At 63.6% G+C, this 113,074-nt stretch carries 110 protein-coding genes, 1 tRNA gene and 3 riboswitches (2 of these 114 cut by a window edge); of the genes, 51 read left to right on the top strand and 60 right to left on the bottom strand.

Translation table 11 applies throughout. The features are described 5' to 3' along the window. Together pcrA and N5P29_RS05275 are read right to left on the bottom strand one after the other, a co-directional pair. Positions 1-2,484: the 5' portion of a DNA helicase PcrA gene (pcrA, locus tag N5P29_RS05280; RefSeq protein WP_262277600.1), read on the bottom strand. 36 nt of this gene lie to the left of the window's left edge; only the first 2,484 of its 2,520 coding nucleotides appear in the window; it begins with the start codon at positions 2,482-2,484; the stop codon falls past the left edge of the window. A 59-nt stretch (positions 2,485-2,543) separates the two neighbouring features. After that, complete coding sequence (locus tag N5P29_RS05275) at positions 2,544-3,197, bottom strand: response regulator transcription factor (protein WP_262277599.1); 654 nt, start codon at positions 3,195-3,197, stop codon at positions 2,544-2,546. An 88-nt stretch (positions 3,198-3,285) separates the two neighbouring features. On the opposite strand from N5P29_RS05275, the gene N5P29_RS05270 reads away from it, so the two are divergent. From N5P29_RS05270 to N5P29_RS05260, 3 genes are read left to right on the top strand one after another with little or no spacing between them, the layout of a single operon-like run. Then, entirely contained in the window at positions 3,286-4,515 is a 1,230-nt protein-coding gene (locus N5P29_RS05270) for a sensor histidine kinase (protein ID WP_262277598.1), read from the top strand. Next, positions 4,512-5,660, top strand: a complete 1,149-nt coding sequence (locus tag N5P29_RS05265; RefSeq protein ID WP_262277597.1) for a hypothetical protein — start codon at positions 4,512-4,514, stop codon at positions 5,658-5,660. Before N5P29_RS05270 ends, N5P29_RS05265 begins: the two co-directional genes overlap by 4 nt. Further along, positions 5,654-6,295, top strand: coding sequence for a response regulator transcription factor (locus N5P29_RS05260; RefSeq protein ID WP_262277596.1), 642 nt, complete (start codon positions 5,654-5,656; stop codon positions 6,293-6,295). The genes N5P29_RS05265 and N5P29_RS05260 overlap by 7 nt, the downstream gene beginning before the upstream one ends. Here N5P29_RS05260 and N5P29_RS05255 read toward each other — a convergent pair. The 7 genes from N5P29_RS05255 to N5P29_RS05225 all read right to left on the bottom strand — a co-directional run bounded on the left by N5P29_RS05255 (position 6,269) and on the right by N5P29_RS05225 (position 13,393). Further along, on the bottom strand, positions 6,269-7,963 hold the full coding sequence (locus N5P29_RS05255) for a glycan biosynthesis hexose transferase WsfD (protein WP_262277595.1): 1,695 nt from the start codon (positions 7,961-7,963) through the stop codon (positions 6,269-6,271). The two genes, N5P29_RS05260 and N5P29_RS05255, sit on opposite strands and share 27 nt — an antisense overlap. Further along, positions 7,956-8,837, bottom strand: coding sequence for a septum formation family protein (locus tag N5P29_RS05250; protein WP_262277594.1), 882 nt, complete (start codon positions 8,835-8,837; stop codon positions 7,956-7,958). Before N5P29_RS05250 ends, N5P29_RS05255 begins: the two co-directional genes overlap by 8 nt. Then, the gene (xrtS, locus tag N5P29_RS05245; protein WP_262277593.1) at positions 8,824-9,417 is read right to left on the bottom strand and encodes an exosortase S; all 594 of its coding nucleotides are present in this window, start codon (positions 9,415-9,417) and stop codon (positions 8,824-8,826) included. The genes N5P29_RS05250 and xrtS overlap by 14 nt, the downstream gene beginning before the upstream one ends. Positions 9,418-9,422: 5 nt before the next feature. Beyond that, entirely contained in the window at positions 9,423-10,784 is a 1,362-nt protein-coding gene (locus N5P29_RS05240) for an XrtP-associated glycosyltransferase (protein ID WP_262277592.1), read from the bottom strand. An 88-nt stretch (positions 10,785-10,872) separates the two neighbouring features. Then, the gene (locus tag N5P29_RS05235; RefSeq protein WP_144662665.1) at positions 10,873-11,055 is read right to left on the bottom strand and encodes a peptidase; all 183 of its coding nucleotides are present in this window, start codon (positions 11,053-11,055) and stop codon (positions 10,873-10,875) included. A gap of 40 nt (positions 11,056-11,095) precedes the next feature. Further along, positions 11,096-12,385: a PVV-CTERM domain-containing choice-of-anchor G protein gene (locus N5P29_RS05230; RefSeq protein ID WP_262277591.1), complete on the bottom strand. Its 1,290-nt coding sequence runs from the start codon at positions 12,383-12,385 to the stop codon at positions 11,096-11,098. A 162-nt stretch (positions 12,386-12,547) separates the two neighbouring features. Continuing rightward, complete coding sequence (locus N5P29_RS05225) at positions 12,548-13,393, bottom strand: inositol monophosphatase family protein (RefSeq protein WP_262277590.1); 846 nt, start codon at positions 13,391-13,393, stop codon at positions 12,548-12,550. Between the two features lie 33 nt (positions 13,394-13,426). On the opposite strand from N5P29_RS05225, the gene N5P29_RS05220 reads away from it, so the two are divergent. From N5P29_RS05220 to N5P29_RS05205, 4 genes are all read left to right on the top strand, one after another. Further along, positions 13,427-14,047, top strand: coding sequence for a hypothetical protein (locus tag N5P29_RS05220; RefSeq protein WP_262277589.1), 621 nt, complete (start codon positions 13,427-13,429; stop codon positions 14,045-14,047). 130 nt (positions 14,048-14,177) lie between these two features. Then, on the top strand, positions 14,178-14,987 hold the full coding sequence (locus tag N5P29_RS05215; protein ID WP_262277588.1) for a hypothetical protein: 810 nt from the start codon (positions 14,178-14,180) through the stop codon (positions 14,985-14,987). Next, positions 14,984-16,435: a PGAP1-like alpha/beta domain-containing protein gene (locus tag N5P29_RS05210; protein ID WP_262277587.1), complete on the top strand. Its 1,452-nt coding sequence runs from the start codon at positions 14,984-14,986 to the stop codon at positions 16,433-16,435. Before N5P29_RS05215 ends, N5P29_RS05210 begins: the two co-directional genes overlap by 4 nt. Further along, positions 16,432-16,857 (top strand): hypothetical protein, encoded by a 426-nt coding sequence (locus N5P29_RS05205; protein WP_410007896.1) that lies wholly within the window; start codon positions 16,432-16,434, stop codon positions 16,855-16,857. The genes N5P29_RS05210 and N5P29_RS05205 overlap by 4 nt, the downstream gene beginning before the upstream one ends. On the opposite strand, the gene N5P29_RS05200 is transcribed toward N5P29_RS05205, so the two are convergent. After that, entirely contained in the window at positions 16,844-17,629 is a 786-nt protein-coding gene (locus tag N5P29_RS05200) for a DUF998 domain-containing protein (protein WP_262277585.1), read from the bottom strand. The genes N5P29_RS05205 and N5P29_RS05200 overlap by 14 nt on opposite strands. Positions 17,630-17,737: 108 nt before the next feature. Here N5P29_RS05200 and N5P29_RS05195 point away from each other — a divergent pair. The 3 genes from N5P29_RS05195 to N5P29_RS05185 all read left to right on the top strand — a co-directional run bounded on the left by N5P29_RS05195 (position 17,738) and on the right by N5P29_RS05185 (position 18,650). After that, positions 17,738-17,810: transfer RNA gene (locus tag N5P29_RS05195), tRNA-Arg, on the top strand. A 1-nt stretch (position 17,811) separates the two neighbouring features. Further along, positions 17,812-18,255 carry a DUF6314 family protein gene (locus N5P29_RS05190; protein ID WP_262277584.1) on the top strand — a complete coding sequence of 148 codons (444 nt, stop codon included), beginning with the start codon at positions 17,812-17,814 and terminating at the stop codon, positions 18,253-18,255. After that, complete coding sequence (locus N5P29_RS05185; protein ID WP_262277583.1) at positions 18,252-18,650, top strand: NUDIX hydrolase; 399 nt, start codon at positions 18,252-18,254, stop codon at positions 18,648-18,650. The genes N5P29_RS05190 and N5P29_RS05185 overlap by 4 nt, the downstream gene beginning before the upstream one ends. A 58-nt stretch (positions 18,651-18,708) precedes the next feature. Here N5P29_RS05185 and N5P29_RS05180 read toward each other — a convergent pair whose 3' ends face one another. Both N5P29_RS05180 and N5P29_RS05175 read right to left on the bottom strand, forming a co-directional pair. Then, positions 18,709-20,622 carry an ABC transporter ATP-binding protein gene (locus N5P29_RS05180; protein WP_262277582.1) on the bottom strand — a complete coding sequence of 638 codons (1,914 nt, stop codon included), beginning with the start codon at positions 20,620-20,622 and terminating at the stop codon, positions 18,709-18,711. Between the two features lie 3 nt (positions 20,623-20,625). Beyond that, entirely contained in the window at positions 20,626-22,287 is a 1,662-nt protein-coding gene (locus N5P29_RS05175) for an ABC-F family ATP-binding cassette domain-containing protein (protein WP_262277581.1), read from the bottom strand. A 208-nt stretch (positions 22,288-22,495) separates the two neighbouring features. On the opposite strand from N5P29_RS05175, the gene N5P29_RS05170 reads away from it, so the two are divergent. The 7 genes from N5P29_RS05170 to N5P29_RS05140 all read left to right on the top strand — a co-directional run bounded on the left by N5P29_RS05170 (position 22,496) and on the right by N5P29_RS05140 (position 28,366). After that, on the top strand, positions 22,496-23,218 hold the full coding sequence (locus N5P29_RS05170; RefSeq protein WP_262277580.1) for a hypothetical protein: 723 nt from the start codon (positions 22,496-22,498) through the stop codon (positions 23,216-23,218). A 107-nt stretch (positions 23,219-23,325) separates the two neighbouring features. Next, positions 23,326-23,922 (top strand): hypothetical protein, encoded by a 597-nt coding sequence (locus tag N5P29_RS05165; RefSeq protein WP_262277579.1) that lies wholly within the window; start codon positions 23,326-23,328, stop codon positions 23,920-23,922. Between the two features lie 238 nt (positions 23,923-24,160). Beyond that, the gene (locus tag N5P29_RS05160) at positions 24,161-24,976 is read left to right on the top strand and encodes an amino acid ABC transporter substrate-binding protein (protein WP_144662678.1); all 816 of its coding nucleotides are present in this window, start codon (positions 24,161-24,163) and stop codon (positions 24,974-24,976) included. After that, positions 24,977-25,636 carry an amino acid ABC transporter permease gene (locus N5P29_RS05155; protein ID WP_144662679.1) on the top strand — a complete coding sequence of 220 codons (660 nt, stop codon included), beginning with the start codon at positions 24,977-24,979 and terminating at the stop codon, positions 25,634-25,636. It abuts the gene before it with no gap. Beyond that, complete coding sequence (locus N5P29_RS05150; protein WP_315973376.1) at positions 25,623-26,411, top strand: amino acid ABC transporter ATP-binding protein; 789 nt, start codon at positions 25,623-25,625, stop codon at positions 26,409-26,411. The genes N5P29_RS05155 and N5P29_RS05150 overlap by 14 nt, the downstream gene beginning before the upstream one ends. Positions 26,412-26,441: 30 nt before the next feature. Next, positions 26,442-27,338, top strand: coding sequence for a hypothetical protein (locus N5P29_RS05145; RefSeq protein ID WP_262277578.1), 897 nt, complete (start codon positions 26,442-26,444; stop codon positions 27,336-27,338). A gap of 2 nt (positions 27,339-27,340) precedes the next feature. Beyond that, complete coding sequence (locus N5P29_RS05140) at positions 27,341-28,366, top strand: hypothetical protein (protein WP_262277577.1); 1,026 nt, start codon at positions 27,341-27,343, stop codon at positions 28,364-28,366. A gap of 12 nt (positions 28,367-28,378) precedes the next feature. Here the strand turns inward: N5P29_RS05140 and N5P29_RS05135 are convergent, their stop codons facing one another. The 10 genes from N5P29_RS05135 to N5P29_RS05090 all read right to left on the bottom strand — a co-directional run bounded on the left by N5P29_RS05135 (position 28,379) and on the right by N5P29_RS05090 (position 41,692). Then, complete coding sequence (locus N5P29_RS05135; protein WP_262277576.1) at positions 28,379-31,408, bottom strand: alpha-mannosidase; 3,030 nt, start codon at positions 31,406-31,408, stop codon at positions 28,379-28,381. Between the two features lie 170 nt (positions 31,409-31,578). Further along, positions 31,579-32,442 carry a formate dehydrogenase accessory sulfurtransferase FdhD gene (fdhD, locus tag N5P29_RS05130; protein WP_262277575.1) on the bottom strand — a complete coding sequence of 288 codons (864 nt, stop codon included), beginning with the start codon at positions 32,440-32,442 and terminating at the stop codon, positions 31,579-31,581. A gap of 1 nt (position 32,443) precedes the next feature. Then, entirely contained in the window at positions 32,444-34,750 is a 2,307-nt protein-coding gene (locus tag N5P29_RS05125; RefSeq protein WP_262277574.1) for an FdhF/YdeP family oxidoreductase, read from the bottom strand. 65 nt (positions 34,751-34,815) lie between these two features. After that, a complete protein-coding gene (locus tag N5P29_RS05120) occupies positions 34,816-36,159 on the bottom strand; it encodes a molybdopterin molybdotransferase MoeA (protein ID WP_262277573.1) in 1,344 nt (447 codons plus the stop codon). Further along, positions 36,156-37,049 carry an NTP transferase domain-containing protein gene (locus N5P29_RS05115; RefSeq protein WP_262277572.1) on the bottom strand — a complete coding sequence of 298 codons (894 nt, stop codon included), beginning with the start codon at positions 37,047-37,049 and terminating at the stop codon, positions 36,156-36,158. The genes N5P29_RS05120 and N5P29_RS05115 overlap by 4 nt, the downstream gene beginning before the upstream one ends. Positions 37,050-37,091: 42 nt before the next feature. After that, positions 37,092-37,592 carry an HNH endonuclease gene (locus N5P29_RS05110; RefSeq protein ID WP_144662688.1) on the bottom strand — a complete coding sequence of 167 codons (501 nt, stop codon included), beginning with the start codon at positions 37,590-37,592 and terminating at the stop codon, positions 37,092-37,094. A 217-nt stretch (positions 37,593-37,809) separates the two neighbouring features. Next, positions 37,810-38,583: an NlpC/P60 family protein gene (locus tag N5P29_RS05105; protein ID WP_262277571.1), complete on the bottom strand. Its 774-nt coding sequence runs from the start codon at positions 38,581-38,583 to the stop codon at positions 37,810-37,812. Positions 38,584-38,677: 94 nt separating this feature from the next. Further along, positions 38,678-39,409 (bottom strand): C40 family peptidase, encoded by a 732-nt coding sequence (locus N5P29_RS05100; protein ID WP_262277570.1) that lies wholly within the window; start codon positions 39,407-39,409, stop codon positions 38,678-38,680. Positions 39,410-39,413: 4 nt separating this feature from the next. Continuing rightward, positions 39,414-39,582, bottom strand: a riboswitch (cyclic di-AMP (ydaO/yuaA leader). A gap of 138 nt (positions 39,583-39,720) precedes the next feature. Further along, entirely contained in the window at positions 39,721-40,557 is an 837-nt protein-coding gene (locus N5P29_RS05095; protein ID WP_262277569.1) for a M23 family metallopeptidase, read from the bottom strand. A gap of 4 nt (positions 40,558-40,561) precedes the next feature. Beyond that, a riboswitch (cyclic di-AMP (ydaO/yuaA leader) is annotated at positions 40,562-40,802 on the bottom strand. Between the two features lie 194 nt (positions 40,803-40,996). Next, positions 40,997-41,692, bottom strand: a complete 696-nt coding sequence (locus N5P29_RS05090) for an iron-dependent transcriptional repressor DtxR (RefSeq protein ID WP_262277568.1) — start codon at positions 41,690-41,692, stop codon at positions 40,997-40,999. A gap of 313 nt (positions 41,693-42,005) precedes the next feature. Here N5P29_RS05090 and serC point away from each other — a divergent pair, with 313 nt between their 5' ends. Then, on the top strand, positions 42,006-43,136 hold the full coding sequence (gene serC, locus N5P29_RS05085) for a phosphoserine transaminase (RefSeq protein ID WP_262277567.1): 1,131 nt from the start codon (positions 42,006-42,008) through the stop codon (positions 43,134-43,136). A 92-nt stretch (positions 43,137-43,228) separates the two neighbouring features. Here the strand turns inward: serC and N5P29_RS05080 are convergent, their stop codons facing one another. Together N5P29_RS05080 and N5P29_RS05075 are read right to left on the bottom strand one after the other, a co-directional pair. Next, the gene (locus N5P29_RS05080; protein ID WP_262277566.1) at positions 43,229-43,834 is read right to left on the bottom strand and encodes a DUF3027 domain-containing protein; all 606 of its coding nucleotides are present in this window, start codon (positions 43,832-43,834) and stop codon (positions 43,229-43,231) included. Positions 43,835-43,841: 7 nt separating this feature from the next. Continuing rightward, positions 43,842-44,225, bottom strand: a complete 384-nt coding sequence (locus tag N5P29_RS05075; protein ID WP_090820714.1) for a cold-shock protein — start codon at positions 44,223-44,225, stop codon at positions 43,842-43,844. A 224-nt stretch (positions 44,226-44,449) separates the two neighbouring features. Between N5P29_RS05075 and N5P29_RS05070 the strand changes: the two genes are divergently transcribed. The 5 genes from N5P29_RS05070 to N5P29_RS05050 all read left to right on the top strand — a co-directional run bounded on the left by N5P29_RS05070 (position 44,450) and on the right by N5P29_RS05050 (position 51,637). Next, positions 44,450-44,665, top strand: a complete 216-nt coding sequence (locus N5P29_RS05070; protein ID WP_262277565.1) for a hypothetical protein — start codon at positions 44,450-44,452, stop codon at positions 44,663-44,665. A gap of 55 nt (positions 44,666-44,720) precedes the next feature. Beyond that, entirely contained in the window at positions 44,721-47,186 is a 2,466-nt protein-coding gene (locus N5P29_RS05065) for a helicase-associated domain-containing protein (RefSeq protein WP_262277564.1), read from the top strand. Positions 47,187-47,241: 55 nt separating this feature from the next. After that, complete coding sequence (locus N5P29_RS05060) at positions 47,242-48,900, top strand: DNA repair helicase XPB (RefSeq protein ID WP_262277563.1); 1,659 nt, start codon at positions 47,242-47,244, stop codon at positions 48,898-48,900. A gap of 202 nt (positions 48,901-49,102) precedes the next feature. Beyond that, positions 49,103-49,570: a hypothetical protein gene (locus N5P29_RS05055; protein WP_144662698.1), complete on the top strand. Its 468-nt coding sequence runs from the start codon at positions 49,103-49,105 to the stop codon at positions 49,568-49,570. Positions 49,571-49,582: 12 nt separating this feature from the next. Then, on the top strand, positions 49,583-51,637 hold the full coding sequence (locus N5P29_RS05050; protein ID WP_262277562.1) for a multicopper oxidase family protein: 2,055 nt from the start codon (positions 49,583-49,585) through the stop codon (positions 51,635-51,637). Between the two features lie 8 nt (positions 51,638-51,645). Here N5P29_RS05050 and N5P29_RS05045 read toward each other — a convergent pair whose 3' ends face one another. Then, positions 51,646-51,867, bottom strand: a complete 222-nt coding sequence (locus N5P29_RS05045; RefSeq protein WP_262277561.1) for a hypothetical protein — start codon at positions 51,865-51,867, stop codon at positions 51,646-51,648. Positions 51,868-51,950: 83 nt separating this feature from the next. Then, positions 51,951-52,874, bottom strand: coding sequence for a LysR family transcriptional regulator ArgP (locus tag N5P29_RS05040; protein WP_262277560.1), 924 nt, complete (start codon positions 52,872-52,874; stop codon positions 51,951-51,953). A 68-nt stretch (positions 52,875-52,942) separates the two neighbouring features. Between N5P29_RS05040 and N5P29_RS05035 the strand changes: the two genes are divergently transcribed. The 4 genes from N5P29_RS05035 (at position 52,943) to N5P29_RS05020 (ending at position 56,297) form a co-directional block, all read left to right on the top strand. Then, the gene (locus N5P29_RS05035) at positions 52,943-53,575 is read left to right on the top strand and encodes a LysE/ArgO family amino acid transporter (protein WP_262277559.1); all 633 of its coding nucleotides are present in this window, start codon (positions 52,943-52,945) and stop codon (positions 53,573-53,575) included. A gap of 84 nt (positions 53,576-53,659) precedes the next feature. After that, positions 53,660-54,370, top strand: a complete 711-nt coding sequence (locus N5P29_RS05030; protein ID WP_026267426.1) for a response regulator transcription factor — start codon at positions 53,660-53,662, stop codon at positions 54,368-54,370. 2 nt (positions 54,371-54,372) lie between these two features. Continuing rightward, positions 54,373-55,836, top strand: coding sequence for a sensor histidine kinase (locus N5P29_RS05025; RefSeq protein ID WP_262277558.1), 1,464 nt, complete (start codon positions 54,373-54,375; stop codon positions 55,834-55,836). A 170-nt stretch (positions 55,837-56,006) separates the two neighbouring features. Beyond that, entirely contained in the window at positions 56,007-56,297 is a 291-nt protein-coding gene (locus tag N5P29_RS05020) for a WXG100 family type VII secretion target (protein WP_262277557.1), read from the top strand. A 95-nt stretch (positions 56,298-56,392) separates the two neighbouring features. On the opposite strand, the gene N5P29_RS05015 is transcribed toward N5P29_RS05020, so the two are convergent. From N5P29_RS05015 to N5P29_RS04995, 5 genes are all read right to left on the bottom strand, one after another. Further along, positions 56,393-57,430 (bottom strand): ribonuclease HI family protein, encoded by a 1,038-nt coding sequence (locus N5P29_RS05015; protein WP_262277556.1) that lies wholly within the window; start codon positions 57,428-57,430, stop codon positions 56,393-56,395. Between the two features lie 217 nt (positions 57,431-57,647). Further along, entirely contained in the window at positions 57,648-59,273 is a 1,626-nt protein-coding gene (gene groL, locus N5P29_RS05010; protein WP_262277555.1) for a chaperonin GroEL, read from the bottom strand. 322 nt (positions 59,274-59,595) lie between these two features. Beyond that, a complete protein-coding gene (locus tag N5P29_RS05005) occupies positions 59,596-59,799 on the bottom strand; it encodes a cold-shock protein (protein ID WP_262277554.1) in 204 nt (67 codons plus the stop codon). A 168-nt stretch (positions 59,800-59,967) separates the two neighbouring features. Continuing rightward, on the bottom strand, positions 59,968-60,594 hold the full coding sequence (locus tag N5P29_RS05000) for a LytR C-terminal domain-containing protein (protein WP_262277553.1): 627 nt from the start codon (positions 60,592-60,594) through the stop codon (positions 59,968-59,970). A gap of 49 nt (positions 60,595-60,643) precedes the next feature. Beyond that, positions 60,644-60,979 carry a DUF3263 domain-containing protein gene (locus N5P29_RS04995; protein WP_144662710.1) on the bottom strand — a complete coding sequence of 112 codons (336 nt, stop codon included), beginning with the start codon at positions 60,977-60,979 and terminating at the stop codon, positions 60,644-60,646. Positions 60,980-61,087: 108 nt separating this feature from the next. Here N5P29_RS04995 and N5P29_RS04990 point away from each other — a divergent pair, with 108 nt between their 5' ends. Then, the gene (locus N5P29_RS04990) at positions 61,088-61,855 is read left to right on the top strand and encodes a uracil-DNA glycosylase (RefSeq protein ID WP_262277552.1); all 768 of its coding nucleotides are present in this window, start codon (positions 61,088-61,090) and stop codon (positions 61,853-61,855) included. Positions 61,856-61,963: 108 nt separating this feature from the next. Then, positions 61,964-62,803: a siderophore-interacting protein gene (locus tag N5P29_RS04985; protein WP_262277551.1), complete on the top strand. Its 840-nt coding sequence runs from the start codon at positions 61,964-61,966 to the stop codon at positions 62,801-62,803. A gap of 82 nt (positions 62,804-62,885) precedes the next feature. Here N5P29_RS04985 and N5P29_RS04980 read toward each other — a convergent pair whose 3' ends face one another. From N5P29_RS04980 to N5P29_RS04935, 10 genes are all read right to left on the bottom strand, one after another. Continuing rightward, a complete protein-coding gene (locus tag N5P29_RS04980) occupies positions 62,886-64,373 on the bottom strand; it encodes a threonine/serine exporter family protein (protein ID WP_262277550.1) in 1,488 nt (495 codons plus the stop codon). Between the two features lie 27 nt (positions 64,374-64,400). Beyond that, on the bottom strand, positions 64,401-65,717 hold the full coding sequence (locus N5P29_RS04975; protein WP_262277549.1) for a peptidoglycan bridge formation glycyltransferase FemA/FemB family protein: 1,317 nt from the start codon (positions 65,715-65,717) through the stop codon (positions 64,401-64,403). 111 nt (positions 65,718-65,828) lie between these two features. Next, complete coding sequence (locus N5P29_RS04970; protein ID WP_262277548.1) at positions 65,829-66,917, bottom strand: lipid II:glycine glycyltransferase FemX; 1,089 nt, start codon at positions 66,915-66,917, stop codon at positions 65,829-65,831. Between the two features lie 138 nt (positions 66,918-67,055). Next, positions 67,056-67,607: an NUDIX hydrolase gene (locus N5P29_RS04965; protein ID WP_262277547.1), complete on the bottom strand. Its 552-nt coding sequence runs from the start codon at positions 67,605-67,607 to the stop codon at positions 67,056-67,058. Positions 67,608-67,664: 57 nt separating this feature from the next. Further along, positions 67,665-68,486, bottom strand: coding sequence for a DNA/RNA non-specific endonuclease (locus N5P29_RS04960; RefSeq protein ID WP_262277546.1), 822 nt, complete (start codon positions 68,484-68,486; stop codon positions 67,665-67,667). A gap of 38 nt (positions 68,487-68,524) precedes the next feature. Beyond that, positions 68,525-69,937, bottom strand: coding sequence for an L-serine ammonia-lyase (locus N5P29_RS04955; protein WP_262277545.1), 1,413 nt, complete (start codon positions 69,935-69,937; stop codon positions 68,525-68,527). 198 nt (positions 69,938-70,135) lie between these two features. Continuing rightward, complete coding sequence (gcvH, locus tag N5P29_RS04950) at positions 70,136-70,522, bottom strand: glycine cleavage system protein GcvH (RefSeq protein WP_144662734.1); 387 nt, start codon at positions 70,520-70,522, stop codon at positions 70,136-70,138. Between the two features lie 100 nt (positions 70,523-70,622). Beyond that, positions 70,623-71,756: a glycine cleavage system aminomethyltransferase GcvT gene (gcvT, locus tag N5P29_RS04945; RefSeq protein WP_262277544.1), complete on the bottom strand. Its 1,134-nt coding sequence runs from the start codon at positions 71,754-71,756 to the stop codon at positions 70,623-70,625. A 9-nt stretch (positions 71,757-71,765) separates the two neighbouring features. After that, on the bottom strand, positions 71,766-74,612 hold the full coding sequence (gene gcvP / locus N5P29_RS04940) for an aminomethyl-transferring glycine dehydrogenase (protein ID WP_262277543.1): 2,847 nt from the start codon (positions 74,610-74,612) through the stop codon (positions 71,766-71,768). Between the two features lie 178 nt (positions 74,613-74,790). Continuing rightward, a riboswitch (glycine riboswitch) is annotated at positions 74,791-74,888 on the bottom strand. A gap of 93 nt (positions 74,889-74,981) precedes the next feature. Then, the gene (locus N5P29_RS04935) at positions 74,982-75,521 is read right to left on the bottom strand and encodes a TetR/AcrR family transcriptional regulator (protein WP_262277542.1); all 540 of its coding nucleotides are present in this window, start codon (positions 75,519-75,521) and stop codon (positions 74,982-74,984) included. Positions 75,522-75,594: 73 nt separating this feature from the next. On the opposite strand from N5P29_RS04935, the gene N5P29_RS04930 reads away from it, so the two are divergent. Next, positions 75,595-77,145 (top strand): MFS transporter, encoded by a 1,551-nt coding sequence (locus tag N5P29_RS04930; protein ID WP_262277541.1) that lies wholly within the window; start codon positions 75,595-75,597, stop codon positions 77,143-77,145. A gap of 4 nt (positions 77,146-77,149) precedes the next feature. Here the strand turns inward: N5P29_RS04930 and N5P29_RS04925 are convergent, their stop codons facing one another. Beyond that, complete coding sequence (locus N5P29_RS04925; protein ID WP_262277540.1) at positions 77,150-77,809, bottom strand: cyclodeaminase/cyclohydrolase family protein; 660 nt, start codon at positions 77,807-77,809, stop codon at positions 77,150-77,152. 106 nt (positions 77,810-77,915) lie between these two features. Here N5P29_RS04925 and N5P29_RS04920 point away from each other — a divergent pair, with 106 nt between their 5' ends. Then, positions 77,916-79,160: an amidohydrolase gene (locus N5P29_RS04920; RefSeq protein ID WP_262277539.1), complete on the top strand. Its 1,245-nt coding sequence runs from the start codon at positions 77,916-77,918 to the stop codon at positions 79,158-79,160. An 82-nt stretch (positions 79,161-79,242) separates the two neighbouring features. Here the strand turns inward: N5P29_RS04920 and N5P29_RS04915 are convergent, their stop codons facing one another. Next, positions 79,243-79,455, bottom strand: a complete 213-nt coding sequence (locus N5P29_RS04915; protein WP_262277538.1) for a hypothetical protein — start codon at positions 79,453-79,455, stop codon at positions 79,243-79,245. A gap of 41 nt (positions 79,456-79,496) precedes the next feature. After that, entirely contained in the window at positions 79,497-80,498 is a 1,002-nt protein-coding gene (locus N5P29_RS04910) for an NAD(P)/FAD-dependent oxidoreductase (RefSeq protein WP_262277537.1), read from the bottom strand. A gap of 102 nt (positions 80,499-80,600) precedes the next feature. Here N5P29_RS04910 and N5P29_RS04905 point away from each other — a divergent pair, with 102 nt between their 5' ends. Beyond that, positions 80,601-81,194 (top strand): helix-turn-helix domain-containing protein, encoded by a 594-nt coding sequence (locus N5P29_RS04905; protein ID WP_262277536.1) that lies wholly within the window; start codon positions 80,601-80,603, stop codon positions 81,192-81,194. On the opposite strand, the gene N5P29_RS04900 is transcribed toward N5P29_RS04905, so the two are convergent. Continuing rightward, positions 81,191-81,493, bottom strand: a complete 303-nt coding sequence (locus N5P29_RS04900) for a helix-turn-helix domain-containing protein (RefSeq protein ID WP_262277535.1) — start codon at positions 81,491-81,493, stop codon at positions 81,191-81,193. The genes N5P29_RS04905 and N5P29_RS04900 overlap by 4 nt on opposite strands. A gap of 68 nt (positions 81,494-81,561) precedes the next feature. Here N5P29_RS04900 and map point away from each other — a divergent pair, with 68 nt between their 5' ends. From map to N5P29_RS04880, 4 genes are all read left to right on the top strand, one after another. Continuing rightward, positions 81,562-82,341, top strand: coding sequence for a type I methionyl aminopeptidase (gene map / locus N5P29_RS04895; RefSeq protein ID WP_262277534.1), 780 nt, complete (start codon positions 81,562-81,564; stop codon positions 82,339-82,341). A gap of 179 nt (positions 82,342-82,520) precedes the next feature. Next, positions 82,521-83,552: a nitrilase-related carbon-nitrogen hydrolase gene (locus tag N5P29_RS04890; RefSeq protein ID WP_262277533.1), complete on the top strand. Its 1,032-nt coding sequence runs from the start codon at positions 82,521-82,523 to the stop codon at positions 83,550-83,552. Beyond that, positions 83,549-84,574: an agmatine deiminase family protein gene (locus N5P29_RS04885; protein WP_262277532.1), complete on the top strand. Its 1,026-nt coding sequence runs from the start codon at positions 83,549-83,551 to the stop codon at positions 84,572-84,574. The genes N5P29_RS04890 and N5P29_RS04885 overlap by 4 nt, the downstream gene beginning before the upstream one ends. A 12-nt stretch (positions 84,575-84,586) precedes the next feature. Then, on the top strand, positions 84,587-86,137 hold the full coding sequence (locus N5P29_RS04880; protein ID WP_262277531.1) for an APC family permease: 1,551 nt from the start codon (positions 84,587-84,589) through the stop codon (positions 86,135-86,137). Positions 86,138-86,245: 108 nt separating this feature from the next. Here N5P29_RS04880 and N5P29_RS04875 read toward each other — a convergent pair whose 3' ends face one another. The 11 genes from N5P29_RS04875 to N5P29_RS04825 all read right to left on the bottom strand — a co-directional run bounded on the left by N5P29_RS04875 (position 86,246) and on the right by N5P29_RS04825 (position 96,279). Further along, on the bottom strand, positions 86,246-86,791 hold the full coding sequence (locus N5P29_RS04875; RefSeq protein WP_262277530.1) for an AMIN-like domain-containing (lipo)protein: 546 nt from the start codon (positions 86,789-86,791) through the stop codon (positions 86,246-86,248). A gap of 216 nt (positions 86,792-87,007) precedes the next feature. Continuing rightward, positions 87,008-87,310, bottom strand: coding sequence for a DUF4193 domain-containing protein (locus tag N5P29_RS04870; RefSeq protein WP_262277529.1), 303 nt, complete (start codon positions 87,308-87,310; stop codon positions 87,008-87,010). Between the two features lie 126 nt (positions 87,311-87,436). Then, positions 87,437-87,643: a hypothetical protein gene (locus tag N5P29_RS04865; RefSeq protein WP_262277528.1), complete on the bottom strand. Its 207-nt coding sequence runs from the start codon at positions 87,641-87,643 to the stop codon at positions 87,437-87,439. A gap of 70 nt (positions 87,644-87,713) precedes the next feature. Further along, the gene (gene lhgO, locus N5P29_RS04860) at positions 87,714-88,913 is read right to left on the bottom strand and encodes an L-2-hydroxyglutarate dehydrogenase (protein ID WP_262277527.1); all 1,200 of its coding nucleotides are present in this window, start codon (positions 88,911-88,913) and stop codon (positions 87,714-87,716) included. 149 nt (positions 88,914-89,062) lie between these two features. After that, a complete protein-coding gene (locus N5P29_RS04855) occupies positions 89,063-89,554 on the bottom strand; it encodes a DUF805 domain-containing protein (RefSeq protein WP_262277526.1) in 492 nt (163 codons plus the stop codon). Between the two features lie 214 nt (positions 89,555-89,768). After that, positions 89,769-91,319: an o-succinylbenzoate--CoA ligase gene (menE, locus tag N5P29_RS04850; protein ID WP_262277525.1), complete on the bottom strand. Its 1,551-nt coding sequence runs from the start codon at positions 91,317-91,319 to the stop codon at positions 89,769-89,771. A 10-nt stretch (positions 91,320-91,329) separates the two neighbouring features. After that, entirely contained in the window at positions 91,330-92,655 is a 1,326-nt protein-coding gene (locus N5P29_RS04845; RefSeq protein WP_262277524.1) for an MFS transporter, read from the bottom strand. An 87-nt stretch (positions 92,656-92,742) separates the two neighbouring features. After that, positions 92,743-93,198: a MaoC family dehydratase gene (locus N5P29_RS04840; protein ID WP_262277523.1), complete on the bottom strand. Its 456-nt coding sequence runs from the start codon at positions 93,196-93,198 to the stop codon at positions 92,743-92,745. Positions 93,199-93,234: 36 nt separating this feature from the next. Beyond that, on the bottom strand, positions 93,235-94,446 hold the full coding sequence (locus N5P29_RS04835; RefSeq protein WP_262277522.1) for an acyl-CoA dehydrogenase family protein: 1,212 nt from the start codon (positions 94,444-94,446) through the stop codon (positions 93,235-93,237). A gap of 1 nt (position 94,447) precedes the next feature. After that, positions 94,448-95,338 carry an amidohydrolase family protein gene (locus N5P29_RS04830; RefSeq protein WP_262277521.1) on the bottom strand — a complete coding sequence of 297 codons (891 nt, stop codon included), beginning with the start codon at positions 95,336-95,338 and terminating at the stop codon, positions 94,448-94,450. A 2-nt stretch (positions 95,339-95,340) separates the two neighbouring features. After that, positions 95,341-96,279, bottom strand: coding sequence for an SDR family NAD(P)-dependent oxidoreductase (locus tag N5P29_RS04825; RefSeq protein WP_262277520.1), 939 nt, complete (start codon positions 96,277-96,279; stop codon positions 95,341-95,343). Positions 96,280-96,418: 139 nt separating this feature from the next. Between N5P29_RS04825 and N5P29_RS04820 the strand changes: the two genes are divergently transcribed. The 4 genes from N5P29_RS04820 (at position 96,419) to N5P29_RS04805 (ending at position 98,513) form a co-directional block, all read left to right on the top strand. Then, the gene (locus N5P29_RS04820) at positions 96,419-96,877 is read left to right on the top strand and encodes a MarR family winged helix-turn-helix transcriptional regulator (protein WP_144662785.1); all 459 of its coding nucleotides are present in this window, start codon (positions 96,419-96,421) and stop codon (positions 96,875-96,877) included. 89 nt (positions 96,878-96,966) lie between these two features. Then, positions 96,967-97,185 (top strand): hypothetical protein, encoded by a 219-nt coding sequence (locus tag N5P29_RS04815; protein ID WP_262277519.1) that lies wholly within the window; start codon positions 96,967-96,969, stop codon positions 97,183-97,185. A 42-nt stretch (positions 97,186-97,227) separates the two neighbouring features. Further along, positions 97,228-97,959 carry a DUF72 domain-containing protein gene (locus N5P29_RS04810; RefSeq protein ID WP_262277518.1) on the top strand — a complete coding sequence of 244 codons (732 nt, stop codon included), beginning with the start codon at positions 97,228-97,230 and terminating at the stop codon, positions 97,957-97,959. A 92-nt stretch (positions 97,960-98,051) separates the two neighbouring features. Further along, entirely contained in the window at positions 98,052-98,513 is a 462-nt protein-coding gene (locus tag N5P29_RS04805) for a peptidoglycan-binding domain-containing protein (protein ID WP_262277517.1), read from the top strand. 148 nt (positions 98,514-98,661) lie between these two features. On the opposite strand, the gene N5P29_RS04800 is transcribed toward N5P29_RS04805, so the two are convergent. Further along, positions 98,662-99,123, bottom strand: a complete 462-nt coding sequence (locus N5P29_RS04800) for a GatB/YqeY domain-containing protein (RefSeq protein ID WP_262277516.1) — start codon at positions 99,121-99,123, stop codon at positions 98,662-98,664. Between the two features lie 141 nt (positions 99,124-99,264). Between N5P29_RS04800 and N5P29_RS04795 the strand changes: the two genes are divergently transcribed. Next, the gene (locus N5P29_RS04795) at positions 99,265-99,549 is read left to right on the top strand and encodes a DUF3040 domain-containing protein (protein ID WP_262277515.1); all 285 of its coding nucleotides are present in this window, start codon (positions 99,265-99,267) and stop codon (positions 99,547-99,549) included. Here the strand turns inward: N5P29_RS04795 and N5P29_RS04790 are convergent. After that, positions 99,535-100,830, bottom strand: coding sequence for an NAD(P)/FAD-dependent oxidoreductase (locus N5P29_RS04790; RefSeq protein WP_262277514.1), 1,296 nt, complete (start codon positions 100,828-100,830; stop codon positions 99,535-99,537). The two genes, N5P29_RS04795 and N5P29_RS04790, sit on opposite strands and share 15 nt — an antisense overlap. Before the next feature lie 127 nt (positions 100,831-100,957). On the opposite strand from N5P29_RS04790, the gene N5P29_RS04785 reads away from it, so the two are divergent. Genes N5P29_RS04785 through N5P29_RS04775 form a run of 3 tightly spaced genes read left to right on the top strand, consistent with a single transcriptional unit; the run spans position 100,958 to position 103,160 of the window. Further along, positions 100,958-101,743 carry a histidine phosphatase family protein gene (locus N5P29_RS04785; RefSeq protein WP_262277513.1) on the top strand — a complete coding sequence of 262 codons (786 nt, stop codon included), beginning with the start codon at positions 100,958-100,960 and terminating at the stop codon, positions 101,741-101,743. Then, on the top strand, positions 101,721-102,632 hold the full coding sequence (locus N5P29_RS04780) for an NAD(P)H-hydrate dehydratase (protein WP_262277512.1): 912 nt from the start codon (positions 101,721-101,723) through the stop codon (positions 102,630-102,632). Before N5P29_RS04785 ends, N5P29_RS04780 begins: the two co-directional genes overlap by 23 nt. Positions 102,633-102,653: 21 nt before the next feature. Next, entirely contained in the window at positions 102,654-103,160 is a 507-nt protein-coding gene (locus tag N5P29_RS04775) for a hypothetical protein (protein ID WP_262277511.1), read from the top strand. On the opposite strand, the gene N5P29_RS04770 is transcribed toward N5P29_RS04775, so the two are convergent. Then, positions 103,157-104,836, bottom strand: coding sequence for a RecQ family ATP-dependent DNA helicase (locus tag N5P29_RS04770; protein ID WP_262277510.1), 1,680 nt, complete (start codon positions 104,834-104,836; stop codon positions 103,157-103,159). The genes N5P29_RS04775 and N5P29_RS04770 overlap by 4 nt on opposite strands. A 271-nt stretch (positions 104,837-105,107) precedes the next feature. Between N5P29_RS04770 and N5P29_RS04765 the strand changes: the two genes are divergently transcribed. Both N5P29_RS04765 and N5P29_RS04760 read left to right on the top strand, forming a co-directional pair. After that, on the top strand, positions 105,108-105,716 hold the full coding sequence (locus tag N5P29_RS04765; RefSeq protein WP_262277509.1) for a TasA family protein: 609 nt from the start codon (positions 105,108-105,110) through the stop codon (positions 105,714-105,716). A 207-nt stretch (positions 105,717-105,923) separates the two neighbouring features. Next, on the top strand, positions 105,924-106,391 hold the full coding sequence (locus N5P29_RS04760) for a hypothetical protein (RefSeq protein WP_262277508.1): 468 nt from the start codon (positions 105,924-105,926) through the stop codon (positions 106,389-106,391). Positions 106,392-106,411: 20 nt separating this feature from the next. On the opposite strand, the gene N5P29_RS04755 is transcribed toward N5P29_RS04760, so the two are convergent. Next, complete coding sequence (locus N5P29_RS04755) at positions 106,412-107,971, bottom strand: glycoside hydrolase family 32 protein (RefSeq protein ID WP_262277507.1); 1,560 nt, start codon at positions 107,969-107,971, stop codon at positions 106,412-106,414. A gap of 327 nt (positions 107,972-108,298) precedes the next feature. Between N5P29_RS04755 and N5P29_RS04750 the strand changes: the two genes are divergently transcribed. The 5 genes in view from N5P29_RS04750 to N5P29_RS04730 are tightly spaced (at most 49 nt apart) and all read left to right on the top strand, a layout consistent with a single transcriptional unit that may run on beyond the window. Then, positions 108,299-109,735 (top strand): family 43 glycosylhydrolase, encoded by a 1,437-nt coding sequence (locus N5P29_RS04750; protein WP_262277506.1) that lies wholly within the window; start codon positions 108,299-108,301, stop codon positions 109,733-109,735. Positions 109,736-109,779: 44 nt separating this feature from the next. Further along, complete coding sequence (locus N5P29_RS04745) at positions 109,780-111,117, top strand: ABC transporter substrate-binding protein (protein WP_262277505.1); 1,338 nt, start codon at positions 109,780-109,782, stop codon at positions 111,115-111,117. Between the two features lie 49 nt (positions 111,118-111,166). Next, entirely contained in the window at positions 111,167-112,048 is an 882-nt protein-coding gene (locus N5P29_RS04740) for a carbohydrate ABC transporter permease (RefSeq protein ID WP_144662821.1), read from the top strand. Continuing rightward, positions 112,045-112,953 (top strand): carbohydrate ABC transporter permease, encoded by a 909-nt coding sequence (locus N5P29_RS04735; protein ID WP_262277504.1) that lies wholly within the window; start codon positions 112,045-112,047, stop codon positions 112,951-112,953. The genes N5P29_RS04740 and N5P29_RS04735 overlap by 4 nt, the downstream gene beginning before the upstream one ends. Before the next feature lie 38 nt (positions 112,954-112,991). Further along, on the top strand, positions 112,992-113,074 hold the 5' portion of the coding sequence (locus tag N5P29_RS04730; protein WP_262277503.1) for a LacI family DNA-binding transcriptional regulator. 991 nt of this gene lie beyond the right edge of the window; only the first 83 of its 1,074 coding nucleotides appear in the window; the start codon lies at positions 112,992-112,994; its stop codon lies off the right edge, out of view.

The raw sequence follows: 113,074 nt of genomic DNA, 5'->3' as shown, positions 1-113,074 counted from the left end.
CAGCAGGCGCTTCTCGCCGACGTCGAACTTCACCTTGGCGACCGTCTTGTCTCCCGCGCCTTCGACGCCGAGCACCACGCCGTTGCCGAAACTCGTATGGTTGACTTTGTCCCCCACGGCGACGGAAATGACTTCCTTTTGCGGCTGGACCCTGTTGCGTGCGACGGCGGCAGGCACGTCCGCGTCGAACCCTGCGGTAGGGCTTGCGGCCTGACCACGGGAGGTTCCGGCGCCCCAGAAGGAACCGCCGTAGCGGTTGGAACCGATCGGAGCGCTGCCCCATCCGCCCGCTTGCCGGCTCATTCCTTCGCGCTTCCACTCCACCAGCTCCGACGGAATCTCTTCCAGGAACTGGCTGGCAGGGTTGTACTGGCTCTGGCCCCACATGCTCCGCACCTCCGAGCGCGTGACGTAGAGCCGTTTCCGCGCACGGGTCAGTCCCACATAGGCCAGGCGACGCTCTTCGGCGAGTTCCTTGGGATCAGTGGCCGAACGCTGGTGGGGGAAGATGCCGTGCTCCATGCCGGTGAGGAACACCACCGGGAACTCCAAGCCCTTGGCCGTGTGCAGCGTCATGAGGGTGACAACTCCCATGCGCTTGGCCTCTGCCACAGCCGCATCAATGTCGGCACCCGGCGCGTCCGGAATCTGGTCCGCATCTGCCACCAGGGAAACCTGTTCCAGGAATTCGCCCAGCGAACCGTCGGGGTTGTCGCGTTCGTACTCACGGACCACTGCCACCAGTTCGGCGAGGTTCTCCACACGGGACTCGTCCTGCGGATCCGTGCTCGCGCGCAGCCCCGCAAGGTATCCCGTCTGCTCCAGGACGGCTTCGAGCGCCGCAGCGGCACCGGAGCCTGCGGCAACTTCGGCGAGGTCATCCAACAGCTTCACAAAGCCCAGGACGGCGTTGACCGAGCGGGTGGCCATGCCCGGTGCCTGGTCCGCGCGACGGGCAGCGGCCATGAAGGACGTGCGCTCGCGCTCGGCAAGGGCGGCAACGGCGCCCTCGGCACGGTCACCGATTCCGCGTTTGGGTTCGTTCAGCACGCGGCGCAGGTTGACGTCGTCGTCCGGGTTCACCAGGACGCGCAGGTACGCCAGGGCATCCTTGATTTCCTTGCGTTCGTAGAAGCGGGTGCCACCCACCACTTTGTACGGCAGGCCGACACGGACCAGGACGTCTTCAATGGACCGCGACTGCGCGTTGGTCCGGTAGAAGATGGCGACGTCGCCGGGACGAAGCCCTTCCTCGTCCTGCAGCCGGTCGATTTCCTTGGCGATGAACTGGGCTTCGTCGTGCTCATTCTCCCCGACGTAGCCAATGATCTTTTCGCCATCGCCTTCGGCCGTCCACAACCGCTTTTCCTGGCGGTTGGGATTGCGGGAGATCACCGAGTTCGCCGCGCTGAGGATGTTCTGGGTGGAGCGGTAGTTCTGCTCCAGCTTGATGGTCCGCGCGTTCGGGTAGTCGGCCTCGAACTCCACGATGTTCCGGATGTCCGCGCCGCGGAAGGCGTAAATGGACTGATCGGAGTCGCCCACCACCGTGAGTTCGCTGGGCTGGACGTCGGTGTCGGTCCCGAGCCCTACGATTTCCCGGACCAGCGCGTACTGTGCGTGGTTGGTGTCCTGGTACTCGTCCACCAGGACATGGCGGAAGCGCCGGCGGTAGGACTCCGCGAGCGCAGGGAAGGCCCGGAACATGTAGACGGTTTCAGCGATGAGGTCATCGAAGTCCATGGCGTTGGCTTGGCGCAGCCGCTGTGCGTAGCCCTTGAAGACCTCGGCCACGGCCTGCTCAAAGGGATCGTTGTAGTTCGCCGAGGAAGAGTAGGAATCGGCGTCGATGAGCTCGTTTTTGAGCGCCGAGATTTTGTGCTGGATGGCCTTCGGGGCGAACTTCTTGGGGTCGAGGTCCAGGTTCTTCGCCACGAGCGTGATCAGTCGCAGGGAGTCCGCGGAATCGTAGATGGAGAAGTTGGAGTTCAACCCCGCGTTGGCAGCCTCGCGCCGCAGGATGCGGACACAGGAGGAGTGGAAGGTTGAGATCCACATGCCCTTGGCCCGTGCCCCTACCAAGGCTTCGATGCGCTCCCGCATCTCGGCTGCCGCTTTGTTGGTGAAGGTAATGGCCAGGATTTCGCCGTGATGGGCACGCTTGGTGGCTATCAGGTAGGCGATCCGGTTACTGAGTACGCGGGTTTTGCCTGAGCCCGCGCCGGCGACGATGAGCAGCGGGCTTCCGGCGTGCTTGACTGCCTCTTCCTGCTGCGGGTTCAGCCCCTGAAGCAAGGCATCCGCGGAAGGAAGCCCTGATGCGCCCGAATTGCCCCATCCCCCGGAGGCTGGAGAGTCGCCCTCCTGCAAGCGGGCGCCCGTTGCACCACCACCTGAGCGCGAAAGCTCCGGCGCAGCCTTGACTGCGGCTTTGGTTCCAGCTTTGAAGGGTCCGTCTGCGTAGGGGTCAAACAACATATCCATGGTGCCTACCAGTCTAGGCGGTGCCTCCGACACTATAGAGCCTTGCGTCCACAGCCCGGCTACTGCTGATCATCCTCCAGCAACCACCCGCCCGCGGTGAGACGTTCCCGCAGCCCCAGCCTCGTCAGCGGCTCCGGACCGTCCTGGAACTTCCGCCGTACCGAGGCGATATGCTTCTTCACGCCGTCCACTGAAATGCCCAGCAATTGCGCGGTCTCGGCCATCGTCCCGGCCGCTCCTCCGAGATACACCGACACCACTTGATGTTCCCTCGCAGACAATTGCGGCTCCCCCATCCCCGCGTCCAAGGCCTCAGAGACTTCAGGGGTTACGTAATGCGTACCCTGCGCCGCGCACCTGAGCGCAGTCTCCACCACGCTCGCCGGGGCGGTTTTGGGGATGTAGGCCAGCGCACCGGCCGCCATCGCCTGCCGCATGACAGCCGGGTCCACGACGGAACTGCACACCACCACCTGTGGACCCGACGAAAGGATCGCCTGGATTTTGGCCCGCAGCGGCACTTGGTCGCCGAGCAGGACATCGAGGATAACGACGTCGGACAAGGCACCCAGGCGGGCGGCGGCGTCGGCCCACGAGGTGTAGCGGCCAACCACGCGAATACCAGTGGTGTTGTCCTGAAGCCACTGGGAAAGCCCCTCCAGCAGGACCGCATGGTCTTCCACGATGTCCACCTCGATGGTGGGTTGGGACACCGGGTATCGCATTTTTATCGGTCCTCCGCGCATATGATGCTGCCTAAGTGGTCATCTTATTCCGATGACAGGTTTTGGGGAGACATTCATGGGGGCATGGATAACGCGGCTGGCAGCGCAGCGGAAAGCGGTGGAGCGCTCGGACCTGTTGGCCCGGTCCGGGACAGTAATGAGCTTTGTCTTCGTTGCGGCCTCGTGGCTATACCTGTTCCCCATCATGGATGGTCCCTTGTGGCACCGGGCCCTTGCCTGGGCAATCGTGACCACGCTGGTGCTGTGCTTCGTGGTGATGCTGCTCAGCGACGTCTGGCCGCTCCGGCTGATGATTGTGGCCGGGCTGATCATCTTGTCGGAGCTCCTTGCAGGTGTTGCCTACCGCCAGGATTCGGATTCGCTGTTGTTGGCGCACAGTCTGCTCATCGGTGCCAGCTCCACCGTTGCCTTGTCCTTGCGCGGCACCTGGAAGTCCGGAGTCTTTACGGGTCTGCTGGGCCTAATGGTTTTCGGGCATACCTTGGCGACATCCATGATGCACCACCTTGGGCCCACGACATTCCTGATCCTTCTTGGATTCTGGCTCATCATGCTTGCCATCCGACAGTCGGCCCCCAGGGCCCTTGATGTCTATCTGCGCGACCAGGCTGTCAAGGCTGAGTCCCTGGCCGCCCAGGCAGTTGCCCGGGACCGGATCAACGCAGCATCCCAGGACGCCCGGCAAATCCACGACACCGTGCTCAGGGGACTTACCCTCCTGGCCAGGGGTGGCGCCGGTGTGGCGCCGGAGGACTTCCGGGGCATGATCGCACCGGCAGCTTACGACGACGGCGGGGCACCCGCGCGAAACGTCGGCGCCCTTGGGACCGCATCCGTGGGGGACGCCGGGCAGGTGACGATCCGCCCGGCCGGCCGCCTCGCCGTCGTCGAGCCTTCCACAGGCACCGAGGTGACTTCCTTGCTGAAGGCGCGTGCCCGCGAACACAGCCGGGACGGTTTCTGCGTGGACGTCTTCGGCGAGGGCGGGTCATTGCCTCCGGATGTTGGGCTGGCTGTGGCCGACGCAGCCGGGGAATGCATGGTCAACGCAGCGCGGCACGCCGGGAGCGACCACGTGGATGTGCTCGTCTCCCGAACCGGTCCCCTGGTGTCGGTATTGGTCAGCGATGCAGGCTGCGGCTTCGATGCCGGGTCCCTCCCGCCGGAGAGTTTTGGTGTGCGCCACTCGGTGATTGAGCGGATGACGGAGGTAGGAGGACGGGTCAGGCTGTTGTCGACGCCGGGACGTGGAACCACGGTGGTCCTCGAAGTAGAGGCAGCATGAGCAGGATCCTTCCGGAGAGTACTGCCACTGCAACCGGACCACTGTTCCTGTCCCGGGGCGTGCTGGTAGCGGCCAGTGCGACGCTGTGGATCTTATCGGCCCTGACCCAAGCAGGGTCCTTGGACGGGACCAGCCTGGATGACTCCAGGCTTGCCTCGGTGGCCTTCGACCTCGCGGGCTGTGTTGTAGCCATCCTGGCATCGGCCCCCACAACCGCCCGGCGGCATCTTCCCCTGTTGCGCCTGCTCTGGCTTGCCAGCTCCATTGGTTCGGGCATCATGACGGCCCATGTGGTGACGATGTCCTCGGGCTACCTCGCGCTCGCGTTCAACGTCATGCTGGGGACGGCTCTGGTCTTCTTGGTCTGCCTGCGATGGGACCTGATGGGATTCATGCTTCTTTCCGCCGCCAACTCCCTCTTGAGCAGTGCCTATTACGCCATTACCCCCCGTTTCGGTTCCGGGGAGGGCTTGTTGATTTTCTTCATCACCCTCATCCCCGGGCTGTTGGGAGTCCTGATCGTGGTGGGCATCCGCAGCCGCATGGAGGAGCAGATGGCCCGGCATGTCTCCCAGTCTCTGGCCACACTGACCCGACAGGCCGATGCCCTCGATTCAGCCCGCACGGAGGAACTGTCCACCACGCACCGTCACATCGAGGAGCTCTTTGCCAGGGCGGCCCGGAGCGAAGGCCGCACTCCGGGTCCGGACCTCGCCGCGGAGGCCCAACTGCTGGCCTCCCGGTTGCGTGCACAGCTGATGGTGGCCCAGAGCAACAACTGGTTCAATGAGTCCCTGGTGCTGGCAGGTCTTGATTCCAGGGTCTCTGTGGCTGCGCAGCCGGACCTCCTGCAACGCATTCCGCAGGCGCATCGCCACGCGTTTCTCTCGGTGACCATGCTGCTCGCCACCCCCCTCCCCCGCCCCGGACATGACGGCGTTGCGGCACCAGGCAGCTTACACGTTTACGTGGAGCCGGATATCGGGGAACTGGTGCTGATCACGTGGAGAGTGACCAACCTCGATCCCGCACGCTGCACCCCTGCCCTGTGGAGTGAGGTCGAATCGCTGGGGGTCCCACGTGTACACACGGACCCTGGAGGAGCAAGCGTGATGGTCCATATCAAGGCACCCAAGCTATGGTGACGCGGCTGGTGGTGGTGGACCGGCACCAACTGATGATCGACACACTGGACGCCTGGCTGCGCCGCAATGCGCCTGACCTGGTGGTCGGGGCAGGCTTCACCACCGTTCCAACCCATCTCCAAGAAGACGCCTGGACCAGCCTGTCCGCGACCGTGGCGGTCCTGGGAACCCTTGACCACCGCGCAAACCTTGTCCCCGCAGTCGGTCACCTGGTCCGGACGGGCTTACGTGTGGTGGTCCTGGCTACGGCACTGGACCCGTGGGATGCCGAGGCCGTCCGCTCTGCCGGAGCCCTGGGCTACGTTCCCAAAGCGGCGGGGCCTGAGCACATGGAGTCGGCCCTCCGTGCGGCCGCCGCCGGACAGCAGTACGTGCATCCTGATGCCGTGGGCCACATAGCGGACAGCACGCCGGAACGCGTCAAGCTGTCACCGCGCGAGCAACGCCTCGCCGAGCTGTATCTCGGCAGCGATCCCCTGCCCGTGCGCGGGGTGGCCGACGCCATGGGCATCAGCGAACAGACCGTCAAGGCCCATCTGCACAGGATCCGGCAGCGCTATGCCACCGCGGGCGTCAAAGTGGGCAACGTCATCAGCCTGCGCAAGCAGCTAACGACTGACGGCTGGATCAGCTGAGCCCTGCTGCGCCCGGGCCCGGCGGCCCCTGCGCTTTCGCGCGGACTCCTTCTTTGGGTCCGAGGCAAGCAGGCTGATCAACGCAACCAACAGCGGGCCGCACAATGCTGCCATGAATCCCGCGACGATCATGTGTTTGTAGATCTCGGACTGGCCACCGTTGAGCATGACAGCCCAGAACTGGAACCAGCATCCCAGCACCATGACCACGGCCAACCGGCCCACGGCGCTCCGCTTCCGGAAGGCAACGGCCAGGCCCAGCAGCAGGGTCACCAGCTGCATCCCGACAAAGGCCACTGGCGCGGCCTTCAGGGCGCTGAACAGGCCCAGGACTACGGGGAAACGCCGTTCTTTCTCGTACGGTCCATGCCCGGAGCCTTCAAGGTAGGAGCCAACATAGCCCAGTTCCGGTGTCAGCATGGCCGTGATGCCCCGTTCACCCATGGTGATGAGCCGTTCGGGGTGCGTGGCGTAAAAACCGGCGATGGTGCCCAGGCTGATCTTCTCCTGGAACTGGTGGTACAGCGGGTTGTGCACGGCTGAGCGCGTTGAGTCCACGGTGGTGTCCATGGCATTGATGAAACTGCTGTCCAACCCCAGCCATTCCAGGTCCGCCTCGGGGGTGGGGCTGTACGGAAGAAGCTCCACGAACACAGCGTTATACAGGTTTACCTCGGAGAACCTCTTGGGCTGGGCGTTGATGAAGCCTGCCGAGAACGCAGCGATCACCAGGATCGCCGTCGCCGGCAGAAACCATGTCCGCCAGCGCGGACGCCGGGCGGCCGCAGCAGAAGGTTCGACGGCGGTCGCGTCACCTTCAGCCGCGCCGGGACGCCACGGCTGCCAGAGCAGCGCCAAGGCCACGACGGGCAGCCACGAGACCAGCTGCGTCTTGGTTGAAAAGGTGAACACGGTGGCGAGGACAACGAAAAGTACAGCCAGCCACTGGGGTCCGCGTCCGTTCCAGTAGTGGAGCAACGCCACGGACACGGCCAGGATGCCCAGGAAGGCCGCGGCCTCGCTGTAAGGCGAGATGAAGAAGTCAGCAAAGATTCCGTCCGCCATCACGACCGTCACCAGCCCTGCGATCAGGACGCGGAACCAGGCCCGACCCGGCAGTACGTTGACCAGCGCCGCGATCAACAGCCCGAACACTGCGCAGCAGACAATGCCCACCGCACGGGTATCGAGCCCCTGCCCCCAGCCCAGCAACGGGGTTAACAGCTTCCCCAGCCACAGGAACAGCAGCTGGGAAGAATAGTAGGGCTCTCCAGTGCCGCTGGCTCCACAGCCTTCGCCGTAGTACGTGTGGGGAACCCAGCTTGGGTGGATGTACTTTGTGAATTCGGCGTAGTCCCATGGGCGTTGGTTCATCACTCCCAAGGAGCACACCAAGCTGTGCCCGTCGCCTTGGTCACCCATGCCGACAGGTTCGGGAACCAGCAACCGCACCATCATGAGGGCAGCCGACACCAGCCCGGCGATCAGGGCCACCCCTGGAACGGGTCCCAGATGCAATGCCCCGGGTCCGAACGCCCTCGCGAGGAAGCGGGCCACACTCCCTATCGGCCGTGCTTTGTTCCGCTCCCGGCCGCGCACCGGGGCGGGAGCGAACACTTCAGTGGGTTCGCTGGTGCGTTCACGAAGTCCGGTCGCGTCCTCAACCATTGCTTGTCACTCCCCCGGTCCCAGGGGCGTGCACAGGTGCCAGGCTACCGGTCGTCAGTGCCAGGGGCTGGCCAGGTTCTTGAAGGCCCGCAGGGGCCACCGCGCACCGGATGGTTCGTGCAGTGCCCACGGTGCGGATGACAGGGTTGACGCTTATGCCTGCGGGCAGCTTCTCACTCTTCAGGAACTCCAGGGCGTAGGGAAGGCAGCGGGCTTCCCGCGCCTCGGGTGTTGCCAGCGACGCGTCCTGCGCCACCCAGGCGCTGATGTCCTCAGCGGTGTGGGGTTCCGAGCACGGAACATCCGCCCCATCCTCGGAAAGGACGCCATCCTTGAGTTCCTGCCGGTAGCAGAGCCGTACAACGGCGGAGTTCGGCCCAGCCAGCGCACCTGTGAGGTCAAGGCCCGTTTCCTGGGGCGTTCCGTGCTGGTCCGTCAGTGCGACGTCGCAGCGAACCGACCGGGCGCCCGCTGCCCATGCGTCGCGGCTTGGGAAGTAGCTGGTGACCGTCAGTCGGGTGGTTGCATCCCGGGTGGATGCTGAGAGATAGCTTCGCAGCTCCTCAGTGGTGCACACTCTCCTGCCAGCGGCCTTGAGCTGCTGCTGGTTGGGGCGCGCTGCCTGGCTGGCCAAGGGCTCAGGGAACGTTGTGACCAGGAACGTCTGTGTGGTGTGCCGTTCGCTGCAGGGCACCGGCGGCCGGGATTCGCTGCCCGCGTCGTATTCCTCCGGCGAGAACACCGCATGGCACAGCCCGGCTTCCGGAGTGGCCGTGTCCACACCTGGCTGCGGCTGCTCACATGCTGACAGTGTTGAGATCAAAACCGCAGCGGCCACCATGACCCCTGCGCGGAACGGGCTACGACGACGCACGCCGGCCCTTGCCCTGCGCAGCCGGCCGGCTCTTGCGGACGACGGCGGCCCGGACCAGGACGATGATGGCGGCCACGAACCCGAAAATCACCACGAAGGAACCCAGGAAGTGGTGCATGAGGTCAAAACCCTGCTGACCCCAGCTTTGCTGCGCGGCTGCGATCATGAAATAGCGGGTTGCGTTGCTGATGCACACGATGACCAGGGCGATGATGGCGGCTGGCATGAGCCGGGTTACCGGGATGCGTCCCATCAGGAAGAAGATCCCGGCCAAGCCCGCGACCGGGGCCAGCAGGACCGCGCTGGAGCACAGTCCTGTCACTTGCAGTGCGAACGGCTGGCCACCGCCCACGTTGTGGAAAATGATGTCATCCACGCTGTAGGACGCGCCGCCGAGTACGCCGTCGAAAATTACGGACATAAGCCAGGCTTCGGCGGACCGGATGTGTTCCTGCTGCAGCATCGCTGCTGCTGCAGCGGCAAGGAAGACCAGCCCGATGAGGCCACCACCGCGTGTCTTCCGCACGGGGATTGCCCGGGGTCCTGAGGGGATGCTGATGTTGCCGGCTTCGGCGCTCATGGCCACTACGCTTCCTTCGCTAGGAGTTTGACGTCGGCTTCCTGGTTGCGGCGGGTCTTGGCCCACCCCTGCCGGCCGGTGATGAGGCGGTAGGTCGCCCTCAGCACCGTGACGTAGTTCTGGTACATGTAGAGCCAGTAGCCGAAGCCCCAGAGCACGCCGAGCATGAAGTTCTTCTCCGGCGTGACCTGCTTCCGGTACACCAGTCCCCACAACGCGAAGGGCAGCACGCCCGTGGCAAAGATCAAGGGAATGATGAACCATGCCGCGCTGATCCAGGCGCCGAAGCTGCCCATGGTCAGCGAACCCTGCGCCACCATGGTGATGAAGAGCGTAGGCCAGAGGACCAGGCCAAGAATCTGGATGAAGGGCTGGACCAGGAAGTAGCTGGATTCGATGGCGCCGACGTTGCTGAAGTAGGGCGATTCGAAGATCCGCTTCAGGTACACGCTGCACTGCATGCCGCCGTGGCACCACCGGGTGCGCTGGGTCAGGAGGCGACGCAGGTCAGGGAGCGCTTCCTGGGCCACGTGGGTGTCGTGCATGTAGACGGTCTTGTAGCCGCCAAGCATGATGTGGATGGCGAGTTCGTAGTCTTCCAGGAGCGCCCCATGCCACGGTTGTCCGGACGTTTTGGCAATGACGTCCAGGGCGGAAAGACGCGTGAACTGGCCGTTTCCTCCCAGGCCGACCGTCAGCGTGTGGCGCCTGAGCGACTGCATGGCAGCGATGGTGGTACGGAATTCCATGTCCTGCATCAGGACCAGATACCGTCCAAAGGACTTCTTGAGGCGCTGCAGCCCGGTGCCACCCTCGAGGGCAGGGTCCTGCAGGTTGGACATCCAGACGGCGGTTTGCGCGGCCCCGACTTCAGGGTCGCCGAATGCAAGCGGACCAGCTGCCTGGCGGAAGGCGTTGTCAGCCAGGTGACCATCGGCGTCGACCACCAGGACGATCACCGAAGAACGGTCGACGTCGGCCGGGAGCCAACCGTCCAGGGTGCGGTAGGCGGCGTTGAGTGCATCGCCTTTGCCGGTGCGTGCCAGCGGACGACGCCGGCGCACCAGATGGATCATGGGGTCCCGAAGTGAAGCGGCATCGACGATATCCGCGGTTGCGTCGTCGCTGTCGTCATCGACAACCCAGACGTGGGCTTCGGGAAATCGCTTCCGCAGCAATCCCAGTGTCTCGCCGATCACCACCTCTTCGTCCCGGCACGGAATGAACACGTGCCACGAGAAAGAGCCGGGATCTCCTTCGGGATCGGGTTTGCGCCGGAGGAAGGGCACCAGAATCACCAGGATGTACGACAGAAAAACCACCAGGAGCACAAAAGCCAGCGCCTGTGCGGATTCGAGTACCGACATTTACTTCCGATGCTTGGGCGAGGGCGGGAAGGCCCGGGAAAAATGGGGGTGGCGGGACGGCCCGTAAAGAGCCGTCCCGCCGATGGTATTACGCGTTGGGATCGGTTCCCCGCTTTGCCGCTTTGAGCCTGCTGTTGCGCAGGACCACAAAGCCGGTGATCAGCAGGGCAACCCCCACCAGGATGACCCAACCGAGGGTTGGGGCACCGGTGACAGCCAGCGTGGTACCGCCTGCGGCCGTGCCGCCGGCAGTCCAGTTATTGCCGTACATTGACAGTTCTCCTTTCGCCGTTGCGTGGTCGCCGGAGCGATCAGGCAGCGGCTACCGCGGTGCGGCGGCGTGAGCGGACGAACAGCCAGCCGAGCAGTGCCAGGAGGGCCACGCCACCGGTGATCGCCATGGTGTCGGTGTTGACCAGCGGGATCGCCGCTGCGTCAAGGTTGGGTCCAACGGTTGCGTTGGCCAGGTTGACGGTGGCGATGGAGCCGCCGGCGACTGCGACCTGCAGGGCGCGCTGGGTGAAGGCGCCCGACGGTGCGGTTTCCTGGACGTTGACCTTGGCCGAAACCAGGGCCGTCAGCGCCGTGCTCAAAGGAGCCACGATGCTGGTGGCGAGGGCGCCGGTGACGCCGTTCAAGGTTGTGGTCAAAGCGGCGAGGGCGGGTCCGGCGACGATCTGGGCGATCGGGCCGAGGCCGTTCACGGCAGTGGTAGCGGTTGCCAGGGTGCTGCTCACAACGGAGGTCAGCTTGTTGGCAACAGCCTGGGGCAGGAACGAGATCAAGTCGGTTCCGGCCGGCAGGGAGTTCAGGTCCGCGACGCCGGCAACAGCCAGGAGGTCGGCCTCCGTGATGGAGATGGTTCCACCGGCCACCGGGTTGGCCACCGTGACGCCCAAGGGGGTCAGGACGGCGTTGGCCGTGTTGATGGCAGTGCTGATGGTACCGGCGACGCCGCCGATGACCGTGCCGCCAACTTCAGCGGAAACGCCGGCCACGGAGTAGGCACCCTGGGCTGCTGCGCCCTGGTCCTTCTTGGCTGCTGCCGCGAGGGTAGCCACCTGGAGGTTCACGTTGACGAGGTCGGTGCCGCCCAGGATGCCGGCCGTGCCGACATTGATGCGGGCGGCGGGGATGGAAGGATCGCCGTTCGTCGGAAGGCCGCCGGGCAGGGTCACCAGGCCGGGAGCGCCGCTCACAGTGCCGGAGAATGCTTCCGAGGAACCATCGTTGACTGCCTTGCCGTACTGGCTGACAGCGCCGACCTGGATGATGCCGTTGTTCTGGAGGAGCGGGATGTTGCCCGCGCCCACGTTCACGACACCGAACACGGCGCTGAGGTCCAGCGGAGTGTCGTTTTCAATGACTGCCGGGCCGGACGGCGGGGTGCCGATCTGCTGGGCAGTTGCTGCTCCGTTGGATGCCAGGCTGGCAAAGTTCGGGAGCGTGAGGACGGACCCGTCGATGATCTGTCCGCTGCCCACCGAGATGACGTCAGTAGGTGCTGCGTTTGCTGCCGGTGCGGCCACCAGGCCGATGGCCAGGGCCGATACCGCTGTGACACCCACGGCAGTGGGCCACAGCTTGCTCTTGCTGTTCAAGTATTCCCCCTTGCGAACGCTGCAGGACAGGGCTGTTCTGCAGCTGAGACTGTGGGGGCAGACGCCCCCCGCTGCAAAATAACAAGCAGATCGGGGGCACAGTCTCGGGGGTACCCGAAGGGGTTAACGCCTCCTTCAGGTACTAAGCAAACTGTTCAGCCACTAAGCGAACTGGGGAACCGAGGTGAGAGCGGCACCCAACTCACGGACCGCCGTCGGGCTTCCCGCTACGAACCAGTTCATGCCGTTGACCTTGACGACGGCGGTGTCCCCGCCTGCTGCACGCACGATCGCCTTGCCGGGGAGCCAGTCCCACTCGGGGCAACTGTGCTGGAACCAGCAACCCAGCTCGCCGTCGGCCACCCGGCCGAGGTCGCACGAACCCGAGCCGAACATCCGAAGGGACGCCGCGGTGATGGCGGCTGCGTGCCAGGGCATGGCCGTACGGGGGTCCGCGAGCCACGTGGGGTGGATATAGGTGGCGGCAGAGATTTCGGCGACGGACACATCGCCGGAGCCGGAGATCGGCTCGCCGTTGAGTGTGGCCGGCTGATCTTCGCCACCCAGCCAGAGCTTGTCCAGTTCTGGCTGGTAGATGGCGCCCAGCAGGACCGCCGGATCGACGACGGGGTTGCCGCCGTGGTCTGCGTCGTCCCGCTTCAAGGCGATGGCGGAGCACCAGTAGGTGGAGCCGTGCAGGAAGTTGTACGTCCCATCTACGGGGTCGATCACCCAGGTCCGTCCGCTGGTCCCGGCCACCGAAGCTCCCTCTTCGCCGAGGATCCCGTCCTCGGGCCTGCAGCGGCGCAACTGGTCCAGGACATAGGCCTCCGCTGCGTGGTCGGCGGCGGTGACGACGTCGGAAATGGACGTCTTGCGTTCGCCTTGCAGTCCGCCCATCCGCATGAGCAGCGCCAGTTGCCCTGCTTCCCGGACCAGGGCGCTGGCCAGCTGGTAGTCATCAAGTGAAGGATCGAGTTCAGTTGCGGTGTGCCTGCCGATGGTCATGCGTCCAGCTTATGTGGCGGGATAATGAATGACATGGCCAAGACACCAGCGCAGCGCATCAAGAAGCACGGAGCAAAGGCAGTGGTACCCGATCACTCCCTGCCTCCCGTGATCAACCCCACCACGCAGCGCACTCCGCAGAAGGCACAGAGCAACTCCAGGTTGATCGTGATCGCCGGTGTCGTGGCCAGCTTGTTCCTGTTCTGGTACCTGCACCTGCTGACGCTGAACCAGATGACGCAGCTCTCGAACGGCCTGGCCATGCCCGACTCCCTGATCGGCGGCTTCTCCCAGGACTACATCGCCCAGCTGCGCTCCGCCATGGACGATTCCGCCCGCGGCCAGCTCAACTACGTCCACAAAACGGCAGGCACGCTGTTCCCGCTGATTTTCGGCTTCAGCTGGCTCCTGTTCATCGGCACCAACGTGGCCCGCAAGTCCTGGCGGTGGGCCATGTGGGCCGCTCCCCTGCTTTTCGCGGTGGCCCACTTGTGGTCCAACCTTGCCATCGATTCGGTGCTGTCCGCAGAAGCACCCGACGCCGGTTCAGTTGCCGTGGCGTCGGCAGTCACGGTTGCATCGTGGGTCCTTTTCCTGCTGAGCCTGGTGTGCGGTGTGGTCGCCGTCTTCCTGGGAAAGAAGCGCCCCGCCTGAGCACGGCTGTTTGAGCGGTCTCCCGCGCCCGGCTTGGCCGGGCACTTCTCCCCATTCCGCCGCCAGCCCCACGCCGATACCGTGAGCCTTGGCGCCAGGTTCGGCGCGCGGAGTGTATTGGGGGAAATTCGTGGGAGAAATCCGGGCCGATTCCAGGCTCAACATTGTTGAGATCAGCGGTCTGGCATGGGCGGCAACTGTCCGCAAGGCCGCCGAACTGATGGACAGCGGCCAGGACGAAGACCTTGCCGCCTATCAGGCCTCCTTGCAGGCGCAGGGTGACGTCACGCCGGAAATTGCAGAGGAACTCCTCGGCGCCGCCATTCTCGACGCCCGTGGGGTGATGTCACAGCAATGGGTGCTGGCAGTCTTCCTTGCGGCGTCGGCACCGCTGAGAGCGTCCACCGTCGTTCAGCATGAGGGCACGCTTCAGTCTGAGGGCACGCTGGAGTCGATCCATACTGACATCGGCATCGCGGGCGGGCGGGGCGTTGGCCTCTCGTATCGCCGCCGCATCAGCACCGAAGCGGGAGGTGGTGCTGTCACGGAAGTCCGCAACGCCGTCGAGGTTTCCTTTTTCCGGGAGGAGGACGCTTGGGCGTCCCTCAGCCGTCATTTTCCGGACCTGCCCCGGCTCGTTGACTCCCCCGGCAATCTTCCGCAGGCAACGGCCGCCGACGTCGGCTGCACTATCCACCTCGAGGTGACGGCGGTTCCCCCGGGGAGGCACGGTTCCCAGCCATACCAACGCCGCCACAGCTGGGGCCTCGCCGAACACCTGTACTCCTTGGAGGCAAGCCCCGGGGACACTGCCACGGTCTCCTTGATGCCCGTCCCTGCCACCGACATTGCAAGCGAGTTCGCCTGGTCCGTGCTGGGCGGCCGTGAATACCTCGCCAGCGCCCGCGTCGAAGTGAGCAACGGGAGCGTGCACGCATGAGCCTGTATGGAATGGACGTGGAGGCCGGCCGGCGCCTCAGCAAGGAGTTTGCCCGGAGCAGCCAACGGTTGCTGGACCTCAGCGGCAGCCTCACTCCGCTCATCGCCGACGTGGAGTGGTACGGCGACGACGGGCAACGGTTCACCCACGACTGGAAGGCCTACCGCAGCCAACTTGTCGCCGCCGGGCATGCGCTCGAAGCCGCCTCACAAGCCGTGCAACGGAACGTTGACAAGCAGCTGGAAGCCAGCGCCACATCGGCCGGCTCCGCTGGTACGTCCACTTTGGACCGGCTGCTGGACGCGGCCGCTGACGATGCCGGCGAGCTGTGGAGCACCTTCGGCAGGGTCAACCGTGTGCTTGCCGGCACCGCCTCAAGCATGTGGTACCTCGCGCAGGACCTGGCGCCCCTCCCCATCGGAAACCTGATGGATGCCGAGGAGAACCGCTTCACTCGTTTCGGCGACCTGGTAAACATGGGCTGGGGTTGGCTGACGTCAGGTGAACCACCATCGATCACCCAGCTGGTGTCCAACGGCGTGCTACTCGTCGCGGCGACGCTGAACACCGCCGCGACGGTGACGGGTTTCGGTTTCCAGAACCCGCATTTGTTGGATGATGGTCGGCCGGTGGCGGGGAATCCCCTTCCGCTGACGGTGGGAACGCCCGGAAAAACAGATGCCAACGGCAGGGCCGTCACGCCTGTTCCCTCAAGCATCAGTGCCATCCTTGCCGCTACTGACGCCGCATACTCTGACGCTGGAAAGGACGGCACGGAGGACACCGGCATCAGGATCACCACGGTCGAAAAGCCAGGCAGTCCGCCTGCCTACATCGTGAGCATTCCGGGCACGACGCGGTGGATGCCCGATGGTGCGGCCAACCCTACGGACCTCACCGGAAACCTTGAACTCGCCGGTGGGAACCTGTCCACGGCCGCTCAGGCCGTGAGCCTGGCAATGGAGAAAGCCGGGATTCCTCCTGGTGCGCCAGTCATGCTGTCAGGGCATTCCCAGGGTGGGATGATCGCCACGGCGTTGGCCTCGGACAGTGGATTCACGGACAGGTTCAACGTGACCAATGTGGTCACGTATGGCTCTCCGGTGGACTCGGCTCCCATCCCGTCATCAATCGATGTACTGGCTCTGCAACACTCCGGCGACCCCGTTCCCAAAGTTGACCTGGCCGATGTCACCATGGCGCCCGGAGGGGTCTCCATGAGCCGGGACAACAACGCCGTGGTGGTTACATTGCCCAATCCGGACATCGATCCCGGTTTCGGCGGGTTGAGCTACCACGATTCCTACCGCTACGTGGACTCAGTCACCCGGTTGGAAGGCGGCGGTCCCATCAACCAGTACAGTCAAAAGGACTCCACCCAGCAGTTCCTGACCAACGACGCAAGCCAGGTGTCCTCTACCGTGTCCAACATTTCCCGAAAGCAGTGATCTTGAGCAAACTTCCCAGAGCACTGGCAACAGTCCTGATCATCGGGCTGTTAATCCTCGGCGTCACCGCCTGCGGCGTTGGTGGTCCATCCAAGGCGGAACGGCTCGGCAAGGACATGGAGGACGCGGCAGGCTCCGTACCCGGAATCCAGGATGCCCAGGTGCACGTGAACATGAACACATCCGGAAACTTCATCACCGCGAAGCTGACAGGGACGGGCTCTGACCAGGCCGCACTTGCCGGGGCCTTGGACGGAGCGTTGCCGGCAATGCTCGAGAAGACCAAGGAGCTGGACTCCGGTTCCTTCTCGGTCAGTATCTTTTCGCCGGACGATACCGTATCCGTCGGGGCAGCGGAGCTGGGCTACACCGGCGGCACCTCGCTGGTGGACATCCGCGACTACTTCCTCAACCGGCCCTGAGCGCCGTCCGTTCAGTCCGTACGCGTTGGGCGATCACCAGGCCCGCTGCCGCCAGGCCTATGGTCACGGGATAGCCCATGAGCCGTTCCAGGGTCCCGGGCTGGGGTACGTCCATTCCCGTGATCCCACCCACCACCAGCGCAAGAAGGCAGACTGTTGCGCAGGCAGCGAGGAACCAGCTGACCGGCGTCTGCCGGAACCACAGAATGGCCAGCAGCAGCAGCGCAAAGCCTCCGCCGATGAAGAACATGAGTGCCCCGGCGAAGTGCCACGGGGAGCCAGCGTCCTCGGGTACGAGGCCAACAATCACCGTTCCCAACCCCGCGACGCCGGTGAGTATCCGGATAGCTACAGCCAGAATCCAGGGCACCGTCAGCACGCGGGCGACAGCCAGGCTGTCCCCGGCCGCGCGGAAACGCCTGGCATGGACGCCCGGCCTGGCCGCCACGCACAAAAGCCCCGCCGTCAGGAAGAGGGCGCCAAGGACCAAGGCCAGGCCCTGGACCACGAAGGAGGCATTCATCAGCCAGTGCAAGGGCGAACACACGGCCCGGTCCTCATACACGCCGCAGGAAACAGCGCCCAGGTCGCTGATGAAACCGGTGGCCCTGCTGTAGGGCTGCGGGCCGGCCCAGGATTCGATCACGGCAGCCTCCGCCACGAAATACTGGACCACGCTCAGCTGGGCCCATCCGCCGATGTTCGCCCTGGTACTGCGCAGGTCCGGAAGGAACGCTCCGGCCTGTACGGGTGCAATCTGGTGGCCATTCATGACCGTCAGCCTAGCCGTGTTCGGGCGGCGCCCCGGCAGCTTGTATGCTTGTAGTCGTGTCCGGGCCCTCGAGCTCCAGCAGTGGGATTCCAAGCCGTGGACACACAGGCCCTCGTAGCTCAGTGGATAGAGCACGGCTCTCCTAAAGCCGGTGTCGTTGGTTCGATTCCAATCGAGGGCACTTGAACCATCAGCAGCCCACCCCGGACCTGCGGGCCTACCTGGCCGGCAGCTGGGTGGTGGAGCGGACACTCCTGGACCGTGCCACGGGCACCAAAGGTTCCTTCACCGGCGTCGTGCGCTATCAAGAGAACCCCGACGGCGGGCTGGACTACCGCGAAGACGGAACCATGCACTGGCCCACCCACTCGGGACCCGCCTTCCGCGAATACCGCCTGAGGCCGGGCAGCAGCCGGGAGTCCATGGACGTGTTCTTTCCTGACGACCGGCCCTTCCATGTCATGAGTTTCACGGAGCAGGGCCACCAGGACGAACACTGGTGCGATCCGGACGATTACCGCGTCAACTACCTGTGGGAGGGGCCGGACGCGTTCAGCTTCACCTGGGACGTCCGCGGGCCGGCGAAGGACCTGCTGCTGGAATCGCACCTGAGGAGGAATGCATGAACGTGATCGTGGTCAGCGCCGTCTGCGTCTACAACCAGGCAGGCCAGCTCCTCACCGTCCGAAAACGCGGCACGGAGAAATTTATGCACCCCGGCGGAAAGCCCGAGACCGGAGAAACGGCTGCCGAGGCAGCGTCCAGGGAGCTCCTCGAAGAAGTCGGCATCGAGGTGGCCCCGGAGGATCTGGAACCCTTGGGCCTCTGGCATGCCGTCGCCGCCAACGAGGACGAAACCACCATCGAGGCCACCGTTTTCACGGCCCCGGGGACGTGGGAAGCGCACCCCTCTGCGGAAATCGCCGAAATCCGCTGGCTCGACCTTGGTGCTCCCCTGCCCGACGACCTTGCCCCGCTCCTGACGGACCACGTCCTCCCGGCCCTCGCAGCACCCAACTAGGGGACAGCAAACGCTCCACTAAGGTGCCAGTGGAGCGTTTGCTGTCCCCCAGTTGGGTCTACAGCTCCGGGACCGCTTCCTGGGCCACCGCCGTAGCCTCGGCGAACTGCGTGCGGTAGAGCTCCGCGTAGCGGCCGTCCGCCGCCAGCAACCCGCTGTGGGTGCCGCGCTCCACGATCCGGCCGTCCTCCACCACCAGGATCGCGTCCGCGGCACGGATGGTGGACAAGCGGTGCGCAATCACGACGGCGGTACGCCCCTCGAGCGCCTCGCCCAAAGCGGCCTGAACGGCAGCTTCGTTGGTGGAGTCAAGCGCTGCCGTAGCCTCGTCCAGGATCACGACGCGGGGCTGCTTGATCAGCAACCGCGCGATAGTGAGCCGTTGGCGCTCGCCACCGGAGAGCCGGTAGCCGCGCTCCCCCACCACGGTCTCCAAACCATCGGGCAATGACCGGATCATGGGCTCCAGCCGCGCACGCCGGAGCACGTTCCACATGTCCTCCTCGGTGGCATCCGGCCGGGCGAGGCGCAGGTTCGAGGCGATGGTTTCGTGGAAGAGGTGGCCATCCTGGGTCACCATGCCCAAAGTGTCACGAAGGGAATCGAAGGTGATGTCCCGGACGTCGGTACCCGTCTTCGGTCCGTGGCCGCCGAAGCGCACGGCTCCGGAATCGACGTCGTACAGGCGGGACAGCAGTTGGGCGATGGTTGACTTCCCGGCGCCGGAGGAACCCACCAACGCCACAGTCTGGCCCGGTTCAACCCGGAAGCTGATCCCATGCAGCACTTCCTCCCCACCGCGGGTGTCCAGCGTGGACACTTCCTCCAAGGACGCCAGGGACACCTTGTCAGCCGACGGGTAGGAGAAGCGGACATCGTCAAACTCCACCGCAACCGGGCCGGGGGCAACCTCGACGGCGTCCGGCTTCTCCGTGATGAGAGGCTTGAGGTCCAGGATCTCGAAGACGCGCTCAAAGCTGACCAGTGCGCTCATGATCTCCACCCGGGCGTTGGACAGTGCCGTCAACGGTGCGTAGAGGCGGGTCAACAGGAGCGCCAGGACCACCACATCGCCCGGAGCGAGCTGGCCGCTGAGGGCCAGCCAACCGCCGAGGCCGTACACAAGTGCCAGAGCCAAAGCGGAAACCAAGGTCAGGGCCGTGACGAACGTGAACTGGAGCATGGCGGTCCGGATGCCGATGTCACGCACGCGTCCGGCCCGGTCAGCGAACTCTCGCGATTCCTCGTCCGGGCGGCCAAAAAGCTTCACCAAGGTGGCACCGGGGGCGGAGAAGCGCTCCGTCATCTGGGTGCCCATGGCGGCATTGTGGGCCGCGGCCTCGCGTCGGAGATCGGCCAGTTTCGAACCCATGCGGCGTGCCGGGATCAGGAAGATGGGCAGCAACACCATGGCGAGCACAGTGACCAGCCACGAGGTATTGAGCATCACGGCAAGGGTCAACGCCAAAGCCACCACATTGCTGACCACCCCGGACAGGGTTCCGGCAAAGGCGGACTGGGCACCGATGACATCGTTGTTCAAACGGCTCACCAAGGCACCGGTCCGTGTCCGGGTGAAGAACGCAATGGGCATGCGCTGCACGTGGTCGAACACGCGGGTGCGCAGGTCCACGATGACACCCTCGCCGATCGTTGAGGAGAGCCAGCGCGTCAGCAGCCCCACTCCGGCCTCGCCCACCGCGACGATCGCAATGAGAACGGCCAGCCAGATGACCGTTCCCACACCTGCGTTGGCGATGATCGCGTCCACCACCTGCCCGGCGAGCACCGGGGTGGCCACGGCGAGGAAAGCGCCCGCAATGGAGGCGATGACGAAGGCGATGAGTTTGCCCTTATGCGGGGCTGCAAAAGCCAGGACCCTCTTCAGGGTTTCCTTGGAGAACGGCTTGGAACCGCTCTTGGCAGTGGTGATGTTGTACAGCGAGCTCCAGGCCACGCGGTCCATGCTCATGCGTTACTTCTCCTGGCTTGGGTTGTGGTGAAGCTCCCGGACTTGTCCGTTGTCCAGATGCCACCGTGAATCGAGTCGGACGTTTTCCAGCAGGCGGCGATCGTGGGTGACCAGCAGGAGCGCACCTTCGTAGCTTTCCAGTGCCTCTTCGAGCTGTTCGATTGCCGGCAGGTCCAAGTGGTTGGTGGGCTCGTCCAGGACCAGCAGGTTCACCCCACGCGCCTGCAGCAAGGCGAGCGCAGCACGGGTCCGCTCCCCCGGGGACAGCGAGTCCACGGTGCGCGCGGTGTGGTCTGCCTTGAGGCCGAACTTGGCAAGGAGGGTGCGGACGTCCGCGCTGTTCCAGTCCACCAGCACAGCTTCCACGGCATCACCCAGCGGCTGGCCGCCGTCGAGCAGTCCTCGCGCCTGGTCGATTTCGCCGATGGCGACGGACGCACCCATGGAGGCTTCGCCGTCGTCGGGCTTCTGCGTTCCCAGCAGCAGTCGCAGCAGCGTAGACTTGCCCGCGCCATTCGGTCCCGTGATGCCGATCCGTTCCCCGCCATTGAGTTGGAGGTTGACCGGTCCCAGAGTGAAGTCGCCTTGGCGGGCGACGACGTCGCGCAAGGTGGCGACGACGGCACTTGAGCGGGGTGCCTGGCCGATGCTGAACTGGAGCTGCCACTCCTTGCGGGGCTCTTCCACCTCGGTGAGCCGGGCGATGCGGGACTCCATTTGCCGGACCTTCTGCGCCTGCTTCTCGGAGGATCCGGTACTGGCGGCGCGACGGATCTTGTCGTTGTCCGGGTTCTTCTTCATGGCGTTCCGGACGCCCTGGGAGCTCCACTCACGCTGGGTGCGGGCGCGGGAGACGAGGTCGGCCTTGGTGTTGGCGTATTCCTCGTAGCGCTCACGGGCGTGCCGCTTGGCGACGGCACGCTCTTCGAGGAAGGATTCGTAGCCGCCGTCGTAGACTGCCACCGAGTTTTGGGCCAGGTCCAGCTCCACGACTGTCGTGACACAGCGGGCCAGAAATTCGCGGTCGTGGGACACCAGGACCACCCCACCACGCAAACCCTGGACGAAAGCTTCAAGGCGTGCCAGTCCATCGAGGTCGAGATCGTTGGTGGGCTCGTCCAGGAGCACCACATCGAATCGGCTCAACAGCAACGCGGCCAGCGCCACCCGGGCCGCCTGCCCGCCGGAGAGGCCGGTCATCAAGGCGTCGGCGCCGAGCTCGAGCCCGAGGTCGGCCAGGACAGCGGGGATGCGGTCTTCCAGGTCCGCTGCACCGGAGGCCATCCAGCGGTCGAAGGCAACCGAGTAGGCGTCATCCGCGCCGGAAGCTCCCGAACCGAGCGCTTCGGCCGTGGTTTCCATCTCCAATGTGGCTTGGGCGCAGCCGGTGCGGCGCGCGATGTAGCCCGCGATCGTCTCTGCCTGCGTGCGCTCGTGTTCCTGCGGCAGCCAGCCCACAAAAGCATCCGCGGGCGCCAGGCTGATGCTGCCCGCCTGTGGCTGGTCAACGCCGGCCAGGAGGCGAAGCAGGGTTGATTTGCCGGCACCGTTGGCGCCCACCACGCCCACCACGTCCCCTGGTGCCACTGTGAGGGACAGTTTGGAAAAGAGTGTGCGGTGGCCATGACCACCGGCAAGTTCCTTGGCCACCAAGGTTGCAGTCATTTGTCTATCCTCCAGCAAAGGGAACGCGGATGGTTCGGCCGCGATTCCCGCGGGCATGGAAAAACCCGCCGGTCCGGACTTGGGGGGTGTACGGACCAGCGGGTTCAATCACCAAGCATAATTCAATGTGGCGACGGCGTAAAATCGATCTGTACTCCCACTTACAGCATTCCGCTGGTTTGCCGCGTCACATCACAGAGAGTTCCCCATGCCCCTACAGTCCAAGGCGTTCCAGCGCTGGCTTCATGGCGTTGCGCCCGATGCCAGCACGGCGGACGTTTGCAGGATCGCCGGCATCAAGAGGACAACCTTGGCCCAGCAACTGGTCCGCGGCAAGGTGGCCGAATCCACGCTGGTGAGCATCAGCCGGGGCTTCAACATCAACCCCGTCCAGGCACTCTCCACCTTTGACCTGTACTCCGATCTCCGCGGGGATCCCGTGCCGCCCACCCCCTGCGAGCTGGTGAGCCAGGTTGCCACCATCGACCTTTTGCGTGCGGTGGTCGAACGCAGCGAGCCCGGTTCCGGGCCGGCCGCGCCCCTTTCGGAGCCACCGCACCCAACGTCGATCCGCAACTGGGTGGACGCGATCGACGACGGCGAGCTGCGGCACCGGGTCAGCGGCACCACGGGCATCGCTCCCCAGAACTTCTCCGCCCACCTGACAGCCAACCGGCTTCCACCGGAACTCGCGATCGCCACCTCGCGTGCTGCCGGCGTCGGCCCGGCGGGAGGCTTGGTGGCAGGGGGACTGATCACCGAAGCCGAGGCCGGATGGGTTCCCAATGCCCGCCGCGACGCTTTGGACCGGATGAGCCAAAGTGCACTGGTGACCCTTGCCGGTGAACGGCTTATGGCGTTGGGCAAGACTCTTCGCCGACAGGAACAAGACCACGAACGTACTGAAAGAATTTGGGAGAACCTCGGATGACGGCTGTCCTGCCCTGGGTCACGCTGGTTGTTTGCCTTGCGATCACTGTCGCACGGATACCCAGCGCGCTGCGCGGGGAAAACCGCGTGGTGTTTTACATTTTTTCGTTGATCTCTCTCAGTATCTTCATCAGCATCGAAGATCCCTACCTCGTGATTGATGGTTGGTTGGGCGGGATGAACATCGGCAACCTGATCCTGCGCTTCCTGCTGTATGCCACGTTCTTCTTCATGGGCATCAAGATCGCCACGGCCTTCGGGTCGGAGTCCGCCTTACGGGCCATCCGTGGTCCCATTGGCATCACGGTCGCGGCGATCGTGGGCGCGTTGACCATCTACTTTTTCCTCATCACGGACACCCGGGGCTCGTCGGCCGGGATGAGCGGGCTGGTGTGGGGACCATCCTTGGAGGCCTACGCCTTCATGGGCCGCTTCTATCCAGGGTTCGTGGCCGCGTGTCTGCTGCCTGCCATCTGGCGCACGGTGGTGAGCCAGGCCCCGGTGCTCCTGCGCCTCGCTTCGGGCTTGCTGCTGCTGGGTTTGTCGCTGCTTTTGCTGTCCCAGCTCTTTCCTCTGATCCCTTTTTCGGAGGCTTGGTTGCGCGTGCTTATCAACTACTCCGCAGCCATGTTCACCTGCATTGGATTGGCTGGGATCAGGTTCTCGAAGGCCTTCGCGCGTCGCAAACGACGTCTCTCGGCGTAAGACTTTCACAAAACCATTAGATCGTGGCACAATCATGAATGTGTGAATGCGGTTGCAGCCTGACACCGGAATCAGAGAACGGGTTTCCGGTGGATGTGGCGCCCAAGTGAGCACAATTGGGGGGATGAGTGGTGGCGGGCTGTTGGGGACCGCCCCCACTCAGCCTTTTTAACGCCACATTCGCCCGGCATCGGTGTACACCGCAATACCGTTCCCCTGCGGTGGCTAAGATGGCTCCATGAACAGCCTCCGCACCCGTCGTTCCGTCCTTGCCGCCACCCTGGCTTCCGCTGCCCTTGCCCTTTCGGCCTGTGGCGGAGGATCAGCACCGGCGCAGTCCGGCGGGGACACGTCCCTGTCCGACGTGAAGTCCAAGGGCGAATTGGTCATCGCCACCGAGGGTACCTACCGCCCGTTCAGCTTCCATGCCGAGGGCGCTGGCGACCTCACCGGATTCGACGTCGAAATCGCCAAGGCTGTGGCCGAAAAGCTCGGCGTCAAAGCGTCCTTCCAGGAGACCCAGTTCGACGGCATCTTCGCGGGCCTCGATTCCAAGCGCTTCGACACCATCGCCAACCAGATCTCCATCAACGATGAGCGCAAGGCCAAATACGAATTCTCCAGCCCCTACACCATCTCCACCGGCGTAGTGGTCACCAAGTCGGACAACTCCAGCATCAACAGCTTCGCCGACCTCAAGGGCAAAACCACCGCGCAGTCCCTGACCAGCAACTTCTACAAGATGGCCGTTGAAGCCGGAGCCAATGTCCAGGCCGTTGAAGGTTGGGCGCAGTCCGTCACTCTGGTCCAGCAGGGACGCGTCGACGCAACGGTGAATGACAAACTCACCTACCTGGACTATGCCAAGACCACTCCCGATTCCGGCCTGAAGGTTGCGGCGGAGGCGCCGGACAAGACAGAAAGCGCGTTGGTCTTCCGCAAGGGCTCCACTGAGCTCACCAAGGCCGTGGACAAGGCTTTGGAAGACCTCCGTGCGGACGGAACGCTGGCAAAGATCTCGGACAAGTACTTCGGCGCGGACGTCACCAAATAGATGAACTGGGACCTCGTCTGGAGTTCCTTCGGGCCGCTCATCACCGGGGCCGTGACCGGGACCATTCCGCTAACACTGATGTCCTTCGCCTTTGGGCTGGTGCTTGCCTTGTTCGTGGCCTTGCTGCGGTTGAGTCCCAACGTCGTGCTCTCGGGAATCGGCCGTTTCTATGTGTCGGTCATCCGCGGCACTCCCCTGCTGGTGCAGCTGTTCGTGATCTTCTACGGCCTGCCCAGCGTTGGAGTGAAGCTTGATCCCTGGCCCAGTGCGGTCATCGCGTTCTCCTTGAACGTGGGCGGTTACGCGGCCGAGATCATCCGGGCCGCCATCCTGTCCGTGCCCAAGGGTCAATGGGAAGCCGGACACACCATCGGCATGTCCAACCGGCAGACCCTGGTGCGGATCATCCTCCCGCAGGCTGCCCGGGTCTCCGTTCCGCCGCTGTCCAACACCTTCATCTCCCTGGTGAAGGACACGTCCCTTGCATCACTGATCCTGGTCACCGAACTGTTCCGGAATGCCCAGCAGATCGCCGCTTTCAGCCAGGAGTTCATGGCCCTGTACCTGCAGGCAGCCCTGGTCTACTGGGTCATCTGCCTGGTTCTTTCCACAGCGCAGTCCGCGGTGGAACGAAGATTGGACCGCTATGTCGCCCACTGATCACTCCAGCATGGTCCTGGAGGCACGGAACCTCGCCAAGTCCTTCGGCAGCAACACCGTTTTGCGGGACATCGACATCGATATCCGACGCGGACAAGTAGTGGCCCTCATCGGGCCCTCCGGCTCCGGGAAGACCACAGTCCTGCGCTCCCTGAACGGCCTGGAAATTCCCGACGCCGGTACTGTCACCTTCGGGGACAGCGATGGCACCGGCGCGCTCGCCATCGATTTCGGTGCCAAGGTGGGCAAGAAGGCGGTTGCTGCCCTGCGCGACCGCAGTGCCATGGTTTTCCAGCACTACAACCTGTTCCCTCATATGACAGTGCTGAAGAACATCATCGAAGGCCCCGTCCAGGTACAGAAGCGTCCCAAGGCCGAGGCCGTCGCCGAGGCCGAGCGTCTGCTGGAGCGTGTGGGTCTGGCTGACAAACGCGACGCATATCCCTTCGAGCTCTCCGGCGGCCAACAGCAGCGGGTGGGCATCGTCCGGGCGCTGGCCCTGAAACCCCAGCTCTTGTTGTTCGACGAGCCCACCTCAGCCCTGGATCCTGAGCTTGTGGGCGATGTGCTGGGCGTCATAAAAGAGCTGGCGGAAGAAGGCTGGACCATGGTGATCGTGACCCACGAGCTGGCATTCGCCCAGCACGTGGCGGACGAGGTCATCTTCATGGACGGTGGAGTTGTCGTTGAACGCGGCCCCGCTGCCGAGGTGCTCCGGGCACCCCGGCAGGAACGGACCAAACTTTTTGTGAAACGGCTCCAGCACGACGTCTAAGCTGGTGGGGAGAAATTGGGGGGTCTGACATTGGACGAGACAAGCGTCAAACCGGAGAGCGGCAGTTCGCGGCGCACCACGCTCATCGTGGTGATCGTGGCCATCGCACTGGTAGCGGGAGGCTTCGGCACGTGGTTCGCGCTGTTCCGCCCCACCGGGGTCCAGCGGGCGGATGTTGAGCGCCTGGACAAACAACGCGGAATCGTGGACAACTCCATGAACCTCTACGATCCGCTGCTCCAGGAGTTCACGGCCCGCTATACCAACGTGGTGGCACAGGCGGACGAGGACCAGGAAAAAGACTACGTGCTGAGCCGGGAAAGCGAACTGATCAAGCGCGAATCGGAAGCCAATACCGGCAGGCTGAACGCCATGGCCGCCTCTCCGGTGGTCCAAGAGGAAAATGTGGCTGCCGCTTTCCAAAAGTTCAAGGAAAACTACGCCGCTGTCATCGCCTACAGCGACCAGCAGCTCATTAATACCGCCAACATCACCCGATCGGTGGGAGGTCCCTGCGCACCGCTCCACAAGGACCTCAACGTGGCCGGCGAGAACTATTCGGCGGACTACGTCAAGACCGCCGATGCATGCTTGGAAGGGTTGGCCAGCGCCAAAGACAAGGCCGATGAAGAGACAGTAGCGCTCCTCACCGGCATCGAAGCTGTGGTCAAGGGGCAACGGGACAAGCAGCAGGAAGTCCTGAATCAGACAGAGCCGCTGGCCCGTTTGGCCAAGAGCACCACGGCAGGAGTTGCCCTTCTCGATATCAACGATGCCTTGAATAAAGTGCGAACGACGTATGAGGAGGCCGTCAAAGCCAAATCGACCAAACTGGTTGAGGACGCCAACTCATCCAATGCCGATCTTGAAGGTGCCTTGAAATCCCGCTTGCAAAGTTTTGATGCAACCGGTCGAGAGGGGAATTAACCATGACGATTGAGCACCCCGCGACCAATCCCGCCCCTGCCCGCCCCCGCCGTCGGGCTATTTTGGCGATCAGCATCATTGTTGCCGTACTGGTGATCGCTGCCGCCGCCTTGGTGGCTGTCAATCAGTTCTCCAGCCAGCAGAAGAAGGAAAGTCTGGCATCACTGAAGGAAGACCGCCTGAACGCCTTGGGTGATGCCCGGAACAAAATCCAGCCGGCGGTCAACGCATATTTGGCGGCGTACAAGAAAGCCCGCAACACTCCTGTCTCGCGGGACCAGGCCGTGCAGGACAGCCAGAAGGAAAAAGAGGAATTCCAGCAGGCCACCACGTCTGCCCGCTCCGCCCTTCAGGAAGTGAAGTCGGGGAACGACTCCGGTGACAACCCCGTGGGAGTGGCGGTGCTGCAGCTGGTGGACTCACACGAGCGCTACTTCGATTACATGGAGGGCTTGGTGGAGTCCTACCCGCAGTTTGATGGCCTTTTCCGCGAAGATGACGCCGCTGGATGCAACGGCTTGTTCGTGGGCTCCAAAGCGGCCACACTGCGGGAACGCCAGACCCTCCTGGCCCAGGCAGCGGCTCCCTGCCGCAAGGCAGCCAGTGAACTCAAGCAATCAAAGAACAACGCATACGTGGAGTTCGCCCGCACCTTCGACAAGCACGTGGCCGACCTCGAGGCACGCGCCGAGGTCACGGCGGCAGGCGAAGAGAAGTACGCGGAGTTCGTCCGCGCCAAGGATGATCTGGTCAAAAAGGCAGACGATGCCGAGGCCCGGAACGCACCAAGCGAAGAGGTGCTGAAAATCGCCGACGAAGCCAAAGCGGTCAACGCCCGGATCCGTGCCAACCGGTCCGAATTCGATTTCGCGGCAAAACGCTACCTGTCAGGCGTCAAAGAGATGCCCTCCCTCATCGAGAATGTTTTCTCCAAGGAAGTCGCCGCCGACATCAAGCACTTCGACTCCGTCATTCCCGCCCGCGTACAGATCCTGAAGGACAGCGTCGACGTTCAGCTGGTGGAGTAGCCTCCCCGAGGACTACCGCGAGAAGCGCAGCGTGACCAACTGAAACGGGCGAAGCACCAGGCGCACCGTGGAGTCGTCCCCCACAGTGACCCCGGAGGTCTCCGTAGCCCGCTCCAAGAGGTCCGTGGCACTGACACCCGTGGCGGCAAAGCCGGGCTTCACCTGGGCAGCTGAGCGCTCACCCAGGGATTCGTAGAGCCTCACCACAACATCACCGGAGCCGTCTTCGGCCAGTTTCACGGCTTCCACCACGATCGCCGGGTTGGATACCGAAACCAACGGATCAACGGCGTGCCCGCCGGTGACAAAACGCGGCTTGAGGTTGGTCCGGTACCCCTCCTCCACGGCGTCGGCTATCGCCGCTCCAGGCCGGATGGAAAGCTCCAGCGTGTGTTCGCCCCGGTCCGCTTCCGGATCCGGGAAACGGGCGGAGCGCAGCAGCGAGGTGCGGACCGTCGTCGTCGTTCCACCGTCCTGGCGGACCGCCCTGGTGACGTCGTGTCCATAGCTGGAGGCATTGCTGATGGCTACGCCGTAACCCGGTTCAGCCACGTGGATCCAACGGTGGGCACAGATCTCGAACTTCGCCGCTTCCCAGGACGTATTGGTGTGGGTGGGCCGGAACACGTGGCCAAACTGCGTCTCCGAGGCGGAGCGGTCCGCGCGGACATCCAGCGGGAAAGCGATTTTCAGCATCTTCTCGCGTTCCTGCCAGTCCACCGTGGTGGCGATCCCCAGCGAGGTTGCGCCGGCGTCGAGCCTCAGTCGCTGCGTAATGGTGGACGCGCCCACCGTGCGCTTGACCAGCACGACGGCGCCCGCCGGGGTCCGCTCGAGATCGACGGCTTCAGCGTCGGTCAGCGGGGTGACGTTACGGCGGTAGAACTCTTCGATGTCCCAGGCATCCCACTCGTTGGGAGTGTCCCTGAACAGCTCCAGCAGATTGGCAGCCTGCCCGGGCGCGATGGCCTCCCGGCCACTGGCATGGTCCATCACCGAGGTCAGCAGGCCGTTCGCATCCACGACAACCCGGATCAGTCCGTTATCCAGCACGAAACCGCCTTTGGACTGCTCCACGTGGACGCCCGCACCGGGTTGGGTGGTCTCGGCGACGCCCAGGGCAGGCACCCCGCTTCGCTGGTGCGGAGCGGCGTTCAGGAGGAATTCGGATTGGCCTTCTCCCACCAGCGCTTGGGCCGCCTGCGCAATGATCTGCTCAAGGTCGCGGGAGATCGCCTCGTAATTCCGCTCGGCATCCTGGTGGACCCAGGCGATGGAGCTGCCCGGAAGGATGTCGTGGAACTGCTGCAGGAGCACCAGCCGCCACAGCCGCTTCAGTTCATCCTGGGGATACGTGTAATCGCTGCCGAGACGGACCGCCGCCGTGGAGCACCACAACTCTGCCTCACGCAGCAGATGCTCGCTGCGCCGGTTGCCCTGCTTGGTCTTGGCCTGGCTCGTGTACGTGCCGCGGTGCATCTCCAAGTACATCTCCCCCACCCAGACAGGCAGGTTGGTGTACTCGGCCTCAGCCTTGGTGAAGAAGTCCCTGGCGGTACCCATCCGTACCTTGGGCGAGCCCTCCAGGTCTGCGGTTCGGTGCGCGGCAGCCACCATTTCGCGCGTAGGGCCGCCACCGCCGTCGCCGTATCCAAACGGCACCAGGGACATCGTGCCCCGGCCGTGATCGCGGTAGTTTCGCTCTGCGTGCGCCAGCTCGCGGCCGTGAAGCTCAGCGTTGTACGTATCCACCGGCGGGAAGTGGGTGAACAACCGGGTGCCGTCGATGCCCTCCCACGAGAACGTGTGGTGCGGCATGCGGTTGACCTTGTTCCACGAAATCTTCTGGGTCAGGAACCACCGTGAACCGGCCTCCTTGACGATCTGCGGGATGGCCCCGGAGTAGCCGAAGGAGTCCGGCAGCCAGGCCTCCTGGCATTCGATGTCGAACTCCTTGAGGAAGAAGCTCTTGCCTTCGACGAACTGGCGCGCCATGGCTTCGCCGCCGGGCATGTTGGTGTCTGATTCAACCCACATGCCACCCACGGGGATGAACTGGCCGGCCTTGACCTTCTCCCGGATGCGAACGAAAAGCTCAGGGAAGAATTCCTTCATCCACGCCATCTGCTGCGCGGAAGAACAAGAGAAGACGAACTCCGGGTCCTCATCCATGAGCGCCACGACGTTGGAGAAGGTCCTGGCGCACTTGCGGATGGTTTCACGGACCGGCCAGAGCCAGGCGGAATCGATGTGGGCATGGCCAGTTGCCAGAAGTTCGTGGGCCGAGGCGTAGGCGGGGCGGCCCAGGACCTCCTTCAGCGCTTCCCGGCCGGCGGCGGCGGTTCCCGCGACATCGTCCGGGTCCATGATGTCCAGCATGCGTTCGAGTGCACGCAGGATCTCGTGGCGGCGGGGCAGTTCCATGGGCAGTTCATGCATTAGGCCGCTGAGGGTCCAGATGTCCTGGTTGAGCTCCCAGACGGTCTCGTTCAGTTCGGCAATGGCGATACGGCCAAGGCGGTAGCGCGGCTCGTCACCCGAGGTAGCCTTGTCCCCCAGCGGCGTTGGGGCAAAGGACCAGCCCTGCGCGACATCCGGGTTGGCCGCGGCTTCCACATAGAAATCGACCGAGAGCCCCCCACCCAGAAGCTTGAGGGGAACGTGGTAGTTGCGCGGAGAAATAGCCTTGATGATGCTGCCATCGGCGCGCCAGGCGGTTCCCTCGCACTGGAACCCGGGCACGTCGCTGTTGAAACCGAGGTCCACGATGATCTCCACGGCCGTGGAATCGGACATCCCCCAGTCCTGCGGCACCTCACCCTGCAGGCGCAACCACTTGGTGCTCCATGCCTTGCCCCATGGCGCGCCCGGCTCCTGCGGGGTGAACAGCTGGCGCATCGCGTCTGCGGCAGGGACGGGCTCGCCCGGAGCATCCCAACTGCTCAGTTGCAGCGGTATCGCCCTGCCGTAAATGGCCGGAAGAATGCGGTCCCGAACGAATCGATCGAGACGCTGTTCAGTGATCCGGCGGTCGTCGTGCAATTAATTCCCCTTTTGGCGTTGACTGGGTGGCAAGGCTTGATGACCGGGCGCCGGCGTGCCTGGCGAGGACGGCGTCGTGGTTGTCGCCGCGTTTCCAATCGATGGATAAAATCTACGGCCTTCACGGCCAATAGCCAAGTGACCTGAGGATATCGCTTACACGGGCAACACTATGCCCCCTGCTCCACGATTCTTTCGCGGCCGGCGTACACATTGAGGCTCGCGCCCCGGCTGAAGCCAACCAGCGTGATGCCGGATTCCGCAGCCAGTTCCGCCGCCAGGCTGGAGGGCGCGCTGACGGCAGCCAGCACCGGGATACCGGCCATGGCAGCTTTCTGCACCAGCTCAAAAGATGCCCGCCCTGAAACCTGGAGTACCGCACCGCGCAGTGGCAGCTTGCCGGAGCGCAAGGCCCAGCCCACCACCTTGTCCACCGCGTTATGCCGGCCGACGTCTTCCCTGAGGCAGAGCAGTTCGGTGCTGCCGTCATCGTGGATTCTGAAAAGTCCGGCAGCATGGACACCGCCGGTCTTGTCGAAGACTGCCTGCGCCTCGCGGAGGCGGTCAGGCAGCGCGGCGAGGGCAGCCACGGGAAGGGTGAGGTCGTCTTCGCTGGGGCTGTGGTGTGAAGACTTGCGGACGGCCTCGATGGAATCCGTGCCACAGATGCCGCACGAACTGGACGTGTAGACATTCCTGCCCGTGTCAGGGCGGACGACATCGGGGCGGAGCTGGGCATCCACGACGTTGAAAGTCTGTACCCCGTTCTCGTCCTCCCCCGAGCAAAAACGCTCTGAAATCAGCTGGGAAGGCTCCCAGATGATGCCCTCCGAGACAAGGAAACCCGCCACCAGGTCAAAGTCGTCCCCCGGGGTCCTCATGGTCACCGAGAACGACATGTCGCCAAGCCGGATTTCCAAGGGCTCCTCCACCGCGAGTACGTCTTCCTTGAAGCGGACCGGGTGCTCCAATGCCTGGGGCGAGCCATCCAGGACAAACTTGTGCACCTTCCGGCGCTGTGTCACGCGTCCCATGTCAGGAACCGACCTCCTCATGCCTCACGAAACGTACAGTCATTGCCTTATAGCCGGGGGTGTTGGATTCCCGGGCCACCAGCTCACGGTGCACCAACGCATTGGCTTCGGGGAAGTACGCCGCGGCGCATCCCTTTGCCGTTGGATACCCGATCAGCCGGAACTTGTTGGCCCGCCGCTCCGACCCGGAGAACGTGGAAACAACGTCCACCAGTTCGCGGTCCTGGAATCCGAGCTCCGTCAGGTCCTCCGGGTGGACCAGGATCACGCGGCGCCCGTCCGAGACACCCCGGTACCGGTCATCCAAGCCGTAGAACGTGGTGTTGTACTGGTCATGGCTGCGCATCGTCTGCAGGATCAGGTGGCCGTCGGGAGCTTCCAGGTATTCGAGCGGCCGCACGGAGAAGCGGCCCTTGCCGATGTCCGTTGCGAATGTCCGCGTATCCCGGGGCGGGTTGGGCAGCACAAAGCCGTTCTTGGTACGGATCCGGGTGTTGAAGTCCTCAAATCCGGGGATAACGCGGGAGATGTGATCCCGGATCACATCGTAATCCTCGGCCATGGCGCGCCAGTCCACGCCGTGGTCGTCCCCCAGCGTCGCCTGCGCCATGCGGGCAACGATCACCGGTTCGCTGAGCAGGTGTTCGGAGACCGGCTCCAGCCTGCCCTGTGTTTTGTGGATGACGGACATGGAGTCCTCCACCGAAAGGAACTGCTTGCCCTTGGGGTGCTTGTCATCCATGTCCGTGCGGCCGAGCGTGGGCAGGATCAGCGAAGTTTTGCCATGGACAACGTGGGCGCGGTTGGGCTTGGTGGAGATGTGAACGGTCAGTCCCGCCTTTTTCAGGCCCTCCTCCAACGCGGCGGTGTCCGAGCCTGCGGCTGCGAAATTTCCACCCATGGACACGAACACATCCACCTCACCCTTTTCCAGGGCGTGCTGGGTTTCCACTGAGTCGTAGCCGTGGTCCCGCGGCATCGTGAAGCCGAATTCCTTATCCAATGCGGCAAGGAAGGATTCCTTCGGCTTCTCCCAGATGCCCATGGTGCGGTCGCCCTGGACGTTCGAGTGGCCACGGACCGGACAGGCGCCGGCGCCGCGCTTGCCGAAGTTGCCCTGCAGCAACAGCAGGTTGATGATCTCGCGCAGTGTGTCCACCGAGTGCGGCTGCTGGGTCAGTCCAAGCGCCCAACAGATGATGGTGGCCTTCGAGGCCGCCATCATCGAGGCCACCTTCGTGATCCCGGCCCGCGACAGACCCGTTGCCCGTTCCGTTTGTTCCCAGTCCAGCACAGAACGCGCCTGCCGGTAGGCGTCAAAGCCTTCGGTCTGGCTTTCGATGAATGAATGGTCGACGACGGTACCCGGGTTGAGTTTCTCTTCCGCCAGGAGCAGGTGGCCAAGTGCCTGGAACAGCGCCAAGTCACCCCCTACCTTGATCTGCAGGAACTCGTCGGCGATGGTGGTCCCGCCACCGATCACGCCATTGAGGGACTGGGGGTCCTTGAAGTTCAGCAGTCCGGCTTCAGGGAGCGGATTGACGGCCACTACCTTGCCGCCGTTGTTTTTGCAGTCGCGAAGGGCGGACAACATGCGCGGGTGGTTGGTTCCCGGGTTCTGGCCCACCACCAGCACCAGCTGGGAGTGGTGGATGTCCTCAAGGGAAACGGTGCCCTTGCCGATTCCGATCGTGGGGTTCAGCGCACTTCCCGAGGACTCATGGCACATGTTGGAACAGTCCGGCAGGTTGTTGGTGCCCAGGCTGCGCGCGAACAGCTGGTACATGAAGGCGGTCTCGTTGGCTGTCCGGCCCGAGGTGTAGAACACGCACTTATCCGGGGTGGTGGCGTTGATGTGGTCCCCGACCAGCGCGAAAGCTTCCGTCCAGCTGATGGGTGAATAGTGCGTGTCCCCGGGCCTGATCACTACCGGCTCCGAAATGCGGCCCTGGCTGCCCAGCCAGTACTCCGTTTTGCCTTCAAGTTCGGCGATGGAGTGGTCGGCCCAAAATTGTGAGCCAACAGTGCGCGTAGTGCTTTCTTCGGCGATGGCCTTGGCACCGTTCTCGCAGAACTCCGCAGGGCTCCGCCGTCCGGTGATGGACTCCGGCCACGCGCAGCCCGGGCAGTCGAAACCATCACGCTGGTTGACCCTCAGCATGGAACGGACAGTGCGGGTTACTCCGGCTTGGGCGTAGCCGCGTTCGAGGGCCACTGTGACGGCTTTGACTCCTGCCGCGGCTCGTTTGGGCGGGTGGATCTGCAGGTCATCTTCATTGATGTCCTGTTCGGGAGCATGCCTGTTCATGAGTCCATCATTGCACCTTGCAGCCGCTGGTTTTCGCCACAAGTAACACTGCAGCCGCCTCGCGCTCAGGCGTCCAGTCCGCTCCAGTCCACAGGTCCCGACGACGGCTTCCGCTGCGGGCGCGCGGCCGTTTTCCGGGGCTTGTCCTCGGGGGATTTGGGCACGGGCAACGCCCTCCCCCAGGGCAAGGGGAAAGCCTGGACAGGTTCACCCAGCTGGACTCCATGCGGGGGAACCACCATCACGCCGTCCGCACCGGCGAGCCCACGCATCATGCCCGGCCCCGCGTGTTGGGCCGGCGATGCCAGGCCGTACACCAGCTTGAACGGCATTAGCCGCGTCCGTCCGGGCTCCGCGTCGATGGTGGTGCCACAGGGAACCTCTCCCACCTCGCCCAGCTGCCGGTGCCCCAGCGCCGCAAGCAAAGGTGCCCCGATGGTGAACAAGGCCATCATGGCCGCCAACGGGTTGCCCGGCAGCCCCACCACGAAGCGGCCGTCCGGCAGCTCGGCCAAAACGGCGGGATGCCCCGGCCGCATAGCGATGCCGTCAATCAGCAGCCGGCCTCCGAGTTCGGCCACAGCCCGCCGGAAATGGTCCGTACCGGAGCGGCCGGTCCCGCCGGTGGTAATAACGACGTCGGCAGGCGGCTCCGCTTCTGCGTCCGGATCACCCGGTGCCGGCTCCGTGTCCTGGAGCGCAGCCAGCCACTCCTCGTAGCTGTCGCCCACCCTGAGCTGCTCCCCTGCGATACCGCCGAGGAGTTCCACCACGGAACCAAGCTGTGGCCCGAAGGTGTCGCGTACCTGGCCAGGCTGCGGCACTCCGCGTTCCACTACCTCCGAGCCCGTCAACAGGAACCGGACCAAGGGTTTGCCTACAACGTCTAGGTGGTCCAGGCCCGCCAGGGCCGCGAGGGCAATGTGCGCGGGATTTACGACTGTTCCGGCCTTGAGCAGGACGTCCCCAGCTGCGGCTTCTTCCGCGGCTTTGCGGATGTGTTGGCCGTTGCGCGGTTCCCCCGGCTTGGCGGCGCCGCCGAGCGCGAGAAGCGGCAGGCCGTCGTCGTCCGTGGTGATGACGCCGCTCTCGCTGCGCAGCACCGCCTTGGCGCCTGGAGGTATCAGGCCACCGGTGACGATCGGGCTTGCCTGGTGGGGTGCCAGCCTCTGGCCGGGGTCACTGAGTATCCACGGACCGCTTCCGTTCACCGCCCAGCCGTCCATGGCGGAGGATGCGTAGTGCGGCATGTCCTGGACCGCCAGGGCATCCGACGCAAGGGTCCGGCCAAGGGCGGCCTTCAGCGGGACCGGACCGGCCGGTATGGGCGTGGCGACGTCGAACGCACGCTGCCGGGCTTCCTGCCAGGTGTGCGCCGCGTGGTGGCCCTCGCCGGGGGCCTCCGTCATTCGGCGTCAGTCCCGGATTCCGAGTACTCCTTGGCAATCTTCCGGGCCAGGTCCAAGGCGGCATTCATGGAGGCATCATCGCTGGCCTGGCCGATGCCGCGGGCCATGCCGGCAGCATATCCGGCAATGAAGGTAGTGAGCGGGGCAGCCGGGCGGACCACGGAGTGCGCGGCCACTCCTGCCACAGCGAGCACCTCGTTGATGTCCACTTCCACACCCTCCAGCTCAAAGGCCTGCAGCAATGTGCGGCACCAATCCTCGAGCGTCTCTTCCTGGCTCTTCACGTCCGCCTCCAACTCGTAGTCAATACCCAGGGCCGCGGCGTCTTCCCACGTATCCACGTCATCCGTAGACCCTGCCGGGACGTCAACGTCCAGCAGGTTCAGCCTAGCAAGCAGCCTGAACACCGGAGAGTCCGTTAATCCCGAACCTGCCGACGCCACAGCCACTTCCCGTTCCAAGGCAGCTGTGCTGTAGACCCCCAACAAAGGCTGCTTGCGGCCGTCAACGGATACCGCCATAGCCCCCTCCACCGTGGGATTCGCCTGGAGCGCCTCCAACAGCCGGCCCAGTCCCTCGGAGGCTCTGGGCATATCGCAGGCCAGAACCAGGGTCCATTCAGAGGGCGGCCTCGTTTTCAGGACTGCCAGTCCTGCCGCAATCGCAGCTGCAGGCCCGGCAAAAACAGGCTCCTCACGAGCGATCAGCACCGATTCGGGCAGTGAGTCATTCTGAACGCCGGGTCCCACCACAACCACCGCTGCCGCACCCCGGGCAGTCTTGAGGGCATGCGAAAGGAGGGTGTCGCCGTCGTACTTCAACGATGGCTTGGGCACGCCACCGAGGCGGGTGGCCCTGCCACCCGCCAGAATCACGGCGTTGAACTCCATCCGCCCAGAGTACCCGGACGGCCGGAGCTGAGCAGAAATCGATCAGGCAGCGGATTCCGGCAACAGGAACGGGTCCCAGTCCGGCGCAGGTTTCTCGAGTTCTTTGATCTGCCACATGGTTCCCTGGGGCACACCGGGTTTGAAACGGAGTTTCCATCCCATTTCGGCCAGTGTGTGGTCGCTCTTGGCGTTATTGCATTTCAAGCACGCCGCAACCAGGTTTTCCCAGGAATCCGCGCCGCCCCTGGATTTGGGGTGGACGTGGTCTATGGTGTGGGCTGTTTTCCCGCAATAGGCGCAACGATGGCCATCGCGGCGAAGAACTCCGCGACGGCTCACGGCAGTGATCCTGTTGTACTTGGGACGGATGTAGCGGTTCAGGAGGATTACGGAGGGGCGTCCGAGAATCTCCTGTGGCCCGACGACAGGCTCGTCGCCTTCGGCCACTACGCTAGCTTTCCCAGTGAGCACAAGGACCAGCGCCCGGCGGAAGGTAATAACCGCCAGCGGTTCATATCCAGCATTCAGAACGAGTGTGCGCATGCACGTACCTCTTCACGGCCGCACCCGTCAGGGGCACGAGGGCCGGCTGCCCTCTGCATGTACGGGCTGTGGATCGACAACACAAGAGTAAGCACTTATATGCCGTATCAACGAATTTATTTGTCGATTCGCTCACAGTGTCCGCAAAAATTCATGCGCGGTTAAAGCAGAACACCCCGCCGGCAACTGCCTGCGGGGTGTTCCTGGGAGTCAATGACTAGCCGTTGACGCGGATGAAAACCGGTCCGGAGCCGACGTTGACGCTGAACAGTGCCGTGGTGGATCCGTTCCATCCACCATGGACTGCCATGCCGTTGCCGACGTAAACAGCGATGTGTGCCTGTCCGGCAAGACCGCCGTTGGCGTAGTAGGCGAGGTCGCCGGGCTGTGCTTCGGCTGCGCTGACGGTGCGGCCGAGGGAGAGGTAGCCGGCGGGCCAGTCGTGGAAGTGGATGCCGACAGCAGCAAGGGAGTTGGTGACCAGCATGGTGCAGTCCTGCGTGACGCCGAGCTGAGCGTAGGCGGCGGCAGCAATGGCTGCGCCGAGTCCGCTGGAGGCTGCCGGAGCTGCAGGCGCCGGGGTTGCGGCGTTGACGGCCAGTGTGGCGTTGGCGGCCGGAGCCGTGGTGGCCTTGGGCGTCTTTGCTTCAACCTTGGCTGGAGCCTCTTCCACTACGGGAGCGGGAGCTTCCACGGTGGTGACAACAGGACGCTCGTAGGAGATGGCGACCGTGGAGTCCGCCGCGATCGTGGCCTGGGCAACCGACTGGACGTCGAGGGCGGAGGTCGCCGTCGACTCGCGGTCCACGTTCGATTCAGCAGCGTTGGCAGCGATACCGCTGGTCAGGACCAAACCTGAAGCTGCGGCGATGACTGCTGCCTGGCGGCCGACGCCACCGGCGTTGACACTGACGGCCTTGGCGATCACGGCAAGCGAGCTGGTCTTGGGGGCCTCAGCGCGGTGCCGTGCAACTTTGTTTGCACTGGTCATTGTTTTTCTCTTTCGTATCCGCAGGCAGTTGGGGTACCTGCGGGTAGTGGGCCGGCTGGCAGGGGTACGTCAGCCAGCCCCGAATCGGTGTGTTTTAGCGGAGGGTGAAGAAAGAAGACGTGCCCGTGGAAGCCACGGAATGCAGCAGGGTGCCCTGTCCGGGGTTCAAAGCGCTGATCATCATGCCGTTGCCGACGTAGATACCCACATGGGCTCCGCCGTTCTGCATGACAAGGTCACCGGGCTGCGGCGTGCTGGTGGCCTTCATCGCCGTCCAGGCGTTCACGCGGGGGATGCTGATGCCGGCCTGCGCGTAGACCCACTGGGTGAAGCCGGAGCAGTCCCAACCGGCGGGGGTGGTGCCGCCCCACACGTACGGGGAGCCGATTCCGGTGTAGGCGATGGCGGCGAGCCCGGATGCTGCCGCGCTTGCAGCGGAATCCTTGGTTTCGGAGGACTTGGCGGTGACTGCCGTGGCGTCATCTGCGGTGCGCTCGGTTACCTGGGCTGCCCGCTGGACGACCTTGGGGGCTTCCTTGGTGGCCACGACCGGGCTCTCGAAGGAAACGGTGGCTGTGGGCTCTGCGGTGACAACTGCGGTGGCAGCCAGCTGCTGGGTGCTGGAAACTTCCGAGGTGGTGACATCGGTGCCGGCGGCGTTGGCCGGCAGTCCGACGGTGAGGACGAGGCCTGAGGCTGCTGCCAGCACGGCGGCCTGGCGGCCTACGGTACCGGCGTTTGACGAAACAGCCTTCGAAAGAGTGTTCAACGGGTTCGAACGAACCGTTTCAGCGCGGTGGCGCGCAGGGGTAGTGCGTGATGACACGTAGGTAGCCTCTCCCAATGCCTGCGAGGTGAGCTGTCGGATTCGGATGGGAGTCATCCGGCCGCGCTGCTTCCTGGGAAGCTTTGCGACTTAACCCCAAGGCCTTCATGCGAAGACCAAAAGTGGTTCCCCCGCCCCTGCCAGACGAATTTTGCGAACGGACCTCGAGTGGTGGCAGAGCTAGGCAATCCACTCAAGTGCATCGGCCCCCTAAAAAGCCGATGCGCTCTGAAGGTTATAACAATTGAAAGCGAATGTCACATTCAGGTCACGAGACGTGTCATCAATGCGAGAGAGGACCATCAACTGGCTTAGAGCCAGCCCATGGGGTCGACGACTTCGCCGTTGACCTGGACCTCGAAGTGGAGGTGGCAGCCGGTGGAGGCGCCTGTGGTGCCACTGAGGGCAACGGTGTCGCCGCGGTTGACCGTCTGGCCCACTTGGACGTTGAACGAAGACAGGTGGTTGTACGTGGTCTCAAGGCCGTTTCCGTGGTCCACGACCACGCGGTTGCCTCCGCCGTACTCATGCCATCCGGCGAAGGTCACTTTGCCGGCCGCAGCCGCGTGCACGGCAGTGCCGCACTGGGCGACGAAGTCCTGGCCGCGGTGGAAGTCGCCGGTTCCGCCGGTCAGGGGGCTGACGCGGTAACCGAAAGGCGACGCCGTGACCAAGGAGTCAAGGGGGCTGCCCAGGGTTCCCAGGGAGGAGGACCGCTGGATGCTGCCGGCGGACTGTGCGCTGAGCAGTTGCTTCAGCTTTCCATCGGGGTCGGCGGCGGTGGCAACAGCTGCACGGCTGAAGTCGATTTTGGCCGATGCTGCCGCGGAAACCTCGGGCTGGCTTCCTACGGGGCCGCCAACGGCGAGGGCGGATTCGGTCTGGCCCGATTCCGAGGTGGCCATGACGGGGCTGGTAGCCGGCAGCCCGACAGTCAGGACCAGGCCGGTGGCGGCAAGCGCAACTCCGGCCTTCTGCCCGACGCCACTTGCTGCGGCGAAGTCGGCAACCTGGCGCATCGGGCTCTTACGGCGGCGCACCTGACGTTCGGTGTCGCGGGGCCGGATCTCCGTTACGACGCGGGCTGGCCGCAGCTCAGTAGCGGGGCCGGACGCACGACGGCGGCCCCTGACGTTCTGCGATGTCAAACTCTGTTCCTCTCTCAAAAGCCTGCGAAGTTAGCTGTCGGATTCGGGTCAGAGAGTTCAAAGACCCGGTCCGCACGAAGCACTCACGGCACACAGGTATCCCAAAAGGGACTTGCGTTAGTGGGCACTTCTGCTGCGGACTTCACCCCAAGGCTGCTTCTTTAGACAGCCGCTTGTGGTTCCCCCGCCTCTGCCAGTGGTGGTGGTTCACCCAATCCGCTGGCAGAGCTCGGCTCCGGATCAGGTAGCGCTTTGGTATCAGCGCTAGTAGATAACTATAGGGGATTAAGGCCCTCGGTAATAAATTCGTTATCAACAGAAAACGCGACCGCAGCGGCGGCCCCTTATCACTCTTTCCGAAAAAGTGCAGGTCACACGCGCGCGGGCAACGCAGAAGTGAGGTTTGACACGTGAATTTCCGACCCCGGAGGGCGGTCGGTCAGTTGAGGGAGACGAAGACGTGCGCTGCAACTTCCGGCGGAAGCTCCAGTGCGCCCTCGATGCCGGGCACGCGTACCGAGATGTACTCGCCCACGCGTTCGAGGGATACCGGCGCTCCCGGCCGGATCCCGCCCTCGTCCAACTGGGTCAGCAGTTCCGGCTCAACCTGGATAGGCTCGGCCAGCCGGGTGATGACCACGCGCGAATCCGAAGCGTAACTGTCCATGGCCTGGAGGAGGTTGACGTCGATCCTTGGGAATTGCTGGCCGGTCAGGCCGCCCAGGGCTTCGAGCCCGGGAATGGGATTGCCGTACGGAGACTCGGTGGGGTGCTCAAGGAGTTCGTAGAGGCGGCGTTCGACGCGTTCGCTCATCACGTGCTCCCAGCGGCACGCTTCATCGTGCACGTAGGCCCAGTCGAGACCGATGACATCTGCCAGGAGACGCTCGGCCAAGCGGTGTTTGCGCATGACTTCGGTGGCGCGCTTGCGTCCGGCCTCGGTCAGTTCCAGGTGGCGGTCGTTCGAGACGATGACCAGGCCGTCGCGCTCCATGCGGCCGATGGTCTGGGAGACCGTGGGGCCGGAGTGCCGCAGGCGTTCGGCAATACGGGCCCTGAGCGCCACAATGTTTTCTTCTTCAAGCTCCAAAATGGTCCGAAGATACATCTCAGTGGTATCGATCAGATCCGTCATCCAGCTCAGCTCTCCTCGAACGCAGTTTCTTGCGTAATCTCCACCGTACCGCGTCCCATGCCGGGGCAGGCGGTGCCACCGCCACCCATGAACGCCAGCTCCCAGCTTAGCTTATTTGGAATTACTCCGGATAATTTTCCCCGGCGTCCTTGTCGCATTCCAGTCGCATCCGGTTGGTCCGCGTTCCACGTGGCGGACTATAACGACCGCAGGTTCCTGCGCGCACGCCTCGTCAGGCAGAATTGGGGAGTCGAAGGGGCAGTTGATGCCACCTGCCACCTCCCATCTTTGACCGATACACATTGGAGCCACCGTGAGCGACAACAGCATCACCATTCCCGCCGACCTGCTGCCCAAGGACGGCCGCTTCGGTGCAGGACCGTCCAAGGTCCGCCCGGAGCAAGTCGAGGCCTTGTCTGCTGCTTCCAGGACCATCCTTGGCACCTCCCACCGCCAGGCCCCGGTTAAGAACCTGGTGGGTTCCGTCCGCGAGGGCCTCAGCCAGTTCTTCCGCGCTCCTGAAGGCTACGAAGTCGTGCTCGGCGTCGGCGGTTCCACCGCATTCTGGGACGTCGCCGCCTTCGGCCTGGTGGAGAAGAAGGCCCAGCACCTCTCCTTCGGCGAATTCGGTTCCAAGTTTGCTGCCGCCACCAACAAGGCCCCGTTCCTTGATGCCTCGTCCGTCCTCAAGGCAGAACCGGGCACCCGCCCCGTGGCACAGGCGGAGGCAGGAGTGGACACCTACGCCTGGCCGCAGAACGAAACCTCAACCGGCGTCGCCGCTCCCGTAAAGCGCGTTGCGGGCGCCGACGAAGGTTCACTCGTCCTGGTGGACGCCACCTCCGCCGCCGGCGGCCTGGACGTGGATGTAGCGGAGGCTGACGTTTACTACTTCGCACCTCAGAAGAACTTCGCGTCCGACGGCGGACTGTGGCTTGGCCTCTTCTCCCCCGCTGCGCTGGAGCGCGCCGCGCGCATCAATGCAAGCGACCGCTGGATCCCGGACTTCCTGAACCTGCAGACCGCCATCGACAACTCCAAGCTGAACCAGACGTACAACACCCCGTCACTGTCCACGCTGGTAACCCTGGATGCCCAGGTGCAATGGCTGAACAGCAACGGTGGATTGGACTTCGCCAGCAAGCGCACGGCCGATTCAGCCAGCCGCATCTACTCCTGGGCCGAAGCTTCCGAGTACGCCACGCCGTTCGTCGCCAAGGCTGAGGACCGCTCCAACGTCATTGCGACCATCGACTTCGACGACTCGATCGACGCCGCGACCATCGCCAAGGTCCTGCGGGCCAACGGCGTGGTGGACACCGAACCGTACCGCAAGCTCGGCCGCAACCAGCTGCGCATCGCCACGTTCGTGGCCATCGAGCCGGACGATGTTTCCGCCCTGCTGGCCAGCATCGACTACGTCGTAGGCGAACTGAAGAAGTAATCCCCGCAGGGTTGAACGGAGCCGCCTGGGTCATTCCCGGGCGGCTCCGTCGTTAAAGTGCGCTCAGCGAACCGACGCTGGCCGCCGTCGCCTTACTCGGCCCCGGCTTCGTCCTCGTCCGCCGCGTCTTCCGGTTCGACGTCGTCCTCGCTTTCGGCGGGGCCAGTGGCCTCATCCTCGGCTGCCTGCACGGACTCCTCGGAGACGTCGCCCTCGGTTTCCTCTACCAACGGGGTCTCGTCTTCGGGGCGGACGCGCTTGGCCCACGGCACCCATTCCGGAGCCAGGATTGAATCCTCGGACGGCAGCAGGCCGAGCTCGCTCACCGTGACGATCTTGGAGCGGGAGTTACGGGTCACCACTGCATACCACTGCCAGCCGCCGTAGCCGGCCAGCTTGGACTCGAACAGGTGGGTGACCACCCGGTCGCCTTCAGACTTTGCGCCCAGGTGTGCCCCCACCTCGCCCGGCTTCGCTATGCCCTCCACTGCCTTGCGGGCAGTATCGACGGCGGCGGCCAGGAATGCATCCGGCTTGCCGGTGCGCCACACGGGCAAACCGGCACGCGGCTTGGCGGGCGCAGGCTTCCGCGAGGAAGCTTCGCCGGTGGCAGGAGTGCGGGCACCACGAGGACCAGCCCCGGTGTTACCCAGGGCATCCGTGGCCGGTGTAGTTTCCTGTGCGGATTCCGAGGTCATGGCAGTCCTAGGCTTCCAGCTCGTCGGCAACCTTGCGCAGCGCCATGCTGATGGCCTTGGCCTTGTTGCCATCAGGGTACTTGCCCGAGGACAGGGAACCGGACAGGTTGTCCAGGACGGTGACCAGGTCCTGCACCATCGGGGCAAGGTCCTTGGCGTTCATGCGCTTGGCCTTGGCGATGGACGGGGTCTTTTCCAGCACGCGAAGGCCCAGTGCCTGTGCGCCGCGGCGGCCGTCCGCCACACCGAACTCCACCCGGGTACCGGCCTTGAGCTCGGTTACGCCCGCGGGCAGGGACGTCTTGGGCAGGAAAACTTCCTGGCCGTCTTCAGCTGCCAGGAAGCCGAAGCCCTTTTCCTTGTCATACCACTTGACCTTGCCGGTAGGCACGTAATCAACCTTCTTCGTTTTTGCGTGGGAGACACGCCGGGCCGCTACCGCATCCGCAGATTGCTGCGGGATCGAGGGTGACAGCCCGGTCCGTGTTGGTCTGTTCCTTCAAGGTTATCCTGCCCGACCCCCTAATCCCGCTTTGTCCGGCCCTGTTCCGGCAACGTACAGCGTCATTTGTGTGACCCGTCCACTCCCGGCCGGCTCCTGCTAGCGTTGATGGCATGACTTCCCCGGGTTATCGCCGCCCCCTCATGATGGCGGCCGTTGCCATCGCCGTCCTCTCCCTGGCCGCCGTTGCCGCGGTCATCGCGGTGGCCTACAACGGCGGGTCAGCGCCCGTCTGGGTTACTTCCACGGCGCTCTACGGCCTGCCCGTGGCCTTCATGCTCGCGGTGGTCCTGGTGCTCGACGCGGTCCGTCAACGCCGCCGCCAATAGCACCTGTCCTTCCGGGGACGGGCAGGAGCGGCCCGGGGGCGGTAACGTTGGATTGATGTCCCTTATTCGCGCGCTCAGCAAGGAACTGGAAGCGCGCAGCGACAACTCGCTGCGGGCTTTGTTTGCCGCGCGGCCGGACCTTATATCCCCCATGGCGCCTGACTTCGCCGCACTGGCTGCACGGGCAAGCGCCCGGGTCAGCGTCCAGCGGGCGCTGGAACGGCTGAACAAGCCGGAAATGCAGGTTCTCGAAACCCTGCACCTGTGCACGAATGCAGACACCGGGCACAGCATCTCGGCGGCCGGTTTGAAGAAGGTCATTGCCGGGTCCACTCTTTCGGCCCTGGACCCGATCCTCGCCAAGCTGCAGGAGCTGGCCCTGATCCACCGGGCAGACCCACCCCAGGGCTCGCCACCAGCCACATCGCGACAACGCTTCTATCTCCCGGTGGGCAGCCTCAAGGACGTCATCGGCATCTACCCTGCGGGCTTGGGCCGGAGCTACACCGAGCTCGTCCGGACTCAGCCGGCGTTCGCCCAGCGCGTGGTCCATCTGGTAGCCGAGCTGCACCAAAGCGGCGCGGGAATCCACCCGGCCAGCACGCCCATGGATGCCGCACTGGCACTCCAACGCTGGACCTCCACTCCGGAGAACCTCCGCGCCATTCTGTCCACCGCTCCGGAGCGGACGGCTGGCCTGCTGGACAAGTTCGGCAGCTGGGCCATGGGCGCAGTACCCCAGGCCCAACGGCGGGCTTCCGTGAGTCACGAAAGCCACGACGTCGGGCCCATCGACTGGCTGTTGGCGCGCGGACTGTTGGTGCCCCTGGATGCCGGCCACGTGGAATTGCCCCACAGCGTGGGCCTTGCGCTGCGAGGCGGTGCGATAATTGACGATTTCACTTTGTCGCCGCCTGTTCCGGAACTGGGCCATACCAGCGCGGCGCTGCGGCGCAATGCTGCCATGGGCGCCATCGCCGAAACGTTGCGCTTGGCCAATGGGCTGCTGTTCGCTGTCCGGGAGCAGCCCCTGTCCACGCTCAGGAGCGGCGGGGTGGGCGTGCGGGAACTGAGGCGCCTTGCCGAGTCGATCCGCCTGGGAGTGCACCAGACCGCGGTCCTGCTCGAGCTTTGTGCTTTGTCCGGTCTCCTGCGGCTCGATGTGGACAGTTCCACCTGGATCCAGCCGCCATCCCTGGAATGGCTCACCTTGCCGCGCCAGGAGCAGTGGTTGTGGTTGGTCAATGCCTGGCTGGCCAGCGAGCGCGCCCCATCGTTGGTGGGGCAGCCGCTGACGGGTCCTTCGTCCTCTGCTACCCATCATGGCGCGGCCGGCACCACCATCAACGCCCTGTCCGCCGAGGCCCAGCGGCCCGACGCCCCGGTTGTGCGGCGAAGGGTCCTTGAGATCCTGAACGAGCTGACAGTTGAGGCAGCGGCTCCGGACGGGAAGGCCCCCGTGCTGGACGCCAGGGCGGTCCTGCAGCGGGCCGAATGGGCCCAGCCGCGGATGTCCAGGCGATTCAGTTCCCTGGTGCGCGGCATTCTCGAAGAGGCAGCATTGCTGGGCCTGATGGGTTCCGGTGCCCTGACCCAGCTGGGCTCTGCCATCGCCGCTTCCCAGCCCGAAGCGGCCATGACCATCCTCGGCGAGCACCTGCCGGCTGCCGTGAACCATATCCTGCTGCAGGCTGACCTGACAGCCGTCGCCCCGGGCTACCTCGCGCCGGAGCTGAGCGCGACACTGCTGCTGATGGCAGACGCCGAAGGGCAGGGTCCGGCGTCGATCTACCGCTTTTCTGCCGCCACCATCCGCAGGGCCCTCGACGCCGGACAGGATGCGGAATCGCTGTTGTCGTTCCTCCGGGAGCACTCTGCGACCGATGTGCCCCAACCCCTGGCGTACCTCATCCAGGACACCGCGTCCCGGCATGGCCGGCTGCGTGTTGGAACCAGCGCCAGTTTCATTCAAAGTGACGATGAGTCTGCCATTTCCGAACTCCTCGAGGAAGCTCGGACTTCCGTCCTGAGCCTGGTGCGCATCGCCCCTACGGTGCTTACGTCTTCGGCCAGCACCCGGGAAACCGCCCGGGTCCTTCGCGAGCTGGGACTCTCACCCGCCGTGCAGGACGCCGAGCCCGCCGTCGTGCGTTTCAAGCGGACCACCGCGGTACCGGGCAGCGCGCGCCCGGTTTATACGGCGCCCCGGACGGCTCCGCCGGACGACGACGTCGAGGCACAGCTTGTGGTTCTGCGGCAGCATCGTACTGTCCCGGCCGAGGCGACGGGGGAAGCTTCCACGCAACTGGGCCTGGAGACTCTGCAGACGGCCATCCGGCTCAAACAGGCAGTCACCATGAATGTGGTGGACAGCCTGGGGAATGCCAACACCGAAACCGTTGTTCCTGTATCAGTCTCCGGTGGACGCGTGCGGGTGTTCGATCCCGCCAAGGACACCGAACGGGTGTTGTCCATCCATCGGATCATCGATGTGGAACCCGCCGGAGAACTGCGTTCATGACAACAGCGCTGACCGCCAAACCGCGCCCTGAGGGTGCCCAAGTGAGGATTCAACTGTGACCGACGGTCCGCTGATCGTGCAAAGTGACAAGACCATACTGCTGGAAGTCGACCACGAGCTCGCCACCGAAGCCCGGCACGCCATTGCCGCCTTCGCCGAACTGGAACGCGCCCCGGAACACATGCACAGCTACCGGCTCACCCCGTTGGGCCTGTGGAATGCCCGCGCCGCGGGGCTGGACGCCGAGCAGGTGCTGGACACCCTGTTGAAGTACTCGCGTTTCCCGGTGCCGCACGCCTTGCTGATCGACATCGAAGAGACCATGTCCCGCTATGGCCGCCTGCGGCTGGAGAAGGACCCCCAGCACGGCCTGGTGATGCGCACCGATGACTACCCCGTCCTGGAGGAAGTCATCCGCGCCAAGAAGATTGCGCCCCTGCTCGGGCCACGGATCGACGGCGAAACCGTAGTGGTGCACTCCTCACAGCGGGGGCAACTGAAGCAGCTGCTCCTCAAGCTCGGATGGCCCGCGGAAGACCTGGCCGGGTACGTCGATGGTCAACCGCACCTGATCATGCTCGACGAAAGCGGCTGGCAATTGCGGCCGTACCAAAAACTGGCCACGGAGAACTTCTGGGCCGGCGGCAGCGGCGTCGTCGTACTTCCTTGCGGTGCGGGCAAAACGCTGGTGGGGGCGGCGGCAATGGCGACGTCCTCCACCACCACCCTGATCCTGGTGACCAACACTGTTTCCGCCCGGCAGTGGAAGGACGAGCTCCTCAAGAGGACCTCCCTGACGGAGGATGAAATCGGCGAGTATTCCGGCGCAGTGAAGGAAGTCCGGCCGGTCACGATAGCCACGTACCAGGTCCTGACAACCAAGCGTGGCGGCCTGTATCCGCACCTGGAACTCGTGGACGGGCACGACTGGGGACTCATCATCTACGACGAAGTCCACCTGCTGCCCGCCCCGATCTTCCGCATGACCGCGGATCTGCAGGCCCGGCGCAGGCTTGGCCTGACAGCCACGCTGGTCCGCGAGGACGGCCGGGAAGGCGAGGTCTTCAGCCTGATCGGACCCAAGCGGTACGACGCCCCGTGGAAGGACATCGAGGCCCAGGGCTACATCGCGCCAGCGGACTGCGTCGAGGTGCGCGTGGATCTGCCCCGGGACGAACGCGTGGCGTACGCGATGGCCGACGACGCCGACAAGTACCGCCTCTGCGCCACGTCCGAAACCAAGACCAAGCTGGTGGAGGACCTGGTCGCCGTGCATCAAGGCGAGCAGTTGCTGGTGATCGGACAGTACATCGACCAGCTGGATGAGATTGCCGAGCGGTTGGATGCGCCCCTCATCAAGGGCGAAACCAGCGTCAAGGCCCGGCAGAAGCTCTTCGACGCCTTCCGCAAAGGAGAGATCCAGACCCTGGTGGTGTCCAAGGTGGCCAACTTTTCCATCGACCTTCCCGAAGCCTCCGTAGCCATCCAGGTCTCAGGGTCCTTCGGATCACGCCAGGAAGAGGCCCAGCGTTTGGGACGCCTGCTCCGCCCGAAGCAGGATGGCCGTGCGGCAAGGTTCTACTCCTTGGTGGCCAGGGACACGCTCGACCAGGACTTTGCGGCCAAACGCCAACGGTTCCTGGCAGAACAGGGCTACGCCTACCGGATCATGGATGCCAAGGGCATCGGCAAGGACGTGGGTCAGGAGCAGTAGCTTCGCACGGAATGCACCTGCTGGCCCTTGCTATTGCCGTCCAACGAATTTACGATTCCTAGTGAAGCTCTCCGCCCGATGCGGCTGCCCTTGGTCCAGGCAGTCCGGCGGCCAGCCGCCGGCAGTGGGGGAAGCCCGCAGCCAGGGCGCCGACGGTTCACAGGCCTAGAAGAATCCGAGATTATTTCCCAGAGGATTCCCCATGCGCAAAGCCCTCTTGGTCATTTCCGCAATCGTCCTGTTGTCAGCACTCGCACAGCTGTTTTTCGCAGGATACTTCCACTTCCAGAACACCATCGAAGCCCAGCGTGAAGCGGGCGTCTTCCACGTGATGAACGGCCAGTATGTCCTGCGCTACTCGGCACTGCTCGCCGCCATTGTGGCGGCCATTGCCAGGATGGGTGCCCGGACGATCTGGCTCGCCGCCGGAATTTTCCTGCTCTCCTGGGTCCAGTTGTTCATCTTCATCATTGGGGGTATGCTCACCGGCTCCTCGGAAGACTTCATCACGCCATCTGGTTCGTGGGTAGCTTCCATCCACCCCCTGACCGGGCTCTTGATCATCTTCATGTCCTATTGGCTCTTTACCCGTGCCCGCGCCGCGGCCCTCAATCCGCAGCCGCTACCGCCCAAGGCTTCGGATGCTTCTGCCACGCCCAGGACAGCCTGAACCCGGGCAGCTGTGAATACCTCGCAGCTGCTTGCCCTGGATTTGGTGTTGTCCGTCCTGGCGGCAGCAGCGTGGATCGCTGCCGCATGGATGACCGTACTTTCAAGCACTGACCGCAAGCCAGGACCGCGCCGCGGAACCGATCTGGCGTTGTTGTTGGTCGGTGCCGCCGTCGCCATGACGGCGGCACGCTGTGCCCTGCTTCCCGCTTTGGTGGCCGGCAGTTGGTGGTTTGCCAGCGAACGCATCACCATCAACCTGCCTCTGACCGCCATCCCCGCGGCTTGGGCCGCGATGGCCGGTGTTCCGTTCTTGCTGAGGAGGCGGAACACCGGCGCCAAACTATCCTGGACCGCCCCTTGGCCTCTTGGCCGAACCCGCCGGGCTGCAGTGATGGCTCTGGTGGCCGCAGCTGCGGCAGCCGTGGCCTCACTGGCATTGGCGCTGATCCTGGGTCCGTTCCCTGCACCGTGGAGCGTCGCGGTGCTCCTGTTCATGGTGGCCGGGACGGTCGTGATTGCGGGGGTCGTCATGGCACAGCCTGGAGCTTCCGGCCGCACCCGCGCCAGGCGCCCGGCTGCTGCCGTGGCCGCGCTTATGGTGTGCACGGTAGTGGGCTCCGGAGTTTTCGCCTGGCTTGGGAGCCGCTCCGGAAACGGCGCGGTGATCGCGGCTGCCGTCGGACGTCACCACGGTAACGACGACGGCCCGGTAACGGGTACGACGTCGGTGACCAGCTTGGTGGGGAGCACGCCTGCCAACGCTGTGGTCCGGCACTATGAACTGACCGCCCGCGTTGAACAGGTAACGTTGCCGTCCGGGCGCGCCACTGAAGCGTGGACCTTCGGGAGTCTTCCCGGGCCAACGATCGAAGCGACGCTGGGCGAGGTGGTGGAGGTGGTCCTCAAGAACCGGGACGTGGCCGCCGGTGTCACTTTGCACTGGCACGGTTACGACGTTCCCAACGCCATGGACGGAGTGGCCGGGGCGACGCAGGACGCCGTGATGCCAGGGCAATCCGTGACGTATCGCTTCACCGCGGCGCAAACTGGTACTTACTGGTATCACACACATCAGGATTCAGCCGAGGGGGTCCGCAAGGGCCTCTACGGTGCATTCGTCGTGCACCATCCCGCGGAGGTCCGTGCGGGCACGGACCTCGTGGTGGCGGGGCACGACCTCGGCGGTCTGGGGTTGCTGGGCTCCTCAGACCGCAGCAGTGGGTACCAGGCCGCCCCAGGCAGCAGCGTGCGGGTGCGGCTGATCAACACCGACTCCTTGCCGCAGCGCTACCTGCTGGAGGGTACCTCGTTCAAAGCTGTGGCAGTTGATGGAACGGAGGTCAACGGACCCCAGGACATCGCGGGAAAGGTGGTCCGACTGGGAGCTGGCGGGCGGCTGGACCTCGCATTCACCATGCCTGACTCCCCCGTGACCCTGCGCTCGGATGCCGCTGCCGATGCCGTGGTGGTCTTCGCGCCGGCGGGATCTGCTCCGGCGGCCGGCGGGAAGGCGTCTTTGAGCACATTTGCCACGCTGCCTGTGCTCGATTTGCTGGACTATGGCGAGCCGCTCCCGGCCGGAAAAATATCCTCCGGCAATAGGCCTTCAGTCACTCAGGCCCCGGCGGCCGTCACGAGGGAGGAAGTTGTGGTGCTGGACCGGCAGTTCCGCTTTGTCGATGGAGTGCCACGGTATGCATTTACCGTGAACGGCGCCGCCTACCCGCTGGTTCCGTCCATCGAGGTGGCCGAGGGCGACACAGTGAAAGTAACCGTGGTCAACCGGACCGCCGAGCCACATCCCATGCATCCACATGGCCATCACGTACAGGTTCTGAGCAGGAATGGTATGGCCCCGCTTGGGTCACCTCTGATCCTGGACACCGTGGAGGTGCTGCCCGGTGAAGTCTGGGAAGTGCTGCTCCACGCTGACAATCCGGGCATCTGGATGGATCATTGCCACAACCTCGATCATGCAGCCGAGGGCATGATGATGATGCTCAAATACGAAGGCGTGTCATCCCCGTTCGTTCACGGCGGGCACGCCGGAAACCGGCCCGAGTGAGCCTGGATTCAGGCAACCATCCGCTTGCTGGGCGTGGTGTCCACCTGGTCTACCACTGCCCAGGCATCGGCGTCGCGGAGCTGCGCGCTGGCGAACCGTTCGGCCGATACGAGGTCGTGGAAGTCCTCGCGGCGAATCCGGCCAGTGTCCGTGTCCAGGTAGGTGACGTGGAACTCGACATCGGAATTCTGATGCTGGTGGATGCTGACGGGAGCTGCTGTGTTTGCCATGTTTTAAGTGTGGAACGGGGCACTGACATTTTTTGAAGCATCCGTGGGCGTGTTCGGATTTCGGGCTTTTACGGTGTCCCCTGTCAAGGTGTCCTCAGGTACTGCGCCGATACCGCGCGGACGGTTTCACTGAGCGTATCGAGCACCGCGGAGGCAGTTCGCCAGCGCTGCCAGTAGAGCGGCACGTCGAAGGGCCGTTCCGGAGCCAGCTCGATCAGCCGCCCGTCCGCGATGTCCGGGCCGCACTGAACCTCCGGGATGAGGCCCCAGCCAAGTCCCAGCCGGATTGCGTCGCCGAAGTCCTGCGATGCAGGCACATAGTGGCGCGGGCCCTTCCTCTCCGGAACGGGCTTCCCCTCGTCTCGAAGGCGGGACTGTACGAAAGCCCACTGGTAGGTGTCTTTGCGGTCGAAATCCACTGTGGGGGCAGCGTTGAGCGCATCGCCGTCGAGTCCGTCCGGGAAGTCCGGGAACCAGCGGTCCACAAAACGGGGTGCCGCGACCGGGAGGTACCTCATGGTGCCGAGGCTTTCCACGCGGCAACCCTGAACGGGTTCCGGGGTGGCCGTGACAGCCGCCATGACCGTTCCGGACCGCAGCAGTGACGTGGAGTGTTGTTCGTCGTCGCGGTGGAGATCGAACGTCACGTTGAGGTTGCCGGGAACCCGCGCCAGGGCCTTGAGGAACCACACCGCCAAAGAGTCGGCGTTGACCACGATCGGCACAGCCAGCCTGGGCCTGTCCCCGTCCAAGCCCAGTTCCTCTCCAGCATCGGCCTCGAGCTGGGCCACCTGCCTGGCCAACCGCAGCACCACTTCCCCGGCCTCGGTGGCCAGCGCCGGATTGCTGCGTTGCAGGAGGACCCGGCCGGTGGATTGTTCCAGCGCCTTCAACCGCTGGGAAACGGCAGACGGCGTGATGTGCAGCAGGCGCGCGGCGGCCTCCAACGTGCCCTCGGAGAGGACGGTGGCGAACGTCAATAACTGTTCGGAGGGAAATTGCGTCATAAGCACAGCTTACGCAGCATCAGAATCTTTAGCTGGTCTAAGGAATCCGCTGACCGTAATTTCGAAGAGTGACTTCCCTTGATTTCCTTCATTCAGCAGGCCTCGGTTTGGCCACAGGCCTGGCCCTCATCGTTGCCATCGGCGCCCAGAACGCCTTCGTCCTGCGCCAGGGCATCCGCGGCGAGCACATCGTGCCCATTGTCGCCGTTTGCGCCCTCTCCGACGCCGTCCTCATCGCCGCCGGAGTCCTTGGCACCGGTGCCCTCGCCACGGCAGCCCCTGCCGCCGTCGTTGTCCTCCGCTACATAGGCGCCGCCTTCCTGGTGACATATGGCCTCATGGCCGCCAGGCGCGCCATGCGTCCGCAGTCTTTGATGGCCGGCGACGGTCAGGAACGTCCCCGTGGCAAAGGAGGCGCCGCGGCAGCGGTCACGACCGTGCTGGCTCTCACGTGGCTCAACCCGCACGTCTATTTGGACATCGCGCTCCTCGGCTCGCTTGCCAGCGCCCAAGGAAGCCCCTTGCAGTGGTGGTTCGGAGCCGGGGCCATGGCTGGAAGCATCCTGTGGTTTTGTTCGCTGGGGTTCGGCGCCCGCTTCCTCCGCGGATTCTTTGCGCGTCCGTTGTCCTGGCGGTTTCTGGACGGTGGAATTGCCGTGACCATGGTGGCGCTGGGGCTCGGTCTGGTCCTGGGTGCTTGAACCGCTTCGGCGTATCGGCGGCACGCAGTAGGCTCACATGCAGCATCCAGATAACTCACAGTTTCTGGGAGCACTATGGGTGTCATGAAAAAGAACGGTCCTGAAGCCAAGCTCCTTGTGGTTGACGACGAACCCAACATTCGCGAGCTTCTGTCCACGTCGCTGCGTTTCGCCGGTTTCGAGGTGGTGGCCGCAGCCAACGGTCGCGAAGCCCTCGCAGCAGCCGACCTTCATGCCCCGGACCTGGCAGTCCTGGACGTCATGCTTCCGGACATGGACGGTTTTACCGTCACCCGACGCCTTCGTGCGGCCGGCAAGCATTTCCCCGTCCTTTTCCTGACCGCCAAGGACGATACCGAGGACAAGGTCACGGGCCTCACGGTTGGCGGCGACGACTACGTCACCAAGCCGTTCAGCCTGGACGAGGTCGTGGCACGCATCCGGGCCGTTCTTCGGCGTACCCAGCCGCTGGAAGATGACGATGCGGTGATCCGCGTTGACGATCTCGAACTCGACGACGACGCACACGAAGTGCGCCGTGGCGGCACGGTCATCGAGCTCTCCCCCACGGAGTTCAAGCTCCTGCGCTACCTCATGCTCAACCCCAACCGTGTGTTGTCCAAGGCCCAGATCCTTGACCACGTGTGGGAGTACGACTTCAACGGCGACGCCTCGATCGTGGAGTCCTACATTTCCTACCTGCGCCGCAAGGTGGACATCGATCCCGATGCCGCAGCCCTCATCCAGACCAAGCGCGGCGTGGGCTACGTGCTGCGGACGGCAGAGAAGCGCTGACCTTGCTGCAACGCTGGAAGTCGGCATCACTGCGGTCGCAGCTGGTTGCCATCATCATGTGCCTGCTTCTGCTTGCCCTTGCGGCAACAGGAGCGGGTACCCTGACGCTCGTCAAGAGCTACCTGCAGGGCCAAGTGGACGACAAGCTCAAGGCCGCGGTGGCTCTGGCCCAGGATCGCCAGTCCTTTGACCGTTTGACCGAGCCCAACAGCGCTGCGCCTGCGGACACCGCTGTTCCCACGGACTATTCACTGACGCTGTACGTCCCGGACCTCGCGCCGTATCCGTTCGGCGGCAGCCAGAGCGACCGGCCCGCTATCGCCAACATCACCCCGCTGGAGGCAAAGCAGCGCGCCAACGCGCCGTTCCAGGTCAAGGGCACCGCCGGAACAAACTGGCGGGTTGTCGCCGTCGGCGTTGTTGCCAACGGGCAAAACGGCGTGGTCATCATCGGGCTGCCCCTGACACCCGTGGACAAAGTCATGGAGCATGCTGTTCTGGTGGTGGTGGGCGTTGGCCTCCTGACCTTGGTGCTGGCCTTCTTCATCGCCACCTGGACTGTGGCGCGATCCTTCCGGCCCTTGGCGAAAGTGGAAAAGACCGCGGCCGCCATCGCCGCCGGCGATCTCTCGCGCCGTGTGGAAGTGGACAACCCCCACACCGAAGTCGGACGCCTCGGCGGTTCCCTCAACGCCATGCTCGCCCACATTGAAGCCTCCTTCGCCGCGCGTGCTGCGTCCGAAGGCCGGATGCGGCGGTTCGCAGCTGACGCCTCCCACGAGCTTCGGACTCCCCTGGTGACCATCCGCGGCTTCTCCGAGCTCTACCGGCACGGCGCCCTCTCCACCGAAGAGGATGTCGCCATGGCCATGGGGAGGATCGAAAGCGAAGCCAAGCGGATGGGTTCCATGGTGGAGGACCTGCTCCTTCTGGCGCGGCTTGATGAGCAGCGGCCGTTGCAGCTCAAGCCGGTGGACCTTCAGCTCCTGGCGCATGACGCCGTGGTGGATACCCGGGCCTCCTCCGGGGACCGCACCATCACGCTCACAGGTCTCGACGACGGTTCCCCCTCCGCTGCGCCGGTACAGGGAGACGAGGCGAAACTTCGCCAGGTCATTGGAAACCTGGTGGGAAATGCCTTGCGCTACACGCCCGAAGGATCACCGATCGAGCTCGCCGTGGGCGTTCGCGATACCCCGGCCGGCAAGGATTCCGTGATTGAGATCCGCGATCACGGGGCCGGCATTCCGGATGCGGAAACCAACAAGATCTTTGAACGCTTCTACCGGGCTGACACGTCACGGACCCGGGAAACCGGTGGCAGCGGCCTGGGCCTTGCGATCGTTTCAGCGATAGTGGGTTCCCACGGTGGTTCCGTTCAGGTCAGGGAGACCGACGGCGGCGGGGCCACGTTGGTGGTACGGCTGCCGTTCCACGAAGAGCCGGCCGAGGCGCCTTCCGCCTAACGCTGCTGTTACGGCGCGCTGCTTATCCACGGCGCTTCTTTTCCACATAGCACCGTTTGTCCACATACCGGCGAAGAACCGTTTCGGGCGCCAAACGCGAAACCTAGGCTGAATGCAGTGCTCACGCATCCCCGCATTCAGCGGCACATCTTCGTCGAAAGGCAACACCCATGAGCGTCATTTCCGTTGATACCGAGCTGCTTCAGCTCAAGTCGGCAAACGTCAAAGGAACTGTGGACCGCATCAGTTCCGACGTGCACACCATGACGCGGGGCTTGGAGGAACTGCAGGCTACGTGGAAGGGTTCTGCGGCCACGAACTTTCAAGCCTTGGTGGTGGAATGGGCGCTCACCCAAAGCAAGGTTGAAGCATCGTTGGCTTCCATCACCACGGCCCTGTCCTCGGCAGCTACAAGCTACTCCGAGGTTGAGCAGGGCAACACGCAGCGCTTCATGTATTAGCTCCTGTGAACTCCTGTAGGGCCGGCTGCCATCCCCCTGTGCGTCCGGCCCTACAGGTTAATACCCGGCGCTCCAAAGCCTCACCGCTACGTTCCCTACTTCTCCAGCGTCCCTTGGTGGAACCGGAGCCGCCATTGGCCTCGGTCCAGCGACCACACGGAACTCCTGAGTGCTGAACCTGTGTGGCTGAGGCTGCGGTACGTCAGCAAGATGGTGTTTTCGCTGAGCCGGTCGGCACTCAGCAGTTCGAGTTCGGTAGCATCTCCCGGGTCCTCCTCGAGTGCCATCATCATGGCTTCACGGGTCCAGTAACGGCCCGAGCTGCCGATCTCTGCGAAGTCCGGGTGGAGCAGCACTCCGATCCTGCCGATGTCGGCCCTGACGTCCGGACGCAACAGTTCGCGTTCCAAGGCCACCACAGTGTCCTCCGCCGAAAGTTCCGGGGCCGAGGTGTCATCGCCAAGTTCGCTGAACAGATCTGCCTGGCCAAAGATGCCCGATTCACCAAAAAGGGTGGGTTCAAAGTGTGGCCGGATGCTCCGGTCCGGGCGCACGGGCGCCGGTACTGTCTCGGGGATCCGGACCGCCGTCTGGGCGGCCGGCGTACCCGGCAAGGCCTCGCTTTCGGTGGAGGCAGAGCCCTCCAAGGAGGCAGTGCCCTCCAAGGCACCCGGGAAGCCCGGACCGGTCCGTGGGGCTACGCCCTGCTGGTAGGCCAAGGCCACCGCGCGTGCACGCTCGTCAGCAGCTTCGTTGAGGTCGTGGCCCGCGTGACCCTTGACCCACTCGAAGGTGTACTTACGCCCCACGATCGCCTGGTCGATGTCTCTGAGGATGTCAACGTTCAGGACCGGCTTCCCGTCGGCCTTGCGCCAGCCCTTGCGCTTCCAGCCCGACATCCACTTGGTAATGCAGTTGATGACGTATTGGCTGTCGCAGAGGATGAGCAGTTCTTCGTGCGGCACGTGGGCTGTGGACCGGAACAGGTCCAGGACAGCCATCAATTCTCCCTGGTTGTTGGTCCCGTGCGGCCATCCTCCCGCTCGCCAGCAGGAGTCATCAACGTACCAGGCCCATCCGGCCGGTCCAGGATTACCGAGGGCGGACCCGTCGGCGGCAGCAATAATCGTCATACGTTAATCCTGCCAGACCGCACCGACACTAAAGCTGTCTCCGCGCCCACCGAGAACGTGGGAACCATGCGAAATCGCCGTAATTTTCCCTACGAATTGGACGTATTCGTAGTCGTTCGGCGACCCAGGCACTTCGCTGAAACGCCGACGGCGGCCCCCACCAGAAGGTGGGGACCGCCGTCGTACTTGCTATGCGTGACGCAGCAGGACAGGTGGCTTAGAAGCCGCCCATGCCGCCCATGTCGTCGCCACCGGGAGCCGGAGCGTTCTTCTCAGGCTTGTCGGCAACTACGGCCTCGGTGGTCAGGAAGAGACCGGCGATGGAAGCAGCGTTCTGGAGAGCCGAGCGGGTGACCTTTACGGGGTCGTTCACGCCTGCAGCCAGAAGGTCTTCGTAGACACCCGTGGCAGCGTTCAGGCCGTGGCCGGAAGGCAGGCCGCGGACCTTGTCCACCACTACGCCAGGCTCGAGGCCGGCGTTGAAGGCAATCTGCTTCAGCGGAGCATCGATGGCAACCTTGACGATGTTGGCACCGGTTGCCTCGTCACCCTGCAGGGTGAGGTTGGCGAATGCCTTGGCACCGGCCTGGATGAGGGCAACGCCACCACCGGCAACGATGCCTTCTTCAACAGCAGCCTTTGCGTTGCGGACAGCGTCCTCAATGCGGTGCTTGCGTTCCTTGAGCTCAACTTCGGTTGCGGCACCGGCCTTGATGACTGCAACGCCGCCGGCCAGCTTGGCCAGGCGCTCCTGCAGCTTCTCGCGGTCGTAGTCGGAGTCGGAGTTTTCGATCTCGGCGCGGATCTGGGCGACGCGGCCTGCGATGGCGTCGGCGTCGCCGGCACCTTCAACGATGGTGGTCTCGTCCTTGGTGACAACAACCTTGCGGGCGGTGCCAAGGAGGTCCAGGCCGGCGTTTTCGAGCTTGAGGCCGACTTCTTCGGAGATGACCTGGCCACCGGTGAGGATGGCGATGTCGGCCAGCTGTGCCTTGCGGCGGTCACCGAAGCCCGGAGCCTTGACGGCAACGGACTTGAAGGTGCCACGGATCTTGTTGACGATCAGGGTGGCCAGGGCCTCGCCCTCGATGTCTTCGGCGATGATCAGCAGCGGCTTGTTGGACTGCATGACCTTCTCCAGAACCGTGACGAGTTCCTTCACGTTGGAGATCTTGGAGTTGACGATCAGGATGTACGGGTCTTCGAGGACCGTCTCCTGGCGCTCTGCGTCGGTGACGAAGTAAGCGGAGATGTAGCCCTTGTCGAAGCGCATGCCTTCGGTGAGCTCGAGTTCCAGACCGAAGGTGTTGGACTCTTCAACCGTGATGACGCCTTCCTTGCCCACCTTGTCCAGGGCTTCGGCGATCAGGCTGCCGATTTCCGGGTCGCCGGCGGAGATGGAAGCCGTAGCTGCGATCTCTTCCTTGGTTTCTATTTCCTTGGCGGAGGTCAGCAGTTCGCTGATGACTGCCTCAACAGCCTTCTCGATACCGCGCTTGAGGGACAGCGGGTCGGCGCCGGCGGCAACGTTGCGCAGGCCTTCCTTTACCAGTGCCTGGGCAAGAACGGTTGCAGTGGTGGTACCGTCGCCAGCGACGTCATCCGTCTTCTTGGCAACTTCCTTGACCAGCTCAGCACCGATCTTCTCGTAAGGGTCGTCCAGCTCGATCTCCTTGGCGATGGAAACGCCATCGTTGGTGATCGTGGGAGCGCCCCACTTCTTTTCGAGGACGACGTTGCGTCCACGCGGGCCGAGGGTGACCTTGACGGCGTCAGCGAGGGTGTTCAGGCCCCGCTCGAGGCCGCGGCGTGCCTCTTCATCAAATGCAATGATCTTGGCCATAACGGCGGTAGTCCTTTCGGGACAGTCGTTAAGAAGGTACCTGTCAGGTGGGATGCCCGCGACGGACGGTCCTTTGCGTGCAGCCTCTGTATGCCCCGCGCTCCGGACCTCACCCCACCAAGGTGTTTCTTGGTCCCCCAGCGGTTCAACCATCATTCCGTTACCGGCGGGAGCCGGATCGGATTAGCAGTCGAACCGTAGGAGTGCTAAATCAATAATTAGCACTCGACTGGTGAGAGTGCAAGCAGAGGCGCCACTTTTGGCACCCGCGAAGAGGGTTTCAGCCGAGAGCTGACCGCCGTTACGGCGAGCACTGAAAGCCTCAGGCTACGCGCACGCCTTCGGCCTGCGGACCCTTCTGGCCCTCACCCAACTCGAACTCAACACGCTGGCCCTCTTCGAGGGCCCGGAAGCCATCCATTTGGATAGCCGACCAATGCACGAAGATGTCGTCGCCGGAGTCATCCACAGTGATGAATCCGTAGCCCTTTTCGGCGTTGAACCATTTGACGGTTCCCAATGCCATGATGCCCACACTTTCGCAGTAGCCAAGACCGGTTGCCGGGATCTCCGGACCGGAATTAATCCACTGTAACCACAGTCACTATCCCTGCGCTTCCCCCAAAGGGCAGGGCGCTGGTTTTGTTATTGAGGCTTAACCGAGTTTGGGTTTTTGGGCCCTGGAGCGGCGCGGTTACTGGTAGCCGGGTCCCGCTACTACAACCAGTGGTTGCTGCACATCAGGGGTCTCCACGATCGACTGGATCCCCAGAAGCGCGCCCAAAGCCTCGGCATTGGCTTTCTGGGAAGGAGCGTTGTAGAAGATCACGGACGTCTGCTGCGGAAGGCCGCCCCAGTTGGCGACAGTGCTAAGAGTCCAGCCACCGCCCTGCACCAGCCCGGCCACCCGGCCGGCCAAGCCGGCGGTGCCGGTTCCGTTGTACACAGCGACCGGAACGCTCTTGTCCACCGGGGCGGTGGAGGGCGACGGCGACGACGACGGCGTGGCCGACGGCGACGGCTGGGTGCTTGGTTCGTTGGAGGCAGGCGGTGCGCTGCTCGAAGCGGAAGGAGCAGCCGAAGGCGACGTCGAGGTTTGCTGGGGTGCCGGCGTCGTGACGCTTGATGACGCACTGGGGGCGACAATCCCGAGGTTCGGCAGGATAAGGAACGCCACCAGGCCGAGTACCAACGCCACGGCTCCGACGGTCAGGACCGGCCACAACGTGGGGCGCGCGGCGTCCTGGTTGTCGCGGTGAACGCCCTGCCGGGAGGTGTTCTGTGGGACCTGGTCGAATTCGTCCCTGGCATATTTGGTCATGGTGAAGCGTTGTCCTTGCTGGTTGCTGCTGACGGATCGCACCTGCGAATTACGCGTCCGACCCCAAGCGCCGCGCTGTCCGCGCCCGCTGGCGGGACGTACGTAGTCTACGCAATCTCTTCACGAGCATGGGATCGTGCGCCAACGCGTCCTCAGTGTCGATCAGCGCGTTCAGGATCTGGTAGTAATGGGTGGCGGAAAGATCGAAGAGCTCCCTGATGGCTTGCTCTTTCGCCCCGGCATACTTCCACCACTGCCGTTCAAGCGCCAACATCTGCTGGTCCCGCTCGCTCAGCGGCGAGTCGCTTCGGGTATCGGCCGCGAGGTCTTCCAGGGCCAGTCCGTCAGCCTGCGGCGCCATTGGTTCCGGTGCTGGTTCTGCCACGGCACACTCCTTCGACGCTTGTTGGGGAAAATGTCCTACCCCTATGTTACGGGCGAATAACATCGCTGTCATTCGCTCCACCTCCGCCACGCGGGAGACAATGGCCGGGTGACTGGCGAGGATGCTCTCTTTGATCTTGAACCCGCTGGCGAAGCCGATCCTGGCTTCGCCACGCTGATTGACCGGCCCCTCAAGGAGCTGATGGCTCCCGACTGGGCCGAGGCGATGCGTCCTGTGGAAGGGCACCTTCGTGATGCGCTGGCATACGTCGCACGTCGCGCCGGGGAAGGAAAACACGTCCTCCCCGCCTCGGAAAACGTGCTCCGCGCTTTTCGCCAACCGCTGGCCGAGGTCAAGGTGCTGCTGCTGGGCCAGGACCCGTACCCTACTCCGGGACACGCAGTGGGGCTCTCCTTCTCCGTCTCCCGCCAAACCCGCCCCATCCCCCGCAGCCTGGCCAACATCTACCGCGAGCTCCAGGACGACCTCGGCCTCCCACCCCGCGTCCACGGCGACCTCAGCGCGTGGACAGAGCAAGGCGTCCTGCTGCTGAACCGCGTACTCACCGTGGAGGCCCGCGACGCCGGCGCCCACCGCGGCAAAGGATGGGAGGCCATTACGACGGCGGCAGTCACCGCCGTCGTAAACCGTACGGATGGTGCCGGGCACCGGAAGCCGCTGGTCGCCATCCTGTGGGGCAAGGACGCCGAAGGTGTCGCACCGCTGCTGGGGGACGCGCCGTCGATAGTTTCAGTGCACCCCAGCCCGTTGTCGGCGTCCCGGGGTTTCTTTGGGTCCAAGCCTTTCAGCCGGACCAACGAACTGCTGGCCGGGCAGGGCGCGGAGCCCGTGGACTGGGAACTCCCGGTCCTGTAGCGCCGACCCTCACTCACATCCCACCAAACACCGGGAACGTGAGCGAGCGTGTGTAACCTTCGACGCATACCCATCAAGCACCCAGCCAATTAGCTTAGGCTTGCCTATATGACCGCTCTTCCTGTCACATCGTCCGCCACACGCAACACCCGCCCGCAGGTCAACCTGACCGTCCTGCGGAGCGAACGCCTTTCGCCGCACATGGTGCGGATCGTGGCTGGCGGACCCGGGTTCAGCGACTACGCGAACAACGACTACGTGGACCGCTACGTCAAAATCGTCTTTCCGCAGGATGGCGTGGACTACGAACAGCCCCTTGATCTCTGGACCATCCGCGAGACCATGCCCCGCGAACAGTGGCCGCACACCCGGACCTACACCATCCGGTGGGTGAACCTGGAGACGCAGGAGCTGGCCATCGACTTCGTCGTCCATGGCGATGAAGGCCTCGCAGGCCCTTGGGCTGCTGCGGCCAAGCCCGGAGATTCCCTGGTCTTCACCGGCCCCGGAGGTGGCTACAACCCCTCCCCCGACGCCGACTGGTACCTCTTCGCGGGAGATGACGCTGCGATTCCCGCCATCGCCGCCTGCGTTGAAGCCCTCGCCCCCGACGCCCGCGGAACTGTCTACCTTGAAGTCGACAACGAGGCCGATGCCCTCCCGATCTCAGCCCCGGAGGGAGTGAAGATCCACTGGCTGTTGCGTAAGGGCACGCCCGCAGGGTCCAGCGACCTTCTCCTCGAAGCCCTCCGCGGCACCGAGTGGTTGCCCGGGCGGGTAGATGTCTTCGCCCACGGTGAGCGCGGATACATGAAGGGTCTGCGGGAGATCTTCTTTGTCCAGCGCGGACTCGAACGTTCGCAGGTTTCGTTGTCCGGGTATTGGGCGCAGGGCCGTGTGGAGGAAGTCTTCCAGGCGGAAAAGAAACTCCCCGTCGGCCAGATCTAGCCGAGTTTTTGTACAGATAATGCCCCCAAAAGATCCTTTTAGGGGCATTATCTGTACAAAAACTCGGGAGGGAGGGGGCGTCTTAGCGTCTGCGGACCCTCCGGCGTTCGTTGCTGGAGAGGCCCTTGGTCAGTGGCCGCGCAAGGTTGTCGCCGAGCACGATTCCAGCCGCCACCCCGAGCACGATCGCGCCTGCGTTGAGCATGCCGCCCGCGCCCAGGAGAATGTCTCCGCCTTCGACGGTCAGGGCATACATAGAGCGGAAAATCGTGAGCCCGGGGAGCAGGATCAGCGCCGCCGGAACGGCGACCACCAGTTGGGGAGCACCCAGTTTCAGGGCGACTACGCGGGCAAGGAGGCCGATGACGACGGCAGCGACGGCGGGCGACAAACGGTCGCCCAGTCCCGCTTGGCCGACCCCCCACAAAACGAAGAAGCCCACCAACCCAACTGCCGCCGTCGGAAGCAGCAACCGCATTTGGGTCTGCTCGGTGACGCCAATCGCGACCACCGCGATGGCTATCAGGATGGCTTGGCCCCACAACGGGTAGGCGTCGGGGAAAGTCTGCGTGACGTCCAGGACCGTGCTGCCCATGAGCGTTCCGACCACGACGGCGACGCCGATGCCCGCGACGATCGCGCCGAAGGTCAGCAGCGTGGAAAGGAACCGGCCTGCGGCGGTCACAGGGAAGCCGTTGATCGCATCCTGGACCGATGACACCAGGCGGCCAGTCGGAAGCAGCAGCAGGATCCCGCCCGCCACCACAATGGATGGCGCTATCTCCACCCCCGCCCAACGAAGCATCAGGGCAACAAAGGTGACGAAGAAGGCGCAGGCCATGGTGTTGAAGAAGTCGGCCGTGCGCCATCGTGCGAGCTGACGCGAGAGCAGGCTGATGACGATGTTGGACGCAAAGGCCACCGCCGAGGCGCCAATTCCCCCACCCAGCACGCCAACGAAGACCGCGGCAAAAATACCGAAAGCAATCGTGACCATCCACCGTGGGAAGGGTTTTGCACTGCGGATGATGTCGTTCAGCCTGCGGACGGCTTCGTCGCGCCCCACTCCCCCGGCAACGATGTCCGTGACCAGTTGATGGACCTGTGCCAAACCTGCGTAGTTATTGGTCCAGGAGCGCACCACACGCAGCAGCGTAATGGGGGTTTGGTCCTTGGGCGCGTAGTTGATGGCCACCGACTGGTTGGTGATGTCCACCTCCACGTTCTTCAAGCCGAGCGCAGCCGTGACAGCGATCATGCTCGTTTCGACTTCCAACGCACCTGCACCGTACCGGAACATGACTTCGGCCAGATGGAGCGCGAAATCGATGGTCTTACGGGCCGAGGCATCAACGCCCACCACTTGGATGGTGGGGTTCGCGTAAGGACTGCCCGCGAGACGATCCACGATATTCATGGGGGCCGTGGGCGGGCTATCACCCTGCACCAGGCGCATGAGCATGCGTTTGGCATTGACGTTCTGCCGTACCTGCGACGGGCGCAATGGCTGGGTCTTGGGCAACCCGTCGGTATGGGGCCTGCCGGTGGACCCATCGGGGCGTTCAGTCACGCGGTGATCCTCCTCTGGCTTGTTTGATTAGCGGTTCCCCTGGAGTCTTCCTAGTACCGGCAATTTCTCAAGCGGCAATCGTCCCAGTACCGTCTGGGCGGCTCCTGCAAGCTTTCTGGCAACGCGGTACGCGTTGTACTTCAGGGGGTTCACGGGAGCAACAAAATCACCCAGCAACTGAACTACTTCACCGCCGAAGCCCTTCTTGAATTCGTACCCGCCGTGGCCGGTCTCGTCCTGGCCCTGGATTCCGAAAGTGCCGTAGAAGTTGTACCGGGAGTAGCCGTTGTTCAGCGCGTGCAGCATCATGCCCCAGTAGAGGGACGTTGCACCGTTGAAATAGATGTAGTCCTGGACCGTCCCGCCGATCACGCAGGTGAGTTCGTCGCCCGAGCAGGCAAAGTGGATGGCAGCCACAGTTGCCACGCCCACCGAGTCCGGGAAGCGCTCAATGTCCTTGAGGCTGCGCTCGTAGCTGTCCACAAGGTCCTGAACCACTTTGACGCGGTTGGCCTTCTTCTTGCTGCCGGTTTCCTCCACCTCCCGCTTGAGCCCGGCCAAGGTTTTGGACTCCGCCTCAAGGCGCTCGGTGATCGACGCCCGGTACTCCGGGATGTTGATCTTGGCCATCATGAGTTTGGTGAACTCATCGGAGGTGTTGCGGAGCAATTGCTCGTAGTACTCGCGTTCGCGGTACGTGAAGCCCTTCTCGTCGCCGGCGGTCTTGAGGGCGTTGTAGAAGTCGTCCAGCGTTTCCAGCGTGGCCTGCTCCAGGTACACCCCGTTCTTCTCCGCTTTTCGGATGGCCTTCCGGGTGCGGTAGTTCATGCCCATGATGAGCTCTTCGGCATCGGCAACGCCGTCCAGGGTCTTGATGAACATCCAGTTGATGTTCGCGAAGTTCATATCGAAACCCTGGTGCTTGAACCCGAGTCCTTCGAGTTCCTTCAGCAACGGGCGGTTGTCTTCGATCTCCGGGTGCTCAGCACCGTCCTCATCGCGTGCGATGTAACGCAGGTTCGGCGAGATCCGCAGCTCCGCGGCCTTCTTCGAAGCCGCGTGCTTTTTCAACTGCTCGACGACGAAGCGAACCACGGCGGGGTCGCTGTAGTCCATGAGCGGTCCCTTGGCGCAGTCCGCGGTTTTGTAGCCGATGCGGTTGGACGTGTAAGTAAGCTTGCCCGCTGCAATGAGGCTCCCCCCGCGGGTCACGCCGAAGAGCTCGACCTCTTGCCCGCGGGCACGCTGGAAACGCGTTAGGTCCATGGACTGGATGAAGCTGCCTTGCGGGTGTCCCTTGGCGAACGTCTCGAAATCAGCGTCGCTGAGAATCACGAATTCCATGTCGGTTCCAGCCTCGATCGGAGTCAAAGAAATTACCTCACCTAGATTAGTTTTGCGCCCGTTGGTGGCCGGGGCGGGCCTGTTCGTTGGCTTGCTGGCTGGGGCGGCCTGTCAGTAGAACTGGCCGCCGGTACGCATGGTTTCGAGCCTTCTGAAGACCTTCTCCGCACCCTTGAGCCAGAGCTTGTATCGGATTGGACCCAGCACGTGGTCGTAGCAGCCCACAAAGTCAGTGACGGTCTTGGTGAAGCTCGTCTTGAAGGACCCCAGGCCGTACAGCGGATGGGATTTGTCCTTGATACTCGCCGCGGGAGGTGTGCCGCAGAAGTCGTACTCCACGCAGCCGAGCTCCTGCATCCGCTGGATCGCTGCCCATTGGACCAAGTGGGAGTCGCCGTACTGCTTGCGCTTCTGGGTGGAGCCGCCGTCTTTATAGGTGGCCTTGGACCCGTAGTTGATCACGAACGCACCAACGCTCGGAGCGCCGTCTTCATAAACGAAGAAGAACTGGCCCTGGCCCCTGCTGCTGAATTCTCCCCAGAATGCCGCGTAGTACTCATAGCTACGCAGCGGCATGGCACCTTTGGCATTTACCGTGTTCTGCATGAGGGCATAAAGCTTGCGGTAGCTGTCCTCGCCGGCTTCTTCCTGGATGACCTCGCAGCCCTCCCGCTCCGCCCGGCGGACGGCGTTCCGGGCCCGGGATGAGATGCTCCGCAGGACCTCGTTGGCGGGTGCAGAGATGTCCAGTACAGCTGTGAAGTCGTTGGACTGGATGTTCGGGGCCTTGACCAGGCCCGCCGCCTTCAGTTGCGCACTCACCTCAGGTGACTCCACGACGTCGGGCTCTATCTTGATGGTGAACACGTTCAGCTTTTGCTCGCTCGCCAAGGTGGCGACGGCGTCCAGCATCGGCTTGATGTCGTCGACGGACTCGGCGTCGGGACCCTTGATCAGGTACCAGAGCCGTCCGAGGACAGGAAACTTTTTCTCCAGCAGGAGGTTGTAGCTGGCGTAGTCGGCGGTCTCGACGACGAGCCGGCGGACCAGCCAGCCGTTGCCGTCCTTGACTGCCGCGTAGGCGTCCGACTGCAGCATGTTGCCGCCATGCGGGTTGGCGGTGACGTGCTTGTCCCAGTTATCGGTTTCCTCGGCAGTGGCAAAGCGGGCGGTAAATTCTCGCAAGGTGGCCGTGTCCAATCTCAGGGTTTTGGTGCAGTGTTCAAAGCAGGTGCGCATGCGGACATGCAGCCCCAAGTCTATCGGTCATGGGAGGACGCGGTTCAGTGGCGCGGAGTGGACGGGCTCATGGAACGCCGTGATCTTCATTCCACAGACTTACGACGATGGCCCGGAACCCAGCTGTTCAGCTGCCATGTACGCGTTCAGCCGGTGATAGCCCTGGCCCAACGTTCCCGGGTGAAATTCGCTCAATGGCAGAAGAGAGATGGCAATGTCCTCTGCTTCATCCGGGCTGGGATCCCTAGTGGGTTCACAGTCCAGGGCCAGATAGAAGTGGACCCGGTTGCTTTGACTGTTCCAGTTGGCCCAGGAGTTTCCGAGACTGTGCAGCTCTCCGGCTTCGTATCCCGTTTCCTCGCGGAGTTCACGCCTCACAGTATTATCGAAAGAACTGTCGTCCGGTTCCACGCCGCCCCCTGGCAGCCCCAGCGCGACTATTCCCGCGCCGTGGTGATACTCCCGGATCAGCACCACATTCCGGGCCCGATCCAGGGCGAAAACGGAGACCCATTCCGGGTTTTCCTGAACGTAATACGGTGCCACCACGACGCCGGATGCCGTCACACACTCGTCAGCCCGCAAAGAAATCCATTTGTCTTTGACGACGACGCGACTATCGCTGACATTCCAAGCGGTTTCGTCCCTCACGGCGCCTCCCCATCTTGGCCTCTGGCCAGTAAAGTCCCGGCTGATTCCTCGAGCATCCTACAACCGGATCTGCTCCATGCTCTCGAGCTGGATCGCCTTCGGGGCCTTACCCAGCTCACGCTGGCCGCTGGTTAGACGGTCCGCAGCCGTGAGCCGGCTCAGGCTGAGCCCTGTGAGGTCGGCAATCTCGCCGATCGGAACCTGGAACGTCCGGAAAGGACCCAACGGGGGTGGTTCGCCCTCCAGCAGCCGTTCTGTGATTGCCTTTTTGAGCTCTACCTTCCCGAGCAACGGCGACTGGTCAAGGATGAAGCCGGCAGCTCCCAGTTTCGCGTCGTTGGTCCACACCGCGATCTTCCAGAACTTCCTCGGCACCTGGACGCCCCGGTAGGGAGGATCGTCATCCAGGAGGACCGGCCCGGTGAAGACGCTGAGCTTGGCATCGAAGGAGTCGGCGTGCTCCAGGACATGGTCCTCCAGCCCGACCCACAGTTCCTTGCCCTGGTTGAAATCATCAACCTGTGGAGCTGCGTTGGTGAAGACAAAAGTGTCCTGGTTGGCCTTCTTGGCTGTCGCTTGGTCGCCCCAGACCGGATCCAGGCGCCGAACCAGATGACCACGGTCGAAGGCGTTGTTCTTGTACACGTCAGGACCGGCCTGCTGCTCCTTGGGAACGCGCTCGTCAAAATGCCAGGTTCCCTCGCGTGCCAGCGGATTCAGTTCGCTGCCGCTGATGTTGACGCCCACGATCGCCGCAAGCTTCCGGTTTACCCGGAAGCGTACGGAGAAGTGGGTGTAATCCAACAGAATCGTCGTTGCCGACGGACTGGGCAGCTCAACGCGTGCCCGCAAGAAGTCCCTGTCATATCCCCCGCTCATGCATACAGCATGGCACTAGGCACCGACAGTAAACAGACTCAGCATTCGACGACGTTGACGGCGAGGCCGCCCATCGCTGTTTCTTTGTACTTATGGGACATGTCCTTGCCCGTTTCCCGCATGGTCACGATGACCTCATCCAACGAGACCCGGTGCGTCCCATCACCCCACAACGCCATCTTCGCCGCGTTGATCGCCTTCGCCGCAGCAATCGCGTTCCGCTCAATACACGGAATCTGCACCAACCCACCAATCGGATCACACGTGAGCCCCAGGTTATGCTCCATCGCGATCTCCGCCGCGTTCTCCACCTGCGCCGGGGAACCACCCATCACCTCAGCCAACCCCGCAGCAGCCATCGACGACGCCGAACCAACCTCACCCTGGCACCCCACCTCAGCACCCGAAATCGACGCCTGCTCCTTGTACAAAACCCCCACTGCGCCCGCGGCGAGCAAGAACCGCACCACCACATCGTCCTTATCGGCCTGGGTGGCCTGATCCATGCCCGGAGCGTAATTCAACGCATAGTAAAGAACAGCCGGGATGATGCCCGCCGCACCATTGGTCGGGGCCGTCACCACCCGGCCCCCGGAAGCGTTCTCCTCATTGACCGCCAACGCGATCAGGTTCACCCACTCCTGCCAATACTTCGGATCGTTCCGGTCCTTGTCCTCCTTCAGGAGCCGCTCCAACCAGTCAGGAGCACGACGACGGACCCGCAACCCGCCCGGCAGCACCCCCTCACGCTTCAGGGACGTTTCAACACAGGCCTCCATCACCGACCAAATATGCAGCAGACCCTCCCGGATCTCTTCCTCCGACCGGGACGCCCGCTCATTGATCAACATGATGTCGCTGATGCCCAAGCCTTTGGATGAGCACCGGCCCAACAACTCCGCCGCCGTCCGGAACGGCAACGGCAACTCCGCCTTGGACTCCTCCAACTCCGCCCGGGCCGTGCTCTCCTCACCCTCACGCACAATGAACCCGCCACCCACCGAGAAAAACGTCGCCTCCCTCAGCACCGCCCCCTCAGCATCAGAAACCACGAACTTCATCCCATTCGTATGCCGCGGCAACACCGTCAACGGATGCAACACCATATCCTCCACCGCATACGGCAGTTCCACGCCCTCACCGGAAGCACCGGCAAGGTTCAACACACCCGTCTCGGCGATCGCGGCCAGGCGTTCCTCCACTTCCTCGGGGAGGATCAGCTCGGGGTGGTAACCCTCAAGGCCCAACAGCGTGGCAGTCATCGTCCCATGACCTTTGCCCGTCGCGGCCAAGGAACCATACAGATCCACCCGCAACGACGCCACCGAGCCCAGGACACCGCTGTCCTTCAACTCTTCGGCAAACACCGCTGCGGCCCGCATCGGCCCCACAGTGTGCGAGCTTGATGGGCCAATGCCCACAGAGAACAGATCGAAAACACCAACAGCCATAGCCGGGATCCCTTTTATACAGCTTGAATCGGTCCGGCAGATCGTCCTGCCGGATGGCCTCCCCCGCTTGTGGCGAAAGACGACCGAAGCGCGACGCCGGATGGCCCCCAAAGGCGGCAACCCGGCGTCGCAAATTATTCAGTTACTACAAACCACGCTACGCCCGTATGTCCAGTGCCGGACCCGGGCAGCCGGCAACTAGGCCAGGTCTCCGCCATTCTTGGAGGCGTATTCCTGGGCCGACAGCAGCGGGCCGTCGGATTCGGCGGCCACCTTGAAGAGCCAGCCGGCGCCGTAGGGGTCGTTGTTAATGAGGGCGGGATCGGAAACAACGGCGTCGTTGATCTCGGTGACCTCGCCTGTGACGGGTGAGTACAGGTCGGAGACGGACTTGGTGGACTCCACCTCGCCGCAGGTCTCGCCGGCGGTCACGGTGGAGCCGACCTCGGGCAGGTCCACGTACACGATGTCGCCCAGTGCGTCGGTGGCAACCTCGGAAATGCCAACGGACACCGAGTTCCCTTCGCCGCGGGAGACCCACTCGTGTTCGTCGGAGTACTGAAGTTCGGGCGCTACTTTGGGCATTCTTTTTCCTTTACGTGTGCTGAATGAAAAATCCAGGAGTTTTTGTACAGCTAATGCCTTTATAGCCGGGCTATGAGGTCATTAGCTGTACAAAAACTCGCTACTTTTGGCGCTTGTAGAACGGGAGCGCGACGACTTCGAAGGGCTCGGCCTTGCCGCGGAGGTCCACATCGAGGGCAGTCCCGGGCTCAGAGAGGGCAACGTCGACGTACGCCATCACTACGGGGTACCCCAAGGTGGGACTCGGCTGGCCGGACGTCACTTCACCAACAACGGCTCCGTCCTTCACCACGGGGTAGTGCGAGCGGCCGGCGCGGCGTCCCAGGCCCTTGAGCCCCACGAGCTTGCGGCCAGTGGAGACCCCGGCACCCTCGGCCTTCAAAGCAGCAAGTGCTTCCTTGCCAACAAAGTCGCCTTCCTTGGACAACGCCACAACAGGGCCAAGCCCGGCAGCGAAGGGATTGCCTTCGCGGGAGAGCTCGTTGCCGTACAGTGGCATACCGGCTTCCAGACGGAGTGAGTCGCGCGAGGCCAGGCCCGCCGGGACCAGTTCGCCCTCTTCGGCGACGGCGGTGATCGCCTGCCACAGCGCGGCGGCGGATTCGTTGGGAACGAAGATCTCGAAGCCGTCTTCGCCGGTGTACCCGGTGCGTGCCAAGAGCAATTCCTGGCCGCTTCCGGCCACGAGGAAGGTGACCTCGACGGCGGCGTAGTACTTCAATCCGGTGACCAGCGAGTGCTGCTCGGCCGGTACAAGGCGCAGAAGGATGGCTTCGGCAAGGGGACCCTGGACGGCGATGAGCGAAGTCTCGGGCGAGGCATCCACAACCACGACGTCGAACCCGGCCGCACGCACCAGCAGTTCCGCAGCAACAACTGCCGCGTTGCCGGCATTCGGCACCACAAGGAACTTCTCTGCACCGCGACGGTAGACGATCAGGTCATCGATGATGCCGCCATCTTCCTGGCAGATCAGCGAATACTTGGCCTTGCCATCGGCCATGGCAGAAATCTTGCCCACCAGGGCGTAGTCCAGGAACGCTGCGGCCTCGGGTCCGGTGACCCAGACTTCGCCCATGTGGGAGAGGTCGAACAGGCACGCGGACTTGCGGACTGCGTGGTGCTCGGCCAATTCCGAGGAGTACTTCAGCGGCATCTGCCAGCCACCGAAGTCGGTGAACGACGCGCCAAGCTTCTTGTGCTCTTCGTAGAGGGCGGTGTATTTCCCTGTCATGACCGGTCCTTAGTTCTCGAAGTCTTCGATCGGCGGGCAGGAGCAGACCAGGTTGCGGTCTCCGGCTGCGCCGTCGATGCGGCCAACGGGCGGGAAGTACTTGTCCTGCTTGAGATGGTGGACCGGGAAGGCGGCCTGCTCGCGCGGGTACGCGCGGTCCCAGTCGGAGCTCACGACGGCGGCTGCCGTGTGGGGCGCGCGGCGAAGCGGGGAGTCCTGCACGGAGAAGTCGCCGGCAGCAACCTGGTCGATCTCCTTGCGGATGGTGATCATGGCCTCGATGAAGCGATCGATCTCCACGAGGTCTTCGGACTCCGTGGGCTCAACCATCAAGGTACCCGCAACCGGGAAGGCCAGGGTGGGCGCGTGGAAGCCGAAGTCGATCAGGCGCTTGGCCACATCCTCAGCGGTGACGCCGGTCTTCGCGGTCAATTCGCGCAGGTCCAGGATGCACTCGTGGGCTACGAGTCCACCTTCACCTGTGTAGAGCACCGGGAAGTGCTCGTTGAGGCGGGATGCGATGTAGTTCGCCGCCAGCAACGCGGACTTGGTGGCTTCGGTCAGTCCCTGGCCGCCCATGAGCTTCACGTAGGCCCAGGAGATCGGGAGGACACCGGCCGAGCCGAAGCGGGAGGCCGAAATCGGAACGTCATTGCCCTCGGTCCAGGACGCTGCGTCGCCGGGCATGAACGGTGCCAGGTGTGCCTTGGCTGCGACCGGGCCAACGCCGGGTCCGCCGCCGCCGTGCGGGATGCAGAAGGTCTTGTGCAGGTTCAGGTGGGATACGTCGCCGCCGAACTTGCCCGGCTGGGCAAGGCCTACGAGGGCATTGAGGTTGGCACCGTCGATGTACACCTGTCCGCCGGCTTCGTGGATGGCGTCGCAGACTTCGCGGACGTCTGCGTCGTAGACACCGTGCGTGGACGGGTAGGTGATCATGATGGCCGAGAGGGCGTCGCGGTTGGCTTCGATCTTGGCCTTCAGGTCAACGTGGTCGATGGTGCCATCGGGAGCGGTGGCCACGACCACGACCTTCATGCCTGCCAGCACTGCCGAGGCGGCATTGGTGCCGTGCGCGGAGGCGGGGATGAGGCACACGTTGCGCTGGTCATCTCCGTTGGAGAGGTGGTAGCCGCGGATCGCGAGGAGCCCGGCCAGCTCACCCTGGGAACCGGCGTTCGGCTGAATGGACACTTGGTCGTAACCGGTGATCTCGGTCAGCTGCGCTTCGAGGTCGCTGATGAGTTCACGCCAGCCCTCGGTCTGGGAGTCCGGAGCGAACGGGTGGATCGAGGCGAACTCGGGCCAGGAAATGGCTTCCATTTCAGCGGTGGCGTTGAGCTTCATGGTGCACGAACCCAACGGGATCATGGTGCGGTCCAGCGCGAGGTCGCGGTCCGAGAGCTTGCGGATGTAGCGCAGGAGCTGGGTCTCGGAGCGGTGGGTGTTGAACACCGGGTGCTGCATGAATGCGCTGGTGCGCTCAACGGAAGCCTCCAGCGCAAAGTCCTCGGCGGCATCGGTGACCGAAGCGCCAAAGACATCGAGGAGGCGGCCGACGATGTCGGACGTAGTCGTTTCGTCAACGGAGATGCCGACAGTGTCAGCATCGATGCCGCGCAGGTTGATGCCCTTGGCCTCGGCGACGGCGACGATCTCTGCTGCCTTGCCCGTGACGCGGACGGTGATGGTGTCGAAGAACGAACCGTGGAGGACCTCGACGCCGGCAGCCTTCAGGGACGCTGCAAGCGTCCGGGCGTGGCTGTGGGCGGTCTCAGCGATCGCCTTCAAGCCTTCCGGGCCGTGGTAGACCGCGTACATCGAAGCCACGATGGCCAGCAGCGCCTGCGCGGTGCAGATGTTGGACGTGGCCTTCTCGCGGCGGATGTGCTGCTCGCGGGTCTGCAGGGCCAGACGGTAGGCGGGAACGCCGGCGTCGTCCTTGGAAACGCCCACCAAGCGGCCCGGCATGGAACGCTCAAGACCCTTCTGGACGGCCATGTAGGCAGCGTGCGGGCCGCCGAAGAAGAGCGGGACACCCAGGCGCTGGGCGGAACCCACGGCGATGTCAGCGCCCTGCTCACCCGGAGGGGTGATGAGCGTCAGGGAAAGGAGGTCGGCGGCAACGGTGACCAGTGCGCCGCGTTCCTTGGCCTCGGCAATGACGGCGGAGTGGTCGAAGACGCGGCCGGAAGCACCGGGCTGCTGGAGGACGACGCCGTTGATGGCACCTTCCGGAAGGCCGGCTGAAAGATCGGCAACCTCAACCTCGAAGCCGAGGGCTTCAGCACGGCCCTTGACGATGGCGATGGTCTGCGGCAGGCAGTCCGCGTCGAGCACGGTCTTGCCGTCCTGCACGGCCTTGTTCTTGTTGGCGCGGCGCATCATGAGGACGGCTTCGGCCACGGCGGTTGCTTCGTCCAGCAGGGAGGCGTTGGCGATCGGCAGGCCAACGAGGTCCTGCACCATGGTCTGGAAATTCAGGAGTGCTTCAAGGCGGCCCTGCGAAATTTCGGGCTGGTACGGGGTGTAAGCGGTGTACCAGGCCGGGGACTCAAGGATGTTGCGGCGGATGACCGGCGGCGTGACGGTGTCGTAGTAGCCCTGGCCGATCATCTGGACGGCCGTCTTGTTCTTGGAGGCGAGCTTGCGCAGCTCGGCAAGGACCTCGACTTCGCTCAGCGCGTTCTGCAAGGTGAGGGCGACGTCCTGGCGGATGTCGTTCGGAACGGCAGTGTCGACCAGCGAGTCAACAGAGTCGTAGCCAACGGACTTGAGCATGGTCTCAATGTCGGCCTGGCGGCGGGCGCCGATATGCCGATCGACGAAGGTGGTGGAGGCGGAACTAACCGTCACGAAGGAACTCCAATACTTGGGCGGCGTTTGGGTACGCCGCAGCGGCTCGGGTTCCTCCCCGCTCTGTATTGGACCTGAGAGTTTCCGCGTGTTGTCCGCACAACGAATCGCTTGCACCGTCGGTGAGCACAGCATCCCACGTCAATGGCGTGGAGTGCCTGCTGCTTTCCAGAGTTGCCTCGCCGCGGCGGTGCGTGGGCCTGAGAGATTCCTGGGGAGGGTTTGCTCCTACGGCGCCTGCATCACGTGCCTGCAGGACTCTCCCGCCGCAGATCAAAGGCATGTTCAGTTGTCTGTGGGCACCACGCCGGGCACGCCACAAGGCTTAATTGTCCTACGTGCAAGGCCCTGCGGCAAATGGATGAAACGTCACTTCCGCAGGCGGTCCAGGACGCCCAGCAGGATTTCGACGTCGGCCTCCCGCCCGGCGTTGCCGGCCCCCTGCCCGCCTTCGAACATCGCATTGAAGTAGAGGCCGTCGCCCATGTAGCTGACGGCCTTGGCAATCTCCGGTCCTACGTCTTCGGCCAGGACATCCAGCCACTGCTGCTGGATTCCTGCGAAGCGCCGCCGCGTTTCCTCATGGGCTACTTCAGCGAGCCTCGTTGCCGCAACGAAGGCCCTGTCCATGGGGGTGTCGGCCCAGAGGGAGGACCGGATGAAGTACGCGGCCGCACCGTCCGACGCGGCCTTCATCTGCTCAATGTCTTCCTGCGCCAACTCGTCCAGGCGTTCCAGCAAGGCGCTGATCAGGGCTTCCTTGTTGGGGAAGTGATACAGCAGCCCGCCCTTGGAGACACCGGCCCTCTTGGCGACGGCATCCAGGGTAGCCGCCCGCTCCCCTACCTCGATCAGGAGGGATTCGTAGGCATCCAGGACGGCGTCCCGGGCAACTGGTTTTCGTGGCATGTGTACATCATTCCCTAAAGCTGTGCAGTCCTTGCATTTGTAACTGTACCGTCTGGACGGTACAGTAAGTGGCATGTTCTCGCCGTCCTCAACCCAAGCACCCCGTTCCGCCGCCCCCTTGACGGGCCCGGCTGCACCGTGGCGCGACTGGACGGCCTTGGCACTGCTGATGTTCCCGGTGCTGCTGGTGGCCGTCGACAACACCGCGCTCACTTTTGCCCTGCCGGAAATCGCCCGCTCCCTGGACGTGGGCGGCATACAGCTCCTGTGGATCGTTGACGCCTACCCGCTGGTGCTCGCCGCGCTCCTGGTCTCCATGGGCAACCTTGGTGACCGGATCGGACGACGCCGGTTGCTGCTGATCGGCAGCACAGGCTTCGCGGCGGTTTCGGCTGCTACGGCATTCGCGCCGTCCGCTGAGTGGCTTATTGCCGGGCGCGCCGCCCTCGGTGTCTTCGGCGCCATGCTGATGCCATCAACGTTGTCGTTGATCAGGAACATTTTTACCGACCCCAACCGCCGCCGGCTCGCGATCGCCGTATGGGCTGCCGGATTCTCCGGTGGCGCCGCCCTCGGTCCCATCTTCGGTGGCTGGCTGGTAGAGCACTTCTGGTGGGGTGCCGTCTTCCTGGTGGCAGCATTCCTGCTTTTGCCGCTCCTCGCCTTCGGCCGGGCACTCATTCCCGAGTCCAAGGACGCCAACCCCGGCCGCGTCGACGTGCCCAGCATCGTCCTGTCTGTGGTCACCATGGCGCCGTTCGTTTACGGCATCAAGGAGTTCGCCGTCCACGGACTCGGGGCATCCGCTGTAGCCTTCATGCTCTTCGGATTGGTGATGGGTGTCCTCTTCGTCCGCCGCCAGCAGCGGATCGAGAGCCCCATGCTGGACGTCAGCTTGTTCAAGAACAAGGTATTCAGCACGGCCATCGTGGCCAACGTGCTGTCCCTGTTTTCCATGACGGGGTTCATCTACTTCTTTGCCCAGCACCTGCAGCTGGTCGAAGGGCAGTCCCCCATGGAAGCCGGCATCGCCATGATCCCGGCCCTCCTGGCCACAGTTATCGCCGGCCTGCTCGTAGTACCGCTGGTCAAGAAAGTACGGCCCGGATTCGTGGTGGCCGGCGGACTGACGCTGAGCGCCATAGGCTACCTGGTGGCCGTCGTGGGTGACCACGGCAGCGGACCGGTGTTCCTCCTGTCAGCCCTGACGGTCCTGGCCGTCGGCGTGGGTGCAGCGGAGACCATCTCCAATGACCTCATCCTGGCGTCCGTGCCGGCAGACAAATCAGGGGCGGCCTCGGCCATCTCCGAGACCGGTTACGAACTCGGTTCCCTCCTGGGAACAGCCGTGCTCGGTTCAATCCTCACCGCGTCCTACCAGCACAACCTCGTCATTCCCGACGGCGTCCCCGCCGAAGCTGCCAGGAAGTCGGGGGAAACCCTGGCCGGTGCCGTTGACGCAGCCTCCGCTCTTCCCACCCAGCTCTCCGAGGCATTGACCAACGCCGCCCGGATAGCCTTCGACTCCGGAGTCCACATCACTGCGGCGATTGGGCTGGTACTGATGGCCGGAGCGGCAGTGATGGCCGCCGTCGTACTCCGCAAGGTACCCAAGGCGAAATAGGAAGCTACACCGCTTCGGTAGGTGCTGCCTTCTTGTCGACGCCGGCAGTCAGCAGGTCGATCCGCTCCAGCGCGTCGCTGAGGCGGCTGACCGTCTTCCACAGATCCGGATGCTGCTCCCTGACCTCCTCCAGCCCAGTCCCCGCGGAGGTCAGGGACGCGAGGTCGAAGCTCACGTTGGTCCGCGCTCCCGCTATGGCGGCGCGCAGCGCACCGAAGCCAACCACGACGTCCGCGATGAGGGCCGGGTTGCCATGGGAAGCGAGCCAGCCAAGGTCCTCGATGGCGTCGATGGCCCGCTCACCCAGCACGGCAGAGGCCTTGGCCGCGTCCACCGAAGCCCGGTGGATGGCCTTTTCGCGTTCCGGACCCGGGTCCAGACGGAAGGCAGCCCCGAAAGCGTTGGAGGCTGAGGCATCATCGTCTGCCAGTTGCAGGGCAGAGTTCCTCAGTTCCTGGGCCCGGGCATGAATCCCCGAAAGCTCTTCCCGCTGGTGGTCTTCGGGCTCCGTATACCCTGCCACCATGGAGGTCAGCGCGGCCGCGATCGAGAGCATGACCCCCGTTCCTGCGCCGCCACCGGGCGAACCGTTCGACTCTGCCAGGGCTTTCGTCCAGCACTCGACCGTGGACTTCTGCGTTGTGGCGGGTTCGGAATTCTTCATGGCATCCAGTCTGCCGCGACTGCCCGGTCTTCGCACACACAGGCTTCGCACACCGCCGGTGGATACACTGGCCGGACCAAAGGCGTCGAACGAAGAGGGTAAACCCATGACCATTGACCTCGAAGAGCTTTACAAAGACCTGCACGCCAACCCGGAACTGTCCTTCCAGGAGACCAGGACGGCGGGAATCGCCGCCGGGCACCTGGAAAACCTTGGCTTCACGGTCCACCGCAACATCGGCAAAACCGGCGTGGTGGGCATCCTTGAGAACGGAGCCGGGCCCGTGGTGATGCTCCGGGCCGATATGGACGCACTGCCCGTCAAAGAATCCACAGGACTGGACTACGCAAGCACCGCCGTCGGCGTCGACCACGCGGGCAACGACGTTCCCGTCATGCATGCATGCGGCCACGATGTCCACGTCAGCTGCCTGGTGGGTGCTGTGGAGTCGCTTGCCGCGCACCGCGACCAGTGGCAAGGCACGTTGATCGCCGTTTTCCAGCCCGCAGAGGAATGGGGCGGTGGAGCGAACGCGATGGTGGCGGACGGCCTGTACGACGTCGTGCCGAAGCCCGACGTCGTACTCGGCCAGCATGTCGCCCCATTCCCCGCCGGCTGGTTCGGCATCCGTTCCGGCGTCGCCATGGCCTCTGCCGACTCCCTCAACATCACCCTGCACGGACGCGGCGGACACGGCTCCCGCCCTGAAACCACCGTTGACCCTGTCCTCATGGCAGCAGCTGCCACGGTCCGCTTGCAGGGCATTGTCTCGCGTGAGCTCGCGGCGAGTGACTCGGCGGTGGTAACCGTTGGGCAGATCCATTCAGGGACAAAAAACAACATCATTCCCGAGACCGCGACCCTGGGCCTTAGTGTCCGCACCTTCAGCGATTCCATCAGGGACAAGATCCTCGGATCCATTGAGCGGATCGTCCAGGGGGAATCAACAGCCTCCGGCGCTCCGAAGGATCCGGAGATCCACTTCGAGGAGCACTTTCCCCTCACCGTCAATGACGAATCGGCTGCAGGCAGAATCACGGCAGCCTTCAAGGCCAAATTCGGCACGGCACAGGTGATCGATCCCGGCCCGGTCTCGGGCAGCGAAGATGTCGGAGCCTTGGCAAAGGGCGCCGATGCACCTTTGGTGTTCTGGTTCCTTGGAGGCGCCGACCCTGCACTGTTCAGGGAGTGGGCCACCACAGGGCGGCTCCCTGAGGACATTCCATCCAACCACTCGCCCTATTTCGCACCGCTTATCCAGCCCACGCTGGCCAAGGGAACAGAAGCCCTGGTCACCGCTGCCCTGGAGTATCTGGGCACGGCAGAAAGAAACCAGCCCGGGGAGAGCTGACCTGGGAGCCCATGGAAAAGGCGCCGGTGGTCCCGGCGCCTTTTGCGTGGATTCGGTGCTCGTTCCGGTCCGGGAGTGATCCCTAGACTTTCTCGTAGATGCGGTCCACCTTCGGTTCGTAAACCTCAGGCTCCCTGCGACGACGTGCCAGGAAAGTCCACAGCGTGCCTTCTGTCCCTGGGCGGGTCTCCGCCGGGGCAGCAGGCTCTTTGGCCTCTGTGGTGCGGGTCTCGGGCTTGCGCGCGGAGTCCTTCTTCGTGCGCCGCTCGAAGTCGTCATAGTACGCGTAGCACATGCCAACCTCCTTTAGTGGCGATCCTTTAATGATCCCCGCACTTAAGCCGAACGTCGACCACTATTTTTCCGGGCCGCTTCCACCGCGAGTCTGGTTTCCTCAGTTATCAGGTGGGCATTGATCGCCGCTCCCGCCATGACACCCGAAGCTGCCGATGCCATGACCTGCCCCATGAGGTCGGCGACGTTCCCTGCCGCCCACACGCCCGGCACCGAGGTGGCGCCTCCCAGGGGATTCACTTCGACATGCCGCCCTACGCCCATGGGGTGCTCCACCACCTTGACCCCAAGGGATTCCAGTACTCCGGACCGGGCCTCCAGGCGGGTCCCTGTTGCCAGGGCCTCGGCTGGAATGACCCTGCCGGAAGCCAGGACCACCCCGCTCAAAGCATCATCCGTGACCTCAAGTGAGCGCACTTTGCCCTCCACAACGTTGATGGAGCGTGCGGCAAGCTGTTCCCACTCTTCATCCGTCGGTTCCACAACGTCGTTGAGGAACAAGGTGATATCCGGGCTCCATTGCCGGAAGAGCATGGTCTGGTGCAGGGCCATCGGAAGGGTCCCCAGTATCCCGATCGCTTTGTTGCGCACTTCCCAGCCGTGGCAGTAGGGGCAGTGCAGCACGTCCCGACCCCAACGTTCGCGAAGGCCTTCAATGTCAGGAAGCACATCCGTCAGACCAGTAGTCACCAGGAGGCGCCGCGCCTTGACAGTGCCGCCCTCTCCCAGGTCCACCTCAAAGGCGGGTTCGGCGCCCTCGCCTTGCGCCGCCGTCGAAGGGGCCGCAACGGCGACGCCGTTGATGATGTCCACCCCGTAGCCGCGCGCCTCCTCCCGTCCCAGTCTCAGGAGTTCCCTGGGGTTGATGCCGTCGCGGGACAGGAAGCCGTGGACCCCCGCGGCAGGAGCATTCCGGGGTTCGCCGGCGTCGATCACCAGCACTGACCTCAGAGCCCTGCCCAGCGTCACGGCGGCACTTAACCCAGCTGCGCCACCTCCAATGATGACGACGTCGTACTCCTTGATGTTCTTTTCTTTGCCCACTTTGCCTCCGTGATTCCCTCGCGGCCTTGTGCCGTTCCTTCCATGGTTGGACAGCCTCGGGAGAATCAGCAAAGAATTTTGCTGATATGGCAAACTTGGTCCATGAGCCAAGACTTCAGTTCCATGCTCGACGCCGTCGGCCCGCGCCTGCGCGCGCTGCGGACCCAGCGCAACCTGACGCTGGCGGAAGCTTCGGAGGCAACGGGCATTTCCGTCAGCACGTTATCCCGCCTCGAATCGGGGCAGCGGAAGCCCACCTTGGAGCTTTTGCTCCCGATAGCGCGGCTGCATCAGATACCCCTTGAGGAACTGATCGACGCCCCCGAGACCGGCGATCCCCGCATCCACCTCAAGCCGCAAGTCCACCACTGGGGAACCGCACTCCCCCTCACCCGTCGCCCGGGCGGGATCCAGGCCTTCAAGATGGTGCTGAAAAGTGGCACGGGCAAGGAGACGCCGGAGCCCCAATCCCACGAGGGCTACGACTGGATGTACATCCTCAACGGCAAATTGCGGCTGGTCCTGGGCGGGAACGACTTCATCCTCAAACCCGGCGAGGTAGCCGAGTTCGATACCCGGACTCCGCACTGGTTCGCCAGCGCTACGTCAGAGCCGGTGGAACTGCTGACACTGTTCGGCCAGCAAGGCGAGCGCCTGCACGTCCGGGCACGGCCAAAACGCCCGGACCAAGCTTAGGAAGCCAGGAACTCGCGCGCGCTGCGGCGCGGCGCGCTTGGATCCGCGCCGGCGTCGGGCTGGTTGATCTCCGCCCAGACCTCGTCCAGGGACAGGCCCAGGACATCGGCAATCGCAGCCACGGTGGGGAAGGCGGGGGTGGCTACCCTTCCGGATTCGATTTTGCGGAGCGTCTCCGGGGAAACACGGGCATCAAGGGCGATCTCCAACATGGAGCGCGTGCCCCGTGCGCGGCGCAACAATGAGCCGAGACGTTGTCCACGCTCGGCCTCTGCGGGTGTAAGAGGCAACCTGACCATAGCTCCAATTGTAATACCGGGATAATATGGCCGGGATAGTTATTGGACGCACAACAGAAAGGCTGCTCATGATCGAGATCCTCAGCGCCAACGAACTGCTCAGGGCAAAGGCTTCGGGCGCTCTCGTGGCCAATATCCTGCACACCCTCAAGGGCCGCTGCACCGTGGGCACCAATCTGCTGGACATCGACTCATGGACCAAGGACATGATTCTGGAGGCCGGAGCCGAGTCCTGCTACGTCGATTACGCCCCCTCCTTTGGCCGCGGACCGTTTGGGCATTACATCTGCACCGGCGTCAACGACGCCGTCCTCCACGGACTGCCGCGGGACTACGCACTTGCCGACGGCGACCTGCTGACCCTCGATTTGGCCGTTTCCCTGCAGGGAATCGCCGCGGACTCCGCCATCAGTTTCATCGTTGGCGACACTAAGCCCGCCGGGAGCGTGGCCATGATCGAAGCGACCGAACGCGCCTTGCGTGCCGGCATCGCAGCAGCCCGGCCCGGCGCCCGCATCGGCGATCTCTCCTACGCAATGGGGTCGGCCCTCAAGGAGGCCGGCTACCCGGTAAATACGGAATTCGGTGGCCACGGCATCGGCTCCACCATGCACCAGGAGCCACACGTGCCCAACATGGGCCGGCCTGGACGCGGCTACAAGCTGCAGCCCGGATTGCTGCTCGCACTAGAGCCGTGGGTTATGGCAGATACGGCCCAGCTGGTCACGGATGTCGACGGCTGGACACTTCGCAGTGCCACCGGTTGCAGGACGGCCCACAGCGAGCACACCATCGCGATCACCAACGACGGGGCCGAGATCCTCACCTTGCCCACCCTGGCGGGTTGAGTACCCAGGCGGGCTGGGCACCCTGGTGGGCTGAAGCCCCGGGGACTGTTTCACGGACACCCACCGGCCGTCATAAATGAGCACCGTTCATTTGCCTCTTGCGCTCCGGCGTGACTCGCGCCATACTAAATGAACGCTATTCATTTAGTGACTGTCGTCTCACCGGAGTACATGCCCCCATGATTGAAATTACCTGCCTCGAAGCCCCCACTTCCCTGGCCCGCACCGAGCCCTCCACGCGGACGCCGTTGCGCGTCGGCGTCGTCCAGCACCGCTGGCATGCCGACGAAGCCGCCCTCCGCGCAGAACTCTCCGAGGGCATCGAACGCGCAGCAAAGCTGGGAGCCACTGTTGTTTTCCTGCCTGAGCTGACGCTCTCCCGCTACCCCGCCGACACCAAGCCGGAGAACAACCCGGCGGCAGGGATCCGCCCGTCGGACATCACCGAGGACCTGCTGACCGGCCCCACCTTCACCTTCGCCGCAGAAGCCGCCCGCAAGTTCGGCGTCTCGGTCCACGCCTCCTTGTACCAGCGTGCAGAGAACCCGGATGGGACGGACGACGGCCTTGGCCTGAACACGGCAATCCTGGTCTCGCCCGACGGCGAGCTGGTGGCCCGCACCCACAAGCTGCACATCCCCGTGACTGCCGGCTACTACGAGGACAAGTTCTTCCGCAAGGGCCCGGACGCCGAGGATGCCTACGCAGTGCACGCTCCTGCCGAACTGGGCGGCGCACGCCTTGGCATGCCCACCTGCTGGGACGAGTGGTTCCCGGAGCTCGCCCGCATGTACTCGCTGGGCGGCGCGGAAATCCTGGTCTACCCCACGGCCATCGGCTCCGAGCCCGACCACCCCGACTTCGACACGCAGCCGCTGTGGCAGCAGGTCATTGTGGGCAACGGCATCGCCAACGGCCTGTTCATGATCGCTCCCAACCGCTACGGCAACGAGGGCACCCTGAACTTCTACGGCTCCTCCTTCATCTCCGATCCGTACGGCCGCATCCTGGCCCAGGCTCCCCGCGATGAGTCCGCCGTCCTGGTGGCCGACCTCGACCTCGACCAGCGCAAAGACTGGCTCACGCTCTTCCCGTTCCTGGCAACCCGCCGTCCGGAGACGTACGGCCGCCTCACGGAACCCGTAAACCCGGACGCTCCCCTCGGTGCGAGCCCCGCCTCAAGCGCCCAGCCCCAGGCAGTCTCCGCGTGAGCGCCTGGCGCATGCAGTCCGAGACGGCACCGCAGGACCGCGTCTGGATGGCCTTCCCCACCGGCGGCTACACCTTGGGTGACACCGAGGAAAAGGCGCACGCAGCGCGCTCCACCTGGGCCGCCGTCGCGAACGCCATCCTTGAGTTCGAGCCCGTCACCATGGTGGTAGCGCCCGACGACGTCGAAACAGCCGCGCGCTATCTCGACCCTCGCGTTGAGGTGCTTACCGCCGAGCTGAACGATGCCTGGATGCGGGACATCGGGCCCTCGTTCGTACTGGATGCCAACAAGAAGCTCGGCGCCGTGGACTGGATCTTCAACGGCTGGGGCGCCCAGGACTGGGCTGTTTGGGACAAGGACTCGCTCATCGCCGGGTTCGTTGCCGGTCGGGCTGGAGTTGCACACCTTCCCTCCGGGATCGTGAACGAGGGCGGTGGCATCCAGGTGGACGGCGAAGGCACTGTACTGGTGACCGAAACCGTCCAGCTGGACGAGGGCCGCAATCCCGGTCTCACCAAGGCCGACATCGAAGAGGAACTGGCCCGCACCATCGGCGCCACCCATGTGGTGTGGCTCCCGAGGGGCCTGACGCGTGACTCGGAGAAGTTTGGCACGCGCGGCCACGTGGACATCGTGGCTGCCATTCCTTCGCCGGGAACCCTGCTGGTCCACTCCCAGCAGAACCCCGAGCACCCGGATTACAAGGTCTCCCGAGAGATCATCGACTTCCTGCGCACCACCCATGACGCAGCAGGCCGGGAGTGGAACATCATCGAAGTTCCCGCCCCGGAAACCCTTACCGATGATGAGGGCTACGTGGACTACAGCTACATCAACCACCTGGTAGTCAACGGCGGAGTCATCGCCTGCAGTTTCAATGACCCCATGGACGAGAAAGCCCTCCGCATTCTCGCCGATGCCTATCCGGGACGCCGCGTGGTCAGTGTTGACGCGCGCGAGCTCTTCGCCCGGGGCGGCGGCATCCACTGCATCACGCAGCAGCAGCCTACGGCCATCTAGAAAGGGCCCTTCATGAGCCAGACAATCCGCAACGGTGCTTCCACAAGCACCACCGCCGCTGCAGACTCGCACGACATCAGCGGCAAGGGACTGAAGACGGGGCAGTTGGGGCTCCTCGCCGTCGTCGTTCTTGGCATTTCAACCATCGCCCCGGCGTACACCCTCACCGGTGCGCTCGGCCCAACCGTAAATGAAGTCGGGCTGCAGTTGCCCGTGATCTTCCTGATCGGGTTCATTCCGATGATCCTGGTGTCGCTGGCCTACAGGGAGCTCAACGCAGACTCCCCCGACAGCGGCACCACATTCACCTGGGTTACCAAGGCGTTCGGTCCGTGGGTGGGCTGGATGGGCGGTTGGGGCCTGCTCGCCGCCAACATCATTGTCCTGTCCAACCTTGCGGGTGTGGCAGTGGACTTCTTCTACCTGTTCCTCGCGCAGGCCACCGGCTCCCCCGAGCTGGCCGACCTCGCCTCGAACAAGCTCCTGAACGTAGCCACCTGTTTCGTCTTCGTGGCCCTGGCCGTGTGGATCAGTTACCGCGGCCTGCACACCACCAAGATTGTCCAGTACGGGCTGGTGGGTTTCCAGCTGTTGGTCCTGGGGCTCTTCGTCGCCATGGCCTTCGCCAACTGGTCGACGTCCGAGACCGCTGTTCCGTTCAGCTGGGACTGGTTCGACGTCACCAAGGTTGAGACCTTCGGCCAAATTGCGGCCGGAATTTCGTTGTCGATCTTCGTCTACTGGGGCTGGGATGTCTGCCTCACCGTGAACGAGGAGACCGCCAACGGCAAGAAGACCGCGGGCGCCGCAGGCACCCTCACCGCCGTCATAGTCCTGGGTATCTACCTGCTGGTCACCATCGCCACCATGATGTTCGCCGGCGTGGGAGATACAGGTATCGGGCTGAACAACCCTGAGAACCATGCCAACGTGTTCACGGCACTGGCATCACCGGTCATGGGTCCGTTCGCGATCCTCATGTCCCTGGCCGTGCTTTCCAGCTCGGCGGCTTCCTTGCAGTCCACGTTCACTTCGCCGTCACGCAGCCTGCTGGCCATGGCGCACTACGGCGCCCTGCCGGAGCGCTTCAGCCACATGAGCAAGAAGTTCTCGACGCCGGGCTTCGCCACCATCGCGGCCGGCGTCTTGTCCGCGGGCTTCTACGCGGTGATGCACGTGATCAGTGAGAACGTCCTCAACGACACCATCCTGGCCCTGGGCCTGATGATCTGCTTCTACTACGGGCTCACGGCCATCGCTTGCGCCTGGTACTTCCGCAACAGCGTGTTCAGCAGTGCACGCAACTTCTTCCTGCGGCTGGTCTGCCCGGTACTGGGTGGCGTGGGACTGTTCGTCGTGTTCCTCCAGACCGCAATGGACAGCTGGGATCCGGAGTTCGGTAGTGGATCGGAGATCTTCGGGGTGGGACTCGTGTTCATCCTGGGCATCGGGATTCTGGCCCTGGGCGCAGTGGTCATGCTGATCCAGGCCCGCATGCGGCCCGGCTTCTTCCGCGGTGAGACCATCCGGAAGGACACTCCGGCGCTGGTGGTGCCCGAGTAGGCTCCGCCGGTGTAACGCCGAAAACGCTGGAAAGCTGCCAGTTCGCCCGGAAACTTCCGGCGAGCTGGCAGCTTTCCCGCTATCTCGGCGTTCTACGAGGTTGCGGGCTTACCAGTGATGGGCGACGTCCACCACAAGCCGCGAACCGCCGTCGGGTCCGTCCAAGGCGAAGACCCGGAACGGAAGCCTGGCCCGGACACCCAGCCCGATGCTCGTCGTGCCCTCGAAGCTGCCCGCATAGACCACTTGGCGGAACGTCTGATAGCCGGAGACGTTGGAGAGCTCCGCCTTGGCTGCCGGCAGGTACGTGGGGTTGCCCTGCTGATCATGGGAAGGTGCAGTGACCATCACTTGGAGGTCCGCATCTCCAAGGACCGGGATAGGGAAGCCGGAGGGATCCTGTGTCACCACCGGAACGTACTGCACGGAGTATCCGGCCACTTTGCCGCTCACATCGATCACCAGACGGTCAAAGCACGGCTGCTGTCCAGTGCGCACAGCTGTGACATTGCCTGAACCCATATCTGGATCAGCCTTGGCCAGCGAGCCCCAGGTGATGCCGCAATACGATGCCGCCGAGGCTGGCCCCGGCACTGCAAGACCGAGCCCGGCGACTGCCAGGACAGCCGCCAAACCCGCTCCAATTTTCCTCATTTTTTGTGCCCCCTTCAGGCGAAGTTGATACTTCAACTGTAGGAGCGGATTCAGACCATTGGACCGGTTGTGGCCGCTTCGGCGCATAACTGTTAAGGGGACGGCCAGCGGGTCACAGGAGGATTATCAAAGAGTGGCGTGAGCACGCTGCAAGGGCTGTTTCAGACGGCATCTGCCACGTTTTCGTGATCGAAGATAACGTGATCAGCGCGTTATTCAGCCTTCGCAGTCCTTGCAGAACTTGAGACCGTTCTTTTCCAGTGCAACCTGGGACCGGTGCCGGACCAGGAAACAGGAGCCACAGGTGAATTCGTCGGACTGTTCCGGGACCACGACGACGGTCAGTTCCTCGCCCGAAAGATCGGCGCCGGGAAGGTCGATTCCTTCAGCGGTATCGACGTCCTCGACGTCGATGACGGCGGTCTGGGCGCCACCCCCGCGGGACGCCTGCAAAGCCTCAAGCGATTCAGCCGGAGACTCTTCTTCTGTCTTGCGCGGAGCGTCGTAATCAGTAGCCATTGAGGGTTCGCTTTCGTTGCTGCATAGTGCCCATTCCGGCACCTCAGTGAAGGAGTTTAGGGCATACTACCCGGCAATAACGAATAGTGTGCTCAACGCAACACAACGCAGCTTCCGATGCGGTTCCTACAAGGCTTTTGGCGGCCTCCCTGCGTGGGATTGGATGGCCTGGGCACCTGCGACGGTGACCCCGCTCAGGGCCGGCAGCCAGGTCCAATCCGGAGCCACGGCCAGGGATTCGTCCTCTTCAGGCCCCGCACAGTCCAAGACGTAGGCGGCCTCGATCCAACGCCCGAGGGCTTGGCCAATGCGGGTTGCCAGTGAAGTGATCATGGGCCAAAGCTATCCACCGGGGATGTAAGCACCGTTTCCGGGTGGTCACAGGCTTGTTAACTCACATTCCTCAGTCAGCAAGCGCCTGCTCCACGATGTACTCGGCGATCGCCATGGACGAAGTAGCACCGGGCGAAGGCGCATTCCGCACCAAAACCGCGTCCCGGCGTCGTGCGATCACAAAGTCGTCCACCAGCGATCCGTCACCGTTCATCGCCTGGGCGCGCACGCCCCGGGTTCCGGGGAGAACGGTGGCACCCTCAAGGGACGGCACGAAGCGCATGGCCTCACGGATGAATTTCTTTTTGCTCACGACGGTCTGGAGTTCCCGCACCGCCGAGGGCACATTTTTCCGGGCGAAATTCCAGAACCCTGGAAACAGCGCGTAATTCATTATGTCGCGGACATTCACCGCGTTCCAGGCGTAGGACTCACGGCCAAAGGAAATGAAGGCATTCGGACCCAGCATCATTTCACCGTCGATGCGCTTGGTGAGATGGACGCCGAGGAAAGGATGCCTGGGATCCGGAACGGGATAGATCAGACCCTTCACTTGGTGGCGTGCTTCGTCGCCCAGGAGGAAGTACTGCCCAAAGAAGGGCACGATTTTCGGGGTGGCTGGCTCGCCTGTGGCCTCGGCCAGCCGATCCGATTGGAGGCCGGCACAGGCCACCACCAGGTCGAAATGCCCGCTGCCGTCCTTCGTACGCACCACCACGCCCTCCGATTGCTGTTCCAGCGCAGTGACTTCCTGCCCGAGCCGGATGGTCCCGCCCGAGGCACGAACGTCGTCGGCGAGCGCCCTGGTGATGGCCGCATAGTCCACGATCGCCGTTTCCGGCGAGTGCAAGGCGGAAAGCCCGACGGCGTTCGGCTCCACCTCGCGTATTTGGTCGCCGTTGAGCATGCGCGCGCCGGGCACCCCGTTGGCCTTGGCCCGGGCAAAGATGGCTTCCAGGCGGTGCTGCTCCTCGGCCGTCTGCGCGATGACCAGCTTTCCGCAGGCCTCGTAGGGCAGGTTTTTTGCGGCGCAGAATTCCTGGAGCAGCTCTACTCCCCTGCGGCACAACCGTGCTTTGAGCCCGCCGGGTTCGTAGTACAAGCCTGCGTGGACCACACCAGAGTTGTGGCCGGTTTGGTGTGCGGCCAGACGGACCTCTTTTTCGAAGATGGTGACCTGCGCGCCGTCGAGCTTGTTGGCAAGTTCCCGCGCAACCGCGATACCGATGATTCCGCCACCCACCACGGCGCATCGTTTGATCGGTCCCATGGCTGGCGCTCCTCATCGTTGGGGTCGGTCCGCGTTAATGACAGCATTTCATGGAGTGCTTGTCGCCGACCCCCGGGCACGCGAAAGGGGCGGCACAATGCGTGCCGCCCCCTTTTCTTGGTGCGTGGCTTTACTTAGTGCGTGACGTACTAGGCCGTCGGCTGGTCGAAGCGCTGGCCGGCCGGGTTGGACGGCAGGAGTGCGAAGACCAGGATGGCGAGGCCACCCACGAACGGGATGAGTCCCAGCAGGGCAAGCCAGCCACTGAAGTTGCCGTCGTGCAGACGACGAACCAGCAGCGCGATGGACGGAATCAGGACTGCCAGGTAGAAAATACCCAGCAGGATGAAGCCCACCGTAGCGCCCGGGCCGGGAACAGCAGTTCCATTGGCGGAAACCGTCGCGCCTGCACTGCCCAGGATGCCAGTCAGGATCTGCAGGACGAGGCCGACAATACCCAGTGCCAGGGCAACCCACCAGTATTCACTGCGGCTGGCCCGGCCACTGAAGGCGGTGTACTTCTTGAAGAAGCGCTGGATGGCTGCGCCGATCGGAGCGCCGTAGTAGGGAGCCCAAAGGGGCGGTTCGCCCGCCTGGGTGCCGTAAGGCTGGGTCTGTTGCGGTTGTTGCGGGTAGCTCATTGGTATATCCCCCGGTTTCGTTGTGACCATGCGTACTCAGAGAAGAGTCGTGCCAATCGTAATGCCCCGGAAGCCATTTAGGCAGTTCGATGGACAAAGTTAACCCGGATTTAGCCCATTGATGGATTGTTTCGCCCATTACGGCCCCCACAACCGGGGGATGTGAGAGAGCGTAGGGAGGAAGCCCAAGGGATGTGAGAGAGCGTCGGGAGGGCTACTGGGCGTATTGCTTGCGGAGGTCGGTTTTCCGGATCTTCCCGCTGGCTGTGCGCGGCATTTCCTCCACGAACACCACGGACTTGGGAATCTTGTACCGGGCCAGCTTTCCTTCCAGATGCGAGCGCAGCTGCTCCTCGGTCAAGGAACTCCCTTCGCGCAGCGTGACGACGGCGCGGGGCACTTCTCCCCATTTATCGTCGCTCACCCCGATGACAGCCACGCTCCCCACAGCCTGGAGCTCCGCAATGGCTGCTTCCACCTCAGCTGGATAAATGTTCTCGCCACCGGAAATGATCATGTCCTTCAGCCGGTCCGAGACGAACAAGAAGCCGTCATCGTCGAGGGAGCCCATGTCCCCCGACCGGAACCACGACGAATCCGCATAGCTTTCCGCTGTGGCCTCGGGCCGGTTCCAGTATTCCTTGATGACGTTGGGCCCGGAGATCTGGATCTCGCCTACCTGCCCTGCACCAACGACCCCGCCGAAGGGGTCGACGATCCGCACATCCGTGAAGAAGTGGGCCAATCCCGCCGAGCCGGCTTTCTCCTTGGACGCGGAGACCGGCAGCATGGTTGCACCGGGAGCCGTTTCGGTCATGCCGTAACACGCCGTAAATCCGATACCGCGTTCTTCATACGCGTCCAGCACGCGCTGCGGAACCGCCGACCCGCCGCAGGTGAGCTTGTCCAGGGAGCTGAGGTCCGCCGTCGACCATTCAGCATGGTCGCAGAGCATCTGGAAGGTGGTGGGGACGCCGCTGAGCGTGGTGACTTTGTGCCGGCCCACGAGCTCCAGGACGCGTGCGGGGTCGAACTTGGACTCCAGGATGACCGTGGCGCCTTTGAGCAGCATCGGCAGCAGTCCCATGTCAAGGGATGCCACGTGGAAGAGCGGCGAAATCATGAGCGCTACGTCGTTCCGGCCCAAGTCCATGTCCACCACGGTGTTGATGCAGTTCCACGTGATGTTGCCGTGGGTCAGCAGGGCTCCCTTCGGTTTGCCCGTCGTGCCGGAAGTGTAGAGGATCATGGCGCCGTCGTCCAGGGTCACCGCTTCATCCAGCGGGGCAGCGTCGGCGCGCTCAATCACCTCCCGGTACTGTTCGACGCCGGATGGCAGCTTGGCGGCGGCACTTTCCGGGCCGTCGTCGGGCGCCACCACAAGACGGTGGGTTACCAATGTGTCCGCTACTGATGCGGAGGCCACGAGGTCCAGGGCTTCGGCGTTGACCAGGACGCTGGCGCCGCAATCCTGCAATTGAAACTGGAGTTCCGGGGCGGCCAGGCGGGTATTGAGCGGAACGAAAATCGCTCCGAGCAGCCCGCAGGCAAAGAAGGTTTCCACGAAGGACGGGTGGTTTTCGCCGAGATAGGCCACGCGGTCGCCCTTGGCCACTCCCCTGTCCTTGAGCGCGTTGGCCAGGCGATCGGTCCGGTTGGCGAGTTCGAGGTAACTCAGTTTCCGCTCGCCATGGATGAGCGCTGTCTGGTTTCCGGACTTGTTGCGGCGGCGGTGCAACCAGGATCCAACTCCGTTGTTGTCCATGTGGGTACTCCTAACTGACCGTGGAAAGGTCGTTGTTCTTAGACTCCCGCGTCAGCAGGATGAAGACAATTGACACCAGCGACATACCGGCCAGGAAGATCACCACGGGGACGATGCTCTGACCTGCATCCTTGTACAGGCCTGCAACGATGCCCGGGGTGAAGCCTGTGCCGATCAACGTCGCCAGCTGGTAGCCCACAGCCGCACCGGTGTAACGGTTGGTGGTGCCGAACTGCTCGGAGACAAACGCCGCAAGCGGCCCGTAGAGCGAGGAATGCAGAATGAGTGCAACGGTGAAGGCCAGGAAGATCAAGGCGATACTGCCTGAGCTGAGCATTCCGAACATGGGGAACAGGTACAGGATGAAAAGAGCCAGGCCAGTGACCATGACCGGGCGGCGGCCGAAACGATCGGACAAGCGCCCGCCCAACAGGACAAAGAGGATGGAAATGGCCGAGGCTCCCGCAAAGGCATAGAGCACGCCCTGCTGTGGGGCGCCCTTGGAAACCGCGTAGGTGACAGAGAACGTGGGAAGCACCACCTGGAGGCCAAATCCGGCGGCTCCGGCAAACATGATCATGATCAGGGCTTTTGGACGCTTCAATACTTCCAGCAGCGGAACCTTGCGCTTGGCTCCCAACGCGCTTTCCTTGGCCACAGCCTCAGCGAAGATCGGGCTCTCGGAAACCCGCAGCCTGACGAACATGCCGACGATCAGCAGGAGGAAGGACAGCAGGAACGGCACCCGCCACCCCCAGGCCAGGAAGGCGTCCTGCGGAAGGGCCGAGAAGATACCCATCACCACGGTGCCCAGGACAGCGCCCGTCGGCGCACCCGCGTTCACAAATGAGGCCGCGAAGCCGCGCCGTTTCGGATCGGAGTGTTCCAGGGCCATCAGCGCGGCGCCGCCCCATTCACCGCCGACGGCGATGCCCTGGAAGACCCGCAGGATCACCAGAAGCACCGCTCCCCACGGACCGATCACGCTGGATCCCGGGATCAGGCCGATCAACGTGGACGCGACGCCCATCATGGCCATGGACACGATCAACATGCCCTTGCGGCCAATCCGGTCACCGAAATGGCCGAAGACGATGCCACCCAAGGGCCGTGCGACGTAGCCCGCGGCGAACGTTGCATAAGCCGCCACGACTCCTACCCACTCGTCCGTTCCGGCGAAGAACACCTTGGGGAAGGCAACTGCTGCCGCCGTCGCGTACAGCAGGAAGTCGTAGAACTCGATGGTGCTGCCCAGATAGCTGGACATGATGACCGTGCGCGCTTCTTTACGCTTGGCGGCCGTGCTCGACGATGCGAGTGCAGTGTGTCCTGACATGGCTGTTCCTTGGAAGAGGAGGGACGTTGTTGGAGGGGTACTTGAAAAAGCGGTTGCTTGCAGAAGCGGGTTACTTGTAGAAGCGGCTTACTTATAGAAGCGGGCCAGGAATTCGGCCACGACGGCGGGGCGATCTTGGCCTTCGATTTCGATGGTGGCGTTGACCTTGATCTGGGCGCCGCCCTTGACCTCGGTGACCTCGGCGATGCTTCCCTGCATGCGGACCTTGGAGCCGACCTTGACCGGGGAGGTGAAGCGGACTTTGTCCAGGCCGTAGTTGACCTTGGTGGTGACGCCGTCGACGTCGAACAGCTCGCCCCAAAACGGGATGATCAGGGACAGGGTGAGAAAGCCGTGCGCGATCGGAGCGCCGAAGGGGCCGTCCTTGGCACGTTCGGGATCAACGTGGATCCACTGCTGATCGTCCGTGGCGTCGGCGAACAGGTTGATTTGCTGTTGGGTGATTTCCCGGTAGTCGGTGGTTCCCAGGTCCTTGCCGGACATGGTGAGCAGGGTGTCGAAATCGACGACGAGATTGGGCATCTTTGCCTCCTGGTTGTTGTGTTGTATGAGCGTGGTTCAGTGGGTGAAAGCACTTTCGCCCGTGAGGGCGCGTCCGACGATCAGCGCATTGATTTCGTGGGTGCCTTCGTACGAATAGACGGCTTCGGCGTCGGCATGGAAGCGCGCGACGTCGGCGGCGAGCGTGATGCCGTTGCCGCCTACGACTTCGCGGGCCAAGGCGACGGTTTCGCGCATCATGAGGCTTGTCTGCATTTTTGCCAGTGCGGAATCCTGGTCCCGGTAGCTGCCTTGTGATTGTTGTTCGTTCAGCCTGACCACCAGGGACAGGGAGGCGGTGAGATTGCCAAGCATCCGCGCCAGTTTCTCCTGCACCAGCTGGAAGGAACCGAGCGTTCGGCCAAATTGTTGGCGTTGCTTCACGTACTCCAAGGCCGCATCGAAAGCCCCGGCCTGGATGCCCGTGGAGATCCATGCGACGTCCGATCGCATGGCCCGCAGCATGGCGGCAACGTCCTTGAACGAGTTCACGTTGTGCAGGCGCATCGATTCAGGAACCCGGACACCGGCCAGAGTGATGTGGGCGTTCTGCATCATGCGCAGCGAGGCCTTGCCGTGGATCTTCTCCACAGTCACTCCGGGCGCATTGCGGTCCACGAGGAAGCCTTTGACCTGGCCATCGGCGACGTCCCGGGCGAACACACACAGCACATCCGCCGTGGAGGCGCCACCAATCCACCGTTTCGCGCCATCCAGGATCCACGTTCCACCTTCAAGGTCTGCGTCGAAGCGGGCCGTGGTGGAGAGGCCGCCAGCAATATCGGAGCCATGATCCGGTTCGGTCAGCGAGAAGACGCCCTTGAGCGAAAAGTCGATCACGCGGGGCATCCACTCCTTCTGTTGCTCCGCCGAGGCGCCTACCCGGATTGCCGTCCGGAACAGGCCTGCCTGCGCGGTGTACCAAGTGGCGAGGGAAGCATCGGTGCGGGCCAGTTCGAAGATCCGGAAACCGTGATAAATCCCGCGGGCGGGAGCGTCAAACGGTTCCATCAGGTCGAGGTCGATCAATGGCCCCGCCAGTTGCTCCGGGAATTCTCCGCGTTCCCAGTAATCGGCCAGGAGCGGCTTGGCTTCGGCGTCCAGGAAATCCCGCAACCTGGCCAGCACTGCGCGCTCGTCAGGACCCAGGAGCGCTTCGGCGTCGTACCAATCCGCCACCCGGTAAAGCCGGGCACCCAAGCCGGCTTCCGTCGTCGTGCTTGTTGTCATCTCAGCCACCCAAACCCAGCAGGCGGACGGCGTTGTCCTTGAGGATCTTTGGCCGGACCTCGTCCTTCAACGGCAGGTCCGCGAACGCCCCCAACCATTTCTGCGGCGTGATCAGGGGAAAGTCCGTGCCAAACAGCACTTTGTCCTGCAGCACGCTGTTGGACAGACGCACCAACGACTCCGGGAAATACTTCGGAGACCAGCCGGACAGGTCGATGAAGACGTTGGATTTGTGGGTTGCGATCGAGTTCGCCTCGTCCTGCCACGGTACCGAGGGGTGGGCCATGATGATCTGCAGCCCGGGAAAGTCTGCGGCGACAGCATCCAGCAACAGCGGATTGGAGTACGCGAGCTTGATGCCGTAGCCGCCCGGGAGCCCTGCACCCATACCGTTTTGGCCGGTGTGGAAAACGCACGGCAAACCGAGCTCCTGGAGCGTCTCCCATAATGGGTAGAACTGCTCGTTGGAGGGATCGAACCCTTGCAGTGAGGGGTGGAACTTGAACCCCCGGGCGCCGAGTTCAACCGCCTGCTGCTTCGCGCCGGCGACGGCGTCCTCCCCTGTTCGCGGGTCGACGCTGCCGAAGGGAATCAGGACATCGTTGTTCCTCGCCGCACCCTGGATCAGTTCCGGGATGCTGTTCGGTTCGTGCTTCAGCTGGGTGCGGGCGTCCACAGTGAAGACGACGGCGGCCATGTTCAGTTCGCGGTAGACCTCGGCGATCCTGTCCAGCGACGGCGTCCTGTCCTCGGCCTTGAAGTACTTCGCCGAGGCCTCCGTCAGGGCGTCAGGAAGCGAGCCATGTCCGCAGCTGTCCACTTCAAGGTGGACGTGCATGTCGATCGCGTCCAACCTTGTGACGTCAAGGCCAGGTTCATAGCGGGTAGTCATGGTCAGCGGGCCTGTGCCGGTTCGGGCTGGAGTTCCTCGGGCAGCGGCAGGAATTCCTCGCCGTAGCTCTGCAGAGTTTCCTTGCTGAACAGTTCACCAGCGCTCTCCTGCAGGGCCTCGTAGCTCCAGCCGCCCTCGCGGTATTCGGTGGTTGCCGGCGTCGGATGCGTCCACACCTGAAGCCGGTCACCTCCGGCGCCGATCGCCTGGCCGGTGATATCGGACGCTGAGTCAGAGGCGAGGAAGGCAATCAGCCCGGCGACGTCGTCGGCCGTTCCAAAACCGAGGTCGTGACGGAAGAAGGAGGGCATCGCGTCGCCTCGCTCGTCGGCCTCAACGGCCTTCTGGAAGTACGGGACGGTTTTGGTCATGGCGGTGGCGGCCACGGGGATGACGGAGTTGACCGTGACGCCGGCGCGCTTCATTTCCAGTGCCCAGGTGCGGACCATGCCGACGATTCCGGCTTTTGCCGCGGCGTAATTGCTCTGACCGAAGTTCCCGCGCTGGCCGGTCGGCGAGCCGATGGTGATGATCCGGCCCGGGATGTTGTTTTCCTTGAAGTAGGAGAAGGCCTCACGGACGCAGGTGAACGTGCCCTTCAAGTGGACGTTGATGACCAGGTCGAAGTCCTCGTCGGTCATCTTCAGCAGGCTCTTGTCGCGGAGGATGCCGGCGTTCGTGACCAGGATGTCCAGGCGGCCGAACGTCTCAACAGCACCGGCGACCAGTGCCTTGGCAGCGTCCGTTGAACCTACGGGGACCACCACCGCAGTGGCTTTGCCACCCTCGGCCTCGATCCGGGCGACCGCTTCCGCCGCTGTCTCAGCGTTCACGTCGTTAATAACGACGGCGGCACCCTGGCGGGCGAGCTCCCTCGCGTAGGCGAGTCCAAGGCCCTGACCACTTCCAGTGACGATTGCAACCTTGCCGTTCAAGCTCATGGCGTGCTCCTTCGCATGCAGTAACCGGCCGGAGCCGGTGGGGCCGATCCCACTGCGACGTGAGATCCTTGTCATGATCAATGAGAATACGGATCATTGAGAAAGTCAACGATTGTTTTTCATTACTATTGGAGTTGTCATGGGCCTGCAAAGCACCGAAGTGGAAACCCCGCGCCTGGCCGAGGCCAAAATTGGCAGCGATGTGGGGCTGCTGCTCGCCAAGCTGCATGCCACCGGGTCCCTCCTGAATAACAAGGCACTGGCGGACTACGGGCTCCGCGAGAGGTCCTTCTCCGTCCTGACGCTGGCCTGCAGTGGACTGGAGCCGACCCAGCGGGAGCTTGCCGATTTCCTCAGCCTCGACCCCAGCCAGGTGGTCAGCCTGGTTGACGATCTTGAGCACCGCGGCCTGGTGAAAAGGGCGCAGGGCAAGCAGGACCGGCGCGCGAAGATCATCGTCTCCACCTCCGAGGGCCGGCGGATCCACAACAAGGCGCGGGCTGCACTTGAGGTGTGCGAGCAAACACAGCTCGCTGCGCTGAACGAGGAAGAGAACGCTCAACTGAGGGCGCTGTTGAAGAAGGCGCTATGGGGGTAGGTTGGAATGGACAGTTGCACAGCCACTCCCGGAGTCGGTATGCGATTGTCTATTTCGGCGGACGACGGGTTGTGTCAGGATCAGGGATCATGAGCTTCCCTCTCTTCCACGATCCCCTGCAGGGCACAGTCACCGTTGACGCCCAGCCCGTGCGTGATCCCCAACTTCACCGCCCCTCCCGCACCGCCACGCAGGCGCCACGGCCGTCAACCCACGGGACAAGAACGCCCCGCGGCGCACGCCAGCGCGAAGTAGCGAAGGTCGCCGATGACCTCCGGGCACTGATGGCCAGGACCTCCCTCAACTGAGCGCTGCGTTAAGAAGCTGCCCAAAAGGGGTACATCCTCACCATGGGCATCCACATCGGCACATCGGGCTGGAGCTACGACCACTGGGAGAATGTGCTCTATCCCCCGGGCCTTCCCGCTGCCAAGCGCCTGTCCCACTACACAGCACGATTTAACACAGTCGAGCTGAATGCCAGTTTCTACCGCTGGCCCCGCGACACCACCTTCGCTGGCTGGCGGGAAAGGCTACCACCGGGATTCGAGATGTCGGTCAAAGCGCCGCGCGGACTGACGCACGCCAAGAAGCTGTACAGTCCCGAGGTATGGGTCGAACGCATCGTCCGCTGCTGGCACGAACTCGGCGACAAAAGGGCCGTCCTATTGGCCCAGTTGCCGCCGGATTTTGCCCGCGATGATGCCCGGCTCGACTACTTCCTGGCCGCCCTTCCCCATTGGATCCGCGTCGCCGTCGAGTTCCGCCACGACAGTTGGGACCACCCCGATGTGTACGCGCTCCTGGAACGCCACCAGGCCGCCTACTGCATCATGAGCGGCGCCAACCTGCCATGCATCCTCCGCGCCACCGCCCCGTTCGTCTACATCCGCATGCACGGGCCGGACCACCAGCACCTCTACGGCGGCTCCTACTCAGAGGACGATTTGAGGTGGTGGGCCGACAGGATCCGCGAATGGAGCGGCTCCGGCAAGGACATTTACGTCTACTTCAATAACGACGGCGGTGGTAACGCCGTGCGCAACGCTGACACCCTGCGGTGGCTGCTTGGGGTCAACTGAGGCAACCACTAGTTTGCACCAAGGGGCAGTCAGACCTGATAATAACCCTGCTATTAATCCACTCATTTGTTTTATTCGTCGAGGAGTAAGTCATGAGAAGGTTGAAGAAGGCCATAGCCACTGTGGCAGGGATTTCCGCAGTGCTCGCGGCGGGGTTATTGAGCGCCGCGCCGGCCCAAGCCTCCGGGGTCACGCATCAAGGATGCACCGCATACGTCTACCAATACGGAGGATATTCCGGTTGCGTGGGCCTGATCCAGAGATCCCTCAACGGAATCGCGTCGGTCCGAGGCGGCGCCTATGGCGGTTACCAGCTCGCCGTGGACAATTCCTTCGGCTACAACACTGACACCAACGTCACTCGCTTTCAAAGGTATACAGGCATCACCGCCGATGGCATCGTCGGCAACAATACGTGGTACCAGCTATGCCGCTATGCCGGCTCGTACTCCATGTACGGGCGCGATGCCTGGTATGCGGCTTACGACGCCGGCTGCATCGTAGAGGTACCTGTCGGCACCGGAGGGGGTTACTACAACATATCCCGCTACTAAACCTCTCCCGCCGGGGGCTTCGCCACCAGGAACACCCCTGGCGTCCATTGCTTGCGCCGGAGGCTTTGGAGCAACCCAATCCGAGCATCCAAGCCTCCGGCATCAGTGGAGCACAAAATTGCCCGGCGGCAGTTTACCCCCGTGGCAGCTATGCCAGGCGGGCGCGCACGATCTCGCTGACGGTCTTGCCATCAAAGCGTCCCGCAACCTTTGCGGTAACAGGCTTCATGACAGCACCGATGGACCGCATGGAGAGGTCCTGGCCTTCCGCTTTCAAGGCATTAATGGCCTCGTCCACGATGGCCTCTACCTCTTCACGCGTCAGCGCTTTGGGAAGGTAGGCCTCGATGATCTCGGCCTCAGCGACTTCGGCCGCCGCACGGTCAGCCTCCCCTGCTTCGGTGTAAATCCGTGCTGTGTCCCGCCGCTTCGCGGCTTCCTTCTGCAGCAGTGAGGTGACCTGGGCGTCGTCGAGCTCCACCGGCGTCTTGCCTGACTTTTCGCGGGTGGTGATTTCACCCAGGACGTTGCGAACTGTAGTCAGGGCGACTTTGTTGCCTGCCTTCATGTGGTCGACGACGTCTGCCTTTAAACGTTCTTTGAGTGTCATGATTCTCCTCGATCGGGTTTCCTCCTGCCATCTTCCCAGCAGATGCCCGCGGGGGCTCAATATCCCCGATTTGATGCTTGCGGTCCGAATAATAAGCATGCTTAGCTTATTGGAACACTGAGCCTGGAGGAGGAACCCACTATGCCCCTTTCGGAACGCGAGCGCCGGGTTCTGCAACAGCTCGAGCGGGAGCTTTTCATCCAGGATCCCGATTTGGCCCGGCAACTGGAAACAGGCGTCCCAGTGCACGGTCCGGTCCAGCCCCGCGTCCGTGACGTCATGGCAGCCGCTTCAGGAGTCCTCCTGGTCCTGCTGGCAATCCCGTTGCACGTGGTCCCGCTTGCCCTCGTCGGCGGCTTCTTTGTGGTCTACGCCGTGGTGTCCCATAAGAAGTACAAGAGCCAGGCCCCCTCAAGTTTCCTTTGATGGCAGCGTCCCCGGTGGAGCCTCCGAGGGAGGTTCAACCTGCAGGGGGCTACTGACAACTACCTGCGCAGGGCTGTGCAGGAGATAGCCGTTGAGCCACGAAAACAATGCCCGGATCTTTTGCTGCAGCCCGGACAACAGCGCCAGGTGGACCAAGAGCCACGACAAGAACGCGAAGACACCTTGCAACTGGATGCGCTTCCGGCCAAGTTCAGCCACGGCAGCGCCGCGACCCACCATTGCCATGTACCCCTTGTCCAGGTAGCGGAATGGCTCGCGGGTGCCGCCGTTGAGGTCCGCAAGGATGTTCTTTGCCGCCCACTTTCCGGCCTGCTGTGCGACCGAACCCAGCTGGGGCAGTTTGGCACCGGTCGAGTCTGTGATGTTGGCAGCATCGCCAATGACATACACGCCCTCCGAGTCAGGCGCCGTCAGGTCCGGGTTGACGTCGATCCGCCCGCCCCTCCCCTGGGCAAGCCCCGCGCCGGCAATGATGTCGCCGGCCTTCAAGCCGCCGGCCCACACCACAATCTGCCCCGGAACAGAGCTTCCGTTAGCCAACGTCACACCGTCGCGCCGGACCTCGGTGACCCCCACGCCCATGTGAAGTTGAACGCCCACTTTCTCCAAATGCTCAGTGGCGTACTTCTGCGACTTGGACGAAAACATGTTCAGCACGCTGGGCACCATGTCCACCAGGTGCACCCGGCAACGGGCCGCCAGCTCTGGTGAAAAGTACTTCGTCACTACATATTTGACGTTTTCCGCCATGGCTCCGGCAGTTTCAACACCCGTTGGCCCACCGCCAACCACCACCACGTCCACGGACGTGTCGGGGTTCCCGTCGGCCTCATCCAACAAGCGGGTGAGCCCAGCCCCAAGCCTGGTGGCGTCCGTGACGGAGTACAGGGGGAACGCCAGCTCTTCCGCACCGGGGGTATTGAAGAAGTTAGGGACAGCCCCCACGGCCAGGACCAATATTTGGGCCTTGAGGGTCTGCCCGTCCGCGGTGGTGACGGTCCGTTGTGCTGCGTCCACAGATTCCACTGTGGCGGTGAGGACCTTGACCGTTTTAAGGCGACGGAACACCGAGCGCAGTGGCCGTGCAATGGCCGACACCCCTATCTGTGAGGTGGCAACCTGATAGAGGAGGGGCTGGAACTGGTGGTAGTTGTTCGAGTCGATGAGCAAGACGCGTACACCCTTGCGGCCGAGTTCCTTGGCTGCCGCAACGCCCGCGAATCCGCCACCGACCACAATGACCTGGTACGTGTCCTTCATGCGAGCAACATACTTCACTGGCGGTCCAGGCAACAGAGGTTCCCGAACCGCCGTCGGGCGTTTATTCTCTGGATCCGTGGGTACGCAGTGGGTAGTGTTCTGCAATTCGGCAACGCACGCGAAAGGGGTGGCTTTTGTGAACGAGGACGGTCTGACGGACGCCGTGCAGGAGGCCGGTGCCGTGGAATTGTTGCTGGTCCGGCATGGTGAGAGCGAAGGAAACGTGGCCGCCACCGAAGCCCGGGTGGCGGGAGCGGAGATCATCGACGTGCCCGCGAGGGACCCGGACGTAAATCTCTCGGGCACGGGCCAGGACCAAGCCAAGGCTTTGGGGACCGCGCTGGCCCGCATCGCCGAGGAATTGCGACCGGACGCTGTTGTTTCCTCCCCTTACGCCCGCGCCCGGCAGACGGCGGAAATCGCCGTCGAAACTGCAGGGTGGCCCGTGAAGGTACTCACCGACGAGCGCCTCCGTGACAGGGAATTGGGCATTCTGGACAGGCTGACAAGCCTCGGCGTGAAGAACCGCTACCCCGATGAATTCGAGCGTCGTGCGTGGCTTGGCAAGCTGTACTACCGGCCGCCCGGGGGTGAGTCCTGGGCGGATGTGGCCCTGCGTCTTCGCTCGGTCCTGGACGAACTAAACACCCTGGGAACAGGCCAAAGGGTGATGCTGGTCTGTCACGATGCCGTGATCCTCCTGGTCCGCTACGTGCTGGAGGGCATGTCGGAAGAGGAAATCCTGGACCTCGCCGCGACCACGTCAGTGCTGAATGCCTCCATCACACGGTACGTACGTCCCACCGGAGCCGGCCCCTGGGAGTTGGAGAGTTTCAACGTTGCCGACCACCTGACAGAGCAGGGTGTCACAGTCACCGAACACGCCGGGGATGCCAGTGTCCACCCGCAGTGAACCCACCCTGGTCACTCCATCGCTTCTGCGTGACTGGCCGCTGCCGGCCCCCGGAGACGATAAGTATTCACGTGGAGCGGTCCTTGTCATCGGCGGAGCACGGGCGACCCCGGGAGCGGCCATTCTTGCAGGGACTGCGGCGCTGCGTGCGGGGGCCGGCAAAATCACGTTGGCCGTTGCCGAATCCGCGGCAGTCCAGGTGGGCGTAGCGCTGCCGGAGTGCGGTTCAATCGGGCTACCGGAGACAGCCGCCGGGTCACTGACGGGCGAGGGGCTGGACAGGATCTCCACCTATCTGGAACGCGCCGACACCCTGCTGGTCGGCCCTGGATTGGACGACCTCGATCTCGCCGAGACCCTGCTTCGAACGCTGTTGGAACGGGAGGAAGCCGACGGCGGCACGAACGCCGACCGGGGTCCCGCCGTCGTGCTTGACGCCTATGCCCTCGGAGCGCTTGCGAAGGTGCAGAACCGACTCGAACCATGGCGTGGCCGCCTGATCCTCACCCCGAACCCGACGGAGGCCGGAATCCTGCTGGGCAAGGATGTCGACGACCTGCCAGCTGCCCTGCTGGACATTGCCCGGCGCTTTGACGCCGTGGTCAGCTGCCAGGGGTTCATCGCCGGTCCGGAAGGCACGGAGCCTGAACTTTGGAAGATCACCACCGGTTACGGTGGCCTGGGGACTTCCGGCAGCGGCGATGTCCTGGCCGGCGCGGTTGCCGGACTGAGGGCCCGCGGAACGAGCAATGCCCAGGCCGCCTGTTGGGGCACCCATCTGCATGCGGCCGCCGCGGATCGCCTGGCAAGTAAGCTGGGTCCGCTCGGATTCCTGGCACGCGAGCTGGCCGACCAGCTACCGGCGCTGATGTTGGAACTGAATACCTGAACCTTCGGCTAGGCTCCCAGCATGGGGACAATTGAAAGCAGCACTCAAACAGGGCGGGTCACGGTTAGCTTGCTCGGGCTGGTCGTAATAGCCGTATATTCCGTGGCCGCAGCTCTGCAGATCCTTGTATGGAATCCGCTCGCCGCTGTTCCGGGTGCCTCGCTGGAGGAGATACATGCGGGTCTGGCCCGAGGCAACGAGTCAATTTCAGTGGCGGCGGTTGTAGCGTGGTCAAGCATTGGCACGGTTCTTGCCGGCGTGGTGGTTCTGCTGACTGCAACACGGGTTGTTTCACGGATGAGAATCGTTGTGATCTTGGACCTGCTGATCCTGGCCATGGGCGCGCCCATCTATTTCTTCACATCATTCCCGGCCGGCATGGCCTTGGCTGATGCGTTCTTCATTTCCGGTGGCGACTACGCACCGTGGGGTGGCTTGCTGTGTCTGGTGAGTGCCGCGGCCCTGACGGCAGCACTGTTGGTGACGATCTTTCGGAGGCGCTACGGGGCCGCCACGGCCCGCGCCTAGGCGGGCTTCAGCAGTTCATGCTCGACGACGGCGGTACTGGACAGGGTTTTGTAGCCCTCCTGCTCGAACAGGACAGTTATCACGTCGTCCTCGTGCCGCATCACCAAACCGGGACCCCACTCCTTGTGGATCACGGTGGATTGCAGGGGGAACAGTTGCTCCGCACCGGAATCTGCCGGGCTGCCCGCAGCCGGCTCGTCATGCTTCCGGGCGTCATGATTCCGGGCGTCAGCGCAGGCATCGCAGTTGCCGCACGGCTCCGGCAGGTCTTCACCGAAGTAGCCCAGCAGGAACTGGCGACGGCAACCGTCCGTCTCGGCGTAGGCCCGCATCATGGTGAGCCGGGACTGGTCAACACGTTGCCGCGCCTCGGCCAGTTCCACCGCGCGCTTGACCAGGGTGGCGGGCTTCGCTTTGGAAGCGAGCCGGGTTCCGCGCTTGCCGCTCTTTACTGCACCGGCTTCTTCCAGCTGGTTCACCAACCCGGTAACGCGCCGCGCCGGGAAACCTGTCAGCTCCGCTATCGCGGACTTGGGAGCCGGCCCTCCAGCGTTCTTAACAACCTTCAGCACAGCTCTCAGGGCCTCGGGATCCGGTGAGTGGGTGCCGAAGAATTTGCGCAAACCCAGGTCCTCTGCCCGGTAATGAAGGATCGCCGCGGCGGCTTCACCATCACGGCCGGCGCGACCAATTTCCTGATAGTACGAGTCCAGGGAATCCGGAATGTCCGCGTGCACCACGAACCTCACGTTGGCCTTGTCGATGCCCATGCCGAAAGCCGTCGTGGCCACCACGACATCCAGTTGATCCTCCAGGAACCTCTCGTGGATGTCCTCGCGGTCGGCATCCGCGCGGCCCGCGTGATAAGCCTCTGCCCGCAGACCCCGCTCCGTCAGCGTGGCCGCGTAGCTCTCCGTGTCTTTCCGCGTGGCGGCGTAGAGCAGGCCCAGCCCTTCCGAGCCGGCAAGCTCCACCACGTGTTCCACCACGGCTTTGCGCTTGGCTTTGTCCTCCTGGTGGCGCACCACATCAAGGCTGATGTTGGGTCTGTCGAAGCCCCGGACCAGGATCAAGGGGTCCCGCATGCCCAGCCGCTCAACGATCTCATCGCGCACCGGTGGCGACGCCGTCGCAGTCAGGGCGATCACCGGCGGATTTCCCAAGCGATCCCGGACGTGGCCCAGTTCCAGGTAGTCCGGGCGGAAATCATGTCCCCAAGCTGAAACACAGTGGGCCTCATCCACCACGAACATCGTGATATCCAGCTTGGCGATGCGCTCAACGGTTTCCTGCTTGGCCAGCTGCTCCGGGGCGAGGAAGAGGAACACCGCTTGGCCCGACTCGGCTGCATGCCACGCAGCCTCAACTTCCGCGTCGGTGCGCGAAGAGTTGATGGCGACGGCGGCGCCGTCGCCAAGGTCCTCGGCGAGCCCATCCAGTTGGTCCTCCTGCAGGGCGATAAGGGGCGAAACCACGACGGCGGGGCGTTTTGTTTGTTGGTGCAGGTACAGAGCCGCGACCTGGTAGGTAGCGGATTTTCCGTACCCCGTAGGCATAACTGCCAGAACGTCCCGGCCCTCGGCCAGGGAGCTCATCCCGGCGAGTTGGCCGTCGCGCAACTCCGGAAGGGAAAAGGAGGACGCCGCGAGGGCAGTCAGGTCAAAGTCAGCTGACATGGAAGATATGGCTCCGCTTGGTGGTTCCTGCGGCCACCTGCATCAGCCGAGATCTCCAGCCTAGCGCGAGCCGGAGGGGAAGCGTCTTTTCGCCGGATGGGACCTGTGGATAACCGCTGCGGTTTTCTTGAGTGTTTCCTGAGGAAGTGTTGCGGGTTTGCAGGATTTGTTCTTGATCCAGGCCCGGCAAAGTAATTCCTGTCAGCCACACAGGCTGGAACAACAGGCCGGCCGGTCTCACGGTGGCCACAGGAAAGGAACACTGATCCCCATGGCCATCAGCCTCAAAACCACCACCGGAAAAATCCTCGCCTCCGTCGCACTGGTCGGCACCGCAGCCGCCGTCGCCGGCATGGGAACCTACGGCGCGTTCACCTCCTCCACCTCCGCCTCCCAAGCCGTCACCGCAGGCACCGTCACCATCGCCCTGGGCGCCCCCGGCCCCGCCAACACCCTCAACGTCCCCATCGCAGGACTGCTCCCCGGTGACAAAGTCGAAAAACTCGTCACCCTGGCCAACACCGGCAACTCCGACCTGAACAACGTCACCCTCACCACCTCCGCCGGAGCCACCGGATCCCTGCTCACCACCGACACCACCAACGGCCTGCAACTGACCATCGAAAACTGCAGTGTTGCCTGGACCGGTACGGCAGCCCCCTACACCTGCGGCGGAACCAAAACCACCGTCCTGGCCTCGGCCCCGGTCATCACAGCGAACAAGGTCCTCAACAACCTCACCTCCCTGACCTCAGCCAAGACCGACAACCTCAAAGTCACCACCGCGTTCCCCACCACCGCGGACAACACCTTCCAAGGCGCCACCTCCACCATCGCCTTCGCCTTCACCGGCACCCAACGCACCGAAACCACCAAATAACCACCAAGCCCCAGACCCCGGAAACCGGCCCGCTTGCCCTTCGGGCCGGTTTCCGGCCATTGTCGTGGGTCGTTCCTGGGCCGGGCACCACACGGTTCCTGGACTCTTGAGCGGACCTTGAGGCTACGAAGGATTCTTTCCTGAGGTCCGCTTGGGAGACTTGGAACAACGCAATCCACACCATCGAAACGAAAGTGACGACGAATCATGCACGTCAAGCCCATCCTCTGGCGGGTACCGGCCACCTTTGTGGCCCTCCTGCTCGTGCTGATGGGCTTTTCGATTTCGCCGGCGCACGCCAGATTCAACGACACCGAAAGTGCCGGCATGCCAGTGGCCGCGGCCAAGATCCAGGCGCCCGCAGCCAACACTGTTACCGTGACCAAGAGCTGCGACTCTTTCCTGTGGTTTGGCCAGGCCAAGATCAGCGTCGGCAGCTACACGGCCATTACCTACGCCAACTACTACGAACTCAAGGTCATTGACCCCGATGGCGTGGTGCAGTTCACCGGTGACCTGAGCAAGACGGCCGGCCGGTCCTACAGTTCGGGTGTCCAGAATGCTGCGAGCCTGAGTGGAACGTGGACCTACCAGATCCGTGGTTACTACAAAGTTCCCAACTCCACCAACAGCTGGGCTGGCCTGCCCCTTACCGGTACACTGAACTGCCCCTGAGTGCCGCCGCAGCCGACGCTTCAGATGGGGTTGCCGAACTCCCGGATGGTTATCCCCGTAAAGTTCGCTGGACCGCCGTCGGAATAGAGGGAGATACCCGTATCGCCGTCCGTAAAGTGGACCTGCTGCGAAAGTACTGTGTGCCCCGCATTGACGAACACTTCCACGCTCTGCTTGTCCACGAAGATCCGCAGGTGCACTGAACGGGCACTGGCGTCGATCGGCGCGGCAGCCCGCGTGTAAGGAACCAAGGAGTACCCGTTCAGGTCCGAGGGGCTCCGATCGACGTACACCTCGTTGCCGTACTTACCGATGTTTGTGTGCCGCGCTCCATCTGCGGAGCGCCCTACGGATACTCCAACGTTCGCCGCGGTATCCCAGGCAATATCGAGTTCAAGCTCGTAGGCACGGCCGGTCCATGGCAGGACGTAACTGCCGTTCACGGCCTGGCTGGGAACGGTGGTTGTTGCGGTGACGTATCCGCTGAGCGCGCTGACCGGCGTGCTCAGCAGGGAGTACCAGCCGCCACCCTGCTTCTCCAGGCGAAGCTCCCGCGTGATGGAGTTCTGGCCGTTGTAGCCATCCGTGGCATCGGTCGGGACGTCGCGGGCGGCATACTTCCAGTTGTTCATCCATGCCGTCGCCAGCCGCTTGGTGTCCGGGGCATCCACCGACGGCCAGGTCACCGCGGCGTACCAGTCCCAGCCCCAGTCGAGCCACTGAGGGGTAAGGTTGTCCGCCACGAACGACGTGCCGTTCCACGTTCCCATCCAGTACGCGTAGGTCATGGGCAGCCCAATGCTGTACGCGTCCATGCTCGCTGCGAAAACCCAGTGCCGGGTGCCGTCCCCTGCCGTCATTTCGAACAGGTCGGGACACTCGATACCTCCAAGCGCGTGGTTGGGGTAGTCAAAGTTGGATTTCCACTGCCAGTTCTTGAGGTTCGGTGAGGTATAGAACGCGGCGTACCTTGCGCGTCCGATCACGCACACCCATTCACCGCGCACCGCATCCCAATGAATCTTCGGGTCACGGAACCACTCGGCGTTGTCTATCTCGGCCTGGGTAGTTGCCATCCGGCCGTCCGTATTGACGATCACCGGGTCCGCGAGCGCCGTGAAGGTGTAGCCACCGTCCGCGGACCAGTACAGGTACTGCTCCTGGTACTTGCGGATGCCGTCGGTCGGCTTTGTGGCCAGTACGACGACGGCCCCGGCACCAAAGCCTGCGGTGTTGGCCGTATCCACCACCCCTGATCCGGACCATACGGGGAAGTTCGGTTGGAGCGGCAGGACGGCACCGTGGTGGGCGAACGACACCCCGTCGGTTGTGGTCGCGTGGTCCCAACCGCCTTGGCCGTTGTTGATGCTGGAGTGCAGGTAGTAGAGCTGGTAGGCCCCGTTCGTGTACACCGGTCGCTGGGGGTCGCAGAGCCATCCCGATGGCGGGGTCATATGATAGACCGCCCGCTGAGACCCGGATGCGTGGGCTGGGCTGGTGGCGGCTCCACCCATCAGCAGGGCCAAGGCGCCGGCTCCGGTGCCTTGCAGGATGGTGCGTCGTGAGAATTCGGGCGTCATGAAGTGGTTTCCTCTCAAGCATTCATTGGTTGAGAACGCTATGGCGGCGCGGACACAGCTGCGCATCCGGGCACGCCAAAGTGCGCCATCAAAGGGTGTGGATTACTTCGGCCGTAGGGCTTTCCCGGTGTGTCCGCTCGGCGTCGAGGGGACACGGGTGTGCCGTCGGTAGCAAGGACGTTAGCGGCTTGGGGTTTCGTTGGTCAAGCGTTTTAGCGAGGAAAGTTCCTGTCGAAAATTAACTTTGCTAAAACGCTTGATCAGGTAGTGTGACCTGCGCTACCTTCATGGTGATCAAACGCTTTAGCAGAATGGACATCAGCGCAGATGAATCGCTCAGTCTTCTTCCAACCCGCCGACGGCTGGGTTGGAGACCTTATCCCCTTCGAGAAGGACGGGGAGTTCTGGCTCTTCTACCTCCACGAAGTACGCTCGGATCCCAAACCCGGCACCTCCTGGAACCTCATCACCACCAAGGACCTCGTGCAGTTCGAGGACCACGGCGTGGCACTCCCCCACGGAACCACCGCCGAACCGGACTTCAACGCCTACACGGGCAGCGTCGTCGTCGATGAATCCGGTGTCCACCACCTGTTCTACACCGGTCAGAACCCCCGCAACCTGGGCGCCGACGGCCTCCCCCTCCAACTGGTCATGCACGCCACCAGCACAGACGGGATGCAGAGTTGGACCAAGCACCCGGAACTGACATTCGGCGCTCCGGAAGGCTACGAGTCCGGAGACTGGCGGGATCCGTTCGTCTTCCGCGACGAGGCCAAAGGCCAGTGGCGGATGCTGCTCGCTGCCCGGCATTCAACCGGCCCGGAACGGCGCCGCGGCGTGATCGCCCAGTGCCTGTCCACGGACCTGATGACGTGGGAGTACGCCGAGCCCTTCTGGGATCCGCGCCGCTACATCACCCACGAATGCCCCGACGTTTTCCAGTGGGGCGACTGGTGGTACATGGTGTATTCGGAGTTCTCCGAGTCCTTCACCACCAGGTACAGGATGGCGAAAAGCCCCGATGGCCCGTGGACCGTACCAAACCTGGACAGCATCGATGGCCGCGCCTTCTATGCATCCAAGACAGCTGAACGGGACGGACGGCGATTCTTCTTCGGCTGGATCGCCAGCAAAGAAGGAAACAAGGACCAAGGGCCCTGGCAATGGGCCGGGACCATGTCCGTCCTGGAAGCCCGGCAAAATCCGGACGGCACCCTCGGCTTCTCCTTCGCAGACGAACTGGTGGAGAGCTTCTGGGAAGACGTGCCGGTCTCCCTGGCCGCGGAATTGCCCGCTCGATTGGAGGTGCCCGACGGCTACGCCGCCCTGGTCTCGCAGGAAGAGCTGCCCTCGCAGTTCTGCGCAAAAGCGGTGCTGGACATTGCACCCGACACCACAGAATGCGGACTGCTCCTGCGATCAAGCGAGGACGGCGACCAGTCCTACATCCTGCGCCTGGAGCCCAAGCGGAACCGCCTCGTCTTTGACCGGTGGCCGCGCACGATCACCGGCGAGGCACAGTGGCATGTTTCCGGAGACGTTCCGTTCGACATCGAACTGGAGCGCCCCTGCAACCTCGCCCCCGGCGAGCACAGCCTCGAGGTGATTGTCGACGGCGACACGTGCGTCGCCGTCGTCGACCGCCAGGTTGCGCTCAGCGCCAGAATCTACGACCTGACGACGGGACGGATCGGCGTCTTCGCCGGCGAAGGTTCCGCCACCGTCACCGAACTTGAAATCCGTCAACGCACCGAAAACTAAGCACCCAACCCCAACCTCTGTTCCAATCAAGGGAGATTGCCGCAATGAAAAAACTACTCCGTGCTGCCGCCGTCGCAGCCGCCGCTGCCCTGGCATTGACTGCCTGCGGCGGAGGAGGAAGCGCCGCCAACCCTGCCAACGTCGCTCCGACCGGCGAGATCAAACCACGCGAAATTTCGTGGCTGCTCTCCAGGCCGGCCGACGGGGCAGTCATCAACATCATGAAAAAGCTCGCCGATGACTATGCCAAGGACCACCCGGGCTTCTCGCTGAACCTCATCACCACACCGGACCGTCCCTCCTATATCCAAAAGCTGGAAACACTGGCCGCGGCCAACAAGCTTCCTGAGCTCTTCGACACCGACGCCACACCGTTCGCCCAGCAGTTGGCCAAGCAAGGCAAGATGGTGGACGCCGACAAGCTGCTGAAGTCCTTGAACCTCTACGACAACTACCGTCCGGGCGCCCTGGACTACCAACGCTTCGACGACGGTTCCCTGTTCATGATTCCGTTCCAGTTTGAGCTGGAATTCATTTGGTACAACAAAGCCCTCCTGGAGAAGGCCGGAGTTTCCGTTCCGAAATCGCTCGATGACATCCCGGCCATGTGCACCTCGCTGAGGAATGCCGGGATCACGCCCATCGCCATCGACGGACAGGACCAGTGGCCGCTGGAACGCTACGTTGCCTACCAGCCCTTCCGTGAGGCCGGCCCCGACTTCGTCCAGAAGTTGAAGAAGGGCGAAGCATCGTTCTCCGATGCTCCCGGCCCGAAGACGGTGCAGTGGATGTCTGCGCTCGGCAAGGCCAACTGCTTCCAGGATGGATTCTCCTCGCAAGGGTACTCGGATGCGCAGAACCAGTTCACGTCCGGCCAGGCAGCCATGTACAACATCGGAACGTGGGAGCTGCCGAGCCTTGCCACCGACAAGCTGAACCCGGCTGTCCGGGACAACATCGACTTCTTCACCCTCCCCACCACAGCGGGATCGGTGACGTCGGCCAATGAGTTCGTCTCGCCGTCGGGCATCGGCATGGCCGTGAACTCCAAGACGTACGATCCGCTGGTGAGCGACTTCCTGAAGTTCGCGCTGGAGAAGTACCCCACCGAGTATGCGGCCACCGGCGCGCTGTCACCTACCACCAACGTGCAGACCACCATCCCTGCCAACGCCACGCCGCTCTACAAGAAGGCCCTGGAGACTGCCAACGACCTCGGGGACAAGCAGGCCATGCCATGGGATACGCAGTTGGACCCCACCACCAACGGCAGGCTCCAACAAGAGCTGGTGCTGCTGGTCCAGGGCAACATCACGCCCGAACAGTTCACCACCACGATGAATGACGCCATCAAGCAGAACGCGCCCAAGTTCTTCAAGTAAACGTAGCAGCGGGGGGACCGCAAGGCCCCCCGCCCCGAAAGGCCCTGCCATGCTTCCCAACCGGTCAAGGACATCCGTCCTGGTCTTCCTGCTCCCGCCGTTGCTGCTCTACTGCGCAGCCGTGCTCTTCCCCATCCTGCAGTCGTTGTTCCTCAGCTTCTTCTCCTGGAACGGCATCAGCGACATGGAATTCGTGGGACTCCAGAACTACATCCGCATGCTGACAGCGGACGACATCTTCTGGCGCTCCTTCTTCAATGCCCTGCTCTACCTGGCCATCTGCCTGGTCCTGCAGCTCGGCGGCGCCCTGGTGGTCGCAAGCCTGTTGACCTCCCTGCGCCGCGGCCGCGAGCTCATCAAAACCCTCTATCTGCTGCCGGCGGTGATCTCCACCGTGGCGATTGCATTCCTGTTTGTCCGCATCTATTCGATCGATCCCGTGGGACTGCTGAACCAGCTCCTGAACTGGATTGGGCTCGGCTCCCTTGAACGCGCCTGGCTTTCGGACGTCAACACAGTGCTCGCCGCTGTTTCCGCTCCCGAAGGATGGCGGTTCACCGGGCTCTACATGCTGATCATCTACGCCGCACTCATTGCCGTGCCCAAGGAACTGGAAGAAGCCGCTGTCCTTGACGGTGCGTCGAAGTGGACCCTCTTCACCAAGATCCGCTTCCCCTACATCCGTCCCGTCTGGATCACCACCACCATCATGGCCACCACCTACGGCCTGCGCGGATTCGACATCCCCTACCTCATGACCAACGGCGGCCCCGGACAATCCTCCGAGCTGCTTACCACCTACATGTACAAGACGGCATTCACCAGCACGGACTTCGGGTACGCAAGCACCATCTCCGTGTTCATAGTGATCGAGTGCCTCGTCGCCGTCGGCCTCATTCTTTTCATGCTCAAGCGGAAGGCAGACTCATGATCGCCCAGACAGCTCCGGCCACCCACACTCCGGCGGTCCCGCCGTCGGCGCGGCCCGTGGCAAAGCGGCGACGCCGCAAGCCGAGCCTGTACCGGACGCTTTCGCGGGTCCTGATCATGCTCATCGTGATCGTCCAGGTTTACCCGTTGGCCTGGCTCTTCCTCACCAGCCTGCGCACCGAGCACGACTTTGCCACCGGAGACCCCTTCGCCCTGCCAAGTTCGCTGACGTGGGAGAACTACGCGCGGGCCTTTGAAACCGGCGATCTTGGCCGGAACATCCTGAACAGCTTCATTGTGACCATGGGCGCCAATCTGCTGATTGTCCTGTTCGGCATGATGGCCGCCTATGCCCTGCAGGTCCTTGGCTTCCGTTTCAGCAGGTTTGTGCGGGGGCTGTTCATGGTGGGCATCATCGTTCCCGTCCAGATCGCCCTTGTTCCCCTCTTCATTGATTACTCCACGGTGAACCTCCTGGACACTTACCAGTCCATGATCATTCCTTTGGCCGGCTTCGCCCTGCCCATGTCCATCTACCTGTTCTCGTCCTTCTTTGAGTACATTCCCCGCGAAACCTACGAGGCTGCCTCCCTGGACGGTGCCGGGCCCTACCGGATCTTCGGACTGATTACTCTGCCGCTGTCCCTGAACACCGTGGTCACCGTGGTCCTGGTCAACAGCATCTTCATCTGGAACGACTTCATTTTCGCCAACACCTTTGTTCTCTCCGAAGAGCTCAAGACCATCCCCCTGGGCCTGCAGAACTACATCGGCGCCATGGGCAAGGTGGACTGGACGGCGACGTTCGCTGCAGTCTGCGTCACCATCACGCCGCTGCTGCTGGTTTTCCTGGTGTTGAACAAGGCCATGATCCAGGGCCTCGAAAGCGGGGCGACAAAGGGATGACGGTCACGGCAGGTGGATATACTCCTGATGGAGGACAGATGATTTCGCAGGAGAAAAATTCAGGCAGCGCGGCCGATGTTCCATTCACCACCGACCGCGTACATCCGGTCACCCTCCGCGA

Origin of the sequence: Paenarthrobacter sp. JL.01a (genome assembly GCF_025452095.1) — a bacterium.
Taxonomy (GTDB): domain Bacteria; phylum Actinomycetota; class Actinomycetes; order Actinomycetales; family Micrococcaceae; genus Arthrobacter.
The sequence above is the reverse complement of the archived record's forward strand: the minus strand, read 5'-3'. Positions and strand labels throughout refer to the sequence as shown.

Bases quoted from the DNA above. Each gene is read 5' to 3' on its own strand.
- N5P29_RS05270 (WP_262277598.1), top strand. From the start codon at position 3,286: ATGGGGGCATGGATAACGCGGCTGGCAGCGCAGCGGAAAGCGGTGGAG.
- N5P29_RS05265 (WP_262277597.1), top strand. From the start codon at position 4,512: ATGAGCAGGATCCTTCCGGAGAGTACTGCCACTGCAACCGGACCACTG.
- N5P29_RS05260 (WP_262277596.1), top strand. From the start codon at position 5,654: ATGGTGACGCGGCTGGTGGTGGTGGACCGGCACCAACTGATGATCGAC.
- N5P29_RS05255 (WP_262277595.1), bottom strand. From the start codon at position 7,963: ATGGTTGAGGACGCGACCGGACTTCGTGAACGCACCAGCGAACCCACT.
- xrtS (WP_262277593.1), bottom strand. From the start codon at position 9,417: ATGAGCGCCGAAGCCGGCAACATCAGCATCCCCTCAGGACCCCGGGCA.
- N5P29_RS05240 (WP_262277592.1), bottom strand. From the start codon at position 10,784: ATGTCGGTACTCGAATCCGCACAGGCGCTGGCTTTTGTGCTCCTGGTG.
- N5P29_RS05235 (WP_144662665.1), bottom strand. From the start codon at position 11,055: ATGTACGGCAATAACTGGACTGCCGGCGGCACGGCCGCAGGCGGTACC.
- N5P29_RS05225 (WP_262277590.1), bottom strand. From the start codon at position 13,393: ATGACCATCGGCAGGCACACCGCAACTGAACTCGATCCTTCACTTGAT.
- N5P29_RS05220 (WP_262277589.1), top strand. From the start codon at position 13,427: ATGGCCAAGACACCAGCGCAGCGCATCAAGAAGCACGGAGCAAAGGCA.
- N5P29_RS05210 (WP_262277587.1), top strand. From the start codon at position 14,984: ATGAGCCTGTATGGAATGGACGTGGAGGCCGGCCGGCGCCTCAGCAAG.
- N5P29_RS05200 (WP_262277585.1), bottom strand. From the start codon at position 17,629: ATGAATGGCCACCAGATTGCACCCGTACAGGCCGGAGCGTTCCTTCCG.
- N5P29_RS05185 (WP_262277583.1), top strand. From the start codon at position 18,252: ATGAACGTGATCGTGGTCAGCGCCGTCTGCGTCTACAACCAGGCAGGC.
- N5P29_RS05180 (WP_262277582.1), bottom strand. From the start codon at position 20,622: ATGAGCATGGACCGCGTGGCCTGGAGCTCGCTGTACAACATCACCACT.
- N5P29_RS05175 (WP_262277581.1), bottom strand. From the start codon at position 22,287: ATGACTGCAACCTTGGTGGCCAAGGAACTTGCCGGTGGTCATGGCCAC.
- N5P29_RS05170 (WP_262277580.1), top strand. From the start codon at position 22,496: ATGCCCCTACAGTCCAAGGCGTTCCAGCGCTGGCTTCATGGCGTTGCG.
- N5P29_RS05160 (WP_144662678.1), top strand. From the start codon at position 24,161: ATGAACAGCCTCCGCACCCGTCGTTCCGTCCTTGCCGCCACCCTGGCT.
- N5P29_RS05155 (WP_144662679.1), top strand. From the start codon at position 24,977: ATGAACTGGGACCTCGTCTGGAGTTCCTTCGGGCCGCTCATCACCGGG.
- N5P29_RS05150 (WP_315973376.1), top strand. From the start codon at position 25,623: ATGTCGCCCACTGATCACTCCAGCATGGTCCTGGAGGCACGGAACCTC.
- N5P29_RS05140 (WP_262277577.1), top strand. From the start codon at position 27,341: ATGACGATTGAGCACCCCGCGACCAATCCCGCCCCTGCCCGCCCCCGC.
- fdhD (WP_262277575.1), bottom strand. From the start codon at position 32,442: ATGGGACGCGTGACACAGCGCCGGAAGGTGCACAAGTTTGTCCTGGAT.
- N5P29_RS05125 (WP_262277574.1), bottom strand. From the start codon at position 34,750: ATGAACAGGCATGCTCCCGAACAGGACATCAATGAAGATGACCTGCAG.
- N5P29_RS05120 (WP_262277573.1), bottom strand. From the start codon at position 36,159: ATGACGGAGGCCCCCGGCGAGGGCCACCACGCGGCGCACACCTGGCAG.
- N5P29_RS05115 (WP_262277572.1), bottom strand. From the start codon at position 37,049: ATGGAGTTCAACGCCGTGATTCTGGCGGGTGGCAGGGCCACCCGCCTC.
- N5P29_RS05110 (WP_144662688.1), bottom strand. From the start codon at position 37,592: ATGCGCACACTCGTTCTGAATGCTGGATATGAACCGCTGGCGGTTATT.
- N5P29_RS05105 (WP_262277571.1), bottom strand. From the start codon at position 38,583: ATGACCAGTGCAAACAAAGTTGCACGGCACCGCGCTGAGGCCCCCAAG.
- N5P29_RS05090 (WP_262277568.1), bottom strand. From the start codon at position 41,692: ATGACGGATCTGATCGATACCACTGAGATGTATCTTCGGACCATTTTG.
- N5P29_RS05080 (WP_262277566.1), bottom strand. From the start codon at position 43,834: ATGACCTCGGAATCCGCACAGGAAACTACACCGGCCACGGATGCCCTG.
- N5P29_RS05070 (WP_262277565.1), top strand. From the start codon at position 44,450: ATGACTTCCCCGGGTTATCGCCGCCCCCTCATGATGGCGGCCGTTGCC.
- N5P29_RS05065 (WP_262277564.1), top strand. From the start codon at position 44,721: ATGTCCCTTATTCGCGCGCTCAGCAAGGAACTGGAAGCGCGCAGCGAC.
- N5P29_RS05055 (WP_144662698.1), top strand. From the start codon at position 49,103: ATGCGCAAAGCCCTCTTGGTCATTTCCGCAATCGTCCTGTTGTCAGCA.
- N5P29_RS05045 (WP_262277561.1), bottom strand. From the start codon at position 51,867: ATGGCAAACACAGCAGCTCCCGTCAGCATCCACCAGCATCAGAATTCC.
- N5P29_RS05040 (WP_262277560.1), bottom strand. From the start codon at position 52,874: ATGACGCAATTTCCCTCCGAACAGTTATTGACGTTCGCCACCGTCCTC.
- N5P29_RS05030 (WP_026267426.1), top strand. From the start codon at position 53,660: ATGAAAAAGAACGGTCCTGAAGCCAAGCTCCTTGTGGTTGACGACGAA.
- N5P29_RS05020 (WP_262277557.1), top strand. From the start codon at position 56,007: ATGAGCGTCATTTCCGTTGATACCGAGCTGCTTCAGCTCAAGTCGGCA.
- N5P29_RS05015 (WP_262277556.1), bottom strand. From the start codon at position 57,430: ATGACGATTATTGCTGCCGCCGACGGGTCCGCCCTCGGTAATCCTGGA.
- groL (WP_262277555.1), bottom strand. From the start codon at position 59,273: ATGGCCAAGATCATTGCATTTGATGAAGAGGCACGCCGCGGCCTCGAG.
- N5P29_RS05005 (WP_262277554.1), bottom strand. From the start codon at position 59,799: ATGGCATTGGGAACCGTCAAATGGTTCAACGCCGAAAAGGGCTACGGA.
- N5P29_RS05000 (WP_262277553.1), bottom strand. From the start codon at position 60,594: ATGACCAAATATGCCAGGGACGAATTCGACCAGGTCCCACAGAACACC.
- N5P29_RS04985 (WP_262277551.1), top strand. From the start codon at position 61,964: ATGACCGCTCTTCCTGTCACATCGTCCGCCACACGCAACACCCGCCCG.
- N5P29_RS04975 (WP_262277549.1), bottom strand. From the start codon at position 65,717: ATGGAATTCGTGATTCTCAGCGACGCTGATTTCGAGACGTTCGCCAAG.
- N5P29_RS04960 (WP_262277546.1), bottom strand. From the start codon at position 68,486: ATGAGCGGGGGATATGACAGGGACTTCTTGCGGGCACGCGTTGAGCTG.
- N5P29_RS04955 (WP_262277545.1), bottom strand. From the start codon at position 69,937: ATGGCTGTTGGTGTTTTCGATCTGTTCTCTGTGGGCATTGGCCCATCA.
- gcvH (WP_144662734.1), bottom strand. From the start codon at position 70,522: ATGCCCAAAGTAGCGCCCGAACTTCAGTACTCCGACGAACACGAGTGG.
- gcvT (WP_262277544.1), bottom strand. From the start codon at position 71,756: ATGACAGGGAAATACACCGCCCTCTACGAAGAGCACAAGAAGCTTGGC.
- N5P29_RS04935 (WP_262277542.1), bottom strand. From the start codon at position 75,521: ATGCCACGAAAACCAGTTGCCCGGGACGCCGTCCTGGATGCCTACGAA.
- N5P29_RS04930 (WP_262277541.1), top strand. From the start codon at position 75,595: ATGTTCTCGCCGTCCTCAACCCAAGCACCCCGTTCCGCCGCCCCCTTG.
- N5P29_RS04925 (WP_262277540.1), bottom strand. From the start codon at position 77,809: ATGAAGAATTCCGAACCCGCCACAACGCAGAAGTCCACGGTCGAGTGC.
- N5P29_RS04920 (WP_262277539.1), top strand. From the start codon at position 77,916: ATGACCATTGACCTCGAAGAGCTTTACAAAGACCTGCACGCCAACCCG.
- N5P29_RS04915 (WP_262277538.1), bottom strand. From the start codon at position 79,455: ATGTGCTACGCGTACTATGACGACTTCGAGCGGCGCACGAAGAAGGAC.
- N5P29_RS04905 (WP_262277536.1), top strand. From the start codon at position 80,601: ATGAGCCAAGACTTCAGTTCCATGCTCGACGCCGTCGGCCCGCGCCTG.
- N5P29_RS04900 (WP_262277535.1), bottom strand. From the start codon at position 81,493: ATGGTCAGGTTGCCTCTTACACCCGCAGAGGCCGAGCGTGGACAACGT.
- map (WP_262277534.1), top strand. From the start codon at position 81,562: ATGATCGAGATCCTCAGCGCCAACGAACTGCTCAGGGCAAAGGCTTCG.
- N5P29_RS04890 (WP_262277533.1), top strand. From the start codon at position 82,521: ATGATTGAAATTACCTGCCTCGAAGCCCCCACTTCCCTGGCCCGCACC.
- N5P29_RS04880 (WP_262277531.1), top strand. From the start codon at position 84,587: ATGAGCCAGACAATCCGCAACGGTGCTTCCACAAGCACCACCGCCGCT.
- N5P29_RS04875 (WP_262277530.1), bottom strand. From the start codon at position 86,791: ATGAGGAAAATTGGAGCGGGTTTGGCGGCTGTCCTGGCAGTCGCCGGG.
- N5P29_RS04870 (WP_262277529.1), bottom strand. From the start codon at position 87,310: ATGGCTACTGATTACGACGCTCCGCGCAAGACAGAAGAAGAGTCTCCG.
- N5P29_RS04865 (WP_262277528.1), bottom strand. From the start codon at position 87,643: ATGATCACTTCACTGGCAACCCGCATTGGCCAAGCCCTCGGGCGTTGG.
- lhgO (WP_262277527.1), bottom strand. From the start codon at position 88,913: ATGGGACCGATCAAACGATGCGCCGTGGTGGGTGGCGGAATCATCGGT.
- N5P29_RS04855 (WP_262277526.1), bottom strand. From the start codon at position 89,554: ATGAGCTACCCGCAACAACCGCAACAGACCCAGCCTTACGGCACCCAG.
- menE (WP_262277525.1), bottom strand. From the start codon at position 91,319: ATGGACAACAACGGAGTTGGATCCTGGTTGCACCGCCGCCGCAACAAG.
- N5P29_RS04845 (WP_262277524.1), bottom strand. From the start codon at position 92,655: ATGTCAGGACACACTGCACTCGCATCGTCGAGCACGGCCGCCAAGCGT.
- N5P29_RS04840 (WP_262277523.1), bottom strand. From the start codon at position 93,198: ATGCCCAATCTCGTCGTCGATTTCGACACCCTGCTCACCATGTCCGGC.
- N5P29_RS04835 (WP_262277522.1), bottom strand. From the start codon at position 94,446: ATGACAACAAGCACGACGACGGAAGCCGGCTTGGGTGCCCGGCTTTAC.
- N5P29_RS04830 (WP_262277521.1), bottom strand. From the start codon at position 95,338: ATGACTACCCGCTATGAACCTGGCCTTGACGTCACAAGGTTGGACGCG.
- N5P29_RS04825 (WP_262277520.1), bottom strand. From the start codon at position 96,279: ATGAGCTTGAACGGCAAGGTTGCAATCGTCACTGGAAGTGGTCAGGGC.
- N5P29_RS04820 (WP_144662785.1), top strand. From the start codon at position 96,419: ATGGGCCTGCAAAGCACCGAAGTGGAAACCCCGCGCCTGGCCGAGGCC.
- N5P29_RS04815 (WP_262277519.1), top strand. From the start codon at position 96,967: ATGAGCTTCCCTCTCTTCCACGATCCCCTGCAGGGCACAGTCACCGTT.
- N5P29_RS04810 (WP_262277518.1), top strand. From the start codon at position 97,228: ATGGGCATCCACATCGGCACATCGGGCTGGAGCTACGACCACTGGGAG.
- N5P29_RS04805 (WP_262277517.1), top strand. From the start codon at position 98,052: ATGAGAAGGTTGAAGAAGGCCATAGCCACTGTGGCAGGGATTTCCGCA.
- N5P29_RS04800 (WP_262277516.1), bottom strand. From the start codon at position 99,123: ATGACACTCAAAGAACGTTTAAAGGCAGACGTCGTCGACCACATGAAG.
- N5P29_RS04795 (WP_262277515.1), top strand. From the start codon at position 99,265: ATGCCCCTTTCGGAACGCGAGCGCCGGGTTCTGCAACAGCTCGAGCGG.
- N5P29_RS04790 (WP_262277514.1), bottom strand. From the start codon at position 100,830: ATGAAGGACACGTACCAGGTCATTGTGGTCGGTGGCGGATTCGCGGGC.
- N5P29_RS04780 (WP_262277512.1), top strand. From the start codon at position 101,721: ATGCCAGTGTCCACCCGCAGTGAACCCACCCTGGTCACTCCATCGCTT.
- N5P29_RS04775 (WP_262277511.1), top strand. From the start codon at position 102,654: ATGGGGACAATTGAAAGCAGCACTCAAACAGGGCGGGTCACGGTTAGC.
- N5P29_RS04770 (WP_262277510.1), bottom strand. From the start codon at position 104,836: ATGTCAGCTGACTTTGACCTGACTGCCCTCGCGGCGTCCTCCTTTTCC.
- N5P29_RS04765 (WP_262277509.1), top strand. From the start codon at position 105,108: ATGGCCATCAGCCTCAAAACCACCACCGGAAAAATCCTCGCCTCCGTC.
- N5P29_RS04760 (WP_262277508.1), top strand. From the start codon at position 105,924: ATGCACGTCAAGCCCATCCTCTGGCGGGTACCGGCCACCTTTGTGGCC.
- N5P29_RS04755 (WP_262277507.1), bottom strand. From the start codon at position 107,971: ATGACGCCCGAATTCTCACGACGCACCATCCTGCAAGGCACCGGAGCC.
- N5P29_RS04750 (WP_262277506.1), top strand. From the start codon at position 108,299: ATGAATCGCTCAGTCTTCTTCCAACCCGCCGACGGCTGGGTTGGAGAC.
- N5P29_RS04745 (WP_262277505.1), top strand. From the start codon at position 109,780: ATGAAAAAACTACTCCGTGCTGCCGCCGTCGCAGCCGCCGCTGCCCTG.
- N5P29_RS04740 (WP_144662821.1), top strand. From the start codon at position 111,167: ATGCTTCCCAACCGGTCAAGGACATCCGTCCTGGTCTTCCTGCTCCCG.
- N5P29_RS04735 (WP_262277504.1), top strand. From the start codon at position 112,045: ATGATCGCCCAGACAGCTCCGGCCACCCACACTCCGGCGGTCCCGCCG.